Consider the following 99221-nt stretch of genomic DNA (forward strand, 5'->3'; position numbering starts at 1 on the left):
TTGCCAGAATCAATTGTCAAAGAAACCATCAACCACTAACATGGAAGACGGGGCATAACAAACTAATTCGTCGACTATGACACACTGTTGAGTTCTCAAGAATCACACGCGCACCGTGGTTCGAGCTCTTCGCTCTCCCCTGCGGGGCTCATCTGACTTAATCTTACCGGATCGTTTCGCGCCTTTGTCAATTCGGCGTTTCGCGCTCCGGCTTCGTGTTTCGTACTTTAGCTGATTGCGTCTTCGCCTTGTCAATTCGGCGCTTTCGCTTTTCGCTGCAGTGATTCACACTTTATCGGTGAAGAGTTCAGGCGGCCTAATCGGCGCATTCCCTCTTCGTTTTCCGCAGCACTTTCGTCCGGATCTTGTGGCCGCTCGTGCGCGCACACGCCAACCGGGTGGAAGTGTTGAGGAGGTGGCCGCCTCGGGGCCGGCAGCCCGATCTCATGATCTTGCTGCCCGCCGCTCCGTTGGCGACCCGGAGAACAATAGACGACCAGGACAGGCCACACAAATCGACGGCGCGCGGCTGCCATCTCCCCAGGTCACAGGCGGTTTCTGGCGCCGTCGCGCCCGGTCAGGCGAGCTCGACGCCCGCGAACCGCTTCTTGCCGCGCCGCAGCACGACCCAGGTGCCACCGAGCAGGTCACCCTCGTCGAGCACCGCCTCGGCGTCCTCGACGCGCACGTTGTTGACGTAGGCGCCACCCTCGGTGATGGTGCGACGGGCGTCTCCCCTGCTGGAGGCGAGCCCGGAGTCGACCAGCAGGTCGACGACCGAGGGCAGGGACGCCCCTCTGCTGAGTGTGACGGCGCCCGCCTCGCGCAGCGCGGCGGCGAGGGTCGCGGTGTTGATGCCGGTGAGCTCGCCGCCCCCGAAGAGGGCCGCGGCCGCCTCCCGCGCATGTCGGGTCTCGGCCTCGCCGTGCACCAGCGTCGTCATCTGCTCGGCCAGGGCACGCTGGCCGGCACGCAGGAACGGCTTCTCCGCCTGCGTCGTCTCCAGGTCCTCGATCTCGCCACGTGGCAAGAAGGTGAACGCCCGCAGCAGCTCGCCGACCTTCTCGTCCTCGACGTTCAGCCAGAACTGGTAGAACGCGTAGGGCGACATCATCTCGGGGTCGAGCCAGAGCGCACCGCCCTCGGTCTTGCCGTACTTCGTGCCGTCGGCCTTGGTGATCAACGGCGTCGCGAACGCATGCGCGACGCCGCCGTCAGCCCGGCGGATCAGCTCCACCCCGCCGGTGAGGTTGCCCCATTGGTCGGAGCCGCCGAACTGGAGCGTCACGCCGTGGTCGCGGAACAGGTTGAGGAAGTCCATCGACTGAAGCAGCACGTAGGAGAACTCCGTGAAGCTGATCCCGCTCTCGAGGCGACGCCGCACCGTCTCCCGGGCCAGCATCCGGTTGACGGGGAAGTGCTTGCCGATGTCGCGGAGGAAGTCGATCACCGAGAGCGGCGCGGTCCACTCGTAGTTGTTCACCATCGTCGCTGCGTTCTCACCCTCGAACGCCAGGAACGGCTCGATCTGGCGGCGTACCCGCTCGACCCAGTCCTTGACCGTGTCGAGCGAGTTGAGCGTGCGCTCCCCCGAGTCGCGCGGGTCGCCGATCATGCCCGTCGCCCCTCCGACGAGCGCGTACGGCGTGTGGCCGGCGCGCTGCAGCCGCATCGCCGTCACGATCTGCAACAGGTTGCCCATGTGCAGGCTCGGCGCTGTCGGGTCGAAGCCGACGTAGAACCTGACACTCCCCGCGGCGAGCGCCTCCGCGAGTGCGTCGCGGTCGGTGGAGTGCGCTATCAGGCCGCGCCACTCGAGGTCGTCCAGCAGGGTCGGGTCGATCGGCACGACGGGCCTTCCAGTCACAGGGTCGAAGGGGTTCGGTTCCGCCCCAGCCTAGTGAGGTCACGCGCCGCCCGATGAGCCGAGGCTGCCTGCTCGCGACGAGGCCGGTGCCCTCGGCGCCACCCGATTCAGGTGGTGTCCCGGCTCGTGCGCCGACGGATCATGACCGCGACCCCTACGTCCCGGCCGCCGGAGGCGACGATGAACACCGCCCGCATGCACCCTGTGTCGACGGGTCGTGACGGTCGGCTCGACGCACCCTTCTACCAGGCGAAGTTCCGGCCACCGACGCGCCCGCGACACTTCGTGGCCCGACCCCGCCTCGAGGCGCTCCTCGACGACCTCGCCGACTACCCGATCGCGGCGATCGTCGCACCGGCGGGGGCGGGGAAGACGGTGCTCGCCGCCGACTGGGTGGTGCGCTCAGGCCGCGCCTGCGGCTGGCTGACCCTCGACGCCGCCGACCGCAGCGCGACGGAGCTCTCCTCATCGCTGGCCACTGCCCTCGATCTCGCCTCCGCCGACGCCGCCTCGCCTCGCGGGGGCAGAGCCGCGACGTTGGTGCTGGACAACGTCGACCGGGTCGGCGACGACCCTGCTGCTCAGGCCGCGCTCGCCTCCTTCGTCGATCGGCGGCCGCCGTGGCTGCAGCTCCTTCTCCTCAGCCGGCGCCGGCCGCCGCTGCCCGTCGACCGCCTGCGCGTGAGCGGCGACCTCGCTGACATCGACTTCGCGACACTCCGCTTCTCCGAGGTGGAGTCCGCCTCCCTCCTGACCGCACTCTGCCCCGGTCTCGCCGCCGACGAGATGGCCGCGGCCGTGGAGCGCGCAAACGGATGGGCCGCGGCACTCCAGCTGACGGCGCTCGCGATCCGGTCGCACCGGTTCACGGCTGCGCCGGCCGTCCGCGACGCCGCCGTGCGCCCGGAGCCGCCCCTCGAGGACTACGTCGCCGAGCGGCTGGTCGAGGAGTACCTCTGGGAGGAGGTGCTGCAGTCCGAGCGCGCGGAGCTCGTCGAGCTCCTCCACGCCACGGCCGTCGTGGGTCGCATCAACTACGGGTTGGCGGAGGCGCTGACCGAGCGGGCCGACGCCGGTGACCTGCTGGACGAGGCAGAGGCGGCCGGCCTCTTCCTCACGGCTCTCCAGGGCGGCTGGTTCGAGGTGCACAGCCTCGTGCGGGAGATGCTGACGGCGAGGCTGCACCGCCGGCAGCCGGACGGTCTCCGCAAACAGCACGCGCGTGCCGCTCAATGGTTCGAGAGCCTCGGCGACGAGGTCTCGGCGCTCGAGCACTGGCTCGCGGCCCAGCGCCCCACCGACGCCCTCCGAGTCCTGTCCGAGCTCACGCTCGCCCTGCTGGACTCGGGTCACGTGGACCGCGCGGCCGACGCGATCGGTCGTCTTCCCGCCGAGCTCGCCTCGGCCAGTCCCGACGACGCGATCCGCTACGTCTGGTGCCGGCTGCCCGCCGGGGCGGGCGCCTTCGTCGACGCCCTGTCAGTGGCGGAGTCCTCTCCGGCTCTTCGGGAGGGCTCGTCGTCGCGGCTGCGGACGCTCGACGCCGTCGCGTCCTGGCTGCGGGCCGACTGGCGCGACGCCGCCGATGGGGCCGCCCGAGCGCTCAGCGGCCAGATCGAGACGGCCGTCGGCGAGCCGCTCGACCGCTTCGGGTGGCGGATGGTCGCCTGCGGCACCGCCCTCGACGAGAGGTGGGACGACCGCCAGCCCGCTGTCGGTCAGGCCTGGGCGGCCTGTCTCAAGGACCCGGCCAGCCGATGGTTCTTCGAGAGCACGCGGGCCCTCGGACTGGCCTTGGCGGGGCACCCGCGCGAAGCCGCCCGAGTCGCAGACGGGGCACGAGAGGCGACCGCGAGCGGACCCTACGGACGGGCGAACGTCCAGCTGACGCTCGCCGACGCGGTCGTGGCCCGCGAGGTGGACCGCCGGGAGGCGGCCCGCACCATCCTCGACGGGCTCGCCGAGATCCCGACGTACCCGGACCCGGTCCTGCAGTTGGTCGCGCGCCTGGAGCTCCTGCGTCAGCGCATGGACGCCGGCGACACCGTCGCCGCAGCGGCTCACCTCGACGAGGCCGAGCGACTGCACGCCGGACTCGCCTCAACGGTCTCGGCTCACCTCGGCCGGGCCACCGCGGCGGATGAGGTCGCGCCCTCTGCGCTCGTGGCCCGGGCCGGCGTCGACGTGGCGCTCGCCTCTGACGACCCCGCCACGGCGATCCGGTGGGTCGCGCACGTCTCGGACCCCTTCTGGGGCCCGGTCTGCGAGGCGAAGATCGATCTGGCCCTGGGACGGCACGAGGATGCCGCGCAGGCGGTACGCCGCGCCGCACCCCGCTGCGCCCGCCATCAGGTCGTCGCGGGGCTCGTGCTCGGCCGGGCGTTGGCGGTGCGCCACCGCGACGACGCCGAGCAGGCGGTCGCGGGCAGCCTGGAGACCGCCGCCGGCCACGGGATGATCCGCACGGTCGCGTTCGAGGGCGCCCCGGTGATCGAGATCGTCGAACGGGCAGCCTGGCGCGTCCCCGATGGCTGGATGGACCGCCTGCGCCACGCGCTGGTCCCCACCTGGACCGGCCAAGACCCGCAACTGCCCGTCGAGCGGCTGACCGAGCGCGAGCGCGACGTGCTCAGGCTGCTCCCCAGCCGCCTGACGCTCACCGAGATCGCCTCTGAGCTCTATGTCTCGCAGAACACCCTGAAGTTCCACCTCCGGGGCATCTACCGCAAACTGGGTGCCGACTCGCGCTCGCAGGCCGTGACCTCCGCCCGTCGGATGCGCCTCCTCCCCCACGGCTGACCACGTCGGGGAGGCGCACCCGTCCACCTTCCCTCACCCGGCAGGGCTCACCCGGCGAGGATCCGCGCCTTCTGCGCCTCGAACTCCGCGTCGCTGAGGACGCCGCTGTCGCGCAGGCGACCGAGCTTCTCCAGCTGGGCGATCATGTCCTCGGTGCTGGTGTCCTCCGCGGGCGGGGGCGGAGCCTGGACGTACTGCACCTGTGGCTGGCTGTAGGCCTGCTGCTCGGCGTACGCCTGCTGCTGTTGCTGTGCCTGGTATGCGTCCTGCTGAGCCCAGCGGCCCGCCTGACGGCGAGAGACGCGGTTTGACACGGCCGTGGCCGTCCCGGCGACGACCGCGGTGCGCGCCATGCCTCCGATCAGTCCCATGCTGTCCTCCTCGTGTGCCTTCTCATATCTGCTCAGTCTCGGTCGGCTCTGCACTGTCGCTCCCTACTCCGCCGCCTCCGACCCCTCGTCGGCCTCCAGCGCCTCGAGCATCGCGATGACGTCGGCCGCCGGGATGCGCCCGCTGGCGATGACCTCGGCGCCCCGCCGCCGCAGCGCGCCGACGAACGGCGCCGCCCACGTGTTCTCGTAGAGCACCACGCCGACGGCGTTCCCGGCCCCGACCAGCGACGCGCTGGCCGCGACGTCCTCGTCGTCGAGCAGACCCGAATGGACGCCGGCGAACACGGCCAGGTCGAGTGTCCCGTCACCATCGAGGTCCGCGATCTCGACCACAGTGAAGTCACCGTTCGCGTCGACCTTGGCGACACGCAGATCGAGGATCCGGATGATCCCTCGGTCGACGAGGCTCACCAGCTCGGCCAGCGCCTCGCCCGTCAGCTCGCCACCGGGGAACTCGACAGCGAGATAGTCGATCGGCCCCACCGCGATGTCCTCGCCGCTGTCCCGGCTCGTCACATCCTGATCCTCGCTCATCTGGTCGGTCATCGCCGTTCCCTCCGGTCGTCGCTCGCGGATCGTCGTTGCCTCGACCGTGACACGTCAGCCCGCCGGAAGACACCACCCGCGGGCGGGTGGGACTGAGCGGAAGCCTGCGCCCCACCCCTCGGCGGGTGGCGTTCGCCCACCCCCGGCCACCCGAGGATCGAGACCAGGGAAGCGACGCCCTCAGGGGCAGCGCCTGAGAAGGGAGCCGCCGATGTCGACGCGCAACGCCGACCACACCCTGCCCTCCCCGGATCTCGACCCGGTCGGCAACGACGCCTCCACGGTCGCGCACGCGCTGGGCGTCGATCCGTCGGTCGGGCTCTCCGCCGCCGAGGCGCGGTCGCGGCTGGAGTCGGTGGGTCCCAACCGGCTGGCCGAAGGCGCACGCGAGCCGGGCTGGCGCGCGTTCCTGCGCCAGTACGAGGACTTCATGCAGGTCATCCTCGTCGTCGCGGCCGTCGTCAACCAGCTGGTCTCGGGCGAGGTCGGGACGACCGTCGTGCTTGCCGGCCTGACCGTCTTCAACGCCGTGATCGGCCTGCGCCAGGAGGCGAAGGCCGAGGAGAGCGTCAAGGCGCTCGCCCAGATGATGCGCAGCATCGCCCGCGTCAGGCGCGACGGACAGGCCATCGAGATCGATGCCGCGGAGCTCGTCCCGGGTGATGTCGTCCTGGTCGAGGCCGGCAACCGCGTCCCGGCCGACGCGCGGGTCTGCGTGGCCGCGAGCCTGGAGATCGAGGAGGCGGCCCTCACCGGCGAGAGCCTGCCGGTCGCCAAGTCGACGGACCCGGTGCCAGGCACCGAGGTGCCGCTCGGTGACCGGACCTGCATGGCCTACATGAACACGTCGGTCACCCGGGGGCGCGGCGAGCTGATCGTGACATCGACGGGCATGGGCACCGAGATCGGCCACATCGCCGACATGCTGTCGAAGACCGAAGCTGGCAAGACCCCCCTGCAGAAGCAGCTCGATGGGCTGTCGCGCATCATCGCGACGATCGCCGGTCTGGCGCTGGTGATCGTGGTCCTGCTCGGCCTGGCCCGGGGCGACAACTTCGACGAGCTCTTCGTCACCGGGGTCGCACTGGCGGTGGCCGCGATCCCAACCGGCCTTCCGGCCGTGGTGACCGCGCTGCTGTCCATGGGCACACGCGAGATCGCCCGCCGCAACGCGATCGTCAAACGACTGCCCGCCGTCGAGACCCTCGGGTCGACCTCGGCGATCTGCTCGGACAAGACCGGCACCCTCACGCTCAACAAGATGACCGCGCGCGAGCTGGTGATCCCCGGCCGCAACCGGTTCACCGTCTCCGGCGAGGGCTACAGCACGACGGGCGAGATCAGCCACGTCGGCGGCGAGCGCTTCGACCTCGACCCCTACCTGCTGCCGATGGTCCTGTGCGCCGACGCCGTGCTCGACGGAGACAACCTCATCGGCGACCCGACCGAGGGAGCGCTGATCGTGCTCGGCGCCAAGGGCGGCCTCGACCTCGCCGAGACCCGCGCAGCCCTGCCCCGTGTCGCCGAGGTGCCCTTCGACTCCGACTACAAGTTCATGGCGACGTTCCACGAGATGACCGACGACGCCGGACGGCCGGTCGTGCGCTGCTACGTCAAGGGTGCGCCCGACGTGCTGATCGCCCGTGCGACCAGCATCCGGAACCCCGACGGGACCCTCGTCGCGATCACCGACGCCAACCGGCATCTCGCACTCGAGGCCAACGACCGGATCGCCAATGCTGGTGAGCGCGTCATGGTCGTCGCCCAGCGCGACTTCGACGCGGCCGGATGGACCGGTGCGGGGAACCTGTTCGACGACGTCATCGACCTCACCCTGCTCGCGATGGTCGGGATCGTCGACCCGCCACGTGCCGAGGCGAGGGCGGCCATCAAGGAGTGTCGCAGCGCTGGAATCCGGGTCCGGATGATCACCGGCGACCACGCGACGACGGCGGCCGCCATCGCGACCGAGCTCGGCATCGAGGGCAGGGCGGTGACCGGCGCGCAGTTCGCCGCCATGTCGGATGAGCAGCTTCTCACCGAGCTGGACGACATCGGCGTCGTGGCGCGGGTGGCGCCGGAGGACAAGGTGCGTCTGGTCCGCCTGCTCCAGCGCAAGGGCAATGTGGTGGCGATGACCGGAGACGGGGTCAACGACGCACCGGCCCTGAAGTCGGCCGACATCGGTGTCGCCATGGGCATCACCGGGACCGAGGTCTCCAAGGAGGCCGCGGTCATGATCCTGACCGACGACAACTTCGCCACGATCGTGGGCGCCGTCTCCTACGGTCGCACGCTCTACGACAACCTGCTCAAGTATCTGCGCTTCCAGATGTCGACTCTCGTGGCCTACATCGCCATCTTCATCGGTGCCGGCATCTTCGGCATCGCCAACGGCACGCCGCTGAACCCGCTGCAGATCCTGTGGCTGAACATGGTCGTCGACATCCCCCTGGCAATCGCCCTCGGCTTCGACGAACCCGCCCGCGGCCTGATGGGGCGGCCGCCGCGGCCCGTCGGGGCGCCCGTGCTGACGACGGCCAACTGGGTCAGGCTCTGCGCCCAGGGCGCCGTGATGACCGTCGGGGCGCTCGTCGCCTACCAGATCGGCCACGATCAGGACGGCCCCGTCGTGGCCGCCACGATGCTGCTGACGACACTGTCACTGTTCCACCTGGCCGGTGCTCTGCTCAGCCGGGACCAGCGCAACACGATCCTCGACCGAGACGCGATCCCGGCGCTGACCCAGCTGCGGCGCTATGGCCTCGCGCTGCTGGCGATCATCGCCATCACTGCTCTGGGCTTCCTGCAGCGCATCTTCGACACCACAGGCCTGACCTTCGGTCAGTGGAGCGTCTGCGTCGGCCTCGCCGCCACACTCGTGGTCGTCGAAGAGGTCATCAAGCTCGTCCTGCGGCGACGCGGCGCCCCCGCGGTGGTCGAGACCGCTCCTGAGCCCGTCCCCACCCCAGCCCTTCCGACATGAGCCCGTCCCGAGGTGGCCGGCGGCAGGACCGGGTCGCCACATTCGACTGTCAGTCAGCATCAAGGAGGAGACGCACATGACGACACTCACCGTGTGGAAGTTCGCAGACCCGACCGGCGCTCAGCGCGCGACGAAGGTGCTCAAGCAGGCGGCGTCCGAAGGGCTGGTCACGATCGTCGACCATGCCGTCGTCGTCTGGCCCGAGGGCGAGGACCAGCCTCGCATCGACCATGCGCACGACGACCCGAAGCGGGGTGCCGCCTGGGGTGCCCTCTGGGGCTTCCTGGGAGGGGCGCTCCTCACGGTCCCGGTCGTGGGCGTGGCCGTGGGCGTGGGCATCGGGCTCGCGAGCAAGGCGACGCAGGGCACGGGCATCACCAAGGACGACCTGGAGCGGATCCGCAGCGAGGTCACGCCGGGGTCCTCGGCGCTCTTCCTGGTCACCGAGGGCGCGGACCTGGACCGGCTCGGCGAGCGGTTCCACTTCCGTGACAAGACGCTGATCCACACCAACCTGACCCCGGCCGAGCGCGAGACCCTCCTCGACACCTTCGGAAGCTAGCGCGGTGGCCGCCGAGCCGCGTCGCGACCCACTCGGGCTCGTCACCGGCGGAGAGGGGGCCATCACCGGCACGGTCGTGTGCGCCGCGGCCATCGCCTACGCCGCCGGCCATGTCGGCTCCACGGCGGAGCTCTGCTTCGCGATCCTCGGCACCGTCGCCGTGTACTGGGTCGCCCACCTCCACGCGGTCACGATCGGCAGCTCGCTGACGCACCGCCACCACCCGGTCGAAGCCTTCCGGCATGCGCTGCGCGCGACTGTCCCGATCCTGGGCGCCTCGATCCTCCCGCTCGTGGTCCTGCTCATCTGCCGGCTCGGCGGAGCCGAGCTGCGCACCGCCGCGTGGACGGCTCTGGCCGCGACCGTCGCGCTGCTGGCGGTCTACAGCTACCTGGCCGGTGCGCGCGGCGGACTCGGCCCCGGCGGCCGGCTGGCATGCGCCTGCGGCGGCGCAGGCGTCGGCATCCTGGTGGCTCTGCTCAAGCTCGCCCTGCACTGAGCCGGCCCCGCCCCTCACAGGCAGACTCGGCGCCGCCGTCACCCGCCCAACAGCCCCTCGGTGTCCGAGGACGGCTTGAGATCGGGCAGTCGCACCATCCGGAAGGAGATCACCAGGCCGCTGAGCGCGCTCACGATCGGCACGACCAGGCCGATCTGCAGTGCGAGGGGTCGTACGTCGGTGTTGATGCGGATGATCTCCGCCTTGACCGCCGGCGGCTGACCGACCAGCTGCTCCTCGAGCTGGGTGTTGCTCATCACCTCGGCATCGTCCTCCAGCGCGCTGGCCACCTGGTCCTTCGAGTCCGGCGGCAGCACCTTGCTCGCCTGCGTCTCCTGGGTGAAGGCGACCGAGAGCGCGGCCAGCATGACCGCACCCGCGAAGGCCAGGCCGAAGGACAGACCGAAGGAGCCCGCGGCCGAGTTCACCGCGGAGGCCTCGCTGACCCGCTCCTCCGAGATCGGCGCCAGGGTGAAGTTGTTGAGCTGCGAGACCAACAGCCCGAGGCCGGAGCCGGTGACGAGCAGCGGCACGGCCAGCGCCCAGCCCGAGTCACCGCGCGGCACCACGAGCACGACGGCCGTCAGCCCCGCCGCCAGGAGCAGGAAGCCGAACCGGATGATCCCGCTCGGGCGCCGGTTCGCGGCTCGTCGGCCGGCGAGCGCGGACACCGCGAACATGCTCAGCGACAGCGGGGCCAAGGACAGGCCGGCCTCCAGGGCGTTGTACTCGAGCACCATCTGAAGATAGATGGGCAGCGTGATCATCGCGCCGCCGAGCGCGATCTGCTGCAGCAGCTGCCCGGAGACGCCCAACCGGAAGTGGACCGACCGGAACAGGCGGGGGTCAACGAGTGTGGGACGCGACAGGCGGCTTCGCTGGATGAGCCAGTAGACGAGGGAGCCCAGGCCGACGACGCCGACGGCCAGAAGCGCGGCGACGGCGCCGCCGCCCTCTTGCCAGACCAGGACGCCCAGCACCAGGCCGCCCATGCCGAGCACGGACAGGACCGCGCCGACCACGTCGATCTGTCGCGGGCCGGTGTAGGGCACGTCCTTGACGAGTCCGGCGCCGCTGAGCACCACGGCGATGATGACCGCTTCGCCCAGGAAGGCGACGCGCCACGACAGCGTCGTCGTGAGGAAGCCGCCGACCAGCGGGCCGACGGCCGCCGCGATCGCCGCCGAGGCACCGACGAGGGCATAGACGCGCTTCTGGGCGGCGCCTTCGAAGTTGCCATGGATCAGCGACTGCATGCCCGGCAGCAGCAGCGAGGCGCCCATCCCGCCGATGATCGCCCAGAACACGATGACGGGCAGCAGGGACTGGGCCAGCGTCATGGCGATGGCGCCCACGCCGTACCCGCACAGGCCCAGCAGGTAGGCCCGCTTGCGCCCGATCAGGTCCGCCACCTTGCCGCCGATCAGGATGAAGGCCGCCGAGACCAGCGCCTCCAGCGCGATCGCCGACTGGATCCCGCTGACAGTGGCGTCGAGATCATGGACGACGGCCGAGATCGAGACGTTCATGAGGGACGTGTCGACGACCAGCACGAACATCGCCATCGACAGGAGCACCGCGAGCCGGCGGTTGAAGCCCTCGCTCGGCACCAGGCCCTCGGCGGTCGCCTCCGACATGCGCGGCTCCTCTCGCCTCCTGGGACCAACCTAGGAACGCGTGAGGGGCCGGACCCCACCCGGATCGGGTGGCTCGTCGGCGGACGAGCCGGCCGTGGTGGAGCTTGGTAGGCCGTGCGGGGCTCGAACCCGCGACTGGGAGATTATGAGTCTCCTGCTCTAACCGACTGAGCTAACGGCCCGAGGCGGACCCTATCGGTCCGTGCCAGCCAGACATGAAGGGCCACCGACCTGATGTCTCAGATCGGCGGCCCTCACCTGCTCCCCCGGTTGGACTCGAACCAACAACCCTGCGATTAACAGTCGCATGCTCTGCCAGTTGAGCTACAGGGGATCGCTTGGCAGCGGGCGAAACCTTAGCAAGCGGCCACGGGAGCGGCGAAATCGGGCCTCGCCCCCTCGCGTCTCATGGCTCGCCGACGTCATCGCGCGCCGACGCGAGCGCGGCAGTCACCAGTGCGACGACCCTCGGGTCCTCCGGGTCGGCGAGGTCGTCGAACTCGACCGACCACGTCAGCGTGCGCTCGCCACCGGCGCCGCGCCGCGCCACCACCCGTGCCGTCCCCAGCGGAAGCGGCACGACCCGCTCGAGCAGCAGGCTCGCAGTCACACGCTCGCGCACGAGCTGGAGCAGCCGCGCGGGACTGTCCAGGCGCAGACGATGGACCGCGCGACCCTCCCCCGCCTCCGTGACCGTGAGGACGCCCGACTCCTGGTCCCACGTGGCGGCCCGCATGTGCTCCCAGGCGAGTCGGCGGCCGGGCAGGTACAGCGCCTCGCGGGTCCCGGCGAGGACCTCCTGCGACCCGGCTACCGGGGCCGTGGCCAGGACTCGCTCGCCCGAGGCGACGGGCACCGAGGGCCGCCGGAGCCGCCTCACGACACGACGATCCGGTCGCGCAGGGCGCGGCGCTGCCGCTCGAGCCGGTCGAGCTCACCCGCGACCTCGAAGTAGCCCGTGGGATCGCCGACCGGGTCCGCGCGCTGGAGTCGGCTGTGCGCGTCAGCGATCTGCCGCACGACGGCCGCCTCACGGAGCCGGACCACGTGCTCCAGGACGTACGCCGGGGTGGCCTCCTTCGCGCGGATCGGCTCGACGGCCAGCGCGCTCACCACCTGGCCGAGGCGCGCGTCCGTGGCGCCGGCCCCCACATGCGAGACCCACTGCTGGTCCGCAGCGCCCTCGACCGGACCGCCCGCAGCCGCCACGAGCTCCCACACCGCGCGGTAGACGGGGTGGCTGAAGTCGTCCGCCGCGACCTCGGCGGTGCTCCGCCCGATCGCCACCGGGTGCTGCAGGACGAGCTTGAGCGTCTCGCGCTCGACGGCGAACCGCGGGTCGAGCAGGTTCGGCAGTCTCGGGGCCGACGGGGCATGCTGTGCGCTCGGACCAGGGCCTTGGCCATGGTCCTGGCCCCGACCTTGGCCCCGCTGCTGGCCCCGACCCTGGCCGCGACCTTGGTCACCGTTCTGCGCACGACCCTGCGCACGACCCTGGGCACGACCCTGGGCGCGCCGCACCTCGCGCAGCGCCTGCTCCATGTCGACCCCGACCATGCCGGCGAGGTCGCGGGCGAACCCGTCCGCCTTGGATCGGTCGCGGACCGCGGAGACCAGCGCGGCGCCCTCCCGCAGCGCGTCGACCCGTCCGTCGGCGCGGTTCAGGTCGTACTTGCCGACCACGTTGCGCAGCACGAACTCATACAACGGCCGCCGGCCGTCGATCAGGGCGCGCACGGCCTCCTCGCCCTGCGTGAGGCGCAGGTCGCACGGGTCCAGCCCGTCGGGCGCGACGGCGACGTACGTCGGCGAATGGAAGTCCTCGTCGGCGGCGAAGACCTTGACCGCGGCCGCCTGTCCTGCGGCGTCGCCGTCGAAGGTGAAGATGATCTCGCCGGTCGAGCCCTCGAAGTCGCCCATGAGCCGGCGCAGGACCCGACCGTGGTCAGCAGTGAACGCCGTGCCGCAGGTCGCCACGGCGGTCGTGACGCCGGCCAGGTGGCAGGCCATGACGTCGGTGTAGCCCTCCACGATGACAGCCCGTTGCGTGGACTGCAGGCCCTTGCGGGCCAGGTCGATGCCGTAGAGCACCTGGTTCTTCTTGTAGATCGGCGTCTCGGAGGTGTTGATGTACTTCCCGGCGACCCGGTCGCCCTCGAAGAGCTTGCGGGCGCCGAAGCCGATGACGTCACCGTTGGACTCCCGGATCGGCCAGGTGACGCGGCCCTCGAAGCGTGCGGAGCCCCAGTTGCCGACGATCCCGGCCACCTTCAGCTCCTCCTCGGAGAAGCCGCGGCCGCGCAGGTGCTGCGCGAGCAGGCGGCCGTTGGTCGGCGCGAAGCCGACGCCGAACTGCTGCGCCGCCTCCTGGTCGAACCCCTTGTCGGCGAGGAAGCGCCGTGCGACGACCGCATCCGGGCCGGTCAACTGCGCGGCGAGGAACTCCTGCGCCACCTTGTGCGCCTCGACCAGCTTCCCCCGCCCCGGCCCGCGCCGCTCCTGCGGTCCGTCGCCGTCCTCGCGCTGGAGCTGCACGCCGACCTTGTCGGCGAGCCGCTCGACGGTCTCGCCGAAGCTGAGCCCGTCGATCTTCTGCACGAAGGCGATGACGTCGCCACCCTCGGAGCACCCGAAGCAGTGGTAGAAGCCGCGGGACGGGTTGACGTTGAAGCTCGGGGTCTTCTCGTCGTGGAAGGGGCACAGCCCCTTCAGCGAGCCTCCCCCGGCGTTGCGCAGCGTGACGTACTCCCCGACGACGTCCTCGATCCGGGCCTTCTCGCGCACCTCGGCGATGCTCTTCTCGAGGATGCGTCCGGCCACGGGCCGATCCTACGGTCCACAGGGGCGCCGGCGCCCCAGGTCTCCACACCCGGCCGCCGCGGGACCTGCGTCAGTAGTCGCCGCTCATCACGTTGGCCAGCGGTTGGCCGGTCGCGAACCGCTCGAGCTGGGCCCGCACGAGCCGGTGGGCGCGCGGCCACATGGCGCTGCTGGCGCCGCCCACGTGCGGGCTGACCAGCAGGTTCGGCGCGCTCCACAGCGGGTGGCCGACCGGCAGGGGCTCGGGATCGGTGACGTCGAGCGCCGCATGGATCCGGCGTGTGCCGAGCGCGGCCACCAGGTCGTCGGTGACGACGACGGCACCGCGGGCGACGTTGACGAGCAGGGCGCCGTCCTTCATCCGGCCGAGGAAGTCGGCGTCCACCAGGCCACGGGTCTCGTCGGTGAGCGGCACGATGAGAACGACCACGTCGGCGGTCGGCAGAAGCTCCGGAAGCTCCTCGATGGCATGGACGCCGGCACGGGCGCGTCGGGCGACGGGCACCACGTCGCACTCGAAGGGCCGCAACCGCTCCTCGAGGGCGGAGCCGATGGCGCCGTGACCGACCAGCAGCACTCGCTTGTCCGCAAGCGACTGCTCGAACCCGCCCCGCCACTCGTGCGCGTCCTGCTGACGGACGAACCGCGGCAGCTCGCGCAGGCTCGCCAGCACCAGTGCGACGGCGAGCTCCGCCGTCGAGGTGTCATGGATGCCCCGGCCGTTGCAGAGCGTCACGCCGTCCGGGATCCGCGCTCGGAGGTTGTCGACGCCGGCTGACAGCGTCTGGACGACCTCGAGGGAGGTCATCTGGTCGAGCACGTCCGCAACCCCCGGTCCGACGTTGTACGGCGTGACGTAGAAGGCGACCTCGCCCACCGTGTCGGGCACATGCCGCGTGGGGTCAACCACCTCGTAGCGCAGACCGGCAGGCGGCTCCGCCAGCAGGTCAGGGTCGAACGGCAGCCACACCAGAGGCTCAGACATGGGATCCTCTCGTCAGTCGGGTGTGCCACACCACCGCCGTGACGTCGGTGAGCGACGCGACCTGGTCGATGACGACGCGCAGCCGGGCGGCGTCGTCCGATGCCGAGCGCCAGTCGTCGGCGAACTGCCCGTCGAGCGCGTCCGGTCCTCGGTCCACCAGCGCGTCGACCAGCTCGGCCAGCAGTTCGCGCTGGCGCTGCTGCTGGCGCCTGCGGTCGTCGGAGCGCATCACGTAGTGCACCGCGATCGCCTTGAGCACGGCGATCTCCCGCCTCGTCCGCTCCGGCACGACGAGGTCGGACCGGTAGCGCGCGAACGACCCCGGCGCCCCCGAGGCGGCCCGCACGTCGCCGCAGAAGCGCCCGATCAGGTCGCTGGTCAGGTTCTTCAGCGCCGCCAGACTTCGCCTGCTGCCGTCGTACGACGCCGTCGGCCAGCTCCCGACGTCCCGCAGCGATCGCAGGGTCTCGGCGAGCTCGTCGTCGGTCGCCTCGGGGAGATACCACTCCCGCACGACCTCCCAGACCGGCTCGACCTCGATCCGGGTGAGGTCGATGCGGCCGGCGACCACCCCGTCCTCCACGTCGTGCACCGAGTAGGCCACGTCGTCGGCGAGGTCCATGATCTGCGCCTCGACGCACTGGCGGTGCCCGGCCTCCGGGGAGCGCAGCCACGTGAAGACCGGTAGGTCGTCCTCGTAGACGCCGAACTTGGGACCGGGCCGCTCCTCGCGCCGCCACGGGTACTTGGTGCAGGCGTCCAGGGTGGCGCGGGTGAGGTTGAGGCCGACCGAGCGGCCGTGGGCGTCGAAGGTCTTCGCCTCCAGGCGGGTGAGGATCCGCAGCGTCTGGGCGTTGCCCTCGAAGCCGCCGCACGGCTCGGCAAGACGTGCGAGGACCTCCTCGCCGTTGTGGCCGAAGGGCGGGTGCCCGAGGTCGTGGGCCAAGGCCGCCGTCTCGGCGATGTCGGGCTGACTGGCGCCTGGAGACGGGCTCAGAGCGCGCGAGAGGTCGCGGGCGACCTGGGCCACCTCGAGGCTGTGCGTCAGCCTGTTGCGGACGAAGTCGTCCGACTGCGGCCCGACCACCTGCGTCTTGGCGGCCAGCCGACGCGACGAGGCGGCATGCACCACCCGAGCGCGGTCGCGCTCGAACGGGGTCCGCTCGGGCGCCTCGACCCGCTTCGGTGGCTCCGCGACGATCCGCTCACGGTCGGCGTCGTCGTAGAGCGGGTCCACGAGGGAACCCTAGCGAGCCGCTCTTGTGTCAGTTGGTGCCGATGTGGACGTGATCCATATGGTTCGCGGTGGCAGAGCCGTGGTCGCCGTAGTCGCGCCAGCCCTCGGAGGAGCGGACCGGGGTCCAGATCCGGTCGTACCAGATGAGGTCGTAGAGGTCGAGCTCGGCGGCATGCGCCCGGGCCCAGGCCGCGACCTCGTCCCCGAGCGCCTTGTCGCCGTAGACCATCACGTCGAGCGCGTTGCCGGTGTCGTGCTCGGAGCGAGCCGCCCAGCCGCCGTACTCGGTGACCTGCGGGAAGGCGTGGCACACCGACCGGTAGACCTTGATCGTCTGGGGCTTGAGGCCCTTCTCGACGCTCATGTCGGGGCACGGCTGCATCGAGATGCCCGCCGGCCCGGCGGGAGCAGCAGCCCTCGCCGCGGGCGTCGCCGTCGGCTCGGGCTTCGGCCTGTGGTCGTCCAGGTAGCCCGCCGTCACCCAGCGGACCTGCCCGGCGACGACCACCTCGAGACGACCGTCGAGCTGACGGCCCGTGGCGAGCACCTTCGTGCCGGCCTTCGCCACGCCGTCCTGCTCGGCGCTCTTGCCCGGGCTCTTCCAGAGGTCAAGCGCCGTCGTCGTCCAGCGGGTCTCGCCGGTCCGCGCCGCGACCGCCTGCCGGCGGTTGAGGGAGCGTGACACCGAGGTGCCGCGGTCCTGGAGCCGCACTGCGGCGCTCGGCACGGCCTGGGCCGACGGGGTCGTGACCGTGCCGACATCGGCGGCCGCCACGACGGCACCGGAGCCGCCGCTGCCACCGGCTGTCAGGCCGACGGTGACCGCAGCAGCGGTGGCGACGAGGGCCACCGGCGCGGCGACGATCGCGGCCCGCGGGAACGGAGCACGGGCGAACGGCGCACCAGACAGGTGGGGAAGGGGCAGCTTGGGGCGGGGGAGCTTGGGGAGGGAGAGCTTCGGGCGGGCATCGGTGTCCCGCTTGTGGCGACCTTTGGCCACAGCGCTGATCCTTTGCATCGACGACAGGTTCAGCGCCTCACTCGGCCCCGAGAGGCCGTCGAGACAGCCTCGGATCGAGCGAAACGCGCCCCTACTGAAGCACACCCGTCGAGGCCTCGCCGCATCGGGACCAGATGACGAACAGGTGAACCTGGTCACGCGAGCTGGTGAAGTCGCCGCGTCGAGCGGGGGCGATCAGCCTCCGGAGACGGTGTCCTCCGTGATGACGCAGCCGATGCCGTCGGTGTCGTCGAGCCAACCCTCCGGGAGCACGACCTTCTCCCTCGGCGACCCCTGGCGCCCCCGTGGCGCACCCAGCTCGGAGACCGGGAAGGGCTCAGCCGGGTCGAGCTCGGCGAGCAGGGCATCGAGGTCCGCGAGGGTCTTGACCAAGCCGAGGTCGCGCCGCATCGCGCCGCCGGCGGAGAAGCCCTTGAGATACCAGGTCACGTGCTTGCGGAACTCCTTGCACCCGCGCTCCTCGCCCATGTGCTGGCAGAGCAGCTCGGCGTGGCGGCGCATCATCGTCGCCACCTCCCCGAGCGTGGGCAGGGCCTTGATCTCGACAGGCTCGGCCGACGAGAGACTCGCAAAAGCCGCGGCCAGGTCGCGGAACAGCCAGGGCCGGCCGAGGCAGCCGCGGCCGATCACGACGCCATCGACGCCGGTCTGCTCGACCATGCGCAGCGCGTCCGCGGCCTCCCAGATGTCGCCGTTGCCCAGCACGGGGATGCTGGTCACGACGGACTTGAGCTCCGCGATCGCGTCCCAGTCCGCCACGCCGGAGTAGGCCTGCGAGACCGTGCGGCCGTGCAGGGCGATGGCCGCGGCGCCGCTCTCCGCGGCGATCCGGCCGGCGTCGAGGTAGGTGAGATGGTCGGCATCGATGCCCTTGCGGGTCTTCATCGTGACGGGGACGCCGTAGGGCGCCGCAGCGTCGACCGCGTGCCGGACGATCTCACCCAGCAGGTTCCGCTTCCACGGCAGCGCTCCCCCGCCGCCCTTGCGGGTGACCTTCGGGACCGGGCATCCGAAGTTGAGGTCGATGTGAGCCACGCCGTACTCCGCGCAGAGGATCTCGGCGGCCTTCCCGACGTAGGCGGGGTCGGTGCCGTAGAGCTGGACCGACCGCACCGTCTCGAGCTCGTCGAAGACGAGCATGTCCTTGGTGTGCTGGTCACCCTCGACCAGCCCGCGCGAGGTGATCATCTCGCAGACGTAGAGGCCCGCGCCCTGCTCGGCACACAGCCGCCGGTACGCCGCGTTCGTGATGCCGGCCATCGGCGCGAGCACCACGGGCGTGGCGATCTCGAGGTTGCCGAGCCGAAGCGTCATGCCGCCATTCTCCGATGCCCCTCGGCCCGGCGCCGAATCCGCAGGCGGCCGCCACGACGCGCGCCTCAGGCGGCCGGCCGCGCGCCGAGCGTGACGGCGGGACCCCGCCACACGATCGCCGAGACGTCCTGAGTCGGACGGAACGCGGCGCCCACCAGCGCCCCGCGGCTCGGCACGAGGTAGACGAGGCACACCGCCGTGCTGGCCCCGGCCCCGAAGGGCTTCGGCAGCAACCGGTCGTGGCACGGCTTGAAGGTCTCCTTGAAGACGGACGGCTCGACGAGCTGGTCCGCCGCGCTCTCGCCGTACAACGGCACGGGGACTCCGGCGAGGTCGGAGGAGCCGACGTTGGTGATGTGGGCATGCACGAAGAAGGGTGCGTACGTCTTCGTGCGGGCATCGACCCGCCAGTCCCGGAAGCTACGGGCGAACGTTGTCCGCTCGAGGCTGTCGACGCTGATCCGCAGCGTGCCCACGACGCTCTGCCGTGGTCGCCAGGACACCGTCGCCGTCTCCCCCAGCGCCAGGTCAGTGCCCGGCTCGGTGAGCACGGGGCCACTCGGCGACTCGGCGGAGGTGGAGGAGGACCTCGACGGCGTCGGGGCCGCGCCGCGGGACGAGGCCGCTGCCGAGCCGCTGCTCACGCCGCCCGAGGTGCTGTCCGAGGAGCTGTCCGATTGGCCGGAGCAGCCCGCGAGGAGGCCCAGGGCGACCAGGGCCGAGGCCAGGACCGGCGCCTGCGGCCGGGCCACCTCAGCAGCCCAGCAGCCGCTCGGCCAGGTAGGCCGGCACCCGGTCGAGCGAGACGCGCTCCTGGGCCATCGTGTCGCGCTCGCGGATGGTGACCGCCTGGTCGTCGAGGGTGTCGAAGTCGACAGTGATGCAGAACGGCGTGCCGATCTCGTCCTGGCGTCGGTAGCGCCGGCCGATGGCCCCGGCGTCGTCGAAGTCGACGTTCCAGCTCTTGCGCAGCTCCGCCGCGAGGTCGCGCGCCTTCGGGGACAGCTGCTCGTTGCGGCTCAGCGGCAGCACGGCCGCCTTGACCGGGGCCAGGCGCGGGTCCAGCTTGAGCACGACGCGCTTGTCGACGCCGCCCTTGGTGTTCGGTGCCTCGTCCTCGGTGTAGGCGTCGACGAGGAAGGTCATCAGGCTGCGCGAGAGCCCGGCGGCCGGCTCGATGACGTACGGCGTGTAGCGCTCGTTCGTCGCCTGCTCGAAGTAGCTCAGGTCGGTGCCGGAGTGCTTCGAGTGAGTGGTCAGGTCGAAGTCGGTGCGGTTGGCGATGCCCTCGAGCTCGCCCCACTCCGACCCGGGGAACTCGAAGCGATACTCGATGTCGACCGTCCGCGTCGAGTAGTGCGACAGCTTCTCGGTCGGGTGCTCGAAGTGGCGCAGGTTCTCGGGCTTGATGCCCAGGTCGGTGTACCAGGCCGTGCGCGTGTCGATCCAGTACTGGTGCCACTCCTTGTCCTCGCCCGGCTTGACGAAGAACTCCATTTCCATCTGCTCGAACTCGCGAGTGCGGAAGATGAAGTTGCCCGGCGTGATCTCGTTGCGGAACGACTTGCCGATCTGGGCGATGCCGAACGGGGGCTTCATCCGCTGGCTGGTCAGCACGTTGTTGAAGTTCACGAAGATGCCCTGAGCCGTCTCCGGGCGCAGGTAGTGCAGGCCCGACTCGTCCTCGAGGACCCCGAGATAGGTCTTGAGGAGGCCGGAGAAGTTGCGGGGCTCGGTCCACTGGCCGCGGGTGCCGCAGTTGGCGCAGGCGATGTCGGACAGCGGCACGTCGTCAGGGTTGCTGATGCCCTTCTTCTCGGCGTACGCCTCCTGCAGGTGGTCGGCGCGGAAGCGGTGGTGGCAGCTCAGGCACTCCACGAGCGGGTCGGTGAACGTGGCGACGTGGCCGGATGCCTCCCACACCTGGCGCGGGAGGATGACGCTGGAGTCCAGGCCGACGACGTCGTCGCGGCTGGTGACCATCGAGCGCCACCACTGCCGCTTGATGTTCCCCTTGAGCTCGACTCCGAGCGGGCCGTAGTCCCACGCGCTCCGGGTGCCGCCGTAGATCTCGCCGCACGGGTAGACGAAGCCCCTGCGCTTGGCGAGGGAGACGACGTTGTCGACGGTCGATGCTGGCGGCTTGGCCACGGAGGTCCTGCTTCCATGTGAGGTGCGGGTGAGGTCGGCTCGGTGAGAGGCCAGCCTATCGAGTCCCCCGCTCACGCACGGCGTCCGGGCGCCGGTGCTGGCACCGCCGAAGCGGGTGTGGATTGACAATGATTCTCACTGCGAGTGAGAATCATTGTCATGTTCCGAGTGCTGGCCGCCGTGACGGTCGCGGTCACCGCCGTGGCGGGGCTGACCGGCTGCGCGGCGTTCTCGGAGAAGGCCTCCACCCCACACGACGGTCACATCGACGTCGTCACCGGCTTCTATCCGCTGCAGTTCGTCGCGCAGCGGGTCGGAGGAGACCTCGTGCGGGTGAGCAACCTGACCCACCCGGGACAGGAGCCGCACGACCTCGAGCTCACGCCGAAGCAGACCGCCGAGACGGCACTCGCCGACGTCGTCGTCTACGAGAAGGGCCTCCAGGCCTCCGTGGACGCCGCCGTGCAGCAGTCCGGGGCGGCGAAGGTCGACGCCGCGGAGGTCGCCGGGCTCGAGCCGATCAGCCACGGCGGGCACGACGACGCGTCGAAGGACGGCGAGCAGCACGGCCAGCTCGACCCCCACTTCTGGCAGGACCCGCTCAAGCTCGCCAAGGTCGCCGACGCGCTCGCGGACCGGCTGGCACGGCTCGACCCGGCCCACGCGCCGACGTACCGGGCGAACGCCGAGTCACTGGACGCCGACCTGCGCCGGCTCGACCAGGCCTACGCCGCCGGCCTCGCCCACTGCCAGCGGAACACGATCGTGGTCTCGCACAACGCATTCGGCTACCTGGGCCGGTACGGCCTCTACATCGAGCCGATCGCCGGCCTCTCTCCCGACGCGGAGCCGACGCCCGCCGACCTCGGCCGCCTGCACCAGCTGATCACCTCCGACGGCATCACCACTGTCTTCGGCGAGCGGCTGGTCCCGCCAGCACTCGCGCACACGCTCGCGAACGACATGGGAGTCGCCTCTGTGGTGCTGGACCCGATCGAGGGCCTGACCGACCAGACCGCCCACGACGACTATCTGTCCCTCATGCGCACCAACCTGACGGCCCTCGAAGCCGCGAACGGATGCCGATGACCGCCCCGACCGCGTTGCCGCTCGCTCTGACCGGAGGCGTCGTCGCGATCGGCGGCCGCCCGGTGCTGCGCGGGATCAACCTCACCGTCGCCACCGGCGAGCTCGTCGCCCTCATGGGCGCCAACGGCTCGGGCAAGTCCACCCTGGTGCGAGCGCTCACCGGCCTGCGACCGCTCGCCGGCGGTCATCTCGAGCTCTTCGGCACGCCCCTGGCCGCGTTCGACGACTGGCAGCGCATCGGCTTCGTCCCCCAGCGGGTCGGCGCGACCTCCGGCGTGCCGGCGAGCGTCTGGGAGGTCGTCGCGTCAGGCCGGCTCCCCCGGCGGCGGCTGTTCCGTCCGCTCGGGCGCGCCGACCGTGCCGCCATCGACGACGCCCTCGAGATCGTCGGCCTGGCCGACAAGGCACGCGACGGCGTCGCGACGTTGTCCGGGGGTCAGCAGCAGCGCACGCTCATCGCGCGAGCCCTGGCCGGTCAGCCGGAGCTGTTCTTCCTCGACGAGCCGACCGCGGGCGTCGACCTGCCCAACCAGCACGCCCTCGCCGAGGCGCTCGCCCAGCTGAAGGCGCGCGGGGCCACGATCGTGCTCGTCGCGCACGAGCTCGGTCCCCTCGAGCCCCTCGTCGATCGTGCCGTCGTCATGCGCGACGGCAGAGTGGCCTACGACGGCAGGCCGCTCACGCACGCCGAGGTCCACACGCCGCACCACGGGTCGCCGTACGACCTGCATGTCGACCACGCTCCCCACGTGGGCTCGCCCCTCGAGAACGACGAGGAGACCCACTCGTGACTCCCACCGAGCTCTTCGGCCTGCCGTTCATGCAACGGGCCCTCATCGCCGCCGTCTTCACCGGCATGGCGGCCCCGGCGGTCGGCACCTATCTCGTCCAGCGCCGACTGGCCCTCATGGGCGACGGGCTCGGCCACGTCGCGGTCACCGGTGTCGCGCTCGGCCTGCTCACCGGCGCCTCACCGACGTGGACAGCCGTCATCGTCGCGGTGCTGGGTGCCGCCCTCATCGAGCTCATCCGGGAGCGTGGCCATGCGAACGGCGACGTCGCGCTGGCGCTCCTCTTCTACGGCGGCCTCGCCGGCGGTGTGCTGCTCACCGGCCTGAGCGGGCAGTCGGCGACACACCTGCAGGAGTATCTCTTCGGCTCGATCACCACCATCTCGATCAGCGACGTCATCGTGACGATGGTGCTCGCAGCGGTCGTGATCGCGGTCGGCGTCGGCCTTGCGCCGCAGCTCTTCGCCGTCGCCCAGGACCAGGAGTTCGCGAAGGTCTCCGGCCTCAACGTGCGCGCCTACAACCTGCTGGTCGCGGTCCTCGCGGCCGTCAGCGTGACCGTCGCCATGCGCACGGTCGGGCTCCTGCTGGTCAGCGCGCTCATGGTCGTCCCGGTCGCGACGAGCCAACAGGTCGCGCGGTCGTTTCGGACCACCCTGCTGGGCGCGATGGTGATCGGCACCTTCGCATCGCTCGGCGGACTGGTGGTCTCCGCGTTCGCCTCGTTCAAGGCGACCGTCGCGCCCGGACCGACGATCGTCCTGCTGGCGCTCACGTGCTTCGCCGTCACCTGGCCGGTCGGCACGCTCCTGCGGCACCGACGGCGGCTCGCTGAGCCCTTCCCGATCGACCCGGAGTCCCCCGCCGACCATGAGACGTGCGAGGACACCCACGAGCACCAGCACGGACCGCACTGCGGCCACCTCGCCGTCGAGCACGGCGACCACGTCGACTACGTCCACGACGGCCACCGGCACGCGGTGCACGTCGACCAGACGGGAGCGCCTCACTATGACGAGCACTGACCGCGGGGCCAACGAGACGCTGCGCCCGACCAAGCAGCGCCTCGCCGTCGCCTCCGCTCTCGCCGAGACCGACGGCTTCCACTCCGCCCAGGAGATCCACGAGCTGCTCGCCCGCCGAGGCGACTCGGTCGGGCTCGCCACCGTCTACCGGACGCTGCAGCGGCTGGCCGAAGCCGGCGAGGTCGACATGATGCGGACCGAGGACGGGGAGGCGATCTACCGTCGCTGCTCCGACAGCCATCACCACCACCTCGTCTGCCGCTCGTGCGGCCGCACCGTCGAGGTCGAGGGCCCTGCCGTCGAGCGCTGGACCAGCGCGATGGCCGCCGAGCACGGCTACGCCGACGTCTCGCACACGCTGGAGATCTTCGGCACCTGTCCGGCCTGCCGCTGACGGCTACCCGGCGCGCTGCCGGCCGTCAGGCCTGGTTCGGGAGCGCCCCGCCGTAGCGGCGGTCGCGGCGGGCGTAGGTCTCGCAGGCTGCCCAGAGATGTCGGCGGTCGACGTCGGGCCAGAGCACGTCGGTGAAGACCATCTCGGAGTACGCCGCCTGCCACAGCATGAAGTTGGACAGGCGCTGCTCCCCCGACGTCCGCCACACCAGGTCCGCATCCGGCAGCTCCGGCACATAGAGGTAGCGCGCGAACGTCCTCTCGTCGACCCGGTCCGCGCTGAGCCGACCGGCGGCGACGTCCTGCGCGATGCGGCGCGTGGCGTCGACCAGCTCGGCCCGGCCGCCGTAGTTGACGCACATCGTCAGCGTGCAGACGTCGTTGTCCTGGGTGAGCTCCTCGGCGATCTGCAGCTCCTTGATGACCGAGCGCCACAGCCGCGGTGCCCGCCCGGCCCAGCGGACGCGCACGCCGAGCTCGTTCATCTCGTCGCGCCGGCGTCGGATGACGTCGCGGTTGAAGCCCATGAGGAAGCGCACCTCGTCGGCGGACCTGGTCCAGTTCTCGGTGGAGAACGCGTAGGCGCTGATCGCCTTGACTCCCAGCTCGATCGCGCCCTCGACCACGTCGAACAGAGAGGACTCGCCCGCCTCGTGCCCCTTCGTGCGAGGCAGCCCGCGCTCCTTGGCCCACCGTCCGTTGCCGTCCATGATCACCGCCACGTGCGCCGGGACCAGCTCGGGCGGGATCGGTGGCGGCGTCGCACCCGACGGGTGCGGGCTGGGGCGGCGGTGCTCCCGGGTCGGGGCCTGACGGACGGCGCGCTTCACGAAGGACGAGCCTAGGGCTCCCGGGCGGGACCGCTGACGATCAGGGCCGCCAGCACCGTGGTGATCGGCATGGCGAGCACGAGCCCGACGCCGCCGGTCAGGGACCTGACGACCTCCTCGGCGATCTCCTCGGTGCCGAGCAGGTCGAGGAACGGCCGGTCGTAGAGCTGAACCGCCAGCAGGAGGGCGAGCGAGGTGCCGACATAGGCGAACGCGAGGGTGTAGATGGTCGACGCCACGTGGTCGCGGCCGATCCGCATGGCGCTGCGGAAAAGCTCGCCGCGGCGCATGCCGGGTGCCGCGGCCCTCAGCTCCCAGACCGCGGAGGCCTGCGTGATCGTCACGTCGTTGAGCGCTCCGAGCCCGGCGATGACGACCGAGGCGACCAGCACCTCCTGCAGCCTCAGCCCGGGCACCTGGGTGACGAGCGTGCTGCCGCCCTCGTCGACGACGCCGGACAGATGGGTGCCGCCGACGGCGTACCAGGCCATGAGCGCCGTCAGCGCGACGCCCGCAAGCGTGCCACCGAGCGCCACACTGGTGCGAAGCGACAGCCCGTGGGTGAGGTAGAGGACGACGTACATGATCGCGACCGCGGCCACGACGGCGACCGGGACGACCGGGTGGCCGCTGAGCAGCGAGGGCAGCAGGAACCACCACACCACTGCCGCAGCGAAGCCGAGACCGACGAGCGCCATCAGGCCGCGCAGTCGCGCCACCGCCAGGACGGCGACGGCGAACACTCCCAGGAGGAGCCAGAGCGGGGCCTGCCGCTCGATGCTGAAGTAGCTGTAGGTCGCCCGCTGACCACTCGTCGCGGGCAGGCGCAGCAGCTCGAGGGTGTCGCCCGGCGAGAGCCCCGAGTCGGAGACCTCGGGCGGCACCTCCACGGTGACCGTGGTGCCCTTCTCGGGGCCGCCGGTCAGTGTGGCGGTGACATGGCCGCAGCGCGATGTGTCGGCGGCGCCGATCTGCGCACACCGCTCCTGGACGCGCGTGACGGTCGCGGAGCGGTAGGTCGCCCCCTTCGCCGTGAACGCCATCGAGCCCTGCAGCTTGTCGACCTTCGCGGAGTCCGGCCACCAGCGCACCACGCCCGCGAGCGTGACCACCGCGACCACGGCGAGCAGCACCGTCAGTGCGAGCCGCGGACCCCGGCCGACGGCCACCTCCGGCGCGGGACCGTGCGCATGACCGTGTCCGTGCCCATGCCCGTGACCAGGTGCGGCCTCGTTCGTCCGGCGGGCGTGACCGCCCGCGTGCTTGCCCGCCACCGCGTCAGCGCTCGACGTACTCGAGGGACCGCAGTCCCCGCTCGAGATGCCAGGCCAGGTAGGCGGCCACGAGGCCGCTCGCCTCGCGCAGGTGACGCGGCTCAGCGGCCTCGACCACCGGCCAGTCTCCGGCCAGCAGCGCGCCGAGCACGGCGAGCGTCTCGGAGGCCGGGGACGCCGAGCCGGGCACCCGGCACGTGGCGCACAGCACTCCGCCGAGCGAGGGGTTGAACCACCGGTGCGGGCCCCCCGAGGACGGCAGAGTCCCGCACCGCGCGCAGGCCTCGAAGCTCGGCGCGTAGCCCGCGACCGACAGCGACCTCAGGAGGTAGGAGTCAAGCACTTGCGAGGGCGTGCGCTCCCCGGAGGCGAGCACCCGCAGACCGCCGACCAGGAGCAGGAACTGCTGCAGCGAGGGCTCGCGCTCCTCGGCGACGAGCCGGTCCGCCGTCTCCAGCATCACCGTCCCGGCGGTGTAGCGGTCGTAGTCGCCGCCGATGCCCGCATGGAAGGGGGTGAGCGTCTCGGCCTGGGTGATGTGGTCGAGCGAGCGCCCCTCGGAGAGCTGCAGGTCCACGTGCATGAACGGCTCCAGTCGCGACCCGAACCTCGACGTCGTACGCCGGACCCCGCGCGCGACCGCACGCACGCGTCCGTGCTGGCGGGTCAGCAGGGTGATGATGCGGTCGGCCTCGCCCAGTTTGTGGGTACGCAGCACGATCGCCTCGTCGCGGTAGAGAGGCACGGGCCTATTCTGCGCTCATGACCCCAGGGGCGTGGACAGGCGCGCAGCCCATGCGCACATCGGAGGATCTGCGCACCGAGGAGTGGCGCGACATCTCCGGCCGGCGAGGCACGCCCCTCGACTGGACCCTGCTGGGGCTCGCCACCGTCTCCGCCCTGCTGCCGCTCTGGTTCCTCTACGCTCCGCAGCCGCCGTCCACGCGCACGGCAGCCGACTGGTATGACCCGCTGCTCGTCGTCGACCTCGTCATCTGCGTCGTCTTCCTCGTCGCGATCTGCGTGCGCTGGCTGCGGTCCCGGATGGGTCGGATCTACCTGAGCCGGCACTGGTGGGAGATCCCGGCGCTCGTCCCCTTCATCATCCCGGCCGTCAACGACCGGCCGTGGATCATGTGGATCCTGCTGGTCGCTCGTGCGGCGCGGTTCGTGGACCGCACCGACAACATCTTCGGCGACCGCTTCACCGCCGCGCTGGTGCAGCGCTTCGCCGACCCGATCGTCGACACGGTCAGGCGCCCGGTGACCGTCGCCGTCCTCGACGAGGTCGCCGACGTGCTGAACAAGGGCACCTACACCACGAACATCAGGCACGCGATCGACGAGAACCGTGTCCAGCTCGAGGCGATGGTCCTCGAGCTGGTCAAGCAGGACCAGATGACCGGCAAGGTCCGGTTCGTGCCGTTCCACGACGACATCGTGCGCCTGACGACCGACACCGTCCTGCGGATCCTCGACCGCGCGCTCGACGACCCCCGCACCGCCGAGCTCGTCAGCGACGTCATCCGCACCACGATCGAGCAGGTGCAGCAGGCGGTGCGGGACCGTCAGTAGGCCTCGATACGCCGCCGCTCGTCCCTCGCGGCGGCTACCCGACCAGCGCAGCCCCGCGGTTGACCGCGGAGATGACCGCCTTGAGCGAGGCGGTGACGATGTTGGCGTCGATGCCCACGCCCCAGTAGATCTCCGGGCCCACCGAGCACTCGACGTACGCCGCCGCGACGGCGTCGCCGCCCGCCGAGAGCGCGTGCTCGGCGTAGTCCAGGACCCGCACGTCCCAGTCATGGCCGAGGCCGTTGATCGCGTCGACGAACGCCGCGATGGGACCGTTGCCGGTGCCCTCGAGCGTGCGCAGCTCCCCGTCGACGTACACGTTCACCGTGAGCGCGTCCTTCTCGCCCGCCGCCGAGGAGGTGTGCACCGAGTTGAGCCTGAGCGGCGTGGCCTGGTCCAGGTACTCCGCACGGAAGATCTCCCAGATCTTCTCCGAGCTCACCTCGCCACCCTCGGCGTCGGTGTGCTGCTGGATGACCCGGCTGAACTCGATCTGCGCGCGACGCGGCAGGTCCAGCTTGTGCTCGGCCTTCAGGACGTAGGCCACGCCGCCCTTGCCGGACTGGCTGTTGACGCGGATGACGGCCTCGTAGGTGCGGCCGACGTCCTTCGGGTCGATCGGCAGGTACGGCGCCTCCCAGTCGATCTCGCCGACCGGGCGGCCCTGCTCCGCGGCGATCCGGTCGAGGTCCTCCAGGCCCTTCTTGATCGCGTCCTGGTGGGAGCCGGAGAAGGCGGTGTAGACCAGGTCGCCCGCGTAAGGGTGGCGCGGGTGGACCGGCAGGTTCGTCGCGTACTCGACCGTGCGACGGATCTCGTCGATGTCGGAGAAGTCGATCATCGGGTCGATGCCCTGGCTGAACAGGTTCATCCCCAGGGTGACGAGGTCGACGTTGCCGGTGCGCTCGCCGTGGCCGAACAGGCAGCCCTCGACGCGGTCGGCGCCGGCCATCAGCGCCAGCTCGGTCGCGGCGACCGCGGTGCCTCGGTCGTTGTGCGGGTGCAGGGAGATCGCGGAGACGTCGCGCCGGGTCAGTCCGCGGCCGAAGTACTCGATCTGGTCGGCGTAGGTGTTCGGCGTGGACATCTCGACGGTGGCCGGCAGGTTGAGGATGATCTCGCGGCCGGGCTCAGGCTGCCAGACGTCGGAGACCCGCTCACAGACCTCGAGGGCGAAGTCGGTGTCGGTCTGGGTGAAGATCTCCGGGCTGTACTGGTAGCCGAAGTCGCCGGTGCCGACGATGCCGCCCAGGTACTGCTCGGCGTACTTGATCACCATCTCGGTGCCGCGGGTCGCGATGGCGATGCACTCGTCGGGGGTGACGCCGAAGACGACGCGGCGGAAGAGCTCGGCGGTGGCGTTGTAGAGGTGGATCGTGGCTCGGGGCGCCCCGGCCAGCGACTCGGCCGTCCGTTCGATGAGATCGTCGCGGGCCTGGGTCAGCACCGAGATCTGGACGTCGTCGGGGATCCGGTCCTCGACGATGAGCTGGCGGACGAAGTCGAAGTCGGTCTGGCTGGCGCTCGGGAAGCCGACCTCGATCTCCTTGTAGCCCATCCGCACGAGCAGCTCGAACATCTGCAGCTTGCGGCCGGGGGTCATCGGGTCGATGAGCGCCTGGTTCCCGTCGCGCAGGTCGGTGGAGAGCCACCGCGGCGCGTGGGTGATCTTCTTCGCCGGCCAGGTGCGGTCGGGGACGTCGACAGGCACGAACGCGCGGTAGCGCTGGAACGGCATGCCGGAGGGCTTCTGCTGGTTGCTGGTGTTGCTCAGGTTGGTCATGGCTTCGCTCGGTCTTCCTCAAGCTGGGAGTGGGCGCCGGGCGCACGACTCAACTCCGCAGCGAGGGGGTCCGGCGTCTCAGGCCCCGCTGCGGCAGCTAAGGAGGAGGCTGCACATCATGATGACCACACCATACCCCAGTCTCCCCGAGTAGGCCGCAGTCGGGTCCGCCCGAGGGGCGGGTGCCGCCTGGCTGCCGCCAGCCGAGCCTCTCGCGTCGGTCTCGGCCGGACTGGTTGACTGGACCCGGCACCGTTGCCTGAGTGCCCCGATCGAAACCGAAGTGAACCGAAGGAGTGCCCCCATGGCGGATCTGGTCGAGCTCGGGCGGGACGAGAGCTGGGACCTGGTGCCCCAGCAGCCGATCTGTCGAGTCGCCTGGTCGACGGGCAACGGACCGTTCGTGCTACCGGTCAACCACGTCGTGCACGGCCGCTCGATCTGGATCCGGACCGCTGCGTACTCCTCGCTGGTGCGCGAGGTCGACGACACCCGGGTCGCCGTGCTGGTCGACTCCATCGACACGAGCACGCGCCTGGGCTGGAGCGTCCAACTGCGCGGCGTCGCGCACGTGCACTGGCACGCCGAGGAGGTGCCCACCGAGGTCCGCACACTGCACACCTGGGCGTCCGGCCCGCGCCCGCTGTGGATCCATCTCACCCCCGACGAGATCCACGGCCGTCGCCTGGTCGCCGGCGACTGAGCCGGACCGGCGGTAGGCAATGGCACGGCTGCTCGTCGTGCACCACTCGCCCACGCGCTCGCTCGAGCGCCTCACGGCGTCGGTGCTGGCCGGCACCTGCGACCCCGAGATCGACGGGGTCGAGGTCGTTGAGCGACACGCGCTCGACGCGACGGCGTCAGACGTCCTCGCCGCGGACGGCTACCTGCTCGGCACCGCCGCCCACTTCGGCTACATGAGCGGTGCGCTCAAGCACTTCTTCGACACCACGTTCCTGAGCGTGGGCGGCGCGCTGGACGACTCAGGCGGCGGCTCCAGCGCCGGCGCGAACGGCCTGACCGCGCGGCGTCCCTTCGGGCTGTGGGTGCACGGTCGCTACGACACGACGGGCGCGGTCCGGTCCGTGGCGGCCATCGTCGGCGCGCTCGGCTGGACGCAGTCGGCGCCGGTCCTCGAAGTGCTCGGAGATGTCGAGGAGGCCGACGAGGAGGCGGCCTACGAGCTGGGGGCGACCCTCGCGGCCCTGCTGGCGTCGTAGGCGTCTCCCTGGGCTCTCCCGACCGGCATCTCTGGGGCGGGCGGCTAGCATCGATCGCCGTGCGTCCCGCCGTCCTCCTGCTCTCACTGCTACTGCCCCTGGCCCTCGTGGCGGGCTGCGGCGGGAAGAACGTCCCGCCGGGCGCCGACCCGGCCCAGGTGGACGCCACCACCGTGCCGAAGCTGGGCGCCTGCCGCAACCTCAGTCGTGCCGACATCGCTGCGCCGTCGAACGCCGGGAAGCTGGTCGCCTGCACCGAGCCGCACGACGCCGAGACCTTCGCCTCCGGGCCGCTGCCGGCGAGCTTCAAGGACGCCGACTACCACGACACCGCGCTCGACGAGTGGGCCTACCGGACCTGCAGTCAGGCGCTCACCCAGCACCTCGGCACGACGGACAGCGTCGTGATGCGGGCCATCCTCAGCTGGGTCTGGTTCCGACCGTCGCAGAAGGCCTGGGACAAGGGCGCACGGTGGTATCGCTGCGACATCATCGGCGGCGGCGCCGGATCGCGGCGCTACCTCGACCTGCCGACGACCACGAAGGGCCTCATGGCCGAGCGCCCCGACGACCACTGGATGACGTGCGCACGCGGCACCGACCCCGACCACGGTGCCAAGATCCCCTGCTCCAAGCAGCACACCTGGCGCGCCGTGACCGTCATCAAGGTCGGCGAGCCCGGGGACGCCTACCCCGGCGACGCGGCGGTCGCCGCCAAGAGCAAGAGCTTCTGCTCCTCCTCCGTCGCGGCGTGGCTGGGCTATCCCACCGACTACGACTACGCCTACACGTGGTTCCACGAGGCGGAGTGGAAGGCCGGCAACCGAAGGTCGGTCTGCTGGGCGAAGACGAGCCAATGAGGAGCCACGCCCGCCTCCTCGTCCCGCTCGTGGGTCTCCTCCTGCTGCTCGCCGGCTGCACCTCAGGCGACCCGAAGGCGGGCACCTCGTCGGGCGGGTCTGCGACCGCGCACGCGACCGCGCCGGCGCCCGCACGGGCGAGTGCCGCCCCGGCGCCGGCCGACCGGACCTGCCACCGGCTGAGCTACGCGCAGGCACTCGCGCCGACCACCACGGACACGCCTGTGCCCTGTCGAGGCGCGCACACCTCCCAGACGTACGCCGTCGGGCGGGTGAGCACCGAGGTCAGCGGCCATCTGGTCGCGATCGACTCGCCCCGCGTCCAGCGGCAGGTCCGGACCATCTGTCCTCGGCAGCTGGGGGCGTTCCTCGGCGCCTCCACCGAGCGGCTCCGGCTCTCGATGCTCCGGCCGGTCTGGTTCACCCCCACGGTCGCCGCCTCCGACCAGGGCGCCGACTGGTTCCGATGCGACGTGATCGCCGTGGCCGGCGACCAGCAGCTCGCCTCGCTGACCGGCACCCTCAAGGGCGCACTCGGCGGCAGCTCGGACACCTACGGGATGTGCGGCACCGCCGAGCCCGGCACGACGGCGTTCCGTCGGGTGCTCTGCCGCGAGCGGCACTCCTGGCGCGCGCTGCGGAGCGTCTCGCTCGGCGGCGGTGCCTATCCCGGCGCCGCGGCGGCGAAGGCCGCAGGGCAGAGGCCGTGTCAGGCTGCCGGCAAGACTGTCGCCAAGGACGCCCTCGACTACAAGTGGGGCTACGAGTGGCCGACGGCCGCGCAGTGGGCCGCCGGGCAGACCTACGGCATCTGCTGGGCCCCGGGCTAGTCCCCAGGGCTCGTCGGGCTGAGACCGGGCCGGCCGCCCTCAGAAGCCGAGCTTGCGCAGCTGGCGGGGGTCGCGCTGCCAGTCCTTCGCGATCTTGACGTGCAGGTCGAGGTAGACCGGCACCCCGAGCAGCTCGGCGACCTGCAGCCGAGCACGGCGGCCCACGTCCTTGAGCCTGGAGCCCTTGTGGCCGATGACGATGCCCTTCTGGGAGTCCCGCTCGACATACAGGCTCGCGTGGACGTCCATCAGCGGCTTGTCCTCGGGGCGGTCCTCGCGCAGCCCCATCTCCTCAACCACGACGGCGATGGAGTGCGGCAGCTCGTCGCGGACGCCGTCCAGCGCCGCCTCACGGATCAGCTCGGCCACGAGGATCTCGTCGGGCGAGTCGGTGAGGTCGCCCTCGGGGTAGAGCGGCGGCCCCTCCGGCAGCAGCCCGAGCAGAAGGTCCGCGAGCAGGTCGATCTGTCCGGCCTCCCCGCCGGCCTTGCTCGAGACGGGCACGATCTCGGCCCATTCGATCCCGAGGTCGTCGCCGAGGGCCGCGATGTCGAGGAGGTGCTCCCCGATCCGCTCGGGGCCGACCAGGTCGGTCTTGGTGGCCACCGCCACTCGCTTGATGTGCTTCTTCAGCTTCGCGACGCTCTCGGCGATGCGCCGGTCCCCCGGTCCGATCTTCTCGTCGGCGGGGAAGCAGATCGCCACGACGTCGACCTCGGTCCAGGTGGCCTCGACGAGGTCGTTGAGGCGCTCGCCCAGCAGCGTGCGCGGGCGGTGCAGGCCGGGCGTGTCGACGAGGATCAGCTGCCCGTCGGCGCGATGGACGATGCCGCGGACGACGGTGCGGGTCGTCTGCGGCTTGTCGGAGGTGATCGCGACCTTGGTGCCGACCAGGGCGTTCGTGAGGGTGGACTTGCCAGCGTTGGGGCGGCCCACGAAGGAGACGAACCCGCTGCGGAACGTGGTGGGGTCCTCGCTCATCGATCGGCCTCCTGCCGCGCCTCGTCGTACTTCTCCCAGATCTGCTCGTCGCTGAGCCCCGCCGCCTTGCCGGCCCGGTAGATCGGGCCCGGGTCGACGGCCCGTGGCTGCCGTCCGGCGCTGTGGCGCCAGTAGCCCATCACGTCGTAGGCGTGGCTGGGGAGCCGACGCTCGCGCATCAGGTGCTTGCGGATCGCGCGCATCTGCGCGGACTCGCCGGCCATCCAGAAGTAGCCCTCACCGGCGGGCCATGGCAGCGACTCCACGGTCGCGGCCAGTCCGTCACCCACTCCGGTGGACCAGGTGACCTCCGCCGAGCCCGGCAGGTAGCCGGCGAGCTCGTCGGTGTCCGGCACCTCGGCCCAGACCCGGGTCGGGAGGCCCTGGGCCGCGGCCGTCTCAGCGATCCGTGCCATCGCGGGCAGGGCCGTCAGGTCTCCGACCAGCATCAGCCACTGGGCGCCGTCCGGCAGCTCGAAGGAGCCCTTCGGCTCGCTGATCGTGACGGTCTCCCCCACGATCTGCTCGCGTGCGGCCCATTCGGTCACCAGTCCCGTCTCGTGGACGACGACGTCGAGGGTGAGTCGGCCCGCGCCCTCGGGCGAGCCCGTCGCCCTGACCGTGTAGTAGCGCGACTGGAACTGCCCCGGCACCACGAGACCGACCCACTCGTCGGGGATCTGCGTGGAGACGAACGCCGGCACGTCGAGCAGGATCCGCACGAGGTGTGGCGACAGCTGCTCGCGGCCGACCACCTCCGCGGCGTACTGCTCGGCCCTGACACTCACGGTGCCAGGCTAGCGAGCCGCGGGCTCACGCCCCGAACTCGTGGCGAAGCGGGTAGCCCGAGACGCCGTCGACGGTCTTGCTGGCCAGCACGTGGTGCAGCTGGATCTGGTTGCGCTCGAAGCCGAGCCGCGAGCCGGCCATGTAGAGGCCCCAGACCTTCGCCGTGCCGAGGCCGACCTCGTCCACGCAGGCGTCCCAGTGCTCGACGAGGTTGGCGTTCCAGCCGGCGAGCGTCTTGGCGTAGTGCACCCGGAAGTTCTCATGGTGCTGGACTTCGAGACCCTGGTCCTCCACGGCCGTCACGATCGTGCCCGAGCCGATGAGCTCGCCGTCGGGGAAGACGTAGCGGTCGATGAACGCGCCCGCCGTGGCACTCTGCCTGTTGTCATCGCGGGTGATGCAGTGGTTCAGCATGCGGCCCTGCGGCTTGAGCCGGTCGCGGATGAACCCGAAGTAGGCCGGGTAGTTCTTCACGCCGATGTGCTCGGTGAGGCCGATCGAGCTGACGGCGTCGAAGTCGGACTCCTCGACGTCGCGGTAGTCGGAGAACCGCACCTCGGCGAGGTCGTCGAGGCCCTGTCGCTTGATCTCCTCCGCCGCCCAGCTCGCCTGCTCCCGCGAGAGGGTGACGCCGAGCGCCTTGACGCCATAGTGCTTCGCGGCGTGGCGCACCATGCCGCCCCAGCCGCAGCCGATGTCGAGCAGGCGCTGGCCGGGCTTGAGGTCGAGCTTGCGGCAGATGAGGTCGTACTTGTGGGCCTGCGCCTCCGCGAGGCTGGCGTCCTCGGTCGGGAACACCGCGCAGGTGTAGGTCATCGAGGGACCGAGCACGTACTCGTAGAACGTGTTGGAGACGTCGTAGTGGTGGTGGATCGCGTCGGCGTCACGCTCCTGCGAGTGGCGACCCCACTTCGCGAGCGCCGCGACGTTGCCGCGCAGGCCCTCGACCTTGTGTCTCCACGCGGGCAGGTGCTCCTGCGGCGGCGGCTTCGGCGGGTTGAAGTTCGAGATCCCGAGGCTGCGCACCAGAGCGACGACGTCGCCGATCGACGGCCGCTTGAAGTCGGTCTTCTCGAGGATCAGTGACAGCAGCGGGTAGGGGTCACCCGGATGGGTGCCGTGCAGCTCCAGATCGCCGCTCACGTAGGCGCGGGCCAGCCCCAGATCGCCGGGGGCGGTGAGGATGTAGCGCAGCCCACGCTCGTTGAGGACCTCCAGGCCGTACGGCGAGTCGAGGTCCCCGGCCTCGCTGCCGTCGAAGGCGCTGAGCCGGAGCGGCAGGCCACCGTCGAAGAATCCGTTGATCGTTGCTGCGATGTTCTCCTGGGTCACCGCTTCTTCACCGCCTTCTCGTAGAGGCTCGTGAGCCTGTCGTGGGGGTCGTAGGTCGCCTTCACGGCCGCCAGGTGGGCACCGTCGTAGAGATCGTCGAACGTGGCCTTGTCGTAGAAGGCCTCGGAGTAGAGGGACTTGTGGCCGCCGAGCTCGTGCACCTTCGTCTCGATGGCGCGGTTCTTCGGACCCTGGGTCGCCTCGGGCCCGACGTGGACCGTGCCCCAGAACCCCGCGTTGACGTAGAGCTCGCCGGGCGCGAGGGGGTAGGACGGCCACTTCCGGTGCGCGACCAGCGGACACAGCCAGACCGGCCGCATGCCGACCTCGTCGTCGAACCACTCCAGGAAGGCGGGCAGGTTCTCGACCGGGACCTCGATGTCCTGCACCACGCGCTCACGCAATGGCCGACCGGCACGCCGGTCGAGCCGGTCGGCGATCGCGAAGCGCCGGTCCAGGCCCAAGAGTCGCATGTAGACGTCGCTGCGACGGTAGCGGCGCGGCCAGATCCGCCTCAGCAGCGGGTGCTGCGCGCCGAAGGCGCCCGAGCACCAGAACCAGTCGGTGTCCCAGCGCCACAGATAGTCGTACATGGTCAGCAGGTCCGACCCTGCCCCGTTCTCGGCGCGTTGCTGGAGGGAGCGGTAGTAGATCTCTTGCCCGGCGTAGTCGGACGGGGTCGCGCCGCGGGTGTCGTCGGTCCAGGTGGCGAGCGTCAGGTAGTACTCCCCCGGCGCGAACGCGACGCCGTCGAGCCCGTCGACGCGCGTGCCGTCGTGCTCGCGCGTCGCGGTGACCTCGGCCATCGTCTTCGCCAGCTGCCCGGCGTCGTCGAAGCGGACGTGACGCAGTCGGACGAAGCTGGGCACCCGCTCCAGCTTGATCCGCAGCCGCGTGGCGTAGCCGAGGCTGCCGTAGGAGTTCGGGAACGTCTCGAAGAGATCGCGGTGGTCGCCCGTCGGTGTGGCCGTGACGACGTCGCCGGCACCGGTGAACACGTCCATCTCCAACACCGACTCATGCGGGAGGCCGTTGCGGAAGCTGGTCGACTCGATGCCGAGACCGGTGACGGCTCCGCCCAGGGTGATGGTGCGCAGCTGCGGAACGACATACGGGATCAAGCCGTGCGGCAGCGTCGCGTCGACGAGGTCCTCGTAGGTGCACATGCCTTGGACGTCGGCCGTCTGTGCCTCTGCGTCCACCTCGATCACGCCGGTGAGCCCGCTGACGTCGAGCCCTGGAGCGGTCGAGGCGTCGCGAGCGCGGAAGAGGTTGGTCGTCCGCTTCGCGAGCCGCACCGGCGCCCCCGCGGGGATGGCGTCGTAGGACGCGCGCAGCCGCGCCACCGCGTCGTCGTGCTGCCGCCAGGCACTGGACTCGATGGCGCCGGTCGTCACATCGCTTAACCTACTCTGCCCGCGCCTCGCTCGAAGGTCCCGGGTGGCTCACGATGCCGAGGGACCTCATCGGCTCCCTTATCCTCGTCGCGCCCCACACCCCCGCGATGAACCAGGAGATCCCGGTGTCCACCGCTGCCGAGCGTGACGCGATCGCCAACCTGGCCGAGAAGGCCTGGCCCTACTTCGAGAGCAACCAGGTCAAGTGGCGCAGCAAGCCCGTGACGCAGGCGCGTCTGGCTCTGGCGATCGAGGCGCTCCTCGACCACATGCGCGCCAAGAAGTCCGACATCGCGACGATGACCGGGCTGACCGCCTACCGGGAAGAGGACGGCATCCACATCACCATCGAGATCGGCACGCTCCCACTCGAGTGAGGTCTCGCCAGGTCGAGGATCCTCAGCCCTGACGGGCGAACGACTCGTGGTTGCGGATGACCTCGGCGATGATCACAGCGAGGAACTTCTCGGCGAAGACAGGGTCGAGGCCGCTCTCCTCAGACAGGCGTCGCAGCCGCTCGATCTGCACCGCCTCGCGGCTCGGGTCGGCCGGTGGGAACCCGGCCTGCGCCTTGAGACGACCGACCTGCTCGGTGCACTTGAACCGCTCCGCCAGGAGGTGCACGAGGGCTGCGTCGAGGTTGTCGATGCTGGCTCGCAGTCGCAGCAGCTCGGCCTGGGGATCGTCCGGCGCACTCACGCCTGCCATCCAAGCATCTCCAGGCCTCCGACTGTGACGGGTCTCGGGTCCTGAGCGCGACGCCCGAGATGCCCGGGTGTCGTCAGGTCTACCTCAGCTCTGCGTCGTCGCGGCGATCGCGCCTCGAGCGTCGCCGGCGTGGACGGTCACTCCGGACCCGGCGAAGTCGCGGACGATCGCCAGGTCGTCCTCACTGACGGCGCCCTGGCCGAGCACGACGACCGCCTCCAGTCCGGTGGATCCGGACGCGACCGCCATCGCGACACAGACGCCGACCGCCGAGACCGAGAGCGACGGGAGCGCGACCGTCGCTGCGGCGTATGTCCGGCCGTCCTGGTCGCGCACGGCAGCGCCCTCGGCGGCTCCCGTCCGGGCGCGTGTCGCGCGGGCGAGAGTGACGAGCTTCTTGTCCTCGGCGCTCAGCTCGGCCGTCGCGGGAGTGGCCTCAGTCATGGGTGTCAGGCTCCTTGTCGAGTCGTTCGATCAGCACGGTGCCGATCCGGTTCCGGCGGCCGGCAGTCTCCTCGGCGGTGAACCGTAGTCCGTGCGCCTCGACGACCGACCCCGGGATCGGGACGAGGCCGAGATGCTTGGCCATGAGCCCGCGCACGGAGTCGATGTCCTCCTCCTCGACGTCGACACCGACGAGCTCGTCGAGGTCGGCGACCTGGAACCGGGCCGGCACGCGCACGCGGCCGTTGTCGAGCAGCTGCGGGGAGTCGTCGCGGGCGTCGTACTCGTCGGTGATCTCGCCCACGATCTCCTCGAGGATGTCCTCGATGGTGATGAGGCCGGCGGTGCCGCCGTACTCGTCCACGACGATCGCCAGGTGCTGGTGGCGGGCCTGCATCTCCTTGAGCAGCTCGTCGACCGGCTTGGACTCGGGGACCCAGAACGGCGGGCGCATCACCTCCTCGACGCGCTGGGTGAACTCGACGTCGGGCGCCTCGAAGTCACGCCGGACGATGTCCTTGAGGTAGGCGATGCCCACGACGGCGTCGAGGCTGTCGTCGACCACGGGCACTCGGGAGAAGCCGCTGCGCAGGAAGAGCGACATGGTCTGGCGCAGGTTCTTGTGGCGCTCGATGTAGATGACGTCGCCGCGCGGGACCATCACCGCGCGGGCGGTGGTGTCGCCCAGCTCGAAGACGGAGTGGATCATCCGCCGCTCGTCGCCCTCGATCAAGGACGAGGCCTCGGCGAGGTCGACCAGCTCGCGCAGCTCGGTCTCGGTGTTGAAGGGTCCTTCGCGGAAGCCCTTGCCCGGCGTCAGGGCGTTGCCGACCAGGATGAGCAGCTTCGGCAGCGGCCCCAGCACGCTCGTGATCGCGGTGACCGGTCCGGCGGCGAGCAGTGCGACCCGCTCGTTGTGCTGACGCCCCAGCGTGCGCGGCGCGACGCCGATCGCGATGAAGGAGACCACGAGCATGACCGCCAGGGCGGTGAGGACCGTGGGCCACCAGGCGCCGCCATAGAGGTCGGAGAGCTCGAGAGCGACGAGCACGGTCGCCGCGACCTCGCACAGCAGGCGCAGGAGCAGGACGGTGTTGAGGTAGCGAGGCGGGTCAGCCAGCAGCGTCACCAGGCGCTGGGCGCCGGCCTTCCGCTCCTCGACGAGCTCCTCGGCGCGGGCCGGCGAGAACGTGCCGAGGGCGGCGTCGGCGGCTGAGAACAGGCCGGCGAGGACGACGAGCAGGGCCGCTGCGAGGAGCAGCCAGAAGTCGGACATGATGAGGGCTGGGTCGGCTGGTGACGTCGGTGGAGGAGATCGGTCGCTGAGGTCGCCTACTGAGGCGCCTTGGCCTGGGAGCCCCACTCGGCCAGGATCTCGGCCTGCAGGCCGAACATCTCGCGGTGCTCGTCCGGCTCGGCATGGTCGTAGCCCAACAGGTGCAGGATCCCGTGGGTGGTCAGGAGCTCGATCTCGGCCACGGTGCCGTGACCGGCCGTCTCCCCCTGCCGCTCGGCGATCACGGGGGCGATCATGAGGTCTCCGAGGACGCCCTCCTCGGGCTCCTCGTCGAGCAGGCCGGGGCGCAGCTCGTCCATCGGGAAGGCCAGCACGTCCGTCGGTCCCTCCTTGCCCATCCACTGCTCGTTGAGCTGGGCGATCGTCGCCTCGTCGACGAGCTTGACGCAGAGCTCGGCGAGCGGGTGGACGCGCATCCGGTCCATGACGAACCTGGCGAGCCGGGCCAGATGGTCGACGTCCAGGTCGGTGCCGGACTCGTTGAGGACCTCGATGCTCACGGGTGGCGCTCCTCCTGGGCGTCGTGCTCGTCGTAGGCCGCGACGATCTTCCCCACGAGGCGGTGGCGGACGACGTCGTGGCTGGTCAGTCGGTTGAAGCTGATGTCGTCGACGTCGTCGAGGATGCCCTCGACCACGCGAAGTCCCGACCGCTGCCCGTTGGGCAGGTCGGTCTGGGTGATGTCGCCTGTCACGACGATCTTGGAGCCGAAGCCCAGTCGCGTGAGGAACATCTTCATCTGCTCGGGCGTCGTGTTCTGCGCCTCGTCGAGGATGATGAAGGAGTCGTTGAGCGAACGGCCCCGCAGGAACGCCAGCGGCGCCACCTCGATCGTCCCGGACGCCATCAGCTTCGGGATGATCTCGGGGTCCATCATGTCGTGCAGCGCGTCGTAGAGCGGCCGCAGGTAGGGGTCGATCTTCTCCGTGAGCGTGCCGGGCAGGAAGCCCAGCCGCTCCCCGGCCTCGACCGCGGGACGGGACAGGATGATGCGGTTGACCTGCTTGGACTGCAGCGCCTGCACCCCCTTCGCCACCGCCAGGTAGGTCTTGCCGGTGCCGGCCGGGCCGATGCCGAACGTGATGGTGTGCTTGTCGATCGCGTCGACGTAGCGCTTCTGGTTGAGCGTCTTGGGCCGGATCGAACGGCCGCGGTTGCTCAGGATGTTGAGCGAGAGGACGTCGGCGGGGCGCTCCTCGGTCTCGGCGCGCAGCATGCCGATGATCCGCTCGACCGCCTCGGGCGAGAGGCCCTGACCGGTGCGGATGAGGGTCACCATCTCCTCGAGCAGGCGCTCGATGAGGGCGATCTCCCCGGGCTCGCCGTGCAAGGTGATCCGGTTGCCGCGCACGTGCACGTCGGTGTCGAAATGGGACTCGATCACTCCCAGGTGCTCATCGGCAGGGCCGAGGACACTCACCATGTCGACGCTGTTAGGCACCACGACGGTGTGCTTGGTGGTCAGCTGCTGCTGGTGGGTCTCGGTCACGTGAGCTTTCTGGTCGACGGCGGGGGCACTCCCTCTCGGGGCCTCCATGCTACGCGCAGACAACGTCCGGGCCCACGTCCTTTGTTCCGCCTGTGCACCAGTGCCCTCTCGGACCGGCACCTCAGACCGGCAGCGCGGTGATCCCGCCCGCCAGCAGGTGCAGGTGCGTGTGGAAGATCGTCTGGCCCGCCCCTGCGCCCGTGTTGAAGAGCAGGTTGTAGGCGTCGTAGCCCTCGTCGCGAGCGATCGCGGCCGCCGCCGTCACGAGCTCTCCGATGATCGAGGGGTCCGCCTCGGCGGAGGCCGCTGCGTTGGGGCGGTGGTCGCGCGGAGCGACCAGCACGTGCACGGGTGCCTTCGGGGCGATGTCACGGAAGGCGACGAGACGGTCGTCCGCGTGGACGATGTCGCCGGGGATGTCGCCGGCGATGATCTTGCAAAACAGGCAGTCCGCGTCGGTGGCCACGCTGAGCCCACTGGTCACGCTGTTCACGGGGAGATGGTGTCACACTGGTCCCATGCGAAACAGCCCCGTGCTCGTCAACGGCACCCTGCTCCGCCGTACGTCCGTCCTCGCCGTCGCCGCCGTGGCGACACTCGCCCTTGCCTCCTGCGGCAACGACAACCCCTCCGAGGCCCAGGACCCAGCGGCCGCGCCCACCACCAGCATCCCGCCGACCACGAGCGCGCCTGCGGAGCCCACGCAGACGGCCACGGCGACGCCGAGCGAGACGCCTTCCTCCGCAGCCGCCTCGGCCGACACCCTCATCACGCTCGAGGCACCCGCCGACCACGCAACGGTCTCGGGCTCGTTCGACGCGAAGGGCACGGCCAACTCCCCCGAGGCGAACGTGCCGTGGCAGATCCTGGACCTGAGCGGCAAGAAGGTGGTGGACGGCTACTTCACCGCCGAGGGGTGGATGGACAAGCTCTACCCGTACGCCGGGACCGTGGACGTCTCGAAGCTCGCTCCCGGCGCGTACACGTTCGAGGTCAGCGTCGACGACCCGTCCGGCGGTGAGGGCAAGCCTCCTCAGAAGGTCGATCGCGCCATCACCGTGCAGTGAGGCTCACGCGGCACCGACTGAACCGGACCCTGCTGCACCGCCAGCAACTGCTGCAGCGCAGCGCCGACTCGTCGGTGACACTCGTCGAGCGCCTCATCGGCCTGCAGGCGCAGGAGTCGCTGCCGCCGTACCTCTCCCTCGCCGCACGGCTCGACGACTTCGACCCGGCGGAGGCGAGCGACGCGCTCGCGGAGGGTCGGCTCGTGCGCCTGCTCACCATGCGGGGCACCATCCACCTGCTCACGCCTGAGGACGCGGCGGTGCTGCGGCCCTGGGTGCAGCCTCGCATGGAGCAGGAGCTGCGGGCGTCGCAGAACGTGCGCTCGGTGCGCGATCTCGACCGTGGGCGCTTCGACGAGGCGCTCCGCCTCGCGCTGGCGGATGGCCCGTTGACCCAGCGGGACCTCGGGGCCGCTCTCGCGCTGTCGTTCCCCGGCGCCGATCCGACGGCCCTCGGCGGCCTGGCCCGCCTGGCGGCTCCCCTGGCCCAGCTGCCACCGCGAGGGTGCTGGAAGTCGTCTGGCGGGGTCGTCTACGAGTACGTCGACCGCTGGACCGGCGTGCCCATGGCCCAGCCGGACGTCCCGGCCCTCGTACGTCGCTACCTCTCGGCGTTCGGTCCTGCGACCGCCGCGGACGTCACCGCCTGGTCGGGCGTGACGCGCCTCGGCCCGGTGCTCGCCGGGATGGAGGACCTCGTCCGCCACGAGGACGAGACCAGACGGATCCTCCTCGATGTCGCGGATGCACCGATCGCGGAGGAGGACGAGCCAGCGCCGGTGCGCCTGCTCGGGACCTACGACAACCTCTGGCTCTCCCACGCCGCCCGCGACCGCGTGACCGAGCCGGAGAAGCGTCGCGCGTGGATGGGCAGCAACGGCGGCGTCGGGAACGTCATCCTCGTCGACGGCTGGCTCGAGGGGATCTGGCGTGTCGAGGACGGCCGCGTCGTCGTGCGAGAGCTGCTGCGCACGCTGACGTCCGGCGAGCAGGCAGGCCTCGAGGAGGAGGTCAGCCGCGTCGAGCAGCTGCTTGCCCGCTGACGCTGAGCACGACGTGGAGGCCTTCGGGCGTGCCCGGCCAGTGCCGCTCGATCGTCGCCGAGCCGGCCGCCCGGATGACGCCGCGCAGGACGATGACGACCACGATCACATCGTCGAGCTGGCCGACGACCGGCAGGAAGTCGGGCACGAGGTCGATCGGCAAGACCACGTAGCCCAGGAGCCCCCACAGGGACCAGCGCACCCGGCGAGGGAGGCTCCGGTCGACGGCCAGGCGCTTCACCAGTCGAAGAACGTCAGGGAGCAGGCGGAGGACGTCGGTCGCGCTGAGCTTGACCGCGCTGCGTCGCGACCCGACGTAGAGCGCGATGATGAGAAGGAGCCAGACGAGCACGAGGCTCGCGGCGATCGCCACGGCTGCCTGCCAGACGGTGGTCACCCCCCCATGATTCCTGACGCAGCCGCGGGACGTCATGCGGAGAGAGCAAGCGCTTGCTCTGTCCGCATGACGTCGCGGCCGCCTCAACCCCAGCGCGACGTGCGAGCAAGGAGCGCGGAGACGGCAGCGAGGCCGGCCGTGGAGGTTCGCAGGACCTCGGCCCCGAGGCGGACCGTGACCGCCCCGGCCGACTCGAAGGCATCGACCTCCTCGGGCGAGAGGCCGCCCTCGGGGCCCACCACGACAACGACCTCGCCTTCAGCGGGCAGGCTGACCGCGGCCAGCGGGGTGCTCGCCTCCTCGTGCAGCACGACGGCGAGCGGCGCGGCCGCGACTCGGCCGACCACGTCGCTGGTCGAGGCCAGCGGCGAGACCGCGGGGAACCATGACCGGCGCGACTGCTTCGCCGCCTCGCGGGCGGTCACCCGCCATCGCGCAAGCGACTTGTCCGCGCGCTCGCCCTTCCAGACCGCGACCGAGCGGGAGGCCGCCCACGGCACGATCGTCGAGGCTCCGATCTCGGTCAGGACCTCGACGGCGAGCTCTCCCCGGTCGCCCTTCGGCAGGGCCTGGACGACCGTGAACGCCGGCTGCGGGACAGGAGCCTCGGACACGGCCGTCACCGTCACGGCGAAGACCCGCTTGCCGGTGGTGGCCACCTCCCCCACCACCGCGACGCCGGCGCCGTCGGTCAGGACGACGGACTCGCCGACCCGGAGGCGGCGTACGGCGACCGCATGGTGCGCCTCGTCACCGTCCACCGTGACCGACGACCCGGGAACGACGCCCGACAGCGACGGGACGAGGTGGACGGGAAGCGACATGAGGGTCGAGCCCTCAGTGCCCGTTGAAGGCGTCTCGCAGACGGCCGAAGACCCCACGCGACGACGCGCGGAGCTGACCGGACGGCTGAGTCTCGCCGCGAAGCGCCGCGAGCTGCTGGAGGAGCTCCTCCTGGGCCGGGTCGAGCGCGGTGGGCGTCTCGACGATCACGGTGACGATCAGGTCGCCGCGGCCACCGCGCAGACCGGGGACGCCGTACGCCCGGATGATCTGGTCCGTCCCCGACTGCGTCCCGGGCTTGATGTCGAGGTCGAACGAGGTCACGAGATCCGGAGAGGAGTCCTCCGAGGCCAGATCCGCCTCGAGCGTCGGCAGCGTGAGCACCGTGCCGAGAGCGGCTGCGGTCATGGGCACCGTGACGTGGCAGTGCAGATCGTTGCCCTGACGGGTGAAGACCGGGTGCCGCGCGACCTGGATCTCCACGTACAGGTCCCCCGCCGGCCCGCCGCCCGGACCGACCTCGCCCTGGCCGGCCAGCTGGACGCGTGTGCCGTTGTCGACGCCGGCCGGGATCTTGACGGTGAGGGTGCGCCGGGTGCGGACCCGACCGTCGCCACTGCACTCGCGGCAGGGCTCGGGGATGATCGTGCCGAAGCCGCGGCAGGCGGCGCAGGGGCGCAGGGTGCGGATCTCCCCCAGGAACGAGCGCTGCACGTGAGCGACCTCGCCGGCGCCGCCACAGGTCTCGCAGGTGACCGGCTTCGAGCCGGGCGCCGCGCCGTCGCCGTGGCACGTCTCGCAGGTGACGGCGGTGTCGACCTTCAGCTCCCGGGTCACGCCGAACGCCGCCTCGGCGAGGTCGACCTCGAGCCGGATCAGGGCGTCCTGACCGCGTCGCACGCGGGCGCGCGGCCCGCGACCCGCGGCCGCACCACCCTGACCGCCGAAGAAGGCGTCCATGATGTCGGTGAAGGAGAACCCGGCGCCGGCACCGAAGCCGCCGCCGAACGGGTCGCCGCCGCGGTCGTACGCCGCCCGCTTCTGCGGGTCGGAGAGGATCTCGTAGGCGTGCGAGACCTCCTTGAACCTCTCCTGGGCGACCGGGTCGGGGTTGACGTCGGGGTGGTACTCCCGCGCCAGCTTGCGGTAGGCCTTCTTGATCGTGGCGTCGTCGGCGTCGCGGTCGACGCCGAGCAGCTCGTAGGGGTCCAACGCTGTGTTCTTCTTCCTTGATCTCAGGCTTTGATCTCAGGCTGTGGTCTCAGGCATCGATCTCAGCCTTCGTCGAGGATGCGCGAGACGTATCGCGCCACCGCTCGCACGGCCGCCATCGTGCCGGGATAGTCCATCCGGGTCGGCCCGACGACGCCGAGCGACGCCAACGCCTCGTCACCTGGCCCGTAGCCCGTCGTGACGACACTGGTCGAGGACAGCTCCTCGTACGGACCCTCCGCACCGATCCGGACCGTCACCAGCCCACCGGACGTGGCCTCGCCGATCAGCTTGAGCAGCACCACGTGCTCCTCCAGCGCCTCCAGCAGGGGGCGGACGGAGGTGTCGAAGCTGTCGCCGTACCGTGCCAGGTTCGAGGCTCCGGCCACCGCGATCCGCTCATCGGAGCGGTGGTCCGACATGGCCTCCACGAGCGTCTCCACCACCGCGGACGCGATGCTGCCGTGCGGCCCGAGCTGGTCGGGAAGCGCCCGGAGGGCGGAGGCGGCCTCCGCGATCACCTCGCCGGTGGCGGCTCGGTTCACATGGGTGCGCAGGTCGACCAGGGACTCCTCGTCCACCGCCGCGGGCAGCTCCACGAGGCGCTGCTCGACCCGCCCTGTCGAGAGGATGAGGACGACGAGCAGCCGGGTCGGCGCGAGCGCCACGAGCTCGACGTGGCGCACCGTCGAGCGGGCGAGGATCGGATACTGCACGACCGCCACCTGCCGGGTCAGCTGGGAGAGCAGCCGCACGGAGCGCTGGACGACGTCGTCGAGGTCGACGGCCCCGTCGAGGAAGCTCGAGATGGCACGCTTCTCTGCCTGGCTCATCGGCTTCACCGTGGTGAGGCGGTCGACGAAGAGCCGGTAGCCCTTGTCGGTCGGCACCCGGCCCGCGCTGGTGTGCGGCTGGGCGATGTAGCCCTCCTCCTCGAGGACGGCCATGTCGTTGCGGACGGTCGCCGGCGACACTCCGAGGCCATGCCGCTCGACGAGCGCCTTCGACCCCACCGGCTCCTCAGTGGAGACATAGTCCTCGACGATCGCACGGAGCACCGCGAGCCTGCGGTCGTTCTGCATGCGGCACCTCCTTTGCGCGACCGGCCCGGACGCCCTCGCGCCCTGGCACTCACCCGACTGGAGTGCCAATGCTACTAGGCGGTCCTCTACCCTGCTGCGGTGAGGGACACGGGCTTCCGCGAGATCGCCGACCGGATCTGGCTCGCGCGCTATGAGTGGTGGGACGTCAACATCACCCTGGTCGGCGGGTCGACGGGGCTCCTGATGGTCGACACGCATGCGTCGACCCGAGCGGCGCGGCAGGTCATCGACGACGTACGCCGGCTCGGGGTCGGTGGCGTCACTCGGATCGTGAACACGCACGAGCACTTCGACCACACCTTCGGCAACGCCGAGCTGCGGCGTGCGTACGGCGACCCCCCGATCCACGCGACCGACACGGCGGCTGCCCGCACCGTCTCCTCGGGCGAGCGGGCCAAGGAGCGGTACGGCGCCGATGCGGACGACCCGCGCGCCGCCGAGATCGCCGAGACCGACATCGTGGCGGCGGACCGGACCTTCGCCAGCGTGGCCGCCCTCGACCTGGGCGACCGACTGGTGGAGCTCGCGCACCCCGGCCGAGGCCACACCGCCGGCGACCTCGTGGTGCGCGTGCCGGACGCGGACGTGGTGCTCGCCGGCGACCTCCTCGAGGAGTCGGGACCGCCCGTCTACGGCGACGACTCTTTCCCGCTCGAGTGGCCGACCACGATCGACGTGGTGCTGGGCATGCTGACGGCGTCCTCGGTCGTGGTGCCAGGGCACGGTCTCCCGGTCGACCGCGCCTGGGTCGAGCAGCAGCGCAACGACCTGGCGTGGGTCACGGCCAACATCCGCGAGCTCGCCGGTCGCGGTGTCCCGGCGGCGCAGGCCGCCGAGGCGACCGAGTGGCCATGGCCGACCGACGGCTGGCGGTTCGCCGGCGCCGTCGAACGCGGCTACCAGCAGCTGCCGCGCTCGGCACGCGGTCTGCCTCTGCCACTCGCCTGAGAGCTCCCGCCCGGAGCCCCGCGTGTTGTCCCTGGGACCCCAGTGACAGCTGGGACAATGGGCCCATGCCTGATCGCTACGGAGCCGACGTCCTCGCCACCGACTGGCGCGCACCGAAGCGCGGCCGCGCCGTCGAGGCGCCCGCCGAGATCGGGGCGGTTGTCGAGGAGGTAACAACCGAGTGGTGCGGCGAGATCGTCGCGGTCGACCGCGACCTCGGCACGCTCACCCTGGAGGACCGGCGCAGCCGCCGGCGCTCGTTCCCCCTCGGTCCGGGCTTCCTGCTCGACGGCAAGCCGGTCATCCTCGTCGCACCGGTCCGCGTGCCCGCGCCGACCGGCCCCAAGCGCACGGCCTCCGGGTCGATCGCCGTCGCCAACGCACCGGCCCGTGTCGCCCGAGCCAGCCGCATCTTCGTCGAGGGTCGCCATGACGCCGAACTGGTCGAGAAGGTCTGGGGCGACGACCTTCGGATCGAAGGCGTCGTCGTCGAGTTCCTCGGCGGTGTCGACGACCTCGCGGACCACCTGGTGCACTTCAAGCCGGGGCCGCAGCGGCGCGTCGGGGTCCTCGTGGACCACCTCGTCAAGGGATCCAAGGAGTCCCGGATCGCCGACGGCATCGTCCGCTCGCCCATCGGAGCGCACGTGCGGATCGTGGGCCACCCCTTCATCGACATCTGGCAGGCGGTCAAGCCGGACCGGCTCGGGCTGCGGGCCTGGCCGACCATCCCGCGCAACATCGAGTGGAAGAAGGGCGTCTGCCAGCACCTGGGCTGGCCGCACCGGGACCAGGCCGACATCGCCCGCGCCTGGCAGCACATCCTGTCGAAGGTGAAGTCCTACGACGACCTCGAGCCCGCCCTCCTCGGCAGGGTGGAGGAGCTCATCGACTTCGTGACCATCGACCCTCAGTAGGGGACGGGTCAGTAGCCGACGCGGCGGTCCTCGCTCGGCATGAGGATCCACAGGACGATGTAGGCGAGGACCTGCGGCCCGGGCAGCAGGATCGACAGCACGGCGATGATCCTGACCACGGTCGGGTCCCAGCCGAAGCGGCGGGCGATGCCGGCGCAGACGCCGCCGATCATGCGGCCTTGGCGGGGGCGGTAGAGGGTTGTGGCGCTCATGTCACCGACGGTAGGCCCCCGGTCGCGATCGCTCCATCCGGGTCAGCCCTGCGCTGACCCTGGGGCGCCCCTGACTGTTCACGGCAGCAGGTCCCGCACCACGCCGTCGGCGAGCAGGCGCCCCTGCTGCGTGAGCACGAGCCGGTCTCCGGAGACGACCAGCCCCCGCTCGACCAGATCCGGCACGGCCGCCCGGCCGGCGTCGTCCAGCTCCTCGAGCGGCAGGCCCGTGTCGAGGCGCAGCTCGAGGAGCACGCGCTCGACGTGCCGATCCTCAGCGCTGAGCACCTCCCGCGCGTGGGCCGGGCTGACGCCGGCGGCGATGCGGTCGGCGTACGCGACCGGGTGCTTGACGTTCCACCACCGCACGCCACCGACGTGGCTGTGGGCGCCCGGCCCGATCCCCCACCAGTCGGCGCCGGTCCAGTAGAGGAGGTTGTGGCGGCACCGGCTCGTGTCGTGACGGGCCCAGTTGGAGACCTCGTACCACTCCAGCCCGGCCTTGCGCAGCCGCTCGTCGACGAGGAGGTACTTGTCGGCGAGGTCGTCCTCGTCCGGCATCGCCACCTCGCCTCGCTTGACGCGGCGTGCGAGCGCGGTACCGTCCTCCACGATGAGGGAGTAGGCCGAGAGGTGATCCGGCTCGCAGGCGAGCGCCGCCTCGACGCTGGTCTCCCAGTCGGCCAGCGACTCCCCCGGCGTGCCGTAGATGAGGTCGAGGCTCACCTGGTCGAAGCCGGCCTCCCGCGCCCACCGCACCACGTCGGGGACCCGCCGCGGGTCATGGGTGCGGTCGAGGGTCGCCAGCACATGAGGGACGGCGCTTTGCATGCCGAACGAGAGGCGGTTGATCCCACCCTCGCGCAGCACCTGGAGCGACTCCGGGGTGACGCTGTCCGGGTTGGCCTCGGTGGTCACCTCGGCGGCGTCGACCAGACCGAGCTCGTCGCGGATCGTTCCGACGACACGGGTCAGGTCCTGGGCGTCGAGCAGCGTCGGCGTGCCCCCGCCGAAGAAGACCGTCTCGACGGGCACGTCGGCCGTCCCGAGGACGCGGCGCGCCTGCCGGATCTCGGCGATGGCCGCGTCCGCGTAGGTCCCCCGGCTGGCGCCCGGGTGCCCACCGACCGGCCCGAGCTCGAGCGAGGTGTAGGTGTTGAAGTCGCAGTAGCCGCACCGCACCGTGCAGAACGGCACGTGCACGTAGAAGCCGAGCGGTCGAGTGCCGAGACCCTCGAGCGCCGACTCCGGCAGGCTGCCGTCGGTCGGGACGGGGTCACCGTCGGGCAACGCGGAGGGCATGCCTCCAGTATCCGGCGCGCGCGGTCAGCGGCTGAATCGCCAGGAGAGACGGCCCTGCTCACTGGTCGGGATCGCCGTCAGCGCGATCGCCGTCACCGGGTCGGCACCGGTGATCTCGAGCCGCCACCAGGTGGTGCCGGCGCATACGGCGAACGTGGTCGACTCTGCCGCGCCCGCGAGCACCCCCACGACCTGCGGCGATCCGCACGCCCGAGCCATCGCGAGCGCGCGGTCGAACGACCCCCTCGCCGCGTCACCGAGCCCGAGGAGATCACCGGCGAGATCACCAGGGAGCTCACCCGCGACCGCGCGCGTCGCTACGGACATCAGCATCTCGGAGGGGTCGGGGACAGCGACGATCTTGAGCGCCTGCACCGCCGGGCGGAGCGTCGGGGCGACCTTGATCTCGAGGTCGTAGCGCCCACGCTCGGCCGGGACCGACCACGCCGCCCGACCGAGGCCGTCGGCGTACGCCTCGGTCCGTCGACCCGTCGGCCGGCCGATGAGCTCGCGCGCCGCGGAGAGCTGCTCGAGCCGCTCGGCCTCGGGCACGTCGAGCGCGACGTTGGCGGTGAACAGGTCGTCGGTGAACGGTTCCTGCTCGCACGCGAGCTTGGCGGTGACCGCATCAAGGAGCGCGGGCGTCGCGGTCGGCGGGGCGGCCGACGTCCGCTCACGCGCGACGAGCGCCCGGAGCGCGTCGCGGCAGGCCTCGACGGGAGCCGCATAGGTGCCGTTGGCCAACGCGATCACGCCGAGACCGGTCTCCGGATGCCAGCGCATGTGGGAGCCGTAGCCGGGATAGCCGCCGGAGTGCTGGACGACGGTCCCGTGGTCGCTGTGCTGCTCGACGAAGAGCCCGAAGCCGTAGCCCGTCGCGCTCGCGGTCAGCCCGGCTCCTCCGGCCGGCACGTCGACGGCGAGCGTGCCGGAGACGTCGACGAGGCGGTGCAGCTGCTGCATCTCGCGGCGGCTCGCGGCGTCCAGCGGATGCGGGCGGTCGGGCCGCCAGAAGGCATCGGTGAGACCGCCGACCCAGCGGGCGAGGTCGCGCAGCGAGCTCTGCAGGCCGCCCATCGCCGAGAACGTGCCGGGCAGCACCGGCGGCTCGACGACCCACTCCCCGCCTCGGCGGTGGTGGCCGACCACCAAGGCGGGGCCGACCTCACGGACGTCGTACCTCGTCGCCGACATGCCCAGCGGGCCGACCAGCTCCTCGAGCACGAACGCGCGGAACCCACCGGGCCGCTCGAGCACCGCGTCGATGACACGTCCGAGGAGGGCGTAGCCGAGGTTGCTGTACTCGAACCGCGTGCCCGGCGTTGCGCCGACCGTGAAGCCGCCGGCGAGGAACGCGCCGAGCTCGTCGGGTGTCTGCGGCTCGTTGCGGTCGCCCCACGGGTCGTCGGTGACCAGCCCGCCGCTCATGGTGAGGAGGTGGCGGATCGTCAGCTGGGAGGCGAGGTCGGGTCCGAGCTCCGGGACGTACGCCGAGACGAGATCGTCGAGCCGGAGAAGGCCGCGGTCACGGAGCAGCAGCACGGCGCTCGCGGTGAACGACTTCGTCATCGACGCGATGCGCTGGACGCTGTCGATGGTCGGCGGCGTCTGCGCGCCCAGCCTGGTGGTGCCGAGCCCGGCGGCGTGGACGATCTCACCGTCGCGCACCACGGCGTAGACCAGTCCCGGCGACTGGTCGCGGGCGTGCTCCGCGGCGAACAGGTCGTCGACGGTGCCGAAGTCGAGCGCGTCGGATGCGGTCATGCGTCGATGATGTCGATGTCGTACTTCTTCATCACCGGATCGACGGTCACCAGTGGGAGCCCGAGCAGCTGTGCCTGCGCGACGATCATCCGGTCGAACGGATCCTTGTGATGGAGAGGCAGCCCGGCCGCTCGCACCGCATCATCCAGGTCGATCGGCGCAACGGTTGTCGCCGAGTCGCGCAGCCGATCGCGAAGGTAGACGTCAGGTGGTTGCGGGAGGGCCAGCTTTCCGACGTCGTACTTGATCGCGATCTCCCAGACGGTCGCCGCCGACACCAGCCTGTCATTGTCCGCCGAGGCGAGGAGCTCCAACACGGATGCGCGCACGCGGCTCAGGTCGGTCTGCATCCAGAGCCACACACGCGTGTCGATGAGATAGGCACTCACCCGTAGAAGCTCTCGATGACGTCGTCCAGGGGCTGGTCGAAGTCCTCGGGCACGACGAAGACGCCGGCGTCGAGGCCCAGCCGCGGGGTGGGGCGCCTGTTGATCGGAACCAGGCGAGCCACCGGTTGGCCGCCCCGTGCGATCTCGATCTCCTCGCCGGCGTCGACCAGGCGCAGGAGTTCGGACAACCGGGTCTTCGCTTCGTGGACACCGACCGTCAGAGCGGCGGACTTAGTCATGGACTTAGTTTACCTGAAGTCGCGCGAGCGGTGCCGCGCCTGCAGCGCCTGCTCGGCGCTCGGGGCGACCTCGCCGAGCGGGGCGAGACGGTCGGCGGCGAGATTGGTGACGCCGTCGCTGCGCTCGAGGATGCCGCGCACCAGCATCGACGACGAGGAGACCGCGATCTTGCGGTGCCGACGCCAGAGCCCCTGGGTGCAGATGACGTTGAGCATCCCGGTCTCGTCCTCCAGGTTGAGGAACGTGACCCCGCCGGCGGTGCCGGGGCGCTGACGATGGGTCACCAGCCCCGCGACGGTGACCCGGCGACCGCTGTCGACGCCGGCGAGGTCCTTGATCGAGAGCACCCCACTGCCGGCCAGCTGGGCGCGCAGGTGGGCGAACGGGTGCCCGTCCGGCGTCATCCCCGTCGCCCACAGGTCGGCAAGGGTCAGCTCGACCTCGTCCAGCTCGGGCAGCGGCGGCGCCTCCACCACCGGGGCGGTGCCCGGCAGCTGGTCGGCGGACTCGGTCCACCCGGCCGCCCAGAGCGCCTCCCGACGACCCATGTCCGGTGCGGCGCCCGCTGTCGCCAGCGACTCCAGCTGGTCAGTGGTCAGTCCCGCACGCCGGGACAGGTCGGCGAGGTCCGCGAAAGGACGCTCCGCACGGGCGGCGACGATCCGCTCCGCCGTCTCCTTGCCGATCCCACGCACGGAGTCCAGACCCAGCCGCACCGCGAACGCTCCGTCCCGGCGGTGCGCCGGGGTCGGGTCCGGCGTGCCCGGCACCCATCGTGCGGGCTCGATGTGATCCCGGAGGCAGTCGTCACGGGTCTCGATACGCCCTCGCCCAGAGGCTCGGGCTACTCGACCAACGGAACCCTCGAGAGGCTCCAGGTCGGCCACCGCCCCGGAGCGGAGGAGGTCGGGGCGGCGTACCTCCACGCCATGGCGGCGGGCGTCCTGGGTCAGCGACTGGGGCGAGTAGAAGCCCATCGGCTGCGCCCGCAGCAGCCCGGCGAGGAACGCGCCCGGGTAGTGCAGCTTGAACCACGAGCTCGCATAGACCAGCTTGGCGAAGGACAGCGCATGCGACTCGGCGAAGCCGAAGCTGGCGAAGGACAGGATCTGGACGTACGTCGCATGGGCGACGTCCTCCGGCATCCCCTTGTCATGCATGCCCGTGAGCAGCTGCTCCTTGAGCGACTCGATCCTCTCGACGCCGCGCTTGGAGCCCATCGCCCGGCGCAGCAGGTCGGCGTCGTCGACCGAGAAGTCGCCGAGCACGCGTCCCATCTCCATCAGCTGCTCCTGGAAGAGCGGGACCCCCTTGGTCCGCTCGAGCACGGGGATGAGGAGAGGGTGCGCATACTCGACGGGGTCGCGTCCGGTCGCGCGGCGGACATAGGGGTGCACTGCGCCGCCCTGGATCGGGCCGGGCCGGATGAGCGCGATCTCGATGGCCAGGTCGTAGAAGCAGCGGGGCTGCAGCCGCGGCAGCGTGCCGATCTGGGCACGGCTCTCCACCTGGAAGACGCCGATCGAGTCGGCGCGGCAGAGCATGTCGTAGACGGCCGGCTCCTCCTTCGGGATCGTGGCCAGCTCCCAGTGCTCGCCGAGGTGCTCGTCGACGATCCTCATCAGGTGGTCCAGGGCTGCCAGCATGCCCAGCCCGAGCAGGTCGAACTTCACCAGTCCCATGAACTCGCAGGCGTCCTTGTCCCACTGCAGGACGGTCCGCTTCTCCATCCGCGCACGCTCGATGGGACAGACCTCGCCGATCGGGCGCTCGGTGAGGATCATCCCGCCGGAGTGGATGCCGAGGTGGCGCGGCGCCCCGTGGAACTCCCTCGCGAGCGCCATCACCGGCTCCGGGATCCCGGCATCGTCGGGCGCCTCCACCGTCGTCCAGCTCGAGACGTGCTTGGACCAGGCATCCTGCTGACCGGGCGAGTGACCGAGTGCCTTGGCGGCGTCGCGGACCGCCATCTTGGGCCGGTAGCCGATGACGTTGGCGACCTGCGCGGCGTTGTGCCGGCCGTAGGTGTCATAGACCCACTGGATCACCTCCTCGCGGCGGTCGGAGTCGAAGTCGACGTCGATGTCGGGCTCCTCCTCGCGGTGCTCGGAGATGAACCGCTCGAACGGCAGGCGGTAGAAGACCGGGTCGATCGCGGTGATCCCCAGCGCATAGCAGATCGCGCTCGCCGCGGCGCTCCCTCGGCCCTGACAGAGGATCCCCTCGCCACGGGCGAACTCCACGATGTCGTGGACGATGACGAAGTAGCCGGGGAAGTTCTTGCGGATCACCACCTCCAGCTCGTGGTCGACCCGTGCCCGGGCCCGGGCGACGAGGTCGGGGTCGTGGGCGTACGCCGCGGAGTACCGCTGCTCGAAGCCCTCCTCGACCAGATGCCGCAGCCAGCTCGCCGCGTCGTGCCCCTCCGGGATGCGACGGCTGGGCAGCTCCGGCTTGGCCGCGCGCAGGTCGAAGGCGCACTCGTCGGCGAGCGTCACGCTCCGTGCGACGGCGCCCGGAAAGCGGGCGAACCGCGCCGCCATCTCGTCGCCGGTGCACAGGTGGGCCGCGCCTGCGGGCAGCCAGCCGGCCATCTCCGCCAGCGAGCGACGGGCCCGGACCGCCGCCATCGCGTCGGCCAGTCGGTGCCGCTCGGGCGTCGCATAGTGGACGTTGTTGGTCGCCACCGTCGGCAGGCCGACATCGGCGGCGATCCTGGCGAGGAGGTCGTTGTGGGTCGAGTCGAGCGGCAGCCCGTGGTCGGTCAGCTCGACCGCGACGTTGTCGCGCCCGAATCTCTCCACCAGGCCCACCATCGCCTCCGCCGCGGCCCTCGGACCCGCCTCGAGACCCTGACGGACGGCGCCCTTGCGACAGCCGGTGAGGACCAGCCAGTCGCTGTCCCTCGGACCGCCCGCCTGCTCGGCCAGCTCGTCGAGGTCGTAGACCGGCCGGCCCTTCTCGTCGCCACGCAGTTGAGCATCGGTGATCGCCGAGGCCAGCCGGTGATAGCCGGCCACACCGCGGGCCAGCACGAGGAGGTGGCTGCCCTCCGGGTCGGCGACGCCGAGCTGCGCCCCGGTCAGGCCGAGGGAGAGCTCCGCACCGTAGATCGTCCGCAGCGTCGCCCTCCCGCTCGTCGAGCTCGTCGAGACCCGTGCCGCCTCTGCGAACAGCGGCGCGCCGTAGAACCCGTCGTGGTCGGTGATCGCCAGCCCGTGCAGACCCAGCCGGATCGCCTCGACGACCAGCTCGGCCGGCCCGCTCGCCCCGTCGAGGAAGCTGAAGCTGGAGTGGCAGTGCAGCTCGGCGTACGGCGTCCCGGGTCGCTCCGGCGGGGTGACGGAGGTCGCCTTGAGCCGCTTCTTGCGCGAGACCGGAGCGTCATCGCTGCCGGGCTTGCCCGACAGCCGCCGCTCCAGCTCCTTCCACGGGATGGCGGGGTTGTTCCAGCCCATTTCAGACTCCGCGTCTGTTCGTCGAGGTATGCAGCCGAGTGCGCACTTCCCGTGTGGAGTTCCGCGTGGGAAGTGACTGTTCGGCTGCATACCTCGACAGGCAGGCAGCCGCAGCAGATCTAGTCATACGCCGCCTCCGTCACCCACCCGCCGAGTGCGTCGTCGAAGGTGACCAGCCAGGCGCGACCGTCGGTGGCGACGAGCTGGAAGCGAGCCACCCGGCGACCGCCGCCGGGCTCCCACCACAGCTCCTCCACCGGCCACGGGCCCGCCCAGGCTGCGACCGGCAGCCAGCCCTCGTCACCATCGGAGACGTCGGGACGGAAGCGTGCCGGGGGTGCGCTCACCGCACCACGGCGGCCGACCACGACCGGACGCCCGGCCGGGTCGACCACGGCGGCGGGAGAGGGCTCGGGCAGGACCCGTGAGGGATACGGCGGGGGGATGCTGCCCGGCCAGGGCAGCTCGCGTGGACGCAGCGCCGTCGCGCGCGTCCCCCACGGGACCATCGCCTGACGCTCACCCGGCGACCGGCCACCTTGGAGGACGGGTGCGACGACCGCCTCCGGACCGAGCATCCCCTGCACCCGGGCGATGCCGCGCTCGACACGGTTGTCGGTGCCGCCCCACAGCCCGTCGGCGTGCACCGACTCGGCCACCACCTGCTCGGGCACCAGCCGGACCCGTGTCACCGGCGACCCGATGCGACCGGCCTTCAGCGACCCGACGAGCTGCCAGTGCAGCCGGTCGACGAGGTCGATGGAGGTGAACCAGCGCGGGTGCAGCCAGCGCCGCTCGGAGGCGACGCTCGGCCCTTCGAGGGCGTCCGCCGAGACCTGGATGAGCACGTCGGTGCAGACCAGCTGCCGCTCCCCCAGCTGGGCGACGAACCTCTCAGCGGTGCGCCGTGTGCTGAAGCAGACCGCCTCCGCGTCGGCCAGCGGCGGCTCGAAGTCGACGTGGACGGCGAGCTCCGGCGGAGGCGTCCGGGTGTCGAGCGGCCGCGCGCCGCCGCCGTGGAGCACCCGGTGCACCCAGGCGGCGCGCTGACCGAGCCGCGAGCTCACGCTCGCCGCGGGCAGACCGGCCAGGTCGCCGAGCGTGGTGAGGCCGAGCCGCCGCAGGAGGCTGACCGTCTCCGGCTCGTCGAGCGCCTCGGCCGGCAGGGGCGTGAGGAACGCGGCCGACTCGCCCTCCGGCACGACGACGCTCTCCTGCACGGGCGCGCTGCGGGCCGCCTGCTCGGCGGTGAAGAGCTCGTCGGCGACTCCGACTCGCACGTCGCGGATGCCCAGGCCCACCACGCACTCGGCGAGCACGGCGCCGGCCTCGGTCTCGCCTCCGTAGAACCGCCCGGGCGAGCGCAACGCCACCAGGCCCGGTCGCAAGGGGGCCACGCCGGGTCGCAGCTCCTCCAACGCCGCGAGCACGTCCTCGAAGGCCCGTGCGTCGCGGTCGGGGTCGGCGTCGAGGATGACCAGCTCCGGGCAACGGGACTGCGCGTCGCGGCGACGCATCCCGCGCCGAACCCCGAACTCCCTCGCCGCCTCGTTGACCGCCTCGGCCCGGTTGGCGGCGAAGACCGCGGACGGCAGGTGGTTCGGGAGGTCGCGGACGCGCAGCGCCGCCACCACCGGCCAGTCGGGGCACCAGACGGCCAGGACACGCGCACCTGTCCGCGCGCTCATCCGACGTCTCGGATCTCAGTGGCCTGCTCCCCGGCCGTGCGGAGGGTGAGGCCCGCGTCGGGGAACCACAGGTCCCTGCGCCGGGGCGGGGCCGTGCCGCGCTGGACGGCGAGGGTCACCTGCCGGGCGCGCAGGTGCCCCTCCCCCCGTCCGGCACCCGACCAGCGGGGCGTCTCGACGGCGAGGCGGACGTCGGCACGCGGCCACGGGCCGAGCGAGACGAGCGCCGCCTCCCGCGTGCGCAGCCGCGCCGCCAGCTTGCCGGCATGGGCCTCGCTCACCCGTCCCGGCGGCCGCACCACGACGATGGTGACCACGTCGACGAAGGCGGCGACCGTCTCGAGCCACAGCTCACCGGGGTCGGGGACGAGGACCGTCCTGTCGAGCCGGACGCCCAGTCCCGCCGCGGCCTCGGCCCCGAAGTCGGACATCCCGACCACGGCACCCCACCCACCGACGGCGGAGGGGCCGGCCAGCATGGCGAGGGCGAGGCCTGCTCCGCCGTACTCAGGGGCGACCTGGTAGGTGCCGCCCGCCCGCAGCTGCACGATCCCCGCGAGCGCGGGATGCGTGTCGAGCGGCCTCCCGGCCTCCCCCGGACGGCCCTGCAGCCGGCTGATCCGCTCCCGCAGGCTCGCGATCTGGGCGAGCTTGTCAGGTCCGTCAGCGGATCTCAGCAGGGTCGGTGATGCCACACCCCATCGTCGAACATTTGTTCGAACGATGCAAGATCTCGACAGGCCCGATCAGCGAGAGGCCGGCTCGATCAGCGAGGAGGCCTGCTCGATCAGCGAGAGCCGTCGGCGTAGAACGCCTCCAGGCGCTCCTTCTCGTTGCTCTCGACCACCGTACGCTTCACCTTCATCGACGGTGTCAGCTCCCCCGACTCCACGGTGAGGTCACGTTCGAGGATCTCCCACTTCTTGATGCTCTCCCACCGATTCAGCCGGCTGTTGAGCTCGTCGACGTAGCCCTTGACCATCGCCCGCGCGGCGTCGGAGGTGACGATGTCGACGTACGACCTCCCGGCCAAACCGTTCTCGGCCGCCCAGGCGGTGATCGCCTCGGGGTCGAGGGCGACGAGCGCCACGGCGAAGCTCCGCTCGGCGCCGAAGACCACGAACTGGCTGGCATAGGGGCAGATCGCCTTGAACTTGGCCTCGATCTGGGCGGGCGAGACGTACTTGCCGCCCGAGGTCTTGAAGACGTCCTTGATCCGGCCGGTGATGGTCAGGTAGCCGTCGTCGTCGATCGAGCCCTTGTCGCCGGTGTGCAGCCAACCGTCCTCGGTCAGCACCTGGGCGGTCGCGTCGGGGTTGTTGTGGTAGCCCGCCATCACGTGCGGACCGCGGATGAGGACCTCCCCGTTCTCGCCGATCATCACCTCGCTGCCCGGCAGTGCCGGACCGACGGTGCCGATCTTGTTGAGCTCCGGGTGGTTGACCGTCGCGCCCGCGGCGTTCTCCGTCATGCCGTAGCCCTCGAGGATGAGGATGCCGGCCGCATGGAACCAGGCCGCGATGTCCGGGTTGAGCGCCGCGGAGCCGGAGATGAAGAACCGCACCCGGCCGCCGAACCGCGTCCGGATCTTCCGGAAGACCAGGATGTCGAGGAACGTGTGCTGCACCTGCAGCAGGATCGGGATGGGCTTCTCGGCCGCGACGAGAGCGTCGAACCGCTTGCCCACGGTGAACGCACGGTCGAAGAGCCGCTTGCGCAGCCCTCCCTCCGACTCGACCATCGTGACGATCCGCGCATGGGCCTTCTCGAAGATGCGGGGCGCGGCGCCCATGAAGGTGGGGCGTACGACGGCGAGGTTGTCCACGATCTTGTCGACGCGGCCGTCGACGGCGGTCGGGAAGCCGATCGCGAGCTGCGTCGAGAGCAGCACCTTGCCGAAGACGTGGCTCATCGGCAGCCAGAGGAACTGCAGGTCGTCGGAGTGGAGGATGTCCTGCGCCTTGATCGCCGAGCCCTCGTAGACCCACGAGCGGTGCAGCAGGCGAACGCCCTTCGGCCGCCCGGTGGTCCCGGAGGTGTAGACCAGCGTCGCCAGCTGGTCGGGCGCGATGCCCTTCGCGACCTGCTCGACCAGGTCCTTGTGCTCGGCGGCGAAGACCTCGCCGATCTCCTCGAGGTGCTCGAGGGTGATGACCCGGTCGTCACCCGTGTGGTGCGAGACGGGGCTGCCGTCGAAGAGGACGATCTTGACCAGCTCGGGCAGGTCGGCCTCGAGCAGCTTGGCCAGCTGCGTGGCGTCCTCCGCGAACACGATGCGGCACTCGGAGTCGCCGACGATGTAGGCGGTGTCCTCCGCGTTCGTCGACGGGTAGACCGTCGTCGTCGCGCCTCCTGCGCACATGATGGCGAGGTCGGCCAGGATCCACTCGTAGCGGGTGTTGGACGCGATGCCCACCCGCTGCTCCGGCTCGATGCCGAGGCTGAGCAGGCCGGCCGCGAGCTTCAGCACGCGCTCGCCTACCTCCCGCCAGGTGACGGAGTGCCAGTGGTCCTCGCCGTCCTCGGTGTGCGGGAAGAGGAACGCCTCCTCGTCGGGGGTGGCGGCGACACGCTCGAGGAACTGCACCGCGACGTTCGGCGGCATGTGGTCCAGGAAGCTGGTGTCGGTCGTGGGCACGGTCATGCGCAGAGGTCCCCTTCGGGTTGCTGGGTCGCAGGCACCTTAGACCGCCGCCCTACCCGGGGGTAGCCCCGCGGCGATCCTGGCAGCCTTCACTCGCACCTGCTCGACCAGGCCGTCGATCCTGAGCAGCTCGGGCAGGAGCGAGTGGTCGAGGTTGATGGCGCGGAACATCGTCGACACGGAGACGCCGTGACCCTGTCGGCGGACCGTTGCGATCTCGTCGCCGGCACGGATCTCGCCCTCGACGAGCACACGGAGGTATGGCCCCGGCCGAGCGTGCGCCATGAAGCGCTTGACCCACTGCCGGTTGTCGAAGCCGGACTCCCCCATCCAGCCCTTGAAGTCGTTGCACGGCGTGCGGACGTAGGCGACCTCGAAGACGGCGGAGCCGATCTGCCAGTGGTCGCCGATCTCGGCCTCGTTGACGTCGATGCCCTCGGTCGTCAGGTTCTCCCCGAACTGACCGTCGCGGATCGTCCGCCCGAGCTCGCGCTCCCAGTGGTCCAGGTCCTCACGTGCGAACGCGTAGACCGCTTGGTCGGGGCCGCCGTGGTGCTGGGTGTCGGAGACGACGTCGCCGACCAGACCCCTCCGGTGGGTGCGGACCGAGCCCGTCACCGGCCGCTTGTCGATGGAGGTGTAGCCGAGCCCCGCCCAGTCCTTGTCCTTCGGGCGGCCGACGTTGACGGAGCGGAGGACGGGCACGACGCACATCCTCGCATCAACAGGCTCGCCGGTCCGCCGAATTCACCCCTGGACCGCCTTGGCGATCGTCACGCACCTGGTGAGGAGGTCCGCGTCGTGGAGGCTCTGCCGGGCGAGGTCGAGCATGCGGACGACGACCCAGTCCCGCGCGCGCTCCTCCTCGAGTCCGGCGGCGTCGACGGCTGCGAAGAACCGGTCTCGGATGCCCTCGCGCACGCGACCTGCCAGCTCGTCGAACCGGTTCCACAGCAGGGGCGCCACCTCGTAGTGCGGGTCACCCGAGAGCGGCTTGGGGTCGATGGCGAGCCAGGCCGGCTCGCCCTCCACCCGAGCACCCGCGAGGACGTTGCCGTAGTGCAGGTCGGTGTGGAGCAGCCGGCCGTCGGTGGCGGGGTCCGCGGCGAACGATGCCGCCAGCGACCGGGCCTGGTCGACGAAGCGGGGCGGCAGCGGCGTGCCGGGCGGCAGCGCGGCCAGACGGTCGGCCACGCGGTCGGCGTACCACGACAGGGTGCGCAGCTGGGGAGGCGCGGGCACGTGCAGTCGCCGATAGAGGTCGCCCACGATCTCGCAGGCCTGGACGTCCCAGTGGTCACCGAGGTCGTGAGGACTGAGCCGCTCCAGCACGAGGGCCCGGCGGTGCGGGTCGGCCCGGAGCAGACGTACGGCGCCCTCGCCGTGCCAGTGTTGCAGCGCGAGGTGCTCGTGCTCGGACTCCCAACCCGGCCAGCTGATCTTCAGCACCGCCGCCCCCTCGGCGTCGCCTGTGACCACCGGCATGACCAGCGCCGTACTGCGGTGGTTCGCCTCGCCGTCGGGTGCGAGCTCCCACTCCTCGAGGATCTGCCGGAGGAGACCTGGAAGTCGGTCGAGCCAGGCGGCCCAGTCCGCTCCTCGGGCGGCGTACGCCGACAGGCCGGACCCGATCACGCCCTGAAGACTAGGTCGAGCGCTCACATCGCCGGCGGCCGCAGGTGACCGCGGTGCCCCACGTCAGCGCGTCCCTACACCTGGGCGGGCTGCTCGACCCGCGCCGGGGCGACGTCGAGGAGGTCGGCGAGCAGGTCGCTGTCGCCGGTGACCGTCACGAGGTCGAGACACCGGTCGACGAACAGGGAGTAGATGCCCTGAGGGTCGGCCTCCACGACGACCTGCGGGTCGTCGATCGGACCGTCGACCACCTCACCGTCCACCAACGAGGCGATCTCCTTGCCGACCCGGAACTCGAACCGGCCCGGAGGGGCGAGCGACGCGATCACCGTGTCCATGGCGTTGCTGAGCCAGCCGTCGAAGAGCTCCTCCTGCACCGAGGGCGGCCCCAGCGAGCGGGCACCCCAGATCGCCAGCTCGCGCATGGCCGGGCGCAGGCCGCGACCGTAGTCGGTGAGCTCGTAGACCTTCGACGCCGCCGGTGGGGGCAGCACCCGACGGGCGACGATGCCGTTGCTCTCCAGGTCGCGCAGCCGCGTGGCCAGGATGTTGGTCCCGATCCCAGGCAGCCGGTCGACGAGGTCCGTGTAGCGCTTGGGGCCATGCATGAGCTCGCGGATCACCAGCAGAGCCCAGCGGTCACCGACGAGGTCAAGCGCGTGAGCCATCGGACAGTACTGCTCGTAGCGCTTGGGCATGCATCAATGATAGCACTCACTTCCTCAACGAAATAATTAACTTGCACTTTCGAAGTGCTCGCTCCTACGGTCGAGAACATGACTTCCAAAATGCAAGCAACGCGAGCGGGGGCAGCGGACACCCGGAGGTGGCTGGCCCTCGCACTCCTGTGCCTCGTGCAGTTCATGGTCGTGCTCGACATCGCGATCGTGAACGTCGCGCTTCCGTCCATCCAGGCCGACCTCGGGTTCGCCCAGGCCGACCTGCAGTGGGTGATCAGTGCCTACGCCCTCGTGTTCGGCGGCTTCCTCCTGCTGGGCGGGCGCACCGCCGACATGGTCGGCCGCCGCCGGGTGTTCCTCATCGGCGTGGTCGTGTTCACCCTCGCCTCGCTGATGTCCGGCCTGGCGTGGTCCGAGCCGTCCTTGATCGCCGCCCGCGCCTTCCAGGGGCTCGGCGCCGCGATCATCACGCCGGCGGCCCTCTCCATCCTCTCGACGACCTTCGCCGAGGGCCGGGAGCGCAACATCGCGCTCGGCGCCTGGGGTGCGGTCGGAGGATTCGGCGCCGTGGCCGGCGTGCTCCTCGGCGGCGTCCTGACCGACGCCCTCAGCTGGGAGTGGATCTTCTTCGTCAACGTCCCGGTCGGCGTCATCGGGCTGACTCTCGCGCCGTTCCTCCTGGAGGAGAGCCGCGACGCGCGCGTCTCGAGCTTCGACGTGCCGGGCGCCGTCCTGGTCACGGGCGGACTCTCGTCACTGGTCTATGCCATCACGCAGGCCGGCGAGAAGGGCTGGCTGTCGGCGCAGACCGTCGGCGTGCTCGCCGGCGCCCTGGTGCTGCTCGCCGGGTTCGTCGTCTGGGAGCTGCGTCACCCCGAGCCGCTGATGCGCTTCGGGCTGCTGCAGACCCGCACCGTGAGCGGAGCCAACGTCGCCGGGTTCATCATGGGCACCGCGTTGTTCTCGATGTTCCTCATGCTGACGCTCTACATGCAGCAGGTGCTCGGCTACTCGCCGATGAAGACGGGCGTCGCGTATCTCGCCGTCGCCGGCACTGCCATCTTGTGGTCGGCGGTGGCCGGCCAGCTCGTGACCCGCATCGGGGTGAAGCCGGTGCTGGTGGTCGGCATGGCGATGCTGACGGCCGGCCTGTTGTTCTTCACGCAGGTCTCCGTCGGTGGCAGCTACGTCGCCGACCTCCTGCCCGGCTTCCTCATCATCGGCGTCGGCATCGGGTTCTCCTTCGTCCCGATCTCGATCGCGGCACTCGCCGGCGTGCAGCCGGCCGAGGCGGGCCTGGCCTCCGGCCTGATCAACACCTCTCAGCAGATCGGCGGTGCACTGGGGATCGCCGCGCTCTCCTCGATCGCCACGTCCCGCACCGAGGACGCGGTCAAGTCCGGCTCCCTCCTGCCGGTCGGCCTGGTCGACGGCTTCCAGTCGGCGTTCATCGCCGGCGCCGTCATCGCCGCCCTCGGCCTGGTCGCGGCGCTGACCCTCATCCGGCGCAACGAGCTCGAGGCCGAGCGCGTCCCCCAGCTCGAGCAGGCCGAGCCCGCGGCCGAGGCGGCATGAGCCGAGCCGCTCACAGCGTCATCTCGCAGAACTCCCCGGAGCCGTGGTGTTCCGGGGACTCTGCGTCTCCGCGGACCTTGGTGACCTCCGGCGACCCCCGGCGACCTCCGGGTGACGTCTCGTGACGTCCGGGCGACCTCCGGCGACCTCCGGGTGACGTCCGGTGACGTCCGGCGACCTCCCGGGCCTTCCCAGCGACTTCCCCCGACTTCCCCCGGCGTTTCCGGCGTTTCCGGCGTTTCCGGCGTACTCCGGGGCGCGGATCGGGCTCGTCCCGGCGCCATGCCGCCGAGCGCGACGTGCATCGCTCGGGAAGTGGTCTCAATCGCCAGATCTCCTGGCGGCCGATCGACCCGTTCAGACCAGTTCCGGCCGACGGGCGGTCACTTCTTGGCGGGCTTGTCCCCGGCGGGCTGGGAGGTGGACAGCGCGGCGACGAATGCCTCTTGGGGCACCTCGACCCGGCCGACCATCTTCATCCGCTTCTTGCCCTCCTTCTGCTTCTCGAGGAGCTTGCGCTTGCGGGTGATGTCGCCGCCGTAGCACTTGGCGAGCACGTCCTTGCGGATCGCGCGGATGGTCTCGCGCGCGATCACCCGGGCGCCGATGGCCGCCTGGATCGGCACCTCGAACTGCTGGCGCGGGATGAGGTCCTTGAGCTTGCCGGCCATCATCACGCCGTAGTTGTACGCCGCGTCGCGGTGCACGATCGCGCTGAACGCGTCGACCGGGTCGCCGTGCAGCAGGATGTCGACCTTCACGAGGTTGGCGGCCGCCTCACCGTCGAACTCGTAGTTGAGCGAGGCGTAGCCCTTCGTGCGCGACTTGAGCTGGTCGAAGAAGTCGAACGCGATCTCGCCCATCGGCAGCGTGTAGCGCATCTCGACGCGGTCCTCGGAGAGATAGTCCATGCCGAGCAGCGAGCCCCGCTTGTTCTGGCACAGCTCCATGATCGTGCCGATGTAGTCCGACGGCGACAGGATCGTCGCCTTGACCACCGGCTCGGTGACCTCGGCGATCTTGCCGTCGGGGAACTCGCTCGGATTGGTCACCTCGATCCTCGAGCCGTCCTCCATCGTCACGTGGTAGACGACGTTGGGCGCCGTGGAGATCAGGTCGAGGTTGAACTCGCGCTCGAGCCGGTCCCGGGTGATCTCCATGTGCAGCAGCCCGAGGAAGCCGCACCGGAAGCCGAAGCCCAGCGCGCCCGAGGTCTCGGGCTCATACGTCAGGGCCGCGTCGTTGAGCTGCAGCTTGTCGAGGGCCTCGCGCAGGTCGGGGTACTGGTCGCCGTCGATCGGGTAGAGGCCGGCGTACACCATCGGGTTGGGGTGCTCGTAGCCGCCGAGGGGCTCGCTCGCCGACTTGTGCTGCATGGTGACCGTGTCGCCGACCCGCGACTGGCGGACGTCCTTCACGCCGGTGATGAGGTAACCGACCTCGCCGGCGCCGATCTCGCCGGCCGGCACCTGGTCGGGGCTGATCACGCCCAGCTCGAGGAGCTCGTGGGTCGCGCCGGTGCTCATCATCTTGATGCGGTCGCGGTGGGTGAGCTTGCCGTCGACGACACGCACGTAGGTGACGACACCCCGGTAGGTGTCGTAGACCGAGTCGAAGATCAGCGCCCGCGCAGGGGCGTCCGCCTCGCCGACCGGGGCGGGTGTCTGCTTGACGATCTCGTTGAGCAGGTCCTCGACCCCGAGGCCGGTCTTGGCGCTCACCCGCAGCACGTCCTCGGGCTCGCAGCCGACGAGGTTGGCGAGCTCGAGCGCGTACTTCTCGGGGTTGGCGCTCGGGAGGTCGATCTTGTTGAGCACCGGAATGATGTGCAGGTCGGCACCCATCGCCAGGTAGAGGTTCGCCAGCGTCTGCGCCTCGATCCCCTGGGCCGCGTCGACGAGCAGAACCGCCGCCTCGCAGGCCTGCAGGCTCCGGCTCACCTCGTAGGTGAAGTCGACGTGTCCAGGCGTGTCGATCATGTTGAGCACGAACGTCCTGCCGGCGTCCTCGCCCTCGGTGACCGTCCACGGGAGGCGGACCGCCTGGCTCTTGATCGTGATGCCGCGCTCGCGCTCGATGTCCATGCGGTCGAGATACTGCGCCCGCGCGTCCCGCTCGCTGAGCACGCCGGTGAGGCCGAGCATGCGGTCGGCGAGGGTCGACTTGCCATGGTCGATGTGCGCGATGATGCAGAAGTTGCGGATGATCGCGGGATCGGTGTGGCCAGGCTTCGGTGCGGTCATGATGTCCTCATTGTCCCCGCCGGTGGTTGGCCTTGTCGAAACCGCTAGTACTGGTGGAACCACAAGGACAGGTACGTCGACCCGCCGGGACACGTCACGTCACGGTCCCGCCCGTCCTGGACCCACTGCGTGAGCACCGCGGTGCCGCCCTGGAACATCCGCTCCGGCCCGCACCGACGCAGTGCCTCCGCGCGGGAGGTCTGACCGGCCGCCCGCCACTCCGGCAACCCGAGCCTGAGCTCGCCGACGACGCGCTGCCACAGCGCGCCGGTGGAGTAGACACCGACGGTGAGCCCCTCGTCGGCGTACGCCTTGGCCGCGCCGCGGACCACGGCGGCGTTGGCCACCGTGTCGGATGGCCAGTCGAAGCCTGAGACCGGCTCCACGTCGAGCCACACCGCCGGGGTCTGGAGACCGGCCGCCTGCATGGTCCGGACGTTGAAGAGCGCCTGCTGGTAGCCGACGTTGGCCAACCGCCCGAGCCTGTCGCTCGGATCGAAGGGGCCCTGGTCGCCGAGCTCGGCGACCTGGCCCCGCTCGGCACGGCTGACGACGGAGTAGGCGCCGGTCATGAGATGCCGGCTGCTCGCCCAGGCGACCTGGTCGGCCAGGCAGGGGTTCGCGTGGAACCCGGGACCGTTGGTCAGCCCCAGCACCACGAACCGGGCCGAGGGCAGCGGCATCGGGGCGCCCTCGGACCGCTTCTGCGGGATGCCCATGCCCTTCGGGCACTGGGGCCAGCTCGCGTCGGCGCCCTCCACCGCCCCCTCGTTGCTCGGGGTCGGCAGCACCGGGATCGTGATGGTCGGGGTGGTCGTGTCGGGCAGCGTCGACAGCGGGTTCGCCAGCGGGGTCGCCAGCGGGGTCGCCAGCGCGGACGACGACGGGAGAGTCGTCGGTGAGGTCACGGGCGACGTCACTGGCGAGGTCAGTCGCGACGGCGACGTCGACCCGGCGTCGGAGCCAGCCGCGGTCGACGGACCGATGCTCCCCGTCGGCTCGGTCGCCTCGATGGTCGCGTCCACGGTCGCCGGACCGGCGCAGGCACTCAGCAGCGACGCCGCCAGCAGCGCCGCGACCACTGCTCTCACCGTGCGCCCCCTGCCTGCCGGCGGTTGCGCACCGCCGATGGATCGATCCTCGCATGCCGTTCGACGCGACGTGGCCCACTCGTGTGGAGCCGACCTTTGCGTCAGGGGCGCCCGGATGTCCGAAGATGGGCTGGTGACCCTGGCTCACCCGACGACCATCCCGCACGGCCGCACCGCCCGACGCCTCGACTGGGTGCACCTCCCCCCGATGGTGCGGCGTGCCGTCGAGAGGAAGCTCGGCTCGGCCGTCGTCGAGGCCGAGTCCCAGGACGCCGGGTTCACGCCCGGGTTCGCATCGGTGCTGACCTGTGCCGACGGCTCGCGGCACTTCGTCAAGGCGGCGTCAGTGAAGGCCCAACGGATGTTCGCCGACTCCTACCGCGCCGAGGCACGCAAGTTGAGGACGCTTCCGCCGTCGGTGCGGGCCCCCCGGCTGCAGTGGGTCCTCGATGACGACGACTGGGTGGTGCTCGGCATCGAGTACGTCGCCGGTCGGGCGCCCCACCGGCCGTGGACGCGCGGGGACCTCGCCGCGGCGAGCACGATGCTGGTCGAGACGGCCGCCGCGCTGACGCCGGCACCGGGCCTCGGAGTCGACAGCTTCGCCCAGGAGTTCGCCGACTTTCCGGCGTACTGGCAGGAGCTCGGCGACGTGGCCCACGCCGAGGAGGCCGCTGGGCTCGCTGCGCGCTACGCCGAGGTGACCGGCGGTGACACGCTGGTGCACACGGACGTGCGCGACGACAACCTGATCGTCACCGAGGACGGTCCGGTCTACCTGTGCGACTGGAACTGGCCCGTGCTGGGCGCCGCGTGGATCGACTCGCTGCTGCTCCTCATCGGTCCGCGCGGCGACGGCCTGGACGTCGAGGCTCACATCGCCGCCCACCCGCTGCTGTCCACCGTCGACCCCGAGGCGATCGACATCGTGCTCGCGCTGGTCACCGGCTACTTCCTGCGCTCCGCTGCGCAGCCGGCGCCGACGACCTCGCCGTGGATGCGGGAGGGCCAGCGCTGGCAGGGTGAGGTGTGCTGGACCTGGCTGGCCCAGCGGCGCGGCTGGATCTGAGCCCTGCGATTTGAGGGGTGTCCGGCGCCGCTGGTAGCCTTCATGGCTGCGTGTTCGAGGCCCCTCCCCTCTCATCCCACGAGTGGCCGGGAGAGCGCGCCCGAACCGAAACCACTGACGCGAAGGACAGCTAGTTCCCCATGGCGAACATCAAGTCGCAGATCAAGCGCAACAAGCAGAACGAGAAGGCGCACGAGCGCAACAAGGCGGTCAAGACCGGCCTGAAGAGCGCCATCCGCAAGTTCCGCGAGGCCGCCGCGGCCGGCGAGAAGGAGACCGCGGTCAAGCTCGGTCAGGACGCCGCGCGCAAGCTCGACAAGGCTGCCTCCAAGGGCGTCATCCACAAGAACCAGGCCGCCAACCGCAAGTCGGCGATCGCCAAGAAGGCTGCCTCTCTCTGACGCTCGCTGAGCGGACGCAGATGTCCTCACACGTTGGCCCCGGCGGGATTCCGCCGGGGCCTTTGTGTGTGGGCATCTGCGTCCACTCACCGTGATCGGAGCCCGGTGATGGTCAGGACCAGCCTCTCCAGCGTGTACGCCGGGTCGCTGGCGGCCCCCTTGAGGTCCGCATCAGCCTGGGCGACCGCCCGGATGGCCGCCCCGAGCGAGGCTCCGTCCCAACCGCGGGCGACGGCCGGCAGCTTCTTGAGCTGGTAGGGGTTGATGTTCTTCCGGTTGCCGCCCACATAGTTGGCCAGCGTGCGCAGCTGCCCGGCCACGCTGCTGAGCAGGTACACCGGACTCGTGCCCGAGTCCAGCGCCCACCGGACCCCCTCCATCGCCTGGAGGCGTCGGCCGGCCAGCAGGGCGTCGGCGATCTCGAAGTTCTTGACCTCGGCCCGACCCCCGAAGTACTGCGCGACCTGCTGCTCGCCGATCGCGACACCCGGGAAGTCGCTCACCAGCTGGTCGACGGCCGAGGCGAGCATCCGCAGGTCCTCCCCCACGGCCTGCACCAGCGCGCCGGCAGCCTCAGGGTCGACGCGCGCACCTCGCGCACGCCCCTCGGAGACGACGAACTTCGGCAGGTCCCATGGCTTGACGGGCTCGGACTTCACCTCGGTGACCGTCGGCAGCTTGCGCAGCTTCGTGAGCACGCCGCCGCCCTTCGGTCCGCCGCCGTGCACGAGCACGAGGGCCACGTCCTCGACCGGCGCGGACGCGTAGCCGACCAAGCCGTCGACGGACTCGTCCGGCAGGTTCTCCAGCCCACGCACGACGACGCACCGGACACTGGAGAACAGCGACGGCGCCGCCATCTCCCCCAGCGTCGCCAGCGTGAGGTCGGCGGCCAGGGCGTCGCCCAGCTCCGCATCGGCGTCGTAGGCCCGCACCGCCGCCCTGACCGCCGCCACCGTGCGCTCGCTGAGGAACTCCTCCTTGCCGGTCACCAGCGTGACTCGGCCGAGGACGTCCGCCGCACCTGGTCCTGCCCCACGTCCACTCATCGAGCGAAGCCTGCCACAGGACGCCGACAGCCCGATCAGCGCGTGACGACGCGCCGCCCGTCGGCGCCGGCGACCACCGCGACCGAGCCGTCCTCGTCGGTGCGATAGACGTCAGCACCCGCCTTCTCGAGTGGGTCGAGCGTCTGCCGTGCGGGGTGTCCGTAGTCGTTGTGGGCCCCGACCGACGCGATCGCGATCTCCGCGTGGAGCGAGAGCAGCCAGTCCTCGTCCTGGTAGCGGCTCCCGTGGTGCGGGATCTTGAGCACGTCGACGCGGAGGCCGGCCAACTGACGAGCCAGCACCTGTTGGCCCTCGGGCTCGATGTCACCGGTGAGCAGCAGACGCACGCCGCGGACCGTGACCAGCAGGACGACGCTCGCCTCGTTGGCCGTGGACCCGTCGCCGGGTCCACGCACGGGCGAGTCGGGCTCCGGCCACAGGACCTGCACCGTGGCGTCGCCCAGTCGGCGGGTCGAGCCGTACCCCGCCTGCCGGACCGGCACACCCGCGCGAGCCGCGGCCCGCGCCACCTCCTCGACGCCGAACGGGGGATCCGCCAGCCTGGTCGTCTCGATCGCCCCGACCCGGCGACCGGCAAGCACGCCCGCGATCCCGTCGACGTGGTCGGCGTGGTAGTGGGTGAGGACGAGCAGCGGCACCGACCGGACACCGAGGCCGTCGAGGCAGCGCCGTGTCGGTGCCGGGTCCGGGCCGGCGTCGACGACCAGAGCCGAGTCGGGACCCGTCCGAACGACAAGGGCGTCGCCCTGCCCGACGTCGCAGACCACCAGCACCCAGCCCGACGGCGGCCACCCCAGCGACGGCGGTCGCACGGCCACCACGACCACCAGCACGAGCGAGACCACGACGCCCCGCGCGCGGCTGCGCACGACGTGGGGCCCCACCAGAGCGATGCCGATCGTCGCAACGGTGAGGAGGGCGAGTGCGCCGGCTCCGGTCCCCCAGCCGATGCCGGCGGCCGGCAGCCCTGCCGCGTGATGGGCGACGAGGATGATCCAGGAGACACACCACGACGCCGCGGTTCCGGCGAGCCTCCCGAGAGGGTCCCAGACGAGGCCGAGGACGCCGCCGAGCAGACCCAGCACCGTGGCCGGCCCGACGAGAGGCTCCGCGAGCAGGTTCGCACCGACAGCGGCCAGACTGACCTGGCCCGAGATGGCCGCCACCAACGGCGTGCAGGCCAGCTGGGCGGCTGTGGGGACGGCGACCGCCTCCGCCAGCCATCGGGGCAGCCAGTGGGCCAGGGCGTCTCGCCAGGGCGGCCCGAGGACGAGGATGCCTGCTGTCGCCAGCGCGGACAGAGCGAAGCCGATCGAGGTGGCGAGCGCCGGATCGAGCAGCATGAGACCGACGACGGCTGCGCCCAGGCCTCGCAACGCTCGCTGGCGCCCGTTGGCGCCCATGGCCAGCAGCCCCACCGAGCCCATCGCGGCCGCACGGACGACGCTCGGCTCCGTCCTCGCGAGCAGGACGAAACCGGCGATGCCGAGGGCACCCACGACCGAGAGCCAGCGCCCTCGCACCCGGCACCATCGAGCCAGCACCAGGAGGAACCCGACCAGGAGCGTCAGGTTGGTGCCGGACACGGCGAGCAGGTGCGTGAGCCCCGTCGCGCGGAAGTCGTCGGCGAGCGCCTGGGGCACGTCGACGGCGTCCCCGTCGACCAGCGCCGGCACCAACGAGCGGGGCTCGACGGGGCGGTGCGCCACCGACCGACGGATCGCCGCGCGCACGGCGGCCGCCCCGCGCCACCACGGGCTCGGTGCACGCAGGATCCGCACCGGACCGCGAGGAGTGAGCACCGCGGAGTCGGCAGGGTCGTACGCCGCCCCGAAGCGCCCCTGCACCGCGACTTGCGCGCCGAGCGGCAGCCGACGCCATCCGTCGTCGCCGAGGACGACGACGGGAGCGCGCAGGGTGAGCACCTCTCCCCTCGTCTCGACAGATCGGACCACCAGCCGGAGGGTGATGGTGGACCCGAAGCGCCCCTGCACGACCTGTGGGTCGGACGCCACCGTCCCCGTGACCAGCGCGGCTGCCCGGTGCTTCGCCATCGCCGCGACCGGACTCGCGGCGACCTGGTGCTCGCGGACGAGCCCCACCACGACGACCGCGGTGAGGACCACGCCGGCCGCCACCGCCAGGAGACGCCGGGAGCCGCATAGCAGGGTCGCCAGCACGCCCAAGGCGCCGAGCCCCGCCATCGTCACCACTCCGGCCACCAGCCGATCCGCTGTCGCCAGCGCCGCGAGCAGCCCTCCGCACCACGCTGCCGCGCCCAGGGCGGGAAGCCGCAGATCGGCCGTCACTGGACGGACACATGCGGAGCAAGCTTGCTCAATGTCGCTTCGCCGATGCCGTCCACGTCGAGGAGCTCGTCGACCGTGCTGAACCGGCCGTGCTGGGTGCGATAGTCGAGGATCGCCTGCGCGGTCACCGGCCCGATCCCGGGCAGGCTGTCGAGCTCCCCCACCGTGGCGGTGTTGAGGTTGACGGGGGCACCGGTCGGCGCGACGCCGGTGCCCGTGACGCTCCCCGCCCGGCCTCCTGACCCGCTTCCTGCCCCGCTCGCAGCCCCGGCTGGTGGGACTGCCGGTGCGCCCACCAGGATCTGCTCGCCGTCGACGAGCAGCCGAGCCCGGTTGAGCCCGTCGAGGTCGGCTCCCGGGCGGGCACCGCCAGCCGCCTCGATCGCGTCGACGACGCGAGAGCCCGCCGGCAGATGGATGACGCCGGGCCGGCGGACCTTCCCGGCTACGTCGATGGTCAGCGTCGCTGGCCCCCCGGTCGGTGGCGGCACGCTGGTGTCACTGGGCGCCGCCGCGGCCGAACCCCCAGGCGACGCCGCAGCCGATGCGTCCACCGATGCCCCCGCTGCCGCGGCCGCCGTCGTCCCTGCCGACGGCCCCGCTGCGCCGGACGCCCCGGCGCTGAGCGAGACCAGCGGCGAGGCAGTCGCGTCGGTCACCGCCGGCACAGCGTCGGGCTCTCCTCGCAGCACCGACCAGCAGGTGATCGCCAGCCCGACTGCGACCAGCAGCGCCACGACCGTCACGTGCCACGGGCCGATGCTCACCCGACCCTGCAGTGTCTCGGGCACCAGGCCGGCCGCCCGGTCACGCAGCCACTCCACCACCGCCGCCGGGCGACGCTCGACGTGGCGCCCGGGAACCGGCACAGCTGGCGGCCGCGAGCCTCGGCCCGAGAGCGGGCCCGCGACTCTGTCCGCCGACAGAGTCCCGAATGCGCCCGCGAACGGGTCTGTTGGCGGGTCCCCGAGCGGGTCCGATCGCAGGTCGTCGAACGGGTCCGCGGGAGGGGGCCCGAGCGGGTCCGCTCGCAGGTCGTCGAACGGATCGTCGAACGGGTCCTCGGGCGCCTCGGACTCGGCGCGCAGAAGGTCCAGTCGTCGGGCGAGGGCATCACGGTGCTCGGATCCGGGGCGCATGGGGTCACGCTAGGAACACGCGCGGTGGAGCACCCTGCCCCCGCCCGCGGCCTGGGGACAGGCGGGCCGACGAGGTCGCTGGGGACGACGAGTGGCGCTCAGCCGGGCGGAGAGACGCAGACCGCGATCATCCCGGGGCCGACATGGGCGCCGAGAGCCGCGCCCAGCTCGCCGACACGGACGCGGCCGACGAGACGCTCGCCCAGTCTGTCGGCCATGGCGTCGGCGAGCGCCTCCGCACGCTCCTGGTTGCGCAGGTGGGCGACGACGACCTCCACCCGAGGGTCGTCCGCGCACGCCTCCAGGGCGAGCTCCTGCAGGCGGGCCAGGGCGCGGGTCGACGTACGGACCCGCTCACGCGCCACCACGCGGCCGCCTTCGATCGCCAGCAGGGGCTTGACCGCGAGCGCCGACCCCAGCATCGCCGCCGCGGCGCCGATCCGTCCGCCCCGGCGCAGGTGCTCGAGGGTGTCGACGTAGAAGTAGGACGTCGTTGCCTCCGCCCGCTGCATCGCCCGGTCGGCGGCCTCCGCCGTCGTCGCCCCGCGGGCGAGGGCGTCGGCCGCTGCGAGGGCAGCGAAGCCCAGGCACGGACCCACGGCTCGGGTGTCGACCACCGTGACGGGCAGCGGCGCCGTGCGCGCGGCGAGCTGGGCCGACTCCAGCGTCCCGCTCATCTCTCCGGACAGGTGGACGGCCAGCACCTCGTCGACGCCGTCGTCGGCGAGCCGGCGGTACAGACCCGCGAGGGCCGCCGGTGCGGGCCGGGAGGTGCTGACGGCGGTCCGCGAGGCGAGTGCCGCCGCGATCTCCTCCGGACTGGTGCCCGGGTCGCCCTCCTCCAGCTCGTCGGAGCCGATCACGACGTGCAGCGGCACGACGACGATGCCGGCTGCCTCCGATAGCTCCGGCGGCAGCATCGCGCTCGAGTCGGTGACCACCACGACGCGCTGCCCCATGCCGGCGACACTACCGGCCGCCGTGTCCTCGAGGACCCCTGTCGCGTCATGCGGTCCGAGCAAGCGCCTGCTCCCACCGTCTGACGTCCCGCCGCACGCGGGTGTGCACGTCAGACGACGATGTTGACGAGCTTGGGCGCCCGCACGATCACCTTGCGGACCGGGCGCCCGTCGATCGCACGGACGACGGCCTCGTCGGCCAGCGCCAGCGCCTCGAGGTCCGCCTCGCTGATCGACGGGGAGACCTCGAGACGACCCTTGACCTTGCCGGCGATCTGGACCACCGCGGTCACCGTGTCCTCGACCAGGAGCTCGGGGTCGACCACCGGCCAGCCCGCGCGGGCGACGGTCGGCGTGTGGCCGAGCCGCTCCCACATCTCCTCGGCGGTGTAGGGCGCCACCAGCGACAGCAGGATCGCCACCGCCTCGGCAGCCTCCCGCACCGCGGGGTCGGCCGGGCCGCAGCCGGAGTCGATCGCCTTGCGGGTGGCGTTGACCAGCTCCATGGTGCGCGCGACGACCACGTTGAAGCGGTAGCTCTCCATCAGGTGCTCGACCTCGTGCAGCGTCTTGTGCGTGACGCGGCGCAGCGAGACGTCGCCGTCGGCGAACGAGGTGCCCGGAGCCGAGGTGACGTCCCCGGAGAGACGCCACGCCCGCTGGAGGAAGCGCACCGATCCGCTCGGCGAGACGTCGGCCCAGTCGATGTTGTCCTCAGGCGGCGAGGCGAAGACCAGCGTCAGGCGCACGGCGTCGACGCCGAAGCGGTCGATCTGCTCGCCCAGGTTGACGCCGTTGCCGAGCGACTTCGACATCTTCTTGCCCTGGTTGATGACGACGCCCTGGCCCATCAGCCGGGTGAAGGGCTCCTCGAAGTCGACCATGCCCATGTCATGCAGGACGTAGGTGAAGAACCGGGCGTAGAGCAGGTGCAGGACGGCGTGCTCCAAGCCGCCGACGTACTGGTCGACGGGGGCCCACTCACGCACGGCCTCGACGTCGAACGGCCCGTCGGAGTAGCGCGGGGAGCAGAAGCGCAGGAAGTACCACGACGAGTCGACGAAGGTGTCCATCGTGTCGCTGTCGCGGGTGGCCGGACCGCCGCACCGCGGGCAGTCGACGTTCGCCCAGTCGGCGACGGCCGCCAGTGGCGAGACGCCCTTCGGCTTCAGGTCGGCGCCGCGCACGTTCTCGGGCAGCCGCACCGGCAGCTGGTCCTCGGGGACCGGCACCTCGCCGCAGGCCTCGCAGTGGATGATCGGGATGGGCGCGCCCCAGAACCGCTGGCGCGACAGCAGCCAGTCGCGGAGCCGGAAGTTCACCGTGCCGGTCCCCCGGCCGTCCGCCTCCAGCTTCGCGATGATCGTCGAGATGCCCGAGGCCTTGTCCGCCAGCCCCTCGAGGGCGGGGCTGTTGACGTAGGCGCCGTCCCCCGTGGTGGCGACATAGGTCTCCTCCGGGTTGTCGGTCCCCGGCACGTCGATGACACGCCGGACGGGCAGCCCGAACTCCTTCGCGAAGTCGAGGTCGCGCTGGTCGTGGGCCGGGACGGCCATGATCGCGCCGGTGCCGTAGTCGGCCAACACGTAGTCGGCCGCCCACACGGGCACCTGCTCGCCGTTGACCGGGTTCGTCGCGGTCACGCCGAGGTCGACGCCGGTCTTCGGCCGGTCCGTCGCCAGACGGTCGATGTCGGAGGCCTTGCGCACGTCCTCCAGGTACGCCGTCAGCGCCTCAGCCCGGTCAGGGGCGACGATCCGGGCGGCCAGCGCAGCATCGGCCGCGACCACCATGAACGTCGCGCCGTACAGCGTGTCCGGTCGGGTCGTGAAGACCGTGACCTTCTCGACCTCGCCCGAGGCGAGGGTGATGTCGAAGTCGACATGAGCACCCTCGGAGCGGCCGATCCAGTTGCGCTGGGAGTGCACGACCCGCTCGGGCCAGCTGCCCTCCAGCACATCGAGGCCGTCCAGCAGGCGCTGCGCGTAGTCGGTGATCTTGAAGTACCACTGCGTCAGCTCCTTCTTCGTCACCACCGCTCCGCAGCGCTCGCAGGTGCCGTCGGCCAGCACCTGCTCGTTGGCCAGCACGGTCTGGTCGTTGGGGCACCAGTTGACCGGGGAGTTCTTGCGGTAGGCCAGACCGCGCTCGCGGAACTTCAGGAACAGCCACTGCGTCCAGCGGTAGTACTCGGGGTCGGACGTGTGCAGGCGGCGCGACCAGTCGAAGGAGACGGCATACTTCTGGAACGAGCGGAGCTGGGTCTCGATGTTGGCGTAGGTGTAGGTGGCCGGGTGCTCGTCGTTGCGGATCGCGGCGTTCTCCGCCGGCAGGCCGAAGGAGTCCCAGCCCATCGGGTTGAGCACGTCGTAGCCCCGGTGCCACCAGTACCGCGCGATGACGTCGTGCAGCGCCATCACCTCGGCGTGCCCCATGTGCAGGTCACCGGAGGGATAGGGGAACATGGTCAGGGCGTACCGCTTCTCGGCGCCCGTGCGCTCCCCGGCGCGGAACGGGTCGAGCGACTCCCACACGGGCTGCCACTTGGCCTGCAGCGCGTCGGGGTCGTAGACGATCTCGTCCTGGGTCTGTTCCTGCGTCATCTCTCGTATCTCTCGCTCATCGGATCCGTCGGACGAATCCCGCTGTCCCGCTGTGGTGAGTCCCCTCATGGCATGAAAAAACCCCTCACCCAGGGAGGGGTTGCCGCGCTGCGTCCGGCCCCGAGAGGGACCGGTGGTGGTCAGCGCGGCCGGCCAAGCAGAAGGATCGTGGTCCGCACGCGCCCAGACTACTCCACCCCTGTCGCCGTCAGCCGGGGTGGCGACGCGCCGCGAGCATGGACCTGTTTGTGTCGGCCTCATGTGCCGTGTCACACTGTCTGCGCCCGCCGGCCTGGGAGGCACGGCGGCGGAGCGAAGACCCCCCCATTTCGCTCCGCTGCTCTCTCAGGTCGGCGGTGCGCGTTCCTGCACAGGGAATGTCACACGAGCCGGTCTCGTTGTGACTCTCATGGCCACCACCGATCTCACCGCCGACACCTTCGAGCAGACCGTCGTCGACAACGACATCGTGCTCGTCGACTTCTGGGCGTCCTGGTGCGGCCCGTGCCGTCAGTTCGCTCCCGTCTATGACGCCGCCTCGCAGACCTATCCCGACATCGTCTTCGGCAAGGTCGACACCGAGGCCGAGCAGGCACTGGCCGGAGCGGCGCGGATCACCTCGATCCCGACCCTGATGGCGTTCAAGAAGGGTCACCTCGTCTTCTCCCAGCCGGGGGCGCTCCCCAAGGAGGCGCTGGCCCAGGTGATCGACGCGGTCGTCGAGCTCGACGTCGACGCCGCTCTCGAGGCCGCGAAGCAGCAGGAGGGCTGAGGCTTACGCCTTCACCGCGGTCTCCACCTAAGGTGACCGCCGTGGACGCGACGGCAGCACCCGGCTCGACCCTCGATGACCTCGACGCGTTCGAGCGCATCCGCGGCATCGACCCCCAGAAGATGGCGATCACCCTGGAGGTGCTCGGTCAGCTCCACCACCTCCCGCCGGACCACGACGACGTGCAGACGGTCAAGCGCGCGACGTCGTACATGTGGAAGCTCCTCAAGAAGTCCCGCCGCGCCGAGATCCGGCTCGAGAAGCAGGCGCACGATCAGGCGGTCATCGAGCGCACAGCGACGGGGTCGCCGATGCGCATCGACGACGAGACGGCCGGCATCCCGCTGGTCTCGAACGCTCCGGGCGCCTTTGCAGGCGAGCTCATCACGGCCCGGGGCTGCTACATCTGCAAGCAGGACTTCACCCTGGTCGACGCCTTCTACCACTGGCTGTGCCCCTCGTGTGCGGCCATGAGCCACGCCAAGCGCGACCAGCGCACCGACCTCACCGGCAAGCGGGCTCTGCTCACGGGCGGCCGCGCCAAGATCGGGATGTACATCGCCCTCCGGCTCCTGCGCGACGGCGCGCATCTGACGATCACGACACGCTTCCCGAAGGACGCCGTACGCCGCTTCGCCGGACTCGAGGACAGCGCCGACTGGCTGCACCGTCTGAAGGTGGTCGGGATCGACCTACGCGACCCCACCCAGGTCATCGCGCTGACCGACGACGTCGCAGCCGACGGCCCGCTGGACATCATCGTGAACAACGCCTGCCAGACCGTACGCCGTCTGCCGGGTGCCTACTCCCACCTCATCGAGGGCGAGAGCGCCCCGCTGCCCGGCGGCATCGAGCTGCCGGAGATGGTCACCTTCGACAGGATCTCCGAGGCTCATCCGGCCGCGATCGCCGGTGCGCTCACCGCACACCCGGTGGCCCACCACGAGGGCGAGTCGGACGCGGCCGCGCTCGCCGCCCACAACGCCGCCACCATGACCGCACTGGCACTCAAGGCGGGCGGTGCCTCCCTGGAGGCTCACCTCGCCGGGACCGCGGTCGACGCCGGCGGCCTGATCCCCGACATCCAGACCAACAACTCCTGGACGCAGGTCGTCGACGAGGTCGACCCCTTGGAGCTCCTCGAGGTGCAGTTCTGCAACTCGATCGCGCCGTTCCTCATCGTCTCGCGGCTGCGCCCCTCGATGCGGGCGGCGCTCGCGCGGGGTGCCCGCCGGGCGTACGTCGTCAACGTCTCCGCGATGGAGGGCCAGTTCGGCCGGCGCTACAAGGGGCCGGGGCATCCGCACACCAACATGGCGAAGGCGGCGCTCAACATGCTGACGCGCACGTCGGCGGGCGAGATGTTCGAGACCGACAAGATCCTGATGACCGCCGTCGACACCGGCTGGATCACCGATGAGCGTCCGCACCACGAGAAGCTGCGCATCGCCGCCGAGGGCTGGCACGCCCCGCTCGACCTGGTCGACGGGGCCGCCCGCGTCTACGACCCGATCGTGCGTGGCGAGGCCGGCGAGGACGTCTTCGGCTGCTTCCTCAAGGACTACTCCCCCTCCCCCTGGTGAGCAGGTGAAGGGTCGCAGTTGCCCGCGGGGTCAGCGACGAGCCTTGTCGGCTCGTCGCTGACCCCGCGGGCAACTGCGACCCTTCACCCGGACGAGAATCCGGGCTCGGCGCTACTTCAGGTCGAACCGGTCGTTGTCCATGACCTTCGTCCAGGCGGCGACGAAGTCCGTGACGAACTTCTCCGTCGCGTCGTCGGAGGCGTAGACCTCGGCCAGCGCTCGCAGCTGCGAGTTCGAGCCGAAGACGAGGTCATTGGCCGTGGCGGTCCACGTCACCTTGCCGGTGGCCGCGTCACGGATCTCATAGACGTTCTCCTCCGACTCGGAGCCCTTCACCTCGGTGCCCGGGGCGAGCAGGTTGGTGAAGAAGTCGGTCGACAGCACGCCCGGACGCTCGGTGAGGACGCCGTGCTGGCTGCCGCCGGTGTTGGCGCCGAGGGCACGCATGCCGCCCACGAGGACCGTCATCTCCGGGGCCGTGAGGTCCAGGAAGTAGGCTCGCTCGAGCAGGAGCATCTCGACCGGCAGCTTCTCGCCCGGACGGACGTAGTTGCGGAAGCCGTCGCCGCGGGGCTCGAGCACCTTGAAGGAGTCGACATCGGTCTGCTCCTGGGTCGCGTCGGTGCGGCCGGGGTGGAACGGCACGGTGACGTCGACGCCGGCGTCCTTGGCGGCCTTCTCCACGGCGGCGGCACCGCCGAGGACGATGAGGTCGGCCAGCGAGATCTGCTTGCCGCCGGCGTTGAAGTCGCTGCGGATCTCCTCGAGCCTGTCCAGGACGGTGGCGAGCTTCTCCGGCTCGTTGACCGCCCAGCTGCGCTGCGGCTCGAGGCGGATGCGGGCACCGTTCGCGCCACCGCGCTTGTCGGTCGAGCGGAAGCTCGCCGCCGATGCCCAGGCCGTCGAGACGAGCTGCGAGACGGTGAGGCCGGAGTCGAGCAGCTTCGCCTTCAGCGCGGCGACGTCGTCAGCGGAGACGAGCTCGTGGCCGACGGCAGGCACCGGGTCCTGCCACAGCTGCGGCTCCGGGATCCACGGACCGAGGTAGCGCGAGACCGGACCCATGTCGCGGTGCAGCAGCTTGAACCACGCCTTGGCGAACGCCTGGGCGAACTCGTCGGGGTTCTCCAGGAAGCGACGCGAGATCTTCTCGTACGTCGGGTCGAACCGCAGTGCGAGGTCGGAGGTGAGCATCGTCGGCTTGCGCTTCGGCGAGTCGGGCGACGGGCCGGGGATGATGGCCTCGGCGTCCTTTGCGACCCACTGGTTCGCGCCCGCGGGGCTCTTCGTGAGCTCCCACTCGTAGCCGAACAGGATCTCGAAGAAGCGGTTGCTCCACTGGGTCGGCTTGTCGGTCCAGGTGACCTCGAGGCCCGACGTGATCGCGTCGGCGCCCTTGCCCGTGCCGAAGGTGCTCTTCCACCCCAGGCCCTGGGCCTCGAGCGGGGCGGCCTCGGGCTCCGGGCCGACGTTCTCCGCCGGGCCGGCGCCATGGGTCTTGCCGAAGGTGTGCCCGCCGGCGATGAGCGCGACCGTCTCCTCGTCGTTCATCGCCATCCGCGCGAAGGTCTCGCGGATGTCGATCGCCGAGGCGAGCGGGTCAGGGTTGCCGTTGGGGCCCTCGGGGTTGACGTAGATCAGACCCATCTGCACCGCGCCGAGCGGGTTCGAGAGCTCACGCTCGCCGCTGTAGCGCTCGTCTCCGAGCCAGGTGTCCTCCGGTCCCCAGAAGATCTCCTCGGGCTCCCAGGTGTCCTCACGACCGAAGGCGAAGCCGAAGGTCTCGAAGCCCATGTCCTCGAGCGCGACGTTGCCGGCGAGGACGAGGAGGTCGGCCCAGGAGATCTTCTGGCCATACTTCTTCTTCACCGGCCACAACAGGCGGCGTGCCTTGTCGAGGTTGCCGTTGTCCGGCCAGGAGTTGAGCGGGGCGAAGCGCTGCTGGCCGTCGCCCGCACCGCCGCGGCCGTCGTAGATGCGGTAGGTGCCGGCGGCGTGCCAGCTGAGCCGGATCATGAGGCCGCCGTAGTGACCGAAGTCGGCGGGCCACCAGTCCTGAGAGTCATGGAGCACCCGCGCGACGTCGGCCTTCAGCGCCTCGACGTCGAGCTGGGCGAACTGCTCGGCGTAGTCGAAGTCCTCGCCCAGCGGATTGCCCGCAGGGCTGTGGGAGTGGAGGACCGTGAGGTCGAGCTGGTTGGGCCACCAGTCCTTGTTCGAGTGCGGTCGACCGCCGGTCTTCGGGGTCGGCGAGTCGATCGCCGGGTTCTCGCTCTCGCTGCCCTGCGCGGTGACGCCGTCGTGCATGACGGGGCATCCGCCCTCAGCCTTGCGCTCGACGCCCTGAGGGCTCTCGTTCTCAGACATGTGCTTCCTTCCAGGGATCATTCACTCAGGAACTTGTGTGGAGCAGTCGGGGCACAGGCCCCAGTAGATGACCTCGGCCTCGTCGATCACGAAGCCGTGGTCGTTGGAGGCGGTCAGACACGGTGCCGCGCCGTGGGCGCAGTCGACGTCGGCGATCACGCCGCAGGAGCGGCACACCACGTGGTGGTGGTTGTCGCCGACTCGGGACTCGTAGCGGGCAACGGATCCGGACGGCTGGATACGTCGGACCAGCCCCTTCGCGGTCAACGTGTGCAGCGAGTCGTAGACCGCCTGGTGGGAGACGTCAGGGATCTCCGCACGCACGGCACCGATGATGGAGTCGGTGTCGGCATGCGCGAGCGTGCGGACGGCGCCGAGCACCGCGATCCGCGGACGGGTGACCCGGAGCCCGACGCCCTTCAGCATCTGCTCGAAGTCCGTCGTCGCTGCCACGTCGCCACTCTCGTCCCTTTTCTTGAACAAGTCAAGAAAAAGGAACGACGTGTCGCGCGAGCTCTTCGGGAGAAGGGTCGCTCAGGGACCCGAGCTCGAGCTCGGGTCGCTGGAAGGTGACGCGCTCACCGACGGCGTGCCGCTCGGGCTGCTGCTGGGATCGGTCGTCGGGTCGGCCACCGGCGCTCCGAGGCCGCTCACTTTGCCTCCGAGATCCTTGACCACGGCGTCGACCTGGGCGGCGGCCTGGTCCATCGTCGAGCCGGTGAGCGAGCCGACGCAGCTGGCGATCGACTGGTCGTGAGCGTCGGAGGTGGCATCGGGGTAGCGCCGCTCGATGCGGTCGGTGCAGAGCTGGGTGAGCTCGTCCTTGGTGGCCGCGACGGGCGGCGTGGCGGTGGGGTCACCCGGGCTGGTCGACGGCTGGCCGCTGGGCTCGCCGGTCGACGGCTCACCGGTCGGCTCACCGCTGGGCTGACCACTTGGCTCACCGCTCGGCTGACCCGAGGGCTGACCACCGGGCTGCCCGCTCGGCTGCCCGCTCGGCGTCGAGGCCGGCGTCGGCGACTGGGTCGGCGCAGCCGCCGATGTGCCGCCGGTGTGGCGGTGACGGTGTCGCTTGCCGTTGGCGGTGTCCGGAGCCCCGGTGGCCTCCGGGGAGGCGGTGGCGGCGACCCATGGATCGGCGCCGAGGGTAGGCACCGCCCGCAAGGCGAGAGCCGTCATCGCCAAGCCGGTGCCGAGGCCCTGCCCGGTCTGGTAGGCGCCGGCGATCTGCATCACCGTGGCGACGTACGACGTGGAGTGGTTGTAGCGCAGCAGCGCCGCCTGCTGCCCCGCCGGTGCCGAGAGGTCCTCGGGGCCGGAGCACAGGTACACCGCTGCCGCGAGGGCTGCGTCGTTGACGTCCTGCGGGTCGCGTCGCCCGTCCCCGTCGGCGTCGACGCCGACGGTCGACCAGGTCGACGGCAGGAACTGCATCGGGCCGACGGCATGGTCATAGGTGGTGTCCCCGTCGAGGCGTCCACCGTCGGTGTCCTTGACCAGGACGGTCCCGGCCCGGCCGGTCAGCGCCGGACCGATGATCGCCGGTGTGGCCTCGCCGACGGCGGAGAGCTGGCTGCCGCCGTGGCGCCCGTGGTCGGACTCGACCCGGCCGATGGCGGCCAGCAGGGTCCAGTCGAGCCGGCACGTGCGATCGGCGGCGTCGATGACCGTGGCGGCACGCTGGTAGGCGGCCAGAGCCACCGGAGGGATCGTGTCGGCGGAGACACTCACCGCCGTCACGCCGATCGAGGCGTGTGCGGTCTTCGCATCACCCGAGACGCTCGCGGGCGTCTGCGCCTGGGAGACCACGATCGCACTGTCCGGCAGGGAGGGTTGCGGGATGGCCGGTGCTGCGGCCTGCGACGAGGCCGAGCCCGCGGCCGGACCGATGAGGACGTCGGGTGTGGGCGTTCGGATGACGCTCACGGTCCACACCGCCGACAGAGCCGCCAGTGGGATCAGCGTGATGGCCTTCGGCAGGTTGCCGATGCGCGGCGTCATACGTCTGGCCCTCTCCCCTACTTTCCCGGCGCTGGCCCCGCAAAGGGCCTCACCGTATCTTTACTCACCACGCCCGTGCCCGGACAAGGCGGACGTGAATCATTCACCAAACCTAGGTGAAGATCGCCCGACAAGAAATCAGCGGCCGCCAAGACGTCGCGCGGTCAGCACGCGGTCGTCCGCGACGTGGCCGGGCTGGTCCTCGTCGACCGCAGCGATGTGGACCACGGCGTCGCCGATGTTGACCAGTGGCGCCCGGTTGAGCCCCACGACGACACCGGACCGGTCGGCGTGGACCAGCCGGACGCGTCGGCCGAGGGCGTCACTGATCCCGCCCAGGCGACGGCCCTCCTCGACGATGTCGCCCAGATGCACGTCGACCTGCAGGATCCCGCTCCCGCGGGCCCTGACCCAGCCGCTCGCTCGCGAGACGACGGGCGCTGGTGCGGACGCCTCCGAGCCGTCGCGGTCGACCTCCTCGTCCTCCGGAAGCATCCCGAGCGCATCCAGCACCCGCAGCACTCCCGTGACTCCGGTGTCGATCGACTCGTCGTCGAAGCGCAGCGCCTCGCCGGCCTCATAGACCAGCACGCGGGCGCCGGCCGCCCGGGCAGCCTGACGCAGGGAGCCGTCGCGGAGCGACGCATGCAGCGCGACGGGGGCGCCGAAGGCCAGGGCCAAGCGCCGGGTCTCGACGTCGTCGAGGTCGGCGCGGATCTGTGGCAGGTTCGCGCGTCGGTCCGCCGCGGTGTGCAGGTCGATGCCGAGCTCGCACTTGGCGACCACCTCGGTCATGAACAGATGCGCGATCCTCGACGCCAGCGACCCTCGCGCCGACCCTGGGAACGACCGGTTCAGGTCGCGCCGGTCCGGCAGGTAGCGATCCCCCGAGAGGAAGCCGAGCACGTTGACGACCGGCACGGCGACCAGGGTGCCCCGCAGGGTCTTCGCGGACAGCTGAGCGAGCACCCGGCGGATCACCTCGACGCCGATGACCTCGTCGCCGTGGATCGCCGCGTTGACCCAGACGACGGGCCCCGGCTCGCGTCCGTGGACGACCTGCACGGGGATGCTGACGTCACCGCCCGTGACCAGGCGCGTCAGCGGGAGCTCGACGGACCTGCTGGCGCCCGCACGCACCCTGACGGCCCCGATGGCGAACGACTCACGTGCCATCGGCGCGTCTCCGGTTCGACCGACGCACCGTCTTGTCCGGTCGCCCGCCGCGATAGGAGGTCGCGACGTCGACGACGTACCCCTGCTGGAGCACCTCGCGCCCGACCAGCATGCGGAAGCCCATCTCGTCGCGGCGAGTGAGGGTGACCTCGGCCGGCACGACCCGGTCGGCCAGGCGGAGGTCGAGGCGCACGACGACGCGATCCTGGGAGTGGCCCGACGAGCTGCGGACGGTGCGCCGGTCGTGCACCGGGACCTCGACCGCGACCGCGTCGGAGGCGCTGCGCTGCCAGGGGTGCACCTCGAAGCGGACCCAGGGCTCCCCGTCCGAGGTGAACTCCTCGAGGGCGAAGGCGTGCAGGGACGACGTACGCGCGCCAGTGTCGATCTTCGCCTTCATCCACTCGACGCCGACGCCCGGCAGGCCGACCCACTCTCGCCAGCCGACCACACTGGTTAGATGAGAGCCGGACACGTCCCCTATCCAAGCAGGGTCCCATCTTGAAGCTCGCCATCCTCTCGCGCGCGCCGCGGTCCTACAGCACTCAGCGGCTCCGCGCGGCCGCCACGGACCGTGGACACATCGTGAGGGTGCTCGACACCCTGCGCTTCGCGATCGACCTCTCCGAGGACGAGCCGGACCTGCAGTTCCGGGGCAAGCGGCTCTCGGTGTACGACGCGGTCGTCCCGCGCATCGGCAACTCGATCACCTACTACGGCACGGCCGTCGTCCGGCAGTTCGAGCAGATGGACGTCTACACCCCCAACACCGCCAGCGGGATCGCCAACTCGCGGGACAAGCTGCGGGCTATGCAGATCCTGTCGCGGCACGGGATCGCGATGCCGCCCACCACGTTCGTGCGCAACCGCGCCGACGTCATCCCGGCGATCGAGCGCGTGGGCGGGGCACCCGTGGTCATCAAGCTGCTCGAGGGGACGCAAGGCATCGGCGTGATCCTCGCGCCGGGGATCAAGGTCGCCGAGGCGATCATCGAGACGCTCCAGTCGACCCGACAGAACGTCCTCATCCAGCGCTTCATCCAGGAGTCCAAGGGCCGCGACGTCCGCGCTCTCGTCGTGGGAGACCGGGTGGTCGCCGCCATGCGGCGCACCGCGAAGGGGGACGAGTTCCGGTCCAACCTCCACCGGGGCGGCTCGGTGGAGAAGGTCGAGCTCGACGCCGAGTTCGAGCGTACGGCGGTGCGGGCGGCTCAGATCATGGGGCTGAAGGTGGCCGGCGTCGACCTGCTCGAGAGCGACGACGGCCCCCTCGTCATGGAGGTGAACTCCTCCCCCGGCCTGGAGGGCATCGAGACCGCGACCAAGCTCGACGTCGCAGGCGCGATCGTCGACTACATCGACAACCAGGTCGCCTTCCCCCAGATCGACGTCCGCGAGCGGCTGGCGGTCTCGACCGGGTACGGCGTCGCCGAGCTCGTCGTGCACGGCGATGCCGACCTCGTCGGCTCGAGCCTGGGCGAGTCGGGCCTGCGCGAGCGCGACATCACCGTGCTCACGCTGCACCGCGGCTCCGTCGTCATCCCGAACCCGTCGGTCCGTCAGGTGCTCGAGGCCGAGGACCGGCTGCTGTGCTGGGGCAAGCTCGAGGAGATGCGGTCGATGATCCCCGAGCGCCCGAAGCGCCGGCCCCGCGTGAAGAAGCTGCCGAAGCACCCGCTTCCCGAAGAGTGAGTGCGCGGGCTCAGTCGGTGCGGATGCGTCCGTAGGCCTGCTGGAGGAAGTCGGCGCCGGCCACGATGCCGAAGACGGCCGCCCCGTCAGATACCCGACGATGCCGTGCCGCTCATTGGGGCTGTCGGTGGTCGACGATGCCATCCGGTCATCGTCGGTGTCGTGTCGTGTCGTGTCGTGTCGTGTCGGGTCGCGGGCATCGTGCGCGGGTACCCCATGTCGGTGTGCCGCTACCCTCGCAGCCCATGAGCAGCATCCGCGCCTGGCTGGAGCGGTCGCTGTGGGAGATCGTGCCACGCGACCACCGTGAGTCCCGGCAGGCGCTGCGACGGCGCCAGGCCGTCACCGCCGTCTTCGCGCTCCTGGGGGCCGCCGTCCTCGGCGTCTCACTGCACATCGAGCCGGGAAGCGTGTGGTTCTACCCGGCGACCCTCGCGCTCGCCGCCGTGTGGGTCGCCGGCGCGTTCTGCTCAGGCCCCCTGCACCTGGGAAGGATCACGTGGCGCGCCGGCCTGGTCCGCCCGGTGGCCTCGCCGATCGGCGTCGGACTCCTGCTCGGCGCGGTGTTCGTGCTCGGCGCGCTCGTCGTGCGCGAGCTCCCCTACCTGGGCGGCCGGGTCGCGGGGGTGCTGGACTACGCCGACGAAGGGTCACGTCTCCTCGTCGTGCTGCTCACGGCCGTCAACGGCGTCGCCGAGGAGCTCTTCTTCCGAGGCGCGCTCTACGCCGCCGTCACTCGCCGACCGGTGCTCTGGACGACCCTCGCCTACACGCTCGTCACCCTCGCCACGGGCAACGTGATGCTGGCCGGGGCGGCGGTTGTCCTGGGCCTCGTCGTCGGGCTGGAGCGGCGCGCCTCCGGCGGCATCCTGGCACCTGTGCTCACCCACGTCAGCTGGTCGCTGGTGATGCTGGTGGCTCTTCCACCGCTCTTCTGAGGGACGGTCCTCAAGCGTCGGGCCGGCGTCCGAGTGCCCGCCGCACCGCCTCGCGGTAGGTCAGCGGGCGGCCCGGCACCACGTCGCGGATCGCGTAGTCGCGCTGCACCACCTCGTTGGACATGGAGTCGATCAGGTTGCGCCCCGTGGTCGGGTCGACGCTGGTGACGAACGAGATCCAGTACGACGACAGCCGAGGCGTCAACACGGGGACCGGGAAGATCGGCAGGTGCCGGCCCTGCATGACCTCCGCCGCCTGCTGCAGCATGTCCAGATAGGTCAGCTGGTCGGCGCCCCCGATCTCGAAGGTGCGCCCGAGGGTCGCCTCGTTGCCCACCACTCCGGCCAGGTAGCGCACGACGTCGTCGATGGCGATGGGCTGCGTGCGGGTGGCCGTCCAGCGCGGCACCACCATGGCGGGCAGGTTCTTCACGAGCTGGCGGGTGATCTCCCAGGAGATGCCGCCCTCCCCCACGACGATCGCCGCACGCAGGGTCGTCACCGGCACACCGGACTCGCCCAGCAGGCGCTCCACCGCCCGGCGCGAGCGCAGGTGGGGCGAGAGCTCGTCCGCGTCGCTGCCGAGGCCGCCCAGATAGACGATCTGCCGCACACCCGCCGCCGAGGCGGCCAGCCCGAAGGCACGCGCGGCCTCCGCGTCGCGGCGCTCGAAGTCGGGGTCGCCGAGCGAGTGGACGAGGTAGACGGCGACGTCGACGTCCGCCACCGCCTCGGCGAGCGTTCCGGGGTCGTGCACATCTCCGTGCACCGCCTTCCCCGGACCCTCGTAGGACTCCGGACGCCGGGTCATCGCCTTCACCTGGTGGCCGTCGTCGATGAGCGCCGGCACCAGCCGGCGGCCGACGAACCCGGTCGCGCCCGTGACCAGCACCGTCGTGCCCACGGTCACGCTCCGATCCGACGACGAGCGACGACGTCGCAGCTCTCCACCTGGGTCATCGCCCGCACCTTCCTCGTCGCGAGCCGCCCCGGTACCCACCCGGATCGGCCTACGCCCACCTGTCAGGACGGCGAGGTCCACCCGACCGCGTGAAGTGGCGGATGGTCGCCTGCCCCATCACACGATGGGCAGCATCCATCCGCCACTTGTCGCCGAGCCGATGGCGGCCCGGCACCCCCGTCAGGCGAGCGCCTTCGCCTTCAACGCGTCGAACTCCATCTGGCTGATGGAGCCTGAGTCGTAGAGGGCCTTGGCCTTCGCGATCTCCTCGGACGGCGAGGCCTTGCCTGCCACCGAGCGGATGTGCTCGTCCTGCGCCTGGCGCAGGTCGGCGTAGGCCTCGGCCTGGCGCTGCGCCATGCCGGCGCCACGCACGATCAGGTAGATGAGCGCGGTGATGAACGGGAAGATGATGAGAAAGACGATCCAGATCGCCTTGACCCATCCACTGACGTCCTTGTCGCGGAAGAGGTCGCCGAGGATGTTGAACAGGATCATCAGGTAGGCGATGAACGCGAACGAGACGATGATGAACCAGATGATGTCCCAGAAGCTCATGGCTTGCCTTTCTCTGCGGCGGCCGTCGAACCGGTGACGTGCCTCACCATGCGCCGATCTTGGGACAGCCTGGTGCGACTGGGATTCACCCGCATCGGGTGAAAGGTCAAGAGGTGCTGCACACAGCGGCCGAAGCGGTAGGACGCCGCGATGTCCAGACGGGGAAGCACACGGGGACGCTCCTTGACACCGCCGTCAGTAGCCGGTGCCCTGCTTGACCTGCTGGCGCTCGCTCTCGTGCGCGCCGCCCTTCTTGTCCAGGGTGACGCAGGCGTCGTTGATGTCGCGCGTGAACCGCTCCACCTGCTCGCGGCTCATGGTCTCCTTGACCAGCGCGCGGAGGATCTTCACGTGCTCGGCGTTCGGAGGCAGGGTGTAGGCCGGCACCATCCAGCCGCGCTCGGCGGAGAGCTGCCAGGCGATGTCGGACTCGTCATACCCGTTCCTGCCCGCGAGCTTGAACGCCACCAGTGGCAGCTGCTCGAGGTCGCTGCCGATGACCTCGAACCGGCCACTCTCCCGCAGGTGGCTGGCCAAGGCGCGGGCGTTCTCCTGCATCTGTCTCATCACGTAGGTGTAGCCCTCGCGACCGAGGCGGACGAAGTTGTAGTACTGCGCCAGGACCATCGCGGCCCCGGTGGAGAAGTTCAGGGTGAACGTGGCGTCGGTCTTGCCGAGGTAGTTCTCGTAGAAGACGAGGTCCTGGGCGAGATCGGTCTCCTCACGGAACACGAGCCAGCCGATGCCCGGATACACGAGCCCGTACTTGTGCCCGGAGACGTTGATCGAGCGGACCTGCTCCAGACGGAAGTCCCACTTCGTGTCGGGGTAGAGGAACGGCCACACGAAGCCCCCGCTCGCCCCGTCGACGTGGATCGGGACGTCCAGGTCGCGCTCCTGCTTGACCCGCAGGAGCAGGTCGTTGATGCCGACGACGTCGTCCTTGTGCCCGGTGAACGTGGTCCCCAGGACGGCCACCACTCCGATCGTGTTCTCGTCGAGATGCGGCTCGACGTCGTCGGGGCCGATCGTGTACTTGTCGGGCTCGAGGGGGATGATCCTCGGCTCCACGTCGAAGTACCGGCAGAACTTCTCCCACACCACGTGCACGTCGGCACCGAAGACCAGGTTCGGCCGGTCGACGGACCCGCCCGCCGCAGCACGGCGCTCGCGCCACTTCCACTTCAACGACAGGGCACCCAGCATGATCGCCTCGGACGACCCCTGAGTGCGGCACCCGGTGGTCGGGCCCGGCGCGTGGAACAGGTCGGCGAGCATCCGCACGCACCGCTGCTCGATCTCGGCCGAGATCGGATACTCGGCGTGGTCGATGAAGTTGCGGTGCAGGTTCTCGGCGATGATCCGCTGCGCCTCCGGCTCCATCCAGGTCGTGACGAAGGTGGCGAGGTTTCGTTGCGGGTCGCCCTCCATCGCGAGGTCCTCCCCCACCAGGCGCATCGCGTCCACCGGAGTCATCCCGGTGTCCGGGAAGTGTGTGGAGGGGACGAGCTGGGTCAGGAAGCGGTTGCCGTACAGCGTCGCGGCCGCGATGTCAGCACTGGTCATGCCTCCTGAGTCAACACAGCCGCGGCCCGGGCGGAATCACCCGCGATGGGTGACCCCCACGCCGAGCGCCCGCTCGCTCATGGGGCCCGAGGAGTCTCACGTCAGGACGTTCACCGCTCTCGCGACGACGAGGCCGAGGACGACCAGGGAGATGAGTGACTCCACCGACATGGCGAGCTTGACCCAGCCGGCGAGCGGCATCGCGTCGGTGGGGCTGAACGCGGTCGCGGAGGTCAGGCCGAGGAACAGGTAGTCGTGGAACTGCGGTCGCCAGCCCGGCGGTGCCAGCTCGGGGTTGAGCTGCTGGGGGAAGGCGATGTCCGGAGTGCTGGGCAGACCGTGGGCACGGACGGCGGAGCCCCCGCTGTCGAGCTCCCAGTAGAGCAGAGCGAAGGCGATGACGTTGGACGCCCAGACCACTGTCCCCGCCGCGAGCAGGGCCGCGGCCGAGTTGGTCAGCTTCCCGCCCTGCACCAGCGTCGCGACCATGAAGCCCGTCGCCAGGAGCGCATCGAGCACCAGGAGGCCGACCGCACCGATCGAGACGCCCCGCAGCGTCCGCGAACGTCGGTCGATGCGACCCGGGTCGCGCACGATGAGGACGATGAGGAGGACCATCTCGACAGCCGGAAGCACCCACCAGGGCGCAACCCGCAGCTCCGAGGGACGCGCCAGAGTGAGCGCGGAGGCGACCACGACTGCGGCGGCCATCGGCCATCGCGGCTCGCCTCGGACGGTCGCGTCGACCATGGGCACGCCCCTGACTCACCCCGCAGCGGAGTGTGTATCGGATCTGCGGCTGGGAGCATGGTGGCACACACCGCGAAGGTGGGGGGACGGTACGTCGTCAGCTGAAGGACACCCAGGACGCCGCTCGGATGTTGGCGGCGCGCTGCTCCAGCAACACGGGGTCCAGCAGGTCCGCGCCCGAGAGGTGGGCCCTCAGGTCGGCGTCCTGGATCGCCGCCAGCAAGGCGAGGCCGTAGAGGGCCATCGGCTGACCGGACTCCACCCAGTCCACCAGCAGGTTGGGGTCCCGCTCATAGCGCGGCACCCGCAAGCCCCGCGCCACGATGAGCCCTGGGAGGTCGTGCCCGACCAACACCCGGGCGGCCTCCTCGGGGACACGCCGACCGGTCAGACGGAGGAAGTGAGCAGCCTGGCTCATCGACACCAGCTGCCGCGCCCTGCCGGCCTGGAGTGTCAGCCTGCGACGGGAGCTCCTGTCCAGCAGGTCCACGGCCACGAGTGTCCCGAGCATGGACAACCCGCACGCCAGCGCAACTGCGCCCGCCAGCAGGTGAACGTCCCAGAGCGGACGACCTCGCTCCCTCGCACCGAGTGCCGACGTCACACAGAGCCCGATCCCGGCGAGGACCATGACGAGAGCCGCGATCTCGATCCGCAGTCGGGGCGATGAAGCTGTGGTCCGCATCAACCCCAGTATCCAGGCCGGACCAGCAGATGCGGGGTGCCGACGGCTCGGCGTCCTCGATGAGCCGCTGAGCCGCACCCGCCTGGGCAGCACCCGTCCGTCGTTCGGTAGCACCGTCAGGCTGACGAGAGATGATGGCCCTTCGAGCGGCGAGTTCGCCGCCGCAAGGGAGAGGACGCGCCCACGATGCCGACGACCCGGTTCACCGTCCACACGAGCTTGTCGCCGAGCGAGGTGCTCGGCGTGTTCACCGACTTCGGTCCCGATCGGGCCAGCCGATGGCCGAACCTCGACGAGGCGCACTTCAAGGTGCACGACCTGGGGCCGGACTGGGCCGAGGTCACCGAGGGCAACGCGATGGGCTGGGAGCGCGAGCGCTACTCCTGGGACGCCGACGCCGGCACCGTGGCGATCGACACGCTCCACTCGAACCTGTGGGCGCAGGGCAGCGGCTGGCGCTACGAGCTCAGGCCGGCGGACGGTGGCACCGATGTGCACGTCTCGCTGACGCGCGTGCCCAAGTCCGTCCTCGGCAGGCTGATCGGGGCGTTGATTCCGCTCGTCGGAGCGCGCACCTTGGGGAGGCAGTTCCAGTCGGTCCTCCGGAAGGCAGAGTCGGCATGAGCGAGAGCGGGGATGTGACGGATCCGCACTGCCCGACGAGTGGCTCCGTCCCGGCTGAGCCCACCGACGGTGCGGCTCGGGGCTCCTACCACCAGAGGGTCTCGGCGAACCGCCTGTCGCCGGGCCGCGACGCGGTCTCGGCGGTCTCGGCGGCTTCGGCGGCTTCGGCGGCCAGGGCCGCCTGGGTCGGCGACTGAGGCCGCCTGGCAACGTCGAGGACGGTCGTGAGCAGGTGGTAGAGCCTCTCGTCGATGTCGGGCGCAGCGGTCTCCGCGATCCCCCGCACCGCGCAGGTGATGAGATGCGGCGCCGAGCGCTCTTGGAACTGCTTCGCCGTCAGTGGCATGTCGTTGACGAACCGCCGGGCCCACGCGGTCGCGTGTGGCACATCGGACATCGCCTGGCGCATGTCACCGAGGCCTACGACCCCGTCCGGCCCCAGCCGGAGCGCCATCTCCTCGCAGCGCAGCAGACCGACAGCGAGCATGCGCTGGAACCGTGCAGGCACCTGCGGGACCACCTCCACCGCCACCGCCGCGGTCAGCTCCACCTCCCACGGCAGCCCGCCGCCGCGGATGCCGACGACAGACGGGATGTGCGGAGCCAGTCGCGCGCGGCCATCGTCGCTGGTGTAGTCGTTCACCATCCGCGCCAAGTGGGCGACCAGGGGGTGGGTGCACTTGGGGTGGTCGCTCCAAGGCTCTCCTGCCAGCACCGAGGCCATCTCCATGAAGCACGCGCCTCGGCGCGGGTTGCGATGCTTCCCGCGTGAGAGGACCGGGATGCCGTCGGGAGTCTTGATAGCGGTCATGGTTTCGCCTCCACCACCAGCATTAGCCCGTAGCTCGTCCGACGCAAGGGTTCGTTGGCCTCTCACGCCGTTCGTCCGGCGAGGGCCCGGTGTCAAGGCCTCGGTGTTCCTCATCGTCACGTCGAGGCACAACCGTGCAGCATCACGCTCGTCGACGTTCACGTCGAGGACGCTCACGCCTCGGCGGTGTGTCGACCAGCCGCCACCAGCCCGTACAACGATCTCGCCGCATGTGAGTGAGCACCACAGAGCGTGCTCGACCGTGCCATGGGCTCGCGCCGCCCGATCGGACGGCCCGCGGTCCGCTACGGCGCCGAAGATCTCTGCTCATGAGCCGAAACGTCGCTGCAGGTCGGCGTAGGCGATCGCGCCATCGAGGAAGCCGAGCGTCCCGGTGGCGAGCAGCTCCCGGCCGGCCCGCTCCAGCATGCTGAACGAGGCCCGAGCCAGGCTGCCACCGAGGCTGACGCGCTTGACACCGAGCGAGAAGAGCGTCGGCGCGTCCGTGGTGCTTGCCAGCCCAGCCACGACGTTGAGCGGCCCGGGAATCGCGCGAGCGAGCCGCCGAATCGTGTTCTCCTCTGCGACACCCGGCACGAAGATGCAGTCGGCACCTGCGTCGAGGTAGCGCACTGCCCGCTCGACGGTCTCGTCGAAGAGGTCCGCCTCGGCCCCACCGAAGTAGGTGTCGGTGCGGGCGTTCAGCACGAATGTGCCTCTCGGTGCAGCGGCCCGCGCGGCTGCGATCCGGTCGACCGCCTCCTCGACGCTGTACAGCCCGTCCGTGTCCGCGTCCTCGATGTTGCCGCCCACGGCCCCGAGGCTCACAGCGTGAGCGACGGTCTCGCCCACATCGTCAGCGGTGTCGCCGTACCCGGCTTCCAGGTCCGCGGTCACGGGCACCTTCACGGCAGCGACGATGCGCGCGACGTGGTCCAGCATCGCGTCACGGTCCAGCGCTCCTCCGTCCGGGACTCCCAGGGACCACGCGATGCCTGCACTCGTCGTGGCGATGGCGGGGAAGCCGACCTGCTCCAGGATGCGTGCGGAGCCGGCATCCCAAGCGTTCGGGAGCACCAAGCCCGGACCTCCGTGGAGGTCCAGGAGCCTTGCTGCCTTGTCGTTCGAGGATCGGGTGGTCACGCCGGCATCATGCCGCGCGCCGGGCCTGCGTGGGCCGCACCACGGCCCGCGGGTCTGACAGACACGATCCGGTGAGCGCACACTGATGCGTGTGGCCGAGCACCTGCTGATCCTTCTGCGACACTCCAAGTCGGACTGGTCGGGCCACGAGGCCGATCACGACCGCCCCCTTGCGAAGCGGGGCCGGCGGCAGGCGCCCGAGGCCGGCCGGTGGCTGGCCGCGAACATCGGCCGGATCGACCTGGCCCTCGTCTCCACCGCAGAGCGCGCTCGGGCCACCTGGGAGCTGGCGTCGGCTGAGCTGGCCGAGCCGCCTGTGACGCGACACGACGGTGAGGCCTACGGAGCGTCTGTCGACGGGCTCCTCGACATCGTCCGCAAGCTCGACGAGGACCTCGGCACCGTCCTCCTCGTGGGTCACAACCCGGGGCTCGAGGAGCTCGCGGAGACCCTCAGTGGCGACGTCGTCCCCTTGCCGACCTCCGCCCTTGCTGTCATCGAGCTCGACACCACCTGGGCTCGCGCCGGGCACTCGCTCGGTGTGATCCAGGCCGCCGGGCGACCACCAGCGACCTGGGCCACGCGAAAGACTTAACCGTTGGGTTCGGAATTTCGCCCGCTCCGGACGCGCCGGCATGGTCTCATCGGAACTGGCGCATGACCCCCGAGCGCCGGTCTCGTTGTTCGGTGAAGCAACGCGAATCCCCCGGTCAGCATCGGAGCCCAGCCATGAACGAACCTGACGAGAGCCGCTTCCTCGCGCACCAAGCCGCCGAGACCCCCACGGTGCGCTTCGGCGACGGTCCACATCCGGCTGGCCAGGCCGTGCGCAAAGTCAGGCAGATCTGCGCGGAACAGCTGGCGGACATGTCAGAGGTCGATCTGCTGCTCGCGCTCGCAGAGACGGGCGACCTCATCGATGTCTATCTCACCTTCCAAGAGCGAGGCGCTGACACAGCCGACGAGCTCAGCAACGCCTGCGCCGACCTCGCCGACATCGAGGACGAGCTGATGCGGCGCGGGTTCTCCCACCGGATCTTCTCCGCCTGACGCGGCTCCTGCCTCCGGCGAGCACCCCGCTCAGGTCGGTCGCGAGCGCTACCCCAGCGCCGCCAACGGAATCGTCCAGAGTCCACGCCCGTGAGTCGCGAGCAGCACCCGACCGTCGGGTGTGACATTGAGATCGGCAGCGATCGTGTGGGGCAGACCCGTGCCGACCCGCTTCCAGGTGCCGCCGGCGAGACCCGAGGCGAACACGCCGACGTCGTCGGCGACGACGAGGCGGCTGCCGACGATCATCACGTCGTTGGCGGGGGCGTCGACGAGGTCGCCGCTGATGTCGTGCCAGCAGGCCCCACCGTTGGTCGTCTCGTACACGTGGCCGACGCCGGGGTCATCCGGCCCGACCATCCAGTGCCGCGCGTAGCCCGACAGCGAGAGGTAGGCATGCTGGGTGTTGGCCGGGTCGGTCGCGATCCCGGTGATGTAGCGGTTCGGCACCGGATCGCAGCCGGCGGGGACGGTGGAGAGGTCGAGCTGGTGCCAGCTCCCGGTGCCGAGGTCGGTGATGACGCCCCGATGGAAGCCCGTCTCGGAGACATAACCCGGCCAGCACGGCCCGCACCAGGAGGCGAAGCCGCTGCCGGCGCGAACGTCGAGAGCGGTGATCGACCTACCGGCCCCGGTGTCGAACTGGGGTGTCCAGTCCGCAGCCGTCGTGTGGAAGCCCTTCGTCGACTTCCAGAGGATCTCGCCTCCGGCGTAGAAGTCGGTCGACACACTGTCGTCCTGCACGAAGGGCGCGATGAACAGGGGGTTCGGGTCGGCCGGCACCGCATCGACGAAGGTGCGACCGCCGTCGTTCGTGACCGCCGGCGACAGGTCGGTGTACTCGGTCATGACGTTGTTCGCGTTGGTCGTGTCGACCACCGTCTCGCCTCCGTCACCGCCGAACGGCTGGCTCGCCTCGATCGGGTGGAGCTTGTCGGCGCCCTCGATCAGCTTCGACGTCCCATTGTCCTGCAGGCCGCCCCAGAACACGGTCTTCCCGGTGGACGGATCCACCCCGGAGTCGGCGTAGTAGTACTGCAACGTGCCGAGGTTGCGGTTGTGGTCGGTCCACGAGCCGCCGGCGGTGTGCACACTCGTCGGCCGCGAGAAGACGCCGCCGTCGTTGCCGATCCACACGGTGCCGTTCGCGATCGTCGCGGCGTGCTGGTCGGAGTGGGTCGTGTTCGGGCAGCCGCCGAAGTCCGGGGCGGCGGCGTCGAAACAGGTGAGGGTGAGGTTCCAGTACGGCGCGGCGGTGTTCCACGTCTTGCCGGCGTCCGTGGTCTCGTAGACCTCCTCGAGGCCGACGTACAGGTGGCTGCCGTTCGCGGGGTCGACGACCAGGAACTGGTTGTACCAGGCCTGGACGCCGGGCTTGTACCCCGGCCCGATGGCTCCGGGCTTCTGCGCCGACCCGCTGTTCATCAGCACCGACGGGCTGGCGATCTGGTTGAACGGTCCGCGGACGTCGCGCGTGGACAGGTAGATGCCCTCGAGGTTCGTGCCCCCTCCGGTGTGGTTGAACGCCACCGGATCCTCGACCATCACGTAGAGCTTCGAGCCGTCGGGTGAGTAGGCGATGCTTCCGCGCCCCTGCGCGGTCTGAGGGACATAGCCCTGGGGTGCGAGCGGCCCGGTGAAGGTGCGACCGGCGTCGTAGGAGACATACAGCCCGTTCGTCGTGGCGCCCGCGCGCCAACCGCGGACAGCAACGACTTCCTGCCCGCCCGTGCCGGGGCGCACCGCGACATCGGAGATGAGGTTGAGGACCTGGGCGTTCGGCGTGCCGGTGTTCGCGTCGGGACCGCCGATGACCTTCTGCCAGGTGGGGTCGGTCGGCGCCTTGCGATACAGGCCGTGGCTGGTGGCCGCGAGGAGGACGTCGCCCTCGGCGACGATCTTGTAGGTGGCGGCGCCGGTCAGCTCGTCTCCTCCGACGCGGTGCCAGCTGGCTCCGTGGTCGGTCGAGGCCAGGATGCCGATGCCGGCATAGGAGTCGAGGTTGATCGTCGGCTCGCCGGTGCCGGCGTACACCGTGTAGTGGCTCGGGTTCCCGTCGCTCGAAGGCAGGATCGCGAGCGTGCCCTCGGCCGTCGTGTCTTGGGTGTCGAACACCGGCGTCCACTGCTGGTGAGCCGTGTCAGTCGAACGCCAGACGCCACCACCTGCGCCGGCCGCGTAGACGTCGCCGTTCGGCGCCACCCCGATGCCGGTGATCCGACCGGTGTTGTAGCCGCTCCCGCTGCCGCTGTTGCTGTCCTGGGACAGGTAGCGTCGGTCGTCAGGGAAGTAGCTGTAGGGGCCGAGCTCCTTCCACGGGGTGCTGTCGATCGTGGGAACGTCGTCGGCCACGGACGCCGCGGCGGCGAACGCCCGCGGGTTGACCGCCGTCCCCGGAGCTGCGCGGGGGCCGAAGAACGAGGCCAGCGAGTCAGCCAGCTCCTGGGACTCACCACCGTCCTGGTGTGACTGCGCCGCATGTGCGGGCGCGAAGGCCAAGGCCACCGCAACGACCGCACACGACACGAGGACGAGAAGACGCCTGTGACCCAGGACCATGCCCACCACTCTCCTGCCACCGAACGGGAGGGACCAACGGTTCACATCCTGCGCCCAAAGTGCGCGGACGACCAGAGCGACGTGAAGGGCGCCTCTCCTAGTTGGAGCCCTTCAAAGCTCGGATGGTGTTGCTGACCACCGCGGCGTAGGTGGTGTCCGGATCGGTCTGGATCGCCGGTGCGGTCACGCGCACCGCCCAGAACTTGTAGGGCACGCTCACGCTCAGGTGCTCCGAGTCTTGGGCCGTCTGGGTCTTGAGAGTGCGCCAGGAGCCATCGCCCTGGCGGCCCTGGATCGCGATCGGCCGCTCGGGATGAGCGCAGGCCGTGCACGTGTAGGTGAGGTCCAGCTGGACATCGAGGGTGGCGGACCCCGACTGCCGGGTCCAGGAGGGGGCGCTGAGGTCCGCCGTGGCTGTGAACGTCCCTGGGGTGGGCGTCGGAGACTCCGAGGGTGACTCCGACGGCGAAGGTTCGGGTGACGGGGAGTCCGATGGTGACGGGGAGTCCGATGGTGACGGGGAGTCCGATGGTGACGGGGAGTCCGATGGTGACGGGGAATCCGATGGTGACGGGGAGTCCGATGGTGACGCTGAGTCGGTTGGTGACGGAGAGTCCGATGGTGACGCTGAGTCCGACGGCGACGAGGACGGGGATGGGCCAGGAGCCGTGTCGGCCTGCAGGACGAGGACCCAGTCAGTGTCGCCGGCCGAGTTCGAACCCTGCGAGGCCGAGCTGTATGTCGGACCCGGCGTGGCGGCCCTGGTGGCCCCCGAGGCGGGGTCGACCCAGGTGGCCCGGTAGCCGGGGACCATCATCGACTGGTCGATCGTGATCGTCGAGGGATGGCTCATGTAGATGACGGCCAGGGAGCCGTCCGGCGTACGCGAGGCGGTCACGTATTTGTCCGAGTCGTCCAACAGGTACGTGCCGGACCCGCCTGAGACGATCGGGGCGATGTGGGTGCCGCGGCCGGCGGTCACCAGGTCGCTGGAGGTGTCGGCGATCAGGCGTTGCCAGCCGGGCAGCGCCCGCCAGTAGCTGGTGATCGCCGGGACCTGAGTGTTGTAGAACGGCGCCGACGCGATCTGGTCTTGGGCTCCGCTGCCCCACTGCCACACG

91 protein-coding genes and 2 tRNA genes are annotated in these 99221 nt (G+C 70.8%); 28 read left to right on the forward strand and 65 right to left on the reverse strand.

Annotated elements, in window-relative coordinates:
* Positions 1–577 precede the first annotated feature (577 nt).
* Positions 578–1849: a tyrosine--tRNA ligase gene (gene tyrS, locus ACYQ1K_RS18220; protein WP_459984674.1), complete on the reverse strand. Its 1272-nt coding sequence runs from the start codon at positions 1847–1849 to the stop codon at positions 578–580.
* Between the two features lie 159 nt (positions 1850–2008).
* Between tyrS and ACYQ1K_RS18225 the strand changes: the two genes are divergently transcribed.
* Positions 2009–4666: a winged helix-turn-helix domain-containing protein gene (locus ACYQ1K_RS18225; protein WP_459984675.1), complete on the forward strand. Its 2658-nt coding sequence runs from the start codon at positions 2009–2011 to the stop codon at positions 4664–4666.
* 47 nt (positions 4667–4713) lie between these two features.
* On the opposite strand, the gene ACYQ1K_RS18230 is transcribed toward ACYQ1K_RS18225, so the two are convergent.
* Positions 4714–5037, reverse strand: a complete 324-nt coding sequence (locus ACYQ1K_RS18230; protein WP_459984676.1) for an SHOCT domain-containing protein — start codon at positions 5035–5037, stop codon at positions 4714–4716.
* Between the two features lie 63 nt (positions 5038–5100).
* Positions 5101–5604 carry a DUF6325 family protein gene (locus ACYQ1K_RS18235; protein ID WP_459984677.1) on the reverse strand — a complete coding sequence of 168 codons (504 nt, stop codon included), beginning with the start codon at positions 5602–5604 and terminating at the stop codon, positions 5101–5103.
* A 211-nt stretch (positions 5605–5815) separates the two neighbouring features.
* Here ACYQ1K_RS18235 and ACYQ1K_RS18240 point away from each other — a divergent pair, with 211 nt between their 5' ends.
* From ACYQ1K_RS18240 to ACYQ1K_RS18250, 3 genes are all read left to right on the forward strand, one after another.
* The gene (locus ACYQ1K_RS18240; RefSeq protein WP_459984678.1) at positions 5816–8590 is read left to right on the forward strand and encodes a cation-translocating P-type ATPase; all 2775 of its coding nucleotides are present in this window, start codon (positions 5816–5818) and stop codon (positions 8588–8590) included.
* Between the two features lie 76 nt (positions 8591–8666).
* Positions 8667–9152, forward strand: coding sequence for a DUF1269 domain-containing protein (locus ACYQ1K_RS18245; RefSeq protein ID WP_459984679.1), 486 nt, complete (start codon positions 8667–8669; stop codon positions 9150–9152).
* Positions 9153–9156: 4 nt separating this feature from the next.
* Complete coding sequence (locus ACYQ1K_RS18250; protein WP_459984680.1) at positions 9157–9651, forward strand: hypothetical protein; 495 nt, start codon at positions 9157–9159, stop codon at positions 9649–9651.
* Between the two features lie 38 nt (positions 9652–9689).
* On the opposite strand, the gene ACYQ1K_RS18255 is transcribed toward ACYQ1K_RS18250, so the two are convergent.
* From ACYQ1K_RS18255 to ACYQ1K_RS18305, 11 genes are all read right to left on the reverse strand, one after another.
* The gene (locus ACYQ1K_RS18255; RefSeq protein WP_459984681.1) at positions 9690–11288 is read right to left on the reverse strand and encodes an MFS transporter; all 1599 of its coding nucleotides are present in this window, start codon (positions 11286–11288) and stop codon (positions 9690–9692) included.
* A 105-nt stretch (positions 11289–11393) separates the two neighbouring features.
* Positions 11394–11470 (reverse strand) — tRNA-Ile (locus ACYQ1K_RS18260).
* Between the two features lie 79 nt (positions 11471–11549).
* A tRNA-Asn gene (locus ACYQ1K_RS18265) sits at positions 11550–11622 on the reverse strand.
* 72 nt (positions 11623–11694) lie between these two features.
* Complete coding sequence (locus ACYQ1K_RS18270) at positions 11695–12168, reverse strand: hypothetical protein (RefSeq protein ID WP_459984682.1); 474 nt, start codon at positions 12166–12168, stop codon at positions 11695–11697.
* Positions 12165–14108, reverse strand: a complete 1944-nt coding sequence (gene dnaG, locus ACYQ1K_RS18275; RefSeq protein ID WP_459984683.1) for a DNA primase — start codon at positions 14106–14108, stop codon at positions 12165–12167. The genes ACYQ1K_RS18270 and dnaG overlap by 4 nt, the downstream gene beginning before the upstream one ends.
* 70 nt (positions 14109–14178) lie before the next feature.
* On the reverse strand, positions 14179–15093 hold the full coding sequence (locus ACYQ1K_RS18280; protein ID WP_459984684.1) for a 2-hydroxyacid dehydrogenase: 915 nt from the start codon (positions 15091–15093) through the stop codon (positions 14179–14181).
* On the reverse strand, positions 15086–16330 hold the full coding sequence (locus tag ACYQ1K_RS18285) for a deoxyguanosinetriphosphate triphosphohydrolase (RefSeq protein WP_459984685.1): 1245 nt from the start codon (positions 16328–16330) through the stop codon (positions 15086–15088). The genes ACYQ1K_RS18280 and ACYQ1K_RS18285 overlap by 8 nt, the downstream gene beginning before the upstream one ends.
* A gap of 28 nt (positions 16331–16358) precedes the next feature.
* The gene (locus ACYQ1K_RS18290) at positions 16359–17330 is read right to left on the reverse strand and encodes a VldE C-terminal domain-containing protein (protein WP_459984686.1); all 972 of its coding nucleotides are present in this window, start codon (positions 17328–17330) and stop codon (positions 16359–16361) included.
* A 195-nt stretch (positions 17331–17525) separates the two neighbouring features.
* Positions 17526–18665: a tRNA dihydrouridine synthase DusB gene (gene dusB / locus ACYQ1K_RS18295; RefSeq protein WP_459984687.1), complete on the reverse strand. Its 1140-nt coding sequence runs from the start codon at positions 18663–18665 to the stop codon at positions 17526–17528.
* A 65-nt stretch (positions 18666–18730) separates the two neighbouring features.
* On the reverse strand, positions 18731–19417 hold the full coding sequence (locus ACYQ1K_RS18300; RefSeq protein ID WP_459984688.1) for a hypothetical protein: 687 nt from the start codon (positions 19415–19417) through the stop codon (positions 18731–18733).
* A 1-nt stretch (position 19418) separates the two neighbouring features.
* Positions 19419–20816, reverse strand: a complete 1398-nt coding sequence (locus ACYQ1K_RS18305) for a glycine--tRNA ligase (protein WP_459984689.1) — start codon at positions 20814–20816, stop codon at positions 19419–19421.
* 159 nt (positions 20817–20975) lie between these two features.
* Between ACYQ1K_RS18305 and ACYQ1K_RS18310 the strand changes: the two genes are divergently transcribed.
* The 4 genes from ACYQ1K_RS18310 to ACYQ1K_RS18325 are packed head-to-tail and all read left to right on the forward strand — an operon-like array spanning position 20976 to position 24115.
* Complete coding sequence (locus tag ACYQ1K_RS18310; RefSeq protein ID WP_459984690.1) at positions 20976–21905, forward strand: metal ABC transporter substrate-binding protein; 930 nt, start codon at positions 20976–20978, stop codon at positions 21903–21905.
* Positions 21902–22696, forward strand: coding sequence for a metal ABC transporter ATP-binding protein (locus tag ACYQ1K_RS18315; protein WP_459984691.1), 795 nt, complete (start codon positions 21902–21904; stop codon positions 22694–22696). The genes ACYQ1K_RS18310 and ACYQ1K_RS18315 overlap by 4 nt, the downstream gene beginning before the upstream one ends.
* Positions 22693–23721, forward strand: coding sequence for a metal ABC transporter permease (locus tag ACYQ1K_RS18320; RefSeq protein WP_459984692.1), 1029 nt, complete (start codon positions 22693–22695; stop codon positions 23719–23721). The genes ACYQ1K_RS18315 and ACYQ1K_RS18320 overlap by 4 nt, the downstream gene beginning before the upstream one ends.
* Entirely contained in the window at positions 23708–24115 is a 408-nt protein-coding gene (locus tag ACYQ1K_RS18325; RefSeq protein ID WP_459984693.1) for a Fur family transcriptional regulator, read from the forward strand. Before ACYQ1K_RS18320 ends, ACYQ1K_RS18325 begins: the two co-directional genes overlap by 14 nt.
* Positions 24116–24140: 25 nt before the next feature.
* Here the strand turns inward: ACYQ1K_RS18325 and ACYQ1K_RS18330 are convergent, their stop codons facing one another.
* From ACYQ1K_RS18330 to recO, 3 genes are read right to left on the reverse strand one after another with little or no spacing between them, the layout of a single operon-like run.
* Positions 24141–24944 carry an isoprenyl transferase gene (locus ACYQ1K_RS18330; protein ID WP_459984694.1) on the reverse strand — a complete coding sequence of 268 codons (804 nt, stop codon included), beginning with the start codon at positions 24942–24944 and terminating at the stop codon, positions 24141–24143.
* An 11-nt stretch (positions 24945–24955) separates the two neighbouring features.
* Positions 24956–26218 carry a YibE/F family protein gene (locus tag ACYQ1K_RS18335; protein WP_459984695.1) on the reverse strand — a complete coding sequence of 421 codons (1263 nt, stop codon included), beginning with the start codon at positions 26216–26218 and terminating at the stop codon, positions 24956–24958.
* 4 nt (positions 26219–26222) lie between these two features.
* Positions 26223–26963 (reverse strand): DNA repair protein RecO, encoded by a 741-nt coding sequence (gene recO / locus ACYQ1K_RS18340; RefSeq protein WP_459984696.1) that lies wholly within the window; start codon positions 26961–26963, stop codon positions 26223–26225.
* A 50-nt stretch (positions 26964–27013) separates the two neighbouring features.
* On the opposite strand from recO, the gene ACYQ1K_RS18345 reads away from it, so the two are divergent.
* Complete coding sequence (locus ACYQ1K_RS18345) at positions 27014–27793, forward strand: hypothetical protein (protein ID WP_459984697.1); 780 nt, start codon at positions 27014–27016, stop codon at positions 27791–27793.
* A gap of 34 nt (positions 27794–27827) precedes the next feature.
* On the opposite strand, the gene leuA is transcribed toward ACYQ1K_RS18345, so the two are convergent.
* On the reverse strand, positions 27828–29576 hold the full coding sequence (gene leuA, locus ACYQ1K_RS18350) for a 2-isopropylmalate synthase (protein WP_459984698.1): 1749 nt from the start codon (positions 29574–29576) through the stop codon (positions 27828–27830).
* Positions 29577–29880: 304 nt separating this feature from the next.
* On the opposite strand from leuA, the gene ACYQ1K_RS18355 reads away from it, so the two are divergent.
* Genes ACYQ1K_RS18355 through ACYQ1K_RS18370 form a run of 4 tightly spaced genes read left to right on the forward strand, consistent with a single transcriptional unit; the run spans position 29881 to position 32486 of the window.
* On the forward strand, positions 29881–30279 hold the full coding sequence (locus tag ACYQ1K_RS18355; protein ID WP_459984699.1) for a pyridoxamine 5'-phosphate oxidase family protein: 399 nt from the start codon (positions 29881–29883) through the stop codon (positions 30277–30279).
* 19 nt (positions 30280–30298) lie between these two features.
* On the forward strand, positions 30299–30796 hold the full coding sequence (locus ACYQ1K_RS18360; RefSeq protein ID WP_459984700.1) for a flavodoxin family protein: 498 nt from the start codon (positions 30299–30301) through the stop codon (positions 30794–30796).
* 59 nt (positions 30797–30855) lie between these two features.
* Positions 30856–31656, forward strand: a complete 801-nt coding sequence (locus ACYQ1K_RS18365; RefSeq protein WP_459984701.1) for a septum formation family protein — start codon at positions 30856–30858, stop codon at positions 31654–31656.
* Positions 31653–32486, forward strand: a complete 834-nt coding sequence (locus ACYQ1K_RS18370) for a septum formation family protein (protein ID WP_459984702.1) — start codon at positions 31653–31655, stop codon at positions 32484–32486. Before ACYQ1K_RS18365 ends, ACYQ1K_RS18370 begins: the two co-directional genes overlap by 4 nt.
* 39 nt (positions 32487–32525) lie before the next feature.
* Here ACYQ1K_RS18370 and era read toward each other — a convergent pair whose 3' ends face one another.
* From era to ACYQ1K_RS18390, 4 genes are read right to left on the reverse strand one after another with little or no spacing between them, the layout of a single operon-like run.
* Complete coding sequence (gene era / locus ACYQ1K_RS18375) at positions 32526–33467, reverse strand: GTPase Era (RefSeq protein WP_459984703.1); 942 nt, start codon at positions 33465–33467, stop codon at positions 32526–32528.
* Positions 33464–34255 (reverse strand): siderophore-interacting protein, encoded by a 792-nt coding sequence (locus tag ACYQ1K_RS18380; protein WP_459984704.1) that lies wholly within the window; start codon positions 34253–34255, stop codon positions 33464–33466. The genes era and ACYQ1K_RS18380 overlap by 4 nt, the downstream gene beginning before the upstream one ends.
* A gap of 25 nt (positions 34256–34280) precedes the next feature.
* A complete protein-coding gene (locus ACYQ1K_RS18385) occupies positions 34281–35588 on the reverse strand; it encodes a class I SAM-dependent methyltransferase (protein WP_459984705.1) in 1308 nt (435 codons plus the stop codon).
* The gene (locus ACYQ1K_RS18390) at positions 35585–36985 is read right to left on the reverse strand and encodes an FAD-binding oxidoreductase (RefSeq protein WP_459984706.1); all 1401 of its coding nucleotides are present in this window, start codon (positions 36983–36985) and stop codon (positions 35585–35587) included. Before ACYQ1K_RS18390 ends, ACYQ1K_RS18385 begins: the two co-directional genes overlap by 4 nt.
* Positions 36986–37038: 53 nt before the next feature.
* Between ACYQ1K_RS18390 and ACYQ1K_RS18395 the strand changes: the two genes are divergently transcribed.
* Positions 37039–37362, forward strand: a complete 324-nt coding sequence (locus ACYQ1K_RS18395) for a hypothetical protein (RefSeq protein ID WP_459984707.1) — start codon at positions 37039–37041, stop codon at positions 37360–37362.
* A gap of 22 nt (positions 37363–37384) precedes the next feature.
* Here ACYQ1K_RS18395 and ACYQ1K_RS18400 read toward each other — a convergent pair whose 3' ends face one another.
* From ACYQ1K_RS18400 to ACYQ1K_RS18425, 6 genes are all read right to left on the reverse strand, one after another.
* A complete protein-coding gene (locus tag ACYQ1K_RS18400; protein ID WP_459984708.1) occupies positions 37385–37693 on the reverse strand; it encodes a chorismate mutase in 309 nt (102 codons plus the stop codon).
* Positions 37694–37777: 84 nt separating this feature from the next.
* Complete coding sequence (locus ACYQ1K_RS18405) at positions 37778–38137, reverse strand: cytidine deaminase (protein ID WP_459984709.1); 360 nt, start codon at positions 38135–38137, stop codon at positions 37778–37780.
* A complete protein-coding gene (locus ACYQ1K_RS18410) occupies positions 38130–39413 on the reverse strand; it encodes a hemolysin family protein (RefSeq protein WP_459984710.1) in 1284 nt (427 codons plus the stop codon). Before ACYQ1K_RS18410 ends, ACYQ1K_RS18405 begins: the two co-directional genes overlap by 8 nt.
* A gap of 56 nt (positions 39414–39469) precedes the next feature.
* Positions 39470–39934, reverse strand: a complete 465-nt coding sequence (gene ybeY / locus ACYQ1K_RS18415) for an rRNA maturation RNase YbeY (protein WP_459984711.1) — start codon at positions 39932–39934, stop codon at positions 39470–39472.
* Positions 39931–40857 (reverse strand): PhoH family protein, encoded by a 927-nt coding sequence (locus ACYQ1K_RS18420; RefSeq protein ID WP_459984763.1) that lies wholly within the window; start codon positions 40855–40857, stop codon positions 39931–39933. The genes ybeY and ACYQ1K_RS18420 overlap by 4 nt, the downstream gene beginning before the upstream one ends.
* 187 nt (positions 40858–41044) lie before the next feature.
* Positions 41045–41416 carry a histidine triad nucleotide-binding protein gene (locus ACYQ1K_RS18425; RefSeq protein WP_459984712.1) on the reverse strand — a complete coding sequence of 124 codons (372 nt, stop codon included), beginning with the start codon at positions 41414–41416 and terminating at the stop codon, positions 41045–41047.
* Between the two features lie 25 nt (positions 41417–41441).
* Here ACYQ1K_RS18425 and ACYQ1K_RS18430 point away from each other — a divergent pair, with 25 nt between their 5' ends.
* Both ACYQ1K_RS18430 and ACYQ1K_RS18435 read left to right on the forward strand, forming a co-directional pair.
* A complete protein-coding gene (locus ACYQ1K_RS18430) occupies positions 41442–41990 on the forward strand; it encodes a Gmad2 immunoglobulin-like domain-containing protein (protein WP_459984713.1) in 549 nt (182 codons plus the stop codon).
* Entirely contained in the window at positions 41987–43033 is a 1047-nt protein-coding gene (locus tag ACYQ1K_RS18435) for a winged helix DNA-binding domain-containing protein (protein WP_459984714.1), read from the forward strand. Before ACYQ1K_RS18430 ends, ACYQ1K_RS18435 begins: the two co-directional genes overlap by 4 nt.
* Here ACYQ1K_RS18435 and ACYQ1K_RS18440 read toward each other — a convergent pair.
* The 4 genes from ACYQ1K_RS18440 to hrcA all read right to left on the reverse strand — a co-directional run bounded on the left by ACYQ1K_RS18440 (position 43002) and on the right by hrcA (position 46507).
* A complete protein-coding gene (locus ACYQ1K_RS18440) occupies positions 43002–43430 on the reverse strand; it encodes a YkvA family protein (protein WP_459984715.1) in 429 nt (142 codons plus the stop codon). The two genes, ACYQ1K_RS18435 and ACYQ1K_RS18440, sit on opposite strands and share 32 nt — an antisense overlap.
* Positions 43431–43513: 83 nt before the next feature.
* Positions 43514–44254: a 16S rRNA (uracil(1498)-N(3))-methyltransferase gene (locus ACYQ1K_RS18445; RefSeq protein WP_459984716.1), complete on the reverse strand. Its 741-nt coding sequence runs from the start codon at positions 44252–44254 to the stop codon at positions 43514–43516.
* Between the two features lie 13 nt (positions 44255–44267).
* Entirely contained in the window at positions 44268–45425 is a 1158-nt protein-coding gene (gene dnaJ, locus ACYQ1K_RS18450; RefSeq protein WP_459984717.1) for a molecular chaperone DnaJ, read from the reverse strand.
* Positions 45426–45487: 62 nt separating this feature from the next.
* Positions 45488–46507 carry a heat-inducible transcriptional repressor HrcA gene (gene hrcA, locus ACYQ1K_RS18455; protein WP_459984718.1) on the reverse strand — a complete coding sequence of 340 codons (1020 nt, stop codon included), beginning with the start codon at positions 46505–46507 and terminating at the stop codon, positions 45488–45490.
* 99 nt (positions 46508–46606) lie between these two features.
* Here hrcA and ACYQ1K_RS18460 point away from each other — a divergent pair, with 99 nt between their 5' ends.
* On the forward strand, positions 46607–47476 hold the full coding sequence (locus ACYQ1K_RS18460; RefSeq protein WP_459984719.1) for an MBL fold metallo-hydrolase: 870 nt from the start codon (positions 46607–46609) through the stop codon (positions 47474–47476).
* 65 nt (positions 47477–47541) lie between these two features.
* Positions 47542–48393, forward strand: a complete 852-nt coding sequence (locus ACYQ1K_RS18465) for a DUF3097 domain-containing protein (RefSeq protein ID WP_459984720.1) — start codon at positions 47542–47544, stop codon at positions 48391–48393.
* A gap of 8 nt (positions 48394–48401) precedes the next feature.
* On the opposite strand, the gene ACYQ1K_RS18470 is transcribed toward ACYQ1K_RS18465, so the two are convergent.
* The 12 genes from ACYQ1K_RS18470 to ACYQ1K_RS18525 all read right to left on the reverse strand — a co-directional run bounded on the left by ACYQ1K_RS18470 (position 48402) and on the right by ACYQ1K_RS18525 (position 62423).
* Positions 48402–48605, reverse strand: coding sequence for a PspC domain-containing protein (locus tag ACYQ1K_RS18470; protein ID WP_459984721.1), 204 nt, complete (start codon positions 48603–48605; stop codon positions 48402–48404).
* A gap of 78 nt (positions 48606–48683) precedes the next feature.
* Positions 48684–49907: a radical SAM family heme chaperone HemW gene (gene hemW, locus ACYQ1K_RS18475; RefSeq protein WP_459984722.1), complete on the reverse strand. Its 1224-nt coding sequence runs from the start codon at positions 49905–49907 to the stop codon at positions 48684–48686.
* 24 nt (positions 49908–49931) lie between these two features.
* Entirely contained in the window at positions 49932–51671 is a 1740-nt protein-coding gene (locus ACYQ1K_RS18480) for a serine hydrolase domain-containing protein (protein WP_459984723.1), read from the reverse strand.
* Positions 51668–52060 carry a type II toxin-antitoxin system VapC family toxin gene (locus tag ACYQ1K_RS18485; protein ID WP_459984724.1) on the reverse strand — a complete coding sequence of 131 codons (393 nt, stop codon included), beginning with the start codon at positions 52058–52060 and terminating at the stop codon, positions 51668–51670. The genes ACYQ1K_RS18480 and ACYQ1K_RS18485 overlap by 4 nt, the downstream gene beginning before the upstream one ends.
* Complete coding sequence (locus ACYQ1K_RS18490) at positions 52057–52299, reverse strand: type II toxin-antitoxin system Phd/YefM family antitoxin (protein WP_459984725.1); 243 nt, start codon at positions 52297–52299, stop codon at positions 52057–52059. Before ACYQ1K_RS18490 ends, ACYQ1K_RS18485 begins: the two co-directional genes overlap by 4 nt.
* Before the next feature lie 9 nt (positions 52300–52308).
* Complete coding sequence (locus ACYQ1K_RS18495) at positions 52309–55758, reverse strand: error-prone DNA polymerase (RefSeq protein ID WP_459984726.1); 3450 nt, start codon at positions 55756–55758, stop codon at positions 52309–52311.
* A gap of 119 nt (positions 55759–55877) precedes the next feature.
* Entirely contained in the window at positions 55878–57446 is a 1569-nt protein-coding gene (locus ACYQ1K_RS18500) for a DNA polymerase Y family protein (RefSeq protein ID WP_459984727.1), read from the reverse strand.
* Positions 57443–58141, reverse strand: coding sequence for a hypothetical protein (locus ACYQ1K_RS18505; protein ID WP_459984728.1), 699 nt, complete (start codon positions 58139–58141; stop codon positions 57443–57445). The genes ACYQ1K_RS18500 and ACYQ1K_RS18505 overlap by 4 nt, the downstream gene beginning before the upstream one ends.
* A gap of 92 nt (positions 58142–58233) precedes the next feature.
* Positions 58234–60090, reverse strand: a complete 1857-nt coding sequence (locus ACYQ1K_RS18510; RefSeq protein ID WP_459984729.1) for an AMP-dependent synthetase/ligase — start codon at positions 60088–60090, stop codon at positions 58234–58236.
* 39 nt (positions 60091–60129) lie between these two features.
* Complete coding sequence (locus ACYQ1K_RS18515; RefSeq protein ID WP_459984730.1) at positions 60130–60804, reverse strand: MOSC domain-containing protein; 675 nt, start codon at positions 60802–60804, stop codon at positions 60130–60132.
* 33 nt (positions 60805–60837) lie between these two features.
* On the reverse strand, positions 60838–61725 hold the full coding sequence (locus ACYQ1K_RS18520; RefSeq protein WP_459984731.1) for an aminoglycoside phosphotransferase family protein: 888 nt from the start codon (positions 61723–61725) through the stop codon (positions 60838–60840).
* Positions 61726–61799: 74 nt separating this feature from the next.
* Positions 61800–62423, reverse strand: coding sequence for a winged helix-turn-helix transcriptional regulator (locus ACYQ1K_RS18525; RefSeq protein WP_459984732.1), 624 nt, complete (start codon positions 62421–62423; stop codon positions 61800–61802).
* Between the two features lie 78 nt (positions 62424–62501).
* Between ACYQ1K_RS18525 and ACYQ1K_RS18530 the strand changes: the two genes are divergently transcribed.
* A complete protein-coding gene (locus ACYQ1K_RS18530; RefSeq protein ID WP_459984733.1) occupies positions 62502–63980 on the forward strand; it encodes a DHA2 family efflux MFS transporter permease subunit in 1479 nt (492 codons plus the stop codon).
* A gap of 383 nt (positions 63981–64363) precedes the next feature.
* On the opposite strand, the gene lepA is transcribed toward ACYQ1K_RS18530, so the two are convergent.
* On the reverse strand, positions 64364–66223 hold the full coding sequence (gene lepA / locus ACYQ1K_RS18535) for a translation elongation factor 4 (RefSeq protein WP_459984734.1): 1860 nt from the start codon (positions 66221–66223) through the stop codon (positions 64364–64366).
* 44 nt (positions 66224–66267) lie between these two features.
* Positions 66268–67314, reverse strand: coding sequence for a glycoside hydrolase family 25 domain-containing protein (locus tag ACYQ1K_RS18540; protein ID WP_459984735.1), 1047 nt, complete (start codon positions 67312–67314; stop codon positions 66268–66270).
* A gap of 133 nt (positions 67315–67447) precedes the next feature.
* Here ACYQ1K_RS18540 and ACYQ1K_RS18545 point away from each other — a divergent pair, with 133 nt between their 5' ends.
* Both ACYQ1K_RS18545 and rpsT read left to right on the forward strand, forming a co-directional pair.
* A complete protein-coding gene (locus ACYQ1K_RS18545; RefSeq protein ID WP_459984736.1) occupies positions 67448–68383 on the forward strand; it encodes a phosphotransferase family protein in 936 nt (311 codons plus the stop codon).
* A gap of 140 nt (positions 68384–68523) precedes the next feature.
* Positions 68524–68784 carry a 30S ribosomal protein S20 gene (rpsT, locus tag ACYQ1K_RS18550; protein WP_459984737.1) on the forward strand — a complete coding sequence of 87 codons (261 nt, stop codon included), beginning with the start codon at positions 68524–68526 and terminating at the stop codon, positions 68782–68784.
* 86 nt (positions 68785–68870) lie between these two features.
* Here the strand turns inward: rpsT and holA are convergent, their stop codons facing one another.
* From holA to leuS, 5 genes are all read right to left on the reverse strand, one after another.
* A complete protein-coding gene (gene holA, locus ACYQ1K_RS18555; RefSeq protein WP_459984738.1) occupies positions 68871–69833 on the reverse strand; it encodes a DNA polymerase III subunit delta in 963 nt (320 codons plus the stop codon).
* A gap of 35 nt (positions 69834–69868) precedes the next feature.
* The gene (locus ACYQ1K_RS18560; protein WP_459984739.1) at positions 69869–72163 is read right to left on the reverse strand and encodes a ComEC/Rec2 family competence protein; all 2295 of its coding nucleotides are present in this window, start codon (positions 72161–72163) and stop codon (positions 69869–69871) included.
* Positions 72160–73302: a ComEA family DNA-binding protein gene (locus ACYQ1K_RS18565; RefSeq protein WP_459984740.1), complete on the reverse strand. Its 1143-nt coding sequence runs from the start codon at positions 73300–73302 to the stop codon at positions 72160–72162. Before ACYQ1K_RS18565 ends, ACYQ1K_RS18560 begins: the two co-directional genes overlap by 4 nt.
* Positions 73303–73400: 98 nt before the next feature.
* Entirely contained in the window at positions 73401–74261 is an 861-nt protein-coding gene (locus ACYQ1K_RS18570; RefSeq protein WP_459984741.1) for a DegV family protein, read from the reverse strand.
* 110 nt (positions 74262–74371) lie between these two features.
* Positions 74372–76864 (reverse strand): leucine--tRNA ligase, encoded by a 2493-nt coding sequence (gene leuS, locus ACYQ1K_RS18575; RefSeq protein ID WP_459984742.1) that lies wholly within the window; start codon positions 76862–76864, stop codon positions 74372–74374.
* Between the two features lie 409 nt (positions 76865–77273).
* Between leuS and trxA the strand changes: the two genes are divergently transcribed.
* Together trxA and ACYQ1K_RS18585 are read left to right on the forward strand one after the other, a co-directional pair.
* A complete protein-coding gene (gene trxA, locus ACYQ1K_RS18580; RefSeq protein WP_459984743.1) occupies positions 77274–77636 on the forward strand; it encodes a thioredoxin in 363 nt (120 codons plus the stop codon).
* Positions 77637–77677: 41 nt separating this feature from the next.
* Entirely contained in the window at positions 77678–79219 is a 1542-nt protein-coding gene (locus ACYQ1K_RS18585; RefSeq protein ID WP_459984744.1) for an SDR family NAD(P)-dependent oxidoreductase, read from the forward strand.
* 111 nt (positions 79220–79330) lie between these two features.
* On the opposite strand, the gene katG is transcribed toward ACYQ1K_RS18585, so the two are convergent.
* From katG to ACYQ1K_RS18610, 5 genes are all read right to left on the reverse strand, one after another.
* Positions 79331–81586: a catalase/peroxidase HPI gene (katG, locus tag ACYQ1K_RS18590; RefSeq protein WP_459984745.1), complete on the reverse strand. Its 2256-nt coding sequence runs from the start codon at positions 81584–81586 to the stop codon at positions 79331–79333.
* Between the two features lie 21 nt (positions 81587–81607).
* Complete coding sequence (locus ACYQ1K_RS18595; RefSeq protein ID WP_459984764.1) at positions 81608–82012, reverse strand: Fur family transcriptional regulator; 405 nt, start codon at positions 82010–82012, stop codon at positions 81608–81610.
* Positions 82013–82120: 108 nt separating this feature from the next.
* On the reverse strand, positions 82121–83587 hold the full coding sequence (locus tag ACYQ1K_RS18600) for a lytic murein transglycosylase (RefSeq protein ID WP_459984746.1): 1467 nt from the start codon (positions 83585–83587) through the stop codon (positions 82121–82123).
* Positions 83588–83725: 138 nt separating this feature from the next.
* Entirely contained in the window at positions 83726–84763 is a 1038-nt protein-coding gene (locus ACYQ1K_RS18605) for a succinylglutamate desuccinylase/aspartoacylase family protein (RefSeq protein ID WP_459984747.1), read from the reverse strand.
* Positions 84753–85238 (reverse strand): ATP-dependent zinc protease family protein, encoded by a 486-nt coding sequence (locus ACYQ1K_RS18610; RefSeq protein WP_459984748.1) that lies wholly within the window; start codon positions 85236–85238, stop codon positions 84753–84755. Before ACYQ1K_RS18610 ends, ACYQ1K_RS18605 begins: the two co-directional genes overlap by 11 nt.
* Before the next feature lie 26 nt (positions 85239–85264).
* Here ACYQ1K_RS18610 and rimK point away from each other — a divergent pair, with 26 nt between their 5' ends.
* Together rimK and ACYQ1K_RS18620 are read left to right on the forward strand one after the other, a co-directional pair.
* The gene (gene rimK, locus ACYQ1K_RS18615) at positions 85265–86455 is read left to right on the forward strand and encodes a 30S ribosomal protein S6--L-glutamate ligase (RefSeq protein WP_459984749.1); all 1191 of its coding nucleotides are present in this window, start codon (positions 85265–85267) and stop codon (positions 86453–86455) included.
* 245 nt (positions 86456–86700) lie between these two features.
* Positions 86701–87393 carry a CPBP family intramembrane glutamic endopeptidase gene (locus ACYQ1K_RS18620; protein WP_459984750.1) on the forward strand — a complete coding sequence of 231 codons (693 nt, stop codon included), beginning with the start codon at positions 86701–86703 and terminating at the stop codon, positions 87391–87393.
* A gap of 10 nt (positions 87394–87403) precedes the next feature.
* Here ACYQ1K_RS18620 and ACYQ1K_RS18625 read toward each other — a convergent pair whose 3' ends face one another.
* The 5 genes from ACYQ1K_RS18625 to ACYQ1K_RS18645 form a co-directional block, all read right to left on the reverse strand.
* Positions 87404–88303 (reverse strand): NAD(P)H-binding protein, encoded by a 900-nt coding sequence (locus ACYQ1K_RS18625; RefSeq protein ID WP_459984751.1) that lies wholly within the window; start codon positions 88301–88303, stop codon positions 87404–87406.
* A gap of 231 nt (positions 88304–88534) precedes the next feature.
* Complete coding sequence (locus ACYQ1K_RS18630) at positions 88535–88912, reverse strand: SHOCT domain-containing protein (RefSeq protein WP_459984752.1); 378 nt, start codon at positions 88910–88912, stop codon at positions 88535–88537.
* A gap of 195 nt (positions 88913–89107) precedes the next feature.
* A complete protein-coding gene (gad, locus tag ACYQ1K_RS18635; RefSeq protein ID WP_459984753.1) occupies positions 89108–90478 on the reverse strand; it encodes a glutamate decarboxylase in 1371 nt (456 codons plus the stop codon).
* Between the two features lie 96 nt (positions 90479–90574).
* Positions 90575–91228 carry a hypothetical protein gene (locus ACYQ1K_RS18640; protein WP_459984754.1) on the reverse strand — a complete coding sequence of 218 codons (654 nt, stop codon included), beginning with the start codon at positions 91226–91228 and terminating at the stop codon, positions 90575–90577.
* A 97-nt stretch (positions 91229–91325) separates the two neighbouring features.
* Complete coding sequence (locus ACYQ1K_RS18645; protein ID WP_459984755.1) at positions 91326–91913, reverse strand: hypothetical protein; 588 nt, start codon at positions 91911–91913, stop codon at positions 91326–91328.
* Between the two features lie 186 nt (positions 91914–92099).
* Here ACYQ1K_RS18645 and ACYQ1K_RS18650 point away from each other — a divergent pair, with 186 nt between their 5' ends.
* Positions 92100–92537 carry an SRPBCC family protein gene (locus ACYQ1K_RS18650; RefSeq protein ID WP_459984756.1) on the forward strand — a complete coding sequence of 146 codons (438 nt, stop codon included), beginning with the start codon at positions 92100–92102 and terminating at the stop codon, positions 92535–92537.
* Between the two features lie 85 nt (positions 92538–92622).
* Here ACYQ1K_RS18650 and ACYQ1K_RS18655 read toward each other — a convergent pair whose 3' ends face one another.
* Entirely contained in the window at positions 92623–93348 is a 726-nt protein-coding gene (locus tag ACYQ1K_RS18655) for a hypothetical protein (protein ID WP_459984757.1), read from the reverse strand.
* A gap of 327 nt (positions 93349–93675) precedes the next feature.
* Positions 93676–94491 carry an isocitrate lyase/PEP mutase family protein gene (locus ACYQ1K_RS18660; RefSeq protein WP_459984758.1) on the reverse strand — a complete coding sequence of 272 codons (816 nt, stop codon included), beginning with the start codon at positions 94489–94491 and terminating at the stop codon, positions 93676–93678.
* Between the two features lie 91 nt (positions 94492–94582).
* On the opposite strand from ACYQ1K_RS18660, the gene ACYQ1K_RS18665 reads away from it, so the two are divergent.
* Together ACYQ1K_RS18665 and ACYQ1K_RS18670 are read left to right on the forward strand one after the other, a co-directional pair.
* Entirely contained in the window at positions 94583–95086 is a 504-nt protein-coding gene (locus ACYQ1K_RS18665) for a SixA phosphatase family protein (protein ID WP_459984759.1), read from the forward strand.
* A gap of 134 nt (positions 95087–95220) precedes the next feature.
* On the forward strand, positions 95221–95541 hold the full coding sequence (locus ACYQ1K_RS18670; protein WP_459984760.1) for a hypothetical protein: 321 nt from the start codon (positions 95221–95223) through the stop codon (positions 95539–95541).
* Positions 95542–95589: 48 nt separating this feature from the next.
* On the opposite strand, the gene ACYQ1K_RS18675 is transcribed toward ACYQ1K_RS18670, so the two are convergent.
* Both ACYQ1K_RS18675 and ACYQ1K_RS18680 read right to left on the reverse strand, forming a co-directional pair.
* Complete coding sequence (locus ACYQ1K_RS18675) at positions 95590–98100, reverse strand: WD40/YVTN/BNR-like repeat-containing protein (protein WP_459984761.1); 2511 nt, start codon at positions 98098–98100, stop codon at positions 95590–95592.
* Positions 98101–98197: 97 nt separating this feature from the next.
* Positions 98198–99221, reverse strand: a 1024-nt coding sequence (locus ACYQ1K_RS18680; RefSeq protein WP_459984762.1) for a putative collagen-binding domain-containing protein, incomplete at its 5' end; no start/stop codon positions are given.

The organism is Nocardioides sp. AN3 (assembly GCF_054653495.1).

Excerpts from the sequence above, each read along its gene's own strand:
- ACYQ1K_RS18640 (WP_459984754.1), bottom strand. The coding sequence starts at position 91,228 with ATGGTCGACGCGACCGTCCGAGGCGAGCCGCGATGGCCGATGGCCGCC.
- ACYQ1K_RS18345 (WP_459984697.1), top strand. The coding sequence starts at position 27,014 with ATGCGCACATCGGAGGATCTGCGCACCGAGGAGTGGCGCGACATCTCC.
- ACYQ1K_RS18515 (WP_459984730.1), bottom strand. The coding sequence starts at position 60,804 with ATGTGCGTCGTGCCCGTCCTCCGCTCCGTCAACGTCGGCCGCCCGAAG.
- ACYQ1K_RS18400 (WP_459984708.1), bottom strand. The coding sequence starts at position 37,693 with ATGGCAGGCGTGAGTGCGCCGGACGATCCCCAGGCCGAGCTGCTGCGA.
- ACYQ1K_RS18500 (WP_459984727.1), bottom strand. The coding sequence starts at position 57,446 with ATGAGCGCGCGGACAGGTGCGCGTGTCCTGGCCGTCTGGTGCCCCGAC.
- ACYQ1K_RS18495 (WP_459984726.1), bottom strand. The coding sequence starts at position 55,758 with ATGGGCTGGAACAACCCCGCCATCCCGTGGAAGGAGCTGGAGCGGCGG.
- trxA (WP_459984743.1), top strand. The coding sequence starts at position 77,274 with ATGGCCACCACCGATCTCACCGCCGACACCTTCGAGCAGACCGTCGTC.
- ACYQ1K_RS18465 (WP_459984720.1), top strand. The coding sequence starts at position 47,542 with ATGCCTGATCGCTACGGAGCCGACGTCCTCGCCACCGACTGGCGCGCA.
- ACYQ1K_RS18230 (WP_459984676.1), bottom strand. The coding sequence starts at position 5,037 with ATGGGACTGATCGGAGGCATGGCGCGCACCGCGGTCGTCGCCGGGACG.
- ACYQ1K_RS18530 (WP_459984733.1), top strand. The coding sequence starts at position 62,502 with ATGACTTCCAAAATGCAAGCAACGCGAGCGGGGGCAGCGGACACCCGG.
- ACYQ1K_RS18605 (WP_459984747.1), bottom strand. The coding sequence starts at position 84,763 with ATGGCACGTGAGTCGTTCGCCATCGGGGCCGTCAGGGTGCGTGCGGGC.
- ACYQ1K_RS18240 (WP_459984678.1), top strand. The coding sequence starts at position 5,816 with ATGTCGACGCGCAACGCCGACCACACCCTGCCCTCCCCGGATCTCGAC.
- ACYQ1K_RS18670 (WP_459984760.1), top strand. The coding sequence starts at position 95,221 with ATGAACGAACCTGACGAGAGCCGCTTCCTCGCGCACCAAGCCGCCGAG.
- ACYQ1K_RS18600 (WP_459984746.1), bottom strand. The coding sequence starts at position 83,587 with ATGACGCCGCGCATCGGCAACCTGCCGAAGGCCATCACGCTGATCCCA.
- ACYQ1K_RS18630 (WP_459984752.1), bottom strand. The coding sequence starts at position 88,912 with ATGAGCTTCTGGGACATCATCTGGTTCATCATCGTCTCGTTCGCGTTC.
- hemW (WP_459984722.1), bottom strand. The coding sequence starts at position 49,907 with ATGCCCTCCGCGTTGCCCGACGGTGACCCCGTCCCGACCGACGGCAGC.
- ACYQ1K_RS18645 (WP_459984755.1), bottom strand. The coding sequence starts at position 91,913 with ATGCGGACCACAGCTTCATCGCCCCGACTGCGGATCGAGATCGCGGCT.
- ACYQ1K_RS18480 (WP_459984723.1), bottom strand. The coding sequence starts at position 51,671 with ATGACCGCATCCGACGCGCTCGACTTCGGCACCGTCGACGACCTGTTC.
- ACYQ1K_RS18620 (WP_459984750.1), top strand. The coding sequence starts at position 86,701 with ATGAGCAGCATCCGCGCCTGGCTGGAGCGGTCGCTGTGGGAGATCGTG.
- ACYQ1K_RS18445 (WP_459984716.1), bottom strand. The coding sequence starts at position 44,254 with ATGTCGCTTCCCGTCCACCTCGTCCCGTCGCTGTCGGGCGTCGTTCCC.
- ACYQ1K_RS18430 (WP_459984713.1), top strand. The coding sequence starts at position 41,442 with ATGCGAAACAGCCCCGTGCTCGTCAACGGCACCCTGCTCCGCCGTACG.
- lepA (WP_459984734.1), bottom strand. The coding sequence starts at position 66,223 with ATGACCGCACCGAAGCCTGGCCACACCGATCCCGCGATCATCCGCAAC.
- ACYQ1K_RS18235 (WP_459984677.1), bottom strand. The coding sequence starts at position 5,604 with ATGACCGACCAGATGAGCGAGGATCAGGATGTGACGAGCCGGGACAGC.
- ACYQ1K_RS18470 (WP_459984721.1), bottom strand. The coding sequence starts at position 48,605 with ATGAGCGCCACAACCCTCTACCGCCCCCGCCAAGGCCGCATGATCGGC.
- holA (WP_459984738.1), bottom strand. The coding sequence starts at position 69,833 with ATGAGTGGACGTGGGGCAGGACCAGGTGCGGCGGACGTCCTCGGCCGA.
- ACYQ1K_RS18420 (WP_459984763.1), bottom strand. The coding sequence starts at position 40,857 with ATGGTGAGTGTCCTCGGCCCTGCCGATGAGCACCTGGGAGTGATCGAG.
- leuA (WP_459984698.1), bottom strand. The coding sequence starts at position 29,576 with ATGACCAACCTGAGCAACACCAGCAACCAGCAGAAGCCCTCCGGCATG.
- hrcA (WP_459984718.1), bottom strand. The coding sequence starts at position 46,507 with ATGCAGAACGACCGCAGGCTCGCGGTGCTCCGTGCGATCGTCGAGGAC.
- ACYQ1K_RS18405 (WP_459984709.1), bottom strand. The coding sequence starts at position 38,137 with ATGACTGAGGCCACTCCCGCGACGGCCGAGCTGAGCGCCGAGGACAAG.
- ACYQ1K_RS18510 (WP_459984729.1), bottom strand. The coding sequence starts at position 60,090 with ATGACCGTGCCCACGACCGACACCAGCTTCCTGGACCACATGCCGCCG.
- ACYQ1K_RS18370 (WP_459984702.1), top strand. The coding sequence starts at position 31,653 with ATGAGGAGCCACGCCCGCCTCCTCGTCCCGCTCGTGGGTCTCCTCCTG.
- ACYQ1K_RS18655 (WP_459984757.1), bottom strand. The coding sequence starts at position 93,348 with ATGACCGCTATCAAGACTCCCGACGGCATCCCGGTCCTCTCACGCGGG.
- ACYQ1K_RS18565 (WP_459984740.1), bottom strand. The coding sequence starts at position 73,302 with ATGCGCCCCGGATCCGAGCACCGTGATGCCCTCGCCCGACGACTGGAC.
- ACYQ1K_RS18255 (WP_459984681.1), bottom strand. The coding sequence starts at position 11,288 with ATGTCGGAGGCGACCGCCGAGGGCCTGGTGCCGAGCGAGGGCTTCAAC.
- ACYQ1K_RS18315 (WP_459984691.1), top strand. The coding sequence starts at position 21,902 with ATGACCGCCCCGACCGCGTTGCCGCTCGCTCTGACCGGAGGCGTCGTC.
- ACYQ1K_RS18310 (WP_459984690.1), top strand. The coding sequence starts at position 20,976 with ATGTTCCGAGTGCTGGCCGCCGTGACGGTCGCGGTCACCGCCGTGGCG.
- ACYQ1K_RS18245 (WP_459984679.1), top strand. The coding sequence starts at position 8,667 with ATGACGACACTCACCGTGTGGAAGTTCGCAGACCCGACCGGCGCTCAG.
- katG (WP_459984745.1), bottom strand. The coding sequence starts at position 81,586 with ATGTCTGAGAACGAGAGCCCTCAGGGCGTCGAGCGCAAGGCTGAGGGC.
- ACYQ1K_RS18395 (WP_459984707.1), top strand. The coding sequence starts at position 37,039 with ATGCCGAGGGACCTCATCGGCTCCCTTATCCTCGTCGCGCCCCACACC.
- dusB (WP_459984687.1), bottom strand. The coding sequence starts at position 18,665 with ATGACGCTTCGGCTCGGCAACCTCGAGATCGCCACGCCCGTGGTGCTC.
- ACYQ1K_RS18525 (WP_459984732.1), bottom strand. The coding sequence starts at position 62,423 with ATGCCCAAGCGCTACGAGCAGTACTGTCCGATGGCTCACGCGCTTGAC.
- leuS (WP_459984742.1), bottom strand. The coding sequence starts at position 76,864 with ATGACGCAGGAACAGACCCAGGACGAGATCGTCTACGACCCCGACGCG.
- rpsT (WP_459984737.1), top strand. The coding sequence starts at position 68,524 with ATGGCGAACATCAAGTCGCAGATCAAGCGCAACAAGCAGAACGAGAAG.
- gad (WP_459984753.1), bottom strand. The coding sequence starts at position 90,478 with ATGACCAGTGCTGACATCGCGGCCGCGACGCTGTACGGCAACCGCTTC.
- ACYQ1K_RS18410 (WP_459984710.1), bottom strand. The coding sequence starts at position 39,413 with ATGTCCGACTTCTGGCTGCTCCTCGCAGCGGCCCTGCTCGTCGTCCTC.
- ACYQ1K_RS18595 (WP_459984764.1), bottom strand. The coding sequence starts at position 82,012 with ATGCTGAAGGGCGTCGGGCTCCGGGTCACCCGTCCGCGGATCGCGGTG.
- ACYQ1K_RS18490 (WP_459984725.1), bottom strand. The coding sequence starts at position 52,299 with ATGACTAAGTCCGCCGCTCTGACGGTCGGTGTCCACGAAGCGAAGACC.
- ACYQ1K_RS18325 (WP_459984693.1), top strand. The coding sequence starts at position 23,708 with ATGACGAGCACTGACCGCGGGGCCAACGAGACGCTGCGCCCGACCAAG.
- ACYQ1K_RS18280 (WP_459984684.1), bottom strand. The coding sequence starts at position 15,093 with ATGTCTGAGCCTCTGGTGTGGCTGCCGTTCGACCCTGACCTGCTGGCG.
- ACYQ1K_RS18570 (WP_459984741.1), bottom strand. The coding sequence starts at position 74,261 with ATGGGGCAGCGCGTCGTGGTGGTCACCGACTCGAGCGCGATGCTGCCG.
- ACYQ1K_RS18360 (WP_459984700.1), top strand. The coding sequence starts at position 30,299 with ATGGCACGGCTGCTCGTCGTGCACCACTCGCCCACGCGCTCGCTCGAG.
- ACYQ1K_RS18650 (WP_459984756.1), top strand. The coding sequence starts at position 92,100 with ATGCCGACGACCCGGTTCACCGTCCACACGAGCTTGTCGCCGAGCGAG.
- ACYQ1K_RS18675 (WP_459984761.1), bottom strand. The coding sequence starts at position 98,100 with ATGGTCCTGGGTCACAGGCGTCTTCTCGTCCTCGTGTCGTGTGCGGTC.
- ACYQ1K_RS18355 (WP_459984699.1), top strand. The coding sequence starts at position 29,881 with ATGGCGGATCTGGTCGAGCTCGGGCGGGACGAGAGCTGGGACCTGGTG.
- ACYQ1K_RS18225 (WP_459984675.1), top strand. The coding sequence starts at position 2,009 with ATGACCGCGACCCCTACGTCCCGGCCGCCGGAGGCGACGATGAACACC.
- era (WP_459984703.1), bottom strand. The coding sequence starts at position 33,467 with ATGAGCGAGGACCCCACCACGTTCCGCAGCGGGTTCGTCTCCTTCGTG.